Here is a 115,343-nt window from a genome sequence, read left to right as displayed (position 1 = left end):
CCTGAGCATCAGCTCCAGCGGCCTGATCTCCGGCACCACCTCGGCCACCACCGGTACGTCCAGCGTGGTCGTCACGGCGAAGGACTCCACCAACGCCACCGGCACCGCGTCCTTCACCTGGACGGTCACCAGCACCACCGGCGGCTGCACCGCGAGCCAGCTGCTGACCAACCCCGGCTTCGAGAGCGGCGCCACCGGCTGGACCACCACCACCGGCGTCATCGACAGCAGCACCGGCGCCCCCGCCCACTCCGGCAGCTACAAGGCCTGGCTGGACGGCTACGGGACCACCTACACCGACACCGTCTCCCAGTCGGTGACGATCCCGGCCAGCTGCACCACCGCCACCTTCACGTTCTACCTCTACATCACCTCCGACGAGACGACCACCACCACCGCCTACGACAAGCTCACCGTCGCAGCCGGCAGCACCACCCTGGCCACCTACTCCAACCTCAACGAGGGCACCGGCTACGTCCAGCGGTCCGTCAGCCTCACCGCCTACAAGGGCCAGACCGTCACCCTGAAGTTCACCGGAACCGAGGACTCCAGCCTGGCGACCTCCTTCCTGATCGACGACACCGCCGTCAACGTCAGCTGACACCCTGACCCACCCGTTCGGCGGTAAGCGCCCGGATCGGCCGGCCACGGCCGGTCCGGGCCGCGGTCTGGTACCCTCGACCTTGTTGCAGTTGTGGTACCCAGAACTTTGCGTGCGCCTGGATGATTGCGATCTCCGGGCGCACTTTTGTTTTTGCCGGGATTCTCCGGTGTGGGGTGATCATCTACAGCGACCCGGATCCGTACAGTGCGGATCTGGAAACTGCCCCACCAGTAGGAGATGGATTATGGCTACCGGAACCGTGAAGTGGTTCAACTCGGAAAAGGGCTTCGGCTTCATCGAGCAGGACGGCGGCGGCTCCGATGTCTTCGCCCACTACTCGAACATCCAGTCGCAGGGCTACCGCGAGCTGCTTGAGGGCCAGAAGGTCGAGTTCGAGGTCACCCAGGGCCAGAAGGGCCCGCAGGCGGAGAACATCCGGGCGCTCTGACCGGCGTCACCGGGCCGCTGCGCCCGGTCATGGGAGGCCCGCACCGCACGGTGCGGGCCTCTCGCATGCAGCCGCCGTTCCGGCGGCCCGAGGAAGGAAACGCCCGTGTCACCTGTGTCACCCGTCACGCTCTTCTCGCAGCTGCCGCTGGACCCGGCGCTCGTCGCCGCCCTGGAAGCCAACGGGGTGACCGAGCCGTTCCCGATCCAGGCCGCCACGCTGCCCGACTCGCTGGCCGGCCGCGACGTGCTGGGCCGCGGCAGGACCGGCTCCGGCAAGACGCTGGCGTTCGGGCTGCCCCTGCTGACCAGGACGAAGGCCGCGGGCCGGCGGGCCGAGGCCAGGCGCCCGCTGGCGCTGGTGCTGGTCCCGACGCGTGAGCTGGCAGGACAGGTCACCGAGGCGCTCGACCCGTACGCGAAGGTGCTCGGCCTGCGGATCACCGCGGTCGTCGGCGGCGCCTCGATCAACCGGCAGACCGCCGCGCTGAAGGCCGGCGCCGAGGTGCTGGTCGCGACGCCGGGCCGGCTCGCCGACCTCATCGACCGGCGCGCCTGCGCGCTGGACCGGGTCGCGGTGACCGTGCTGGACGAGGCCGACCAGATGGCCGACATGGGCTTCCTTCCGCAGGTCACCCGGCTGCTGGAGCAGGTGCGCGCGGACGGCCAGCGGATGCTTTTCTCGGCGACGCTCGACCGCAACGTCGACAAGCTGGTCAAGCGCTTCCTCACCGAGCCGGTCACGCACTCGGTGGACCCCTCGGCGGCGACCGTCACCACGATGGAGCACCACGTGCTGCACGTCGACGAGGCCACCAAGCGGGCGGTCACCGCGGAGATCGCAGCCCGCCAGGGCGGCGTGATCATGTTCGTCGGCACCAAGCGGGGCGCCGACCGGCTCACCAAGCACCTGCTCGGCCAGGGCGTACGGGCGGTGGCGCTGCACGGCGGCAAGTCGCAGCCGCAGCGCAACCGGGCGCTCGACCAGTTCCGCACCGGCACGGCCGACGCGCTGGTCGCGACGAACGTCGCCGCCCGCGGCATCCACATCGACGGGCTCGATCTGGTCGTGAACGTCGATCCGCCGACCGAGGCGAAGGACTACCTGCACCGCGGCGGCCGCACCGCCCGCGCGGGCGAGTCCGGGACCGTGGTCACCCTCGTGCTGCCCGAGCAGCGGCGGGAGAACGCCCGGCTGATGACCCAGGCCGGCATCCGGCCCGCCACCGCCAGGGTCCGTCCCGGCGACCCGGACCTGATCCGGATCACCGGCGCCCGCAAGCCGTCCGGCACGCCCGTCGCGCTGCCCGCGGCCGCCGAGCCGGCCGCCGCGGCTCCCGCCGCGAAGCCGGCCACTCCCTCCCGCCGCCGCAGCGGTACCCCCGGCGGGCGCCGCACCGGCCCTGGTGCCGCGGCCGGCCGCGGCGGCGCCGCCGGGCGCCGTACGCGCGGCACAGGTGGCCGCCGGGCGGCCTGACCTCCCCCTTTGCGGAAGGGGCAAACCATCAGGGGCGCTGGGGGTACCCCCAGCGCCCCTGTCAGGCGCCCCCAGGCGCAAGGATCAGCGCAGGACGCCCGCCGTCATGCCGGTGGCCTCCGGCGGGGTGGCCACCAGGCCCAGTTCCGCCGGGGTGGCCAGCAGCGGGTGGGCGGGGAGCACCCGCACCGTGTAGCCGAAGGAACCGGTGCGGTCCAGGGTGAGCGGTCCCTCGTAGGAGTGGCGTCCCGAGATGTCGGGGCGGCCGGTCGGCTTGAGGGACTGGATCGTCGGTGAGGCCAGCCGGTCGGCGGCGTCGACGCGGCCCGACAGCAGCTGGACGTCGACGTCGGCGGGGTCGAGGCCGCCCAGGCTGATCTGGGTGCGCAGGGTGAGCGTCGAACCCAGTTCCGGGGTGCCCTCGACGGAGTCGGTCTCCACGTGGTCCACCGACACCTGCGGCCACTGCCGCCGTACCCGCTGCTTCCACTCGGCCAGCTCGGTCGCGGCCGGACCCTGTATGGCCCGGTGCGAGCGCGCGGCGGGCGCGTACAGCTGGGTGACGTAGTCGCGGACCATGCGGCCGGCCAGCACCTTCGGGCCGAGCGTGGCCAGGGTGTGCCTGACCATCTCGATCCAGCGCTGCGGCAGGCCGCGCGAGCCGTGGTCGTAGAAGCGCGGCGCGACCTGGTTCTCCAGCAGGTTGTAGAGCGCGGCGGCCTCCAGCTCGTCGCGGCGGTCCTCGTCGGTGATGCCGTCGGCGGTGGGGATCGCCCAGCCGTTGTCACCGTCGAACCACTCGTCCCACCAGCCGTCGAGCACCGACAGGTTCAGGCAGCCGTTGAGCGCGGCCTTCATGCCCGAGGTGCCGCAGGCCTCCAGCGGGCGCAGCGGGTTGTTGAGCCAGACGTCGCAGCCGGGGTAGAGCACCCGGGCCATCCGCATGTCGTAGTCGGGCAGGAAGACGATGCGGTGCCGCACCCGGGGGTCGTCGGTGAAGCGGACCAGCTCCTGCACCAGGCGCTTGCCGCCGTCGTCGGCGGGGTGCGCCTTGCCGGCGACGACGATCTGGATCGGCCGCTCCGGGTGCAGCAGCAGGTCCATCAGCCGGTCCTGGTCGCGCAGCATCAGGGTGAGCCGCTTGTAGGAGGGGACCCGGCGGGCGAAGCCGATGGTGAGGATGTCGGGGTCCAGGACGTGGTCGGTCCAGCCCAGTTCCGCCTCGCCCGCGCCGCGCTGCCGCCAGGAGGCGCGCAGCCGGACCCTGACGTCCTCGACGAGCTGCTCGCGCAGCTCGCGGCGCAGCTCCCAGACCGCGGTGTCGGGGATGCCGCCGATCGCCTCCCAGCGGTCGGCGCCGCCGATCATCAGCGCGTCCTCGGCGGGCTGGGCGCCGATCTGCCGGGCGCCGAGCCGCAGCACCTCGGGGGCGACCCAGGTGGGGGCGTGCACCCCGTTGGTGATGGACGTGATGGGCACGTCCTCGGGGTCGAAACCCGGCCACAGGCCGGCGAACATCTCCCGGCTGACGGCGCCGTGCAGGGTGGACACCCCGTTGGCGCGCTGGGCGAGCCGCAGGCCCATGACGGCCATGTTGAACAGGTTCGGGTCGCCGCCGCGGTGGGTCTCCATGCCCAGTTCGAGGATCCGCCCGGTGTCGACGCCGGACAGCTCGCCGCCGTCGCCGAGGTGCCGGGCGACCAGTTCGCGGTCGAAGCGGTCGATGCCGGCCGGTACGGGGGTGTGGGTGGTGAAGACGGTGCCGGCCCTGACCGCTTCGAGGGCCGCCTCGAAGTCGAGGCCGTCGAGGGACAGCTCGCGGATGCGTTCCAGGCCGAGGAAGCCGGCGTGGCCCTCGTTGGTGTGGAAGACCTCGGGCTCGGGGTGGCCGGTGATGCGGCAGTAGGCGCGCACCGCGCGGACCCCGCCGATGCCGAGCAGCATCTCCTGGAGCAGCCGGTGCTCGCTGCCGCCGCCGTAGAGCCGGTCGGTGACGTCGCGCTCGGCGGCCTGGTTGCCCTCGACATCGGAGTCGAGCAGCAGCAGCGGCACCCGGCCGACCTGGGCCTTCCAGATCCTGGCGTGCAGCGCGCGGCCGCCGGGCAGCACCAGGCTTATCCGGGCGGGGCTGCCGTCGGCCTCGCGCAGCGGGGTGACGGGCAGCGAGTTGGGGTCGAGCACCGGGTACTGCTCCTGCTGCCAGCCCTCGCGGGAGAGGGTCTGGCGGAAGTAGCCGTGCCGGTAGAGCAGGCCGACGCCGATCAGCGGCACGCCGAGGTCGCTCGCCGCCTTGAGGTGGTCGCCGGCGAGGATGCCGAGGCCGCCCGAATACTGCGGCAGGGCGAAGGTGATGCCGAACTCGGGTGAGAAGTAGGCGATGGCGGCGGGCAGGTCGGTCTGTTCCTGGTACCAGCGCGGGCTGCTGGTGTAGTCGGCGAGGTCCTCTGCCGCGGTGGTCAGCCGGCGCAGGAAGCGCCGGTCGCCGGCCAGCGCGGCGAGCCGGTCCTTGCCGACGGTGCCGAGCAGGCGTACGGGGTCGCCCTGGGCTGCCCGCCAGCCCTCGGGGTCGACGCTCTGGAAAAGCTCCCTGGTCTCCTGATGCCACGACCAGCGGAGGTTCTGGGCCAGACCCCCCAGCGGGCGCAGAGGTTCCGGGAGCACGGTGCGCACGGTGAATCGACGGATAGCCTTCACCCGTCGACCGTAGCCCGGCGGGCCATCCGCCCGCCGGTACTGTCCCCGATCCGCTGGTTCAAACGCTCGAACGGCGGCTCACAGGAGTGAGCGTCAGCGGTGCGCGGGCGCGGGCGCGTTCAGCCGGGTGTACGAGCGGCGACCGGGAAATGTCGTGTGCGTGCCGGGCGTGCCGGGCTCCCGGTCAGGGCTGCCGAGAGTCGTGCACACCCGGCCGTCCAGTGCGATGCTGATGGCTTGAATCACACGGCCCGCGGGGAGCACAACTGCGGCTCCGCGGCTGCCTGGGGCGTACGCGGGGGCGCATCCGGGGGCGCACACGGGGGTACGAATCCGGACCTGCCGGGACGCCACGGACGAGCCGCCGGCGCCCGCCCCGCACGGGTCGCGGGAGCGCGGATCAGAGCACTCGGGGCGCGCTACCGAAACGCCGTCAGGTGGCGCGTGTCACGCGTAGACCCGGGGCAGGCTCCCCGGTGCACAACCTCCGGAGCGTTTGTCAGGACCTGCTCGGGGCACCCGTACGGCCCCGTCGCCGCCACCCGGGTGATCGCGGGAGGCCGCGGCCCCGCAGGCAGGCCGACAACGCCAAGAGCAGTTAAAAAGAGCGGAAGTCGTCGTGCCGTACCCAGCGCTGTCAGGTGAGGAAATGATCGGTCGCATTCCCGTTCTCGATGTCCGGCCGCTGGTGGACTGCGGCCGCCGGCCGGCCAAGGCCGTGGTGGACGAGACCTTCGAGGTGACGGCCACCGTGTTCAGAGAGGGGCACGACGCGGTCGCCGCCAACGTGGTGCTGCGCGACCCGGCGGGGCGCTCCGGGCCGTGGACGCCGATGCGCGAGCTGGAGCCCGGCACCGACCGCTGGGGCGCCCGGGTCACCCCCACGGCCGAGGGCCGCTGGTCGTATTCGGTGGAGGCCTGGTCGGACCCGGTCGCGACCTGGCGGCACACCGCGGGCATCAAGATCCCCGCGGGCATCGACACCGACCTGGTGCTGGCCGAGGGCGCGCTGCTGTACGAGCGGGCCGCGACCGGTGTGCCCAAGAGCGACGGGCGGGCCGTGGTGCTGGCGGCGGCCGACGCGCTGCGGGACTCCGCACGGCCGGTCGCGGCCCGGCACGCGGCCGCGCTGTCCGCGCAGGTGGTCGCGGTGCTCGACCGCTTCCCGCTGCGCGAACTGGTCAGCGCCTCCCGCCCGCTGCCGCTGCACGTGGAGCGGCAGCGGGCGCTGTTCGGGTCCTGGTACGAGTTCTTCCCGCGCTCGGAGGGCGCGGTCGTCGAGGAGGGCGCCCCGCCGCGGCACGGCACCTTCCGCACGGCCGCGAAGCGGCTGCCCGCGGTGGCGGCGATGGGCTTCGACGTGGTCTACCTGCCGCCGATCCACCCGATCGGCTCAGCCTTCCGCAAGGGCCGCGACAACACCCTGACGGCGGGTCCCGACGACGTGGGCTCGCCGTGGGCGATCGGCTCGCCCGAGGGCGGCCACGACGCGATCCACCCGGACCTGGGCACGATCGAGGACTTCGACCACTTCGTGGCCAGGGCCAGGGAGCTGCGGATGGAGGTCGCGCTGGACTTCGCCCTGCAGTGCTCCCCCGACCACCCGTGGGTCGCCAAGCACCCGGAGTGGTTCGCGCACCGGCCGGACGGCACGATCGCGTACGCGGAGAACCCGCCGAAGAAGTACCAGGACATCTACCCGGTGGCCTTCGACGAGGACTTCCCCGGCATCGTCCGCGAGACGCTGCGCGTGCTGCGGCACTGGATGGCGCACGGGGTGCGGATCTTCCGGATCGACAACCCGCACACCAAGCCGGTCGTCTTCTGGGAGAAGGTGATCGCCGACGTCAACCGCACGCACCCCGATGTGGTCTTCCTGGCCGAGGCCTTCACCCGCCCGGCGATGATGAGCACGCTCGGGCAGATCGGCTTCCAGCAGTCGTACACCTACTTCACCTGGCGTACCGGGAAGGCGGAGCTGACCGACTACATGCGGGAGCTGAGCGGGGAGAAGGCCGCCTGGATGCGGCCGAACTTCTTCGTCAACACGCCCGACATCCTGCACGGCTACCTGCAGGACGGCGGCCGTCCCGCCTTCGAGACCAGGGCCGTGCTCGCGGCGACCCTGTCCCCCAGCTGGGGGGTCTACGCGGGCTTCGAACTGTGCGAGGCGGACCCCGCCGAGCCCGGGAGTGAGGAGTATCTGCACTCGGAGAAGTACGAGCTGCGGCCGCGCGACTGGGCGGCGGCCGAGGCCGAGGGGCGCTCGCTGGCCCCGTTGATCACCACGCTCAACCGGTTGCGCCGCCGTCATCCGGCGCTCCAGCAGCTGCGGGACATCACATTCCATCCGGTGGACAACGACGCGCTGCTCGCCTTCTCCAAGCGCCGCGGCGACGACGTCGTACTGGTGGTCGTCAACCTGGACCCGTTCCACACCCAGGAGGCGACCGTCTCGTTGAACATGCCGGAACTCGGCCTCTCCTGGCACGAGTCCTTCCCGGTGCGCGACGCGCTCACCGGTGAGACCTACCACTGGGGCAGAGACAACTATGTGCGCCTTGAGCCGGGCCGCGCGCCCGCGCACGTCCTGTCGCTGCGACCGTCTCCATCGATCGGAGGGTCACTCAGTTGATCGTCAACGAACCCGTACCTGACACCTTCGAGGACACCCCGGCCAAGGACCGTGATCCCGACTGGTTCAAACGGGCGGTGTTCTACGAAGTCCTCGTCCGCTCCTTCCAGGACAGCAACGGCGACGGTGTCGGCGACCTGAAGGGCATCACCGCCAAACTCGACTATCTGCAATGGCTGGGCGTCGACTGCCTGTGGCTGCCGCCCTTCTTCGCCTCCCCGCTGCGCGACGGCGGCTACGACGTCTCCGACTACACCGCTGTCCTCCCGGAATTCGGCGACCTGGCCGACTTCGTGGAGTTCGTGGACGCCGCACACCACCGCGGCATGCGCGTGATCATCGACTTCGTCATGAACCACACCAGCGACCAGCACGACTGGTTCCAGCAGTCCCGCAGCGACCCCGAAGGCCCCTACGGCGACTACTACACCTGGGCCGACGACGACAAGCAGTTCCCCGACGCCCGGGTCATCTTCGTCGACACCGAGACGTCGAACTGGACCTTCGACCCGGTGCGCAAGCAGTACTACTGGCACCGCTTCTTCTCGCACCAGCCGGACCTCAACTACGAGAACCCGGCGGTGCAGGAGGAGATCCTCGGCGCGCTGCGCTTCTGGCTCGACCTCGGTATCGACGGCTTCCGGCTCGACGCGGTGCCCTACCTGTACCAGCAGGAGGGCACCAACTGCGAGAACCTGCCCAGGACCCACGAGTTCCTGAAGAAGGTGCGCGCCGAGATCGACGCGCAGTACCCGGACACCGTGCTGCTGGCCGAGGCCAACCAGTGGCCCGAGGACGTCGTCGACTACTTCGGCGACTTCCGCAAGGGCGGCGACGAATGCCACATGGCCTTCCACTTCCCGGTGATGCCGCGGATCTTCATGGCGGTACGGCGTGAGTCCCGCTACCCGGTATCGGAAATCCTGGCCAAGACCCCGGCCATTCCCGACTCCTGCCAGTGGGGCATCTTCCTGCGGAACCACGACGAGCTGACCCTCGAAATGGTGACCGACGAGGAACGCGACTACATGTACGCGGAATACGCCAAGGACCCGCGGATGCGGGCCAACATCGGCATCCGCCGCCGGCTGGCACCGCTGCTCGACAACGACCGCAACCAGATCGAGCTGTTCACCGCGCTGCTGCTCTCCCTGCCGGGCTCGCCCATTCTCTACTACGGCGACGAGATCGGCATGGGCGACAACATCTGGCTCGGCGACCGCGACGGGGTCCGCACCCCGATGCAGTGGACGCCCGACCGCAACGCCGGTTTCTCCTCAAGCGACCCCGGACGGCTCTACCTGCCGACCATCATGGACCCGGTCTACGGATACCAGGTCACCAACGTCGAGGCGCAGATGAGCTCACCCAGCTCGCTGCTGCACTGGACCCGGCGGATGATCGAGATCCGCAAGCAGAACCGCGCGTTCGGCCTGGGCTCGTACACCGAGCTGCCGTCGAGCAACCCGGCCGTGCTGGCCTTCCTCCGGGAGGACGGCGACGACCTGGTGCTGTGCGTGAACAACTTCTCCCGGTTCGCCCAGCCCACCGAGTTGGACCTGCGCCAGTACACGGGCCGGCACCCGGTGGAGCTGATCGGCGGGGTCCGCTTCCCGGCGATCGGCCAGCTGCCGTACCTGCTCACCCTGGCGGGACACGGCTTCTACTGGTTCCGGCTGCGCCGCAACGCGTCATGACGGCGGGGGGCCGGCCCGTCCGGCCCCCCGCGCCCGAAGGACCCCGGGAGCGCGCCCGAGTAGCGGGCCTGACGCACCTTTGGCAGGATCCAGAGGTATCCAGACGCATCCTGGCGTAACCGGATGTACCCGGACGTACCCCGTTCGCAGCTTGGCCGGCTCCGCAGGGGCCGACCGTACGACCGGTGCGCGAAGCGGCAACCGGAACGTTACGCGGGCGGGCCGTACGGCGGTTTCCTGTCACCCGCCCGGGGCAGGCTCCCCGTGTCGCCGGACAGCCCGAACCCGTCATCCGGGAGGCTGGCGCCCCTGCCGCTCGACGAGACGGCCGGGTGCGCGACTCCCCGGGGAAAGGACGTCATGTCGGACAGCTCCTGGACCCGTGTCCCCTCCGCGCCCCCCGCCGCCCCCGGCACCGGAGCGCGGGGCTCCACCACCACTCCCGAAGGCCCCGATCCCGCCGCCGCCCCTCCCGCCGCCGGTGCGCCGTCCGTTGCGCCGTCCGGGTCACCGGGCGTACCGCCGTTCGGCGGACGCGAGGCGGCGCCGGGACTGCTGCGCTCGCTGGAGCCGCTGCTGCGCGGCTGGCTGCCGCGGCAGCGCTGGTTCGCCGGCAAGGGGCTGCCGATCGGCGGCTTCCGGCTGGCCGCCGCCACCGAACTCATGCCACCGGGCGGCAAGCTCGGGCCGCTCGGCCTGCTGCACGTCCTGGTCGACGTCGAGCAGCCGGGGCGGCCTGCCGACTGCTACCAACTGCTCCTCGGCGCACACCCGCTGCTGCCGTCCGCACTGGTGCGCACCGCGCTGGGTCGGGCCGTCGGCGGCCCCTACGACGGGCTGACGCTCTACGACGCGCCGCACGACCCCCGGCTGGCCGCGCTGCTGCTGGAACGGCTCAGGATGCCGGGACGCACCGGGCGGCTGCACTTTTCCACCGAGCCGCACGCCGTCTTCCCGCCCGCACCGGCCCCCCGGGTGTCGACCGCCGAGCAGTCCAACACCTCGGTGGTCTACGGCGACGCGTACATCCTCAAGCTCTTCCGCCGCGTCTCGCCGGGCACCAACCCCGACCTGGAACTGTCGCTCGCGCTCGCCAGGGCGGGGTCGCGGCGGGTCGCAGAACCGGTGGCGTGGTTCGAGTCGCTGGAGCCGGGTCCTGGACCCGCCGCCGAGGAGCCCACCACGCTCGGCCTGCTCCAGCGCTTCCTGCCCGGCTCGTCCGACGGCTGGGCGCTCGCGCTGGCCTCGGTCGCCGAGGACGGCGACTTCCGCGCGGAGGCGGCGGCACTGGGCCGCGCCACCGCCGAGGTGCACGCCTCGCTCGCCGCCGCGCTGCCGGTACGGGCGCTGGGCGGCGCGGCGCTGGAACGCATTGCGGCCGGCATGGCCCGCCGGCTGGACGAGACCGCCGCGGAGGTGCCCGCGGTGCGGCCGTACGCCGCCGCGCTGCGGTCCGCGTTCGACGACCTGGCCAAGCTCGGCGCCGGCACGCTGCCGGGCCACGCGGTGACCGCCCAGCGCATCCACGGCGACCTCCACCTCGGCCAGGCGCTGCGCGGGCCGGACGGGGAGTGGGTCCTGATCGACTTCGAGGGCGAGCCGGCCCGCCCGCTGGCCGAACGCCGCCGGCCCGCACCGCCGGTGCAGGACGTCGCCGGCATGCTGCGGTCCTTCGACTACGCCGCCCACCACAGCGGCAACGGCCCCTGGGCGGCCAGGCACCGGGACGCCTACTGCACGGGATACGCGGCCGTCTCCGGCATCGACCCGCGCGAACAGCCCGTGCTGATACGGGCCTTCGAAACGGACAAGGCCGTCTACGAAGCCCGCTACGAGGCCCGGCACCGGCCCGCCTGGCTGCCCATCCCGCTGTCGGCACTGGCCAGGCTGGCCACGGCCGCACCCCGATGAACCCGCCCACGCCGTCGGCCCGGCCGACCCCGCCCGCCATGCCCGTACCGCCCGAGGAGACGCGCCCGTGACCCACGAACAGAACCCCGCGAACGGCGCTCTCCCCGAAGCCGCGGCCCGCGGCTTCGACGCCACCACCCCCCATCCTCCGGCTTCGGGGTCCGCCCCCAAGCCCCCCTCCTCCGCGGAGAGCACCTCCGAGGGCCGCGGCCCCTCCCCCGCCGAGGCCGGCGCCCCCCAGGGGGCGTTGGGGGTACCCCCAGGCGAAGCTCTGGGGGCGGAACTGCGCGACCAGCCCGCCACCGGCCGGTGGTCCGGCTCCGGGAGCAGCAGCCCCATCCGGCCGGTGCCGACCCGCGCCACGGAGGGGCCTGAGCGCGCGGTTCCCCACTCCCCTGAAAGGCCGGCGCCGGAGCGCAAGGGCACCCCCGCAGGGGGAAAGCCGGAACGCACGGGCTCCCTCTCGGGAGAGGACCGGTGGCGGTTGCTCGCCGGGGAGCACCATGATCCCCACGCGCTGCTCGGGGCGCACCCCGAGAAGGGCGGCGTGCGGGTACGGGCGCTGCGCCCGTACGCCCGCAGCGTCGCGGTCGTCGCCGAAGGCCTCCGCGTGGAGCTGGCCTCGGAGGGCGACGGCCTGTTCTCCGCGCTGCTGCCGCTCCCGGCGGTCCCGGCGTACCGCCTGGCGGTGGCGTACGAGGCCGACGAGATCCTCACCGAGGACCCCTACCGGTTCCTGCCCTCGCTCGGCGAGCTGGACCTGCACCTCATCCGCGAGGGCCGGCACGAGCAGCTGTGGAAGGCGCTCGGCTCGCAGCCGATGACCCACGAGGGCGTCCAGGGCACGCGCTTCGCGGTGTGGGCGCCGAACGCCCGCGGCGTCCGGCTGGCGGCCGACTTCACCTTCTGGGACGGCACCTCGCTGCCGATGCGCTCGCTCGGCTCCTCCGGCGTGTGGGAGCTGTTCGTGCCGGGCGTCGGCCCGGGGACCGCGTACAAGTACGAGATCACCCGCCCCGACGGCTCGCACGGCATGAAGGCCGACCCGATGGCCCGGGCCTGCGAGGTGCCGCCGGCGACCGCGTCGGTGGTGACGGAGTCGGCGTTCGAGTGGCGGGACGCGGACTGGATGGCCCGCCGCGCGGACACCCCCGTGCACCGCGCGCCCTTCTCGGTCTACGAGGTGCACCTGCCGTCGTGGCGGCCGGGCCTGACGTACCGCGAGCTGGCCGACCAGCTGCCGGCGTACGTCAAGGACCTGGGCTTCACGCACGTGGAGCTGATGCCGGTCGCCGGGCACCCCTTCAGCGGCTCGTGGGGCTACCAGGTCACCTCGTACTACGCGCCGATGCCGCGGCTCGGTTCGCCGGACGACTTCCGGTACCTGGTGGACGCGCTGCACCGGGCGGGGATCGGGGTGATCATGGACTGGGTGCCGGCGCACTTCCCGAAGGACGACTGGGCGCTGGCGCGCTTCGACGGCGAGCCGCTGTACGAGCCGTCGGACCCGCGGCGGGCCGAGCACCCGGACTGGGGCACCCTGGAGTTCGACTTCGGACGTACTGAAGTGCGCAACTTCCTGGTAGCCAACGCCGTGTACTGGTGCGAGGACTTCCACATCGACGGGCTGCGGGTCGACGCCGTCGCCTCGATGCTCTACCTCGACTACTCCCGCGAGGGCGGCGACTGGCTGCCCAACGTGTACGGCGGGCGGGAGAACCTCGACGCGGTGGCCTTCCTCCAGGAGATGAACGCCACCGTCTACCGCCGCTGCCCCGGCGTGATCACCATCGCCGAGGAGTCCACCGCCTGGGACGGCGTCACCCGCGCCACCCACCACGTGGGCCACACCGGCTTCGGCGGCCTGGGCTTCGGCCTGAAGTGGAACATGGGCTGGATGCACGACTCGCTCGGCTACATCGGCCACGAGCCGGTGCACCGCAAGTACCACCACAACGAGATGACGTTCTCGATGGTGTACGCGTACAGCGAGAACTACGTGCTGCCGATCTCGCACGACGAGGTCGTGCACGGCAAGGGCGCGCTCGTCGGCAAGGTGCCGGGCGACTGGTGGCAGCAGCGCGCGACCCACCGCGCCTACCTGGCCTTCATGTGGTCCCACCCGGGCAAGCAACTGCTGTTCATGGGGCAGGAGTTCGCCCAGGGCGCGGAGTGGTCGCACGAGAGCGGCCCGGACTGGTGGCTGGTGGACCCGCAGTACTCGGCGGCAGGCGACCACCGCGGGGTGCGCGACCTGGTGCGCGAGCTGAACACCGTCTACGCGGCCACGCCCGCGCTGTGGCAGCGCGACACCGACCCGGGCGGCTTCGAGTGGATCGACGGCGGGGCCGCGGAGGACAACGTCTTCGCCTACCTCCGCCTGGACGCGGCGGGCGAACCACTGCTGTGCGTCTGCAACTTCTCCCCCGTCGTCCGCGACGGCTACCGCCTCGGCTCCCCCGCCGCGGTGTGGACCCCGGTGCTGAACACCGACGAGCTGCGCTTCGGCGGCAGCGGGGTGGCCCTGCCCGACCAGATCAAGACCGAGGCGTCGCCCTGGCACGGCCGCCCGCACAGCCTCGCGCTGACGCTGCCGCCGCTGTCCGCGGTGTGGCTGCGCCCCGACTCAGCGGCCCGATGACCAGAACATGACCCGGGGTTTGCCAAATCCTGTGCTTGTCAAGGCAGTTGAGCCGGAGCGAGCTCGCTTACCCTGACCGGGACCGAGGGGGGACAGTCATGGGGAAGCCGCTGCTCCGGCTCACCGCAGCCGATCTGACCGGCCTGGCAGGCGACATGAGCGAGGCCGAGCGGGAGATCGAAGGCATCGAACGGCAGTTGACGGCGCTGGCGGAGGCCGCCGAGGCCTGCTGGTACAGCGACGCGGCCTCCGAATACCACGACATCCACCGGCGGGTGGTCAAGGACGCGGTGACCGTGCGGCGAACGCTGGCCTTCGTCAAGGAGGCCGTCGAGCTGAGCCGGGACGGCTTCAGCGAGCAGGACCTGGAGACGCTGGAGTCCTTCCGCGCGCTCCAGGTCGGCCACGACGCGCCGCCGGCCGCGAACCCGCCGCGCAGCGGCATCGCGGACCTCTAGCACGACGGGGAAGCAGGACGACGGGGAAGCAGCACGACGGGGGAGACACACCATGACATCGCGCCTGAAGGTCGAGCTGGCCGCGCTCGCCGAACTCACCAGCGGCCTCAAGGGCAGCGCCGACACCCTGGACGACCTGCTGACCAGGTTGGACACCGGCATGAAGCGCTTCGAGAACGCCTGGGAGGGCGACGCCCACGACCGCTTCCGCGCGGTCTTCTCGCAGTGGCGGACGACATCCACCGACCTCCACAAGATGCTCAGCGACATGCACCATGTCACGCACACCGCCCACGGCAACTACCACGCCGCGGAGACGGCGAACCTGCGGATCTGGGGCGGGAAGTGAGCTGGGGCGAGCCGGACGGCCCGATCGACGTCACCCCGTCCGACCTGAACGCGGCGGCCACCACCTTCGCCGGCGGGCAGACCCGGCTGGACGGCATAGCCGACGCCCTGACCACGGCGCTGAACTCCGCCGCGGGCATGGCCGGTGACGACAAGTACGGCAAGCAGTTCGCGAAGAGCTACGACCCGGCGGTCAGGGCGCTGTTCAGGACGCTGTCGGCGGCCGTCAGGGCCATCGGCCAGTCCGCCGACGGGCTGGTGCGGACCGCCAACAACTACCTCAAGGCCGACCACCACTCGAACCCCAAGTCCGGCAAGGGCGCACCGAAGCTCTTCCCGTGGCCCGGGGTGATCGACGACGTGATGTACCCCGACCCGGCGTCGGCGATCGGCGGCGGCAGCAACCACTGGCCACCGCCCATCGACAAGTACTGGGCGAACGGCCACCAGGACCGGCTGCGGTCGGCGGCGGCCGCCTTCCGTACCGCGGCGACCGACATCAACAGCCTCGGCACGAGCCTGCACCTCCAGGTCCAGGCGATCACCGACGTCAACTCCAGCGGGGCCATCATCGCGATGTCCGGGTTCTGGGGCCGGATCTGGCACACCGCCGACCCCGGCGGCATGGCCCCGCTGTCCACCGCCCACCTGGCGTGCACCCGGCTGGCCTCGGTGTGCGACGCCTTCGCCCACGCCATCGACCAGGCGCACAGCGAGTTCGAGCACAAGGTCACCGAGGCCGGCATCGCGATCGGCCTGACCACCGCGATCGGCGTCCTGGGCACCGTCTTCACCCTCGGCGGCTCCGACGCGGGCGCCGTCGCCCTGGACGCCGGCGAGGCCGCGGTCCTGTTCGCCTCGGTCGACGGCATCCTGGACGCCGCCATGGCCGACTACGCCGCCGAGGGCATCGCCGAACTGGAGACCGTCCTGGCCTCCGCCGCGGAGGAGGTCCCCGAGGTCGAGGCGGTGGACGCCGAGACCACCGAGGTCTCCGAGGCCCTGGACCGCGAGATGGCCAATGCCGAGTCGCGCGGCGGCGGCGGTTCCGGCGGCAACGGCGGCAAGCCCCCGACCGGCGGCGGCGACCCGCCGCCCGAGGACCCGGCGGGGGACGGCGACAGCACGGACCCCCGGGACGTGCACGGCTCCAACCGGCTGGGCCGCGGTGTGGACGTGGACAAGGTCTGGCAGGACGGCGACCTCTACATCCAGGAGGACGGGCAGCTGGTGAAGATCCTGGAGACCGGCAACGGGAAATACGATGTGGTCGTCCGTGACATGTCCAACCCGTCGGGCGGACCGACCACGGTGATCAAGGATGCGACCGAACGGTACATCCAGAACAAGCTGGCGAACGGGATCTGGGAATGAGCACTGTGGACGACCTCGGACCGCTGGACGTCTCCGAGCGGTTGCGCTGCTGCATCTGCGGCGACGACACGACGGACGCCGACGACTACGTCCAGCTGACGCTGACCGCCGACGGCAGCGACGCGCAGCAGGCGCTGGGCGCCCACGCCGAGCACCTCAACCAGGCGCTCGCGCCCGGCTTCACCGTGGAGGTCCACCTCATGTGAGCGCCGGGGCCTGCCGTCAGAAGACCGACTCGGCCTCCTCCATGCGGTCCTCGGGGACCGTCTTGAGGTAGGTGACCGCGTCAGCCAGCGGCACCATGTCGACACGGGTGCCGTGCAGCGCGGTCATGTGGCCGAAGGCGCCCTTGTGGGCGGCCTCGACGGCGTGCCAGCCGAAGCGGGTGGCCAGCACGCGGTCGTAGGCGGTGGGGACGCCGCCGCGCTGGACGTGGCCGAGGATGACCGGGCGGGCCTCCTTGCCGAGCCGGCGTTCGAGTTCGCGGGCCAGGGTGGTGCCGATGCCGTTGAAGCGCTCGTGGCCGAACTTGTCGATCTCGCCGACGCCGTAGTCCATGGTGTCCTTGGCCGGGTGGGCGCCCTCGGCGACGCAGATGACGGCGAACTTCTTGCCGCGCTCGAACCGCTCGGTGACCATGTCGACCAGGTCGACGGGGTCGAAGGGGCGTTCCGGCACGCAGATGCCGTGGGCGCCGCCGGCCATGCCGGCCTCCAGCGCGATCCAGCCGGCGTGCCGGCCCATCACCTCGACGACCATGACCCGCTGGTGGGACTCCGCGGTGGTCTTGAGGCGGTCGATCGCCTCGGTCGCGACGGTGACCGCGGTGTCGAAGCCGAACGTGCGATCGGTGCCGTTGATGTCGTTGTCGATGGTCTTCGGCACCCCGACGACCGGCATCCCGGCGTCGGACAGCATCCGGGCGGCGGTCAGCGTGCCCTCGCCGCCGATCGGGATGAGGACGTCGATGCCGTAGCGCGTGCACAGCTCGTCGGCGTTGTCCGCGGCCTCGCGCAGCCGGCCGCGCTCCAGCCGGGCCGAGCCGAGGACGGTGCCGCCGCGGGCCAGGATGCCGCTGACGGAGTTGAGGTCGAGCGGGCGGAAGCGGCCTTCGAGCAGGCCGACGAAACCGTCCTCGAAACCGATGACCTCGTCCGTGTGCCCGGTCAGCGCGCGGTGCACGACCGACCGGATGACGGCGTTGAGGCCGGGGCAGTCGCCGCCGGCGGTGAGGACTCCGATACGCATGAGCGGGTGTCTCCAGGGGGCGGGAGGGGCGGGTCAGGGGCGCGGGATCAGGGTGCTCTCGGTGATCCGGCCGGCCACGTAGTCGTTCACGTTGCGCAGCGTCGCCGCGACGATCTCCTCGACGGCGTCCACCGTGTAGTACGCCTGGTGCGAGCTGACCAGCACGTTGGTGAAGGTCAGCAGCCTGGCCAGGACGTCGTCCGTCATGACCTCCAGCGACTTGTCGTAGAAGAAGACCCCCGCCTCCTCCTCGTACACGTCCAGGCCCACGCCGCCGAGCCGGCCGTCGCGCAGCGTCTCGACCAGGGCGGCCGAGTCGATGAGGGCGCCGCGGCTGGTGTTGATCAGGATCGCGTCCTCCTTCATCTCGGCCAGCCGCCTGCTGCCGACCAGGTGGTGGGTGGACGGCATCAGCGGCACGTGCAGGGTGAGCACGTCCGCCTCCCGGAAGAGCCTGTCCAGCTCGACGTACTGCATGCCCATCTCTTCGCACTCGGGGTTCGGGGTGATGTCCCAGCCGAGCAGCCGCATGCCGAAGCCGCGGGCGATCGCGGTGAAGGCGGTGCCGATCCGGCCGGTGCCGATGACGCCCGCGGTGCGGCCGTGGAAGTCCCGGCCGAGCAGCCCGTCGAGCCGGAAGTCGAAGTCGCGGGTGCGGCCGGCGGCCCGGACGATCCGGCGGTTCAGGGCCAGCGCCAGGGTCCAGGCGAACTCGGCGACCGCATACGGGGAGTAGGCGGCGACCCGGGCGACCGTCATGCCGAGGCGTTCGGCATGGGCCAGGTCGATGTTGTTGTAGCCGGTGGAGCGCTGGGTGATCAGCCGGGTGCCGCCCTTGACCAGCGCCTCCAGGACCGGGGCGTCCAGCACCGTGTTGACGCTGGTGGAGACCGCCTCGTAGCCGGCGGCCAGCGGCAGGGTGTCGGCGGTGAGGGTCGTTTCGAGGCAGCGGATGTCGTGCCGTCCGGCGAACGCGGCCTCCAGCAGGGGCCGCTCGTCACGCTGCACTCCGGTGGCCAGGACGTCCATCGCACGGCCCTCCTCGCTCGTTCGGCTGGAGCCTGTCCTCACCCTACGTGCACTGTGCGGCGATCCCGGGCAGCCCGCACCCGGGGGCTCCGTACGGCCGCACGCCGGCGGTGCGCCGGGCGGGGGGCTCGGCGGGCGTCGGCCGGGCGGGCACGTTAGCGTCAGGGCGTAGCGGGCACGGGGCTGAGGGAACGGAGTCGAGGGGTGACGCGCAGCGTCTATGTCACGGGGATCGGCCGCGGCGACGGCCGCCAGGTGGTCGAGCTGGGGGTGATGGAGCTGCTGACCCGCCAGGTGGACCGGGTCGGGATCTACCGGCCGATGGTGCACGACGCCCCGGACCGGATCTTCGAGCTGCTGCGCAGCCGCTACCGGCTCGTCCAGGACCCGGCGACGGTCTTCGGCATGGGGTACGAGGAGGCGGCCGCGCTGCAGGCGGAGCAGGGCCAGGAGGCGCTGACGGCCCGGCTCGTGGAGGGCTACCTGCGGGTCGCCGCCGACTACGAGACGGTGCTGATCCTCGGCTCGGACTTCGCCGGCACCAACCTGCCGGCCGAGCTGGGGGTCAACGCGCGGCTGGCCAACGAGTGCGGCGCCTCGGTGCTGCCGGTGATAGGTGGGCGGGCGCAGAGCGCCGAGTCGGTGGTCGCCGAGGTCCGCAACGCCCACCACGCCTACACCAACCTGGGCTGCGACGTGATCGCGATGGTCGCCAACCGGGTGGACCCCGCCGAGGTCGCGGAGGCCGCGGAGCGGCTGGGCCGCGCTCCGGACATCCCGGTGTACGTGCTGCCGGACGAGCCGGCGCTGGCCGCGCCGACCGTCGCGCAGATCGCCGAGACGCTGGGCGCCGAGGTGCTGCTGGGCGACGACGCGGGGCTGGCCAGGGACACCCTGGACTTCGTCTTCGGCGGGGCGATGCTGCCGAGCTTCCTGCCGCGGCTGACCCCGGGATGCATGGTGATCACCCCGGGCGACCGGGCCGACCTGATCGTCGGCGCGCTGGCGGCGCACTCGGCGGGCTCGCCGCCGATCGCCGGGTTGCTGCTGACCCTGGACGAGAAGCCGGGTCCCGACATCCTGGCGCTGGCGAACCGGCTGGCCCCCGGCACCCCGCTGCTGTCCGTCCCGACCGACTCCTTCGTGACCGCGGCGGGTCTTTTCACCCTGGACGGCAAGCTGGGCGCGGGCACCCCGCGCAAGGCGGAGACCGCGCTGGGCCTGTTCGAGACCCATGTGGACACCGCGGAGCTGACCGAGCGGCTGTCGGTGGCCCGCTCCGCCCGGGTCACCCCGATGATGTTCGAGCACGCGCTGCTGGAGCGGGCGCGATCCGACAAGCGGCGGATCGTCCTGCCGGAGGGCGCCGAGGAGCGCATCCTGCAGGCCGCGGAGGTGCTGCTGCGCCGGGGCGTGTGCGAGCTGACGCTGCTGGGCGAGGAGGACGCGGTCCGCAAGAGGGCCGGCGACCTGGGCATCGTGCTCGACGACCCGGGCCTGCAGATCATCGACCCGCAGACCTCGCCGCTGCGGGAGCGTTTCGCCGCCCTGTACGCGAAGCTGCGGGCGCACAAGGGGGTGAGCTACGAGCTGGCCTACGACGTGGTCGCCGACGTGTCCTACTTCGGCACCCTGATGGTCCAGGAGGGCCTGGCCGACGGCATGGTGTCCGGCGCGGTGCACTCCACCGCGGCGACCATCCGCCCGGCCTTCGAGATCATCAAGACCCGGCCGGGCGCGGCCATCGTCTCGTCGGTCTTCTTCATGTGCCTGGCCGACAAGGTCCTGGTCTACGGCGACTGCGCGGTCAACCCCGACCCGAACGCCGAGCAGCTGGCCGACATCGCGATCCAGGCCGCCGCGACCGCGGCCCGCTTCGACGTGGAGCCGCGGATCGCGATGCTGTCGTACTCCACCGGGACCTCCGGCAGCGGCGCCGACGTCGACAAGGTGCGGGCGGCCACCGAGCTGGTCAGGCAGCGGCGGCCCGAGCTGCTGGTGGAGGGGCCGATCCAGTACGACGCGGCGGTGGCGCCGTCGGTCGCGGCCACCAAGATGCCCGGCTCCGCGGTGGCGGGGCAGGCGACCGTGCTGGTCTTCCCCGACCTGAACACCGGCAACAACACGTACAAGGCGGTGCAGCGCTCGGCGGGCGCGGTCGCGGTCGGCCCGGTGCTGCAGGGCCTGCGCAAGCCGGTGAACGACCTGTCGCGGGGCGCGCTGGTGCAGGACATCGTCAACACGGTCGCGATCACCGCGATCCAGGCACAGCAGGGGGACGCGGAATGAGCGGGGCGACCCGGGTACTGGTGCTGAACTCCGGCTCGTCGTCGGTGAAGTACCAGCTGATCGACATGGCGGACGAGTCCCGGCTGGCGGCGGGGGTGGTCGAGCGGATCGGCGAGCCCGGCGGCGCCGCCGACCACACGCACGCGCTGCGCGAGGTGTCCGTCGGCCTGAAGGAGCGCGGGCTCGGCCTGGACTCCCCCGAGCTGGCCGCGGTCGGCCACCGGGTGGTGCACGGCGGTACCCGCTTCACCGCGCCGACCCTGGTCACCGACGAGGTGCTGGCCGGCATCGAGGAGCTGGTGCCGCTGGCGCCGCTGCACAACCCGGCGAACATCACCGGGATCAAGGTCGCCCGCGCGCTGCGCCCCGACCTGCCGCAGGTCGCGGTCTTCGACACGGCCTTCCACGCCACCCTCCCGGAGGCCGCGGCGCGCTACGCCGTCGACACCGCGACCGCCGACCGCTACGGCATCCGCCGCTACGGCTTCCACGGCACCTCGCACGCGTACGTCTCCCGGGCGACGGCCGCGCTGCTCGGCCGGGACCCGGCCGACGTCAACGTGATCGTGCTGCACCTGGGCAACGGCGCCTCGGCGTCCGCGGTGCGCGGCGGGGTGTGCGTGGACACCTCGATGGGGCTGACGCCGCTGGAGGGCCTGGTGATGGGCACCCGCTCGGGCGACCTGGACCCCGCGGTGGTCCTCCACCTGGCGCGGGTCGGCGGGATGAGCACCGACGAGATCGACACGCTGCTCAACAAGCGCTCCGGGCTGCTGGGCCTGTGCGGTGACAACGACATGCGGGAGATCGGCCGCCGGATGGCCGAGGGCGACAAGGCGGCACAGCTGGCCTTCGACGTCTACGTGCACCGGCTGCGCCGCTACGTCGGGGCGTTCACCGCGGTGCTCGGCCGGGTCGACGCGATCACCTTCACGGCGGGCGTCGGCGAGAATTCGGCCGCCGTTCGTGAGGCGTCCTTGTCAGATCTTCACAATCTGGGTGTCACCATGGACCCGGTGCGCAATGCCGTACGCGGCTCCGCCGCACGCCTGGTGTCGGCTGACTCGTCCCGGGTGGCCGTGGCGGTGGTCCCCACCGACGAGGAGCTGGAGATCGCCCGTGACACGTACGCACTGGCCGACAAGAACCCGGCAGACCACAATGGTTGACCGCATCGCAGCCGCGCGAACCCCCAGGAATATTCCGCAGCGGAACAAACCGATAGGATAGCGCCCATGCGCCGAGCCAAGATCGTCTGTACCCTGGGTCCCGCCGTTGACTCCTACGACCAGTTGAAGACACTGGTGGAGGCCGGCATGAACGTGGCCCGCCTGAATTTCAGCCACGGCAGCCACGCCGAGCACGAGGACCGCTACCAGCGGGTGCGCAAGGTGGCCGAGGAGACCGGCAGGGCCGTCGGCGTACTCGCCGACCTGCAGGGTCCCAAGATCCGTCTGGGCAAGTTCGCCGACGGTCCCGTGGAGCTGGTGGCCGGTGACGAGTTCACCATCACCACCGAGGACGTCGCCGGCGACAAGACCATCTGCGGCACGACGTACAAGGGCCTGCCCGGCGACGTCTCCCAGGGCGACCCGATCCTGATCAACGACGGCAACGTGGCGCTGCGCGTCATCGAGGTCGAAGGCCCGCGGGTGCGGGCGCTGGTGGTCGAGGGCGGCGTCATCTCCGACCACAAGGGCATCAACCTGCCGGGCGCCGCGGTGAACGTGCCCGCGCTGTCCGACAAGGACATCGACGACCTGCGGTTCGCGCTGCGGATGGGCGTCGACATGGTGGCGCTGTCCTTCGTGCGCGACGCCAAGGACGTCCGCGACGTCCACCGGGTGATGGACGAGGAGGGCCGCAGGGTCCCGGTCATCGCCAAGGTGGAGAAGCCGCAGGCGGTGCGCAACATGGAGGACGTCGTCATGGCGTTCGACGCCGTGATGGTGGCCCGCGGCGACCTGGCGGTGGAGTACCCGCTGGAGCAGGTGCCGGTCGTGCAGAAGCGGCTGGTCGAGATGTGCCGGCGCAACGCCAAGCCGGTGATCGTGGCGACCCAGATGATGGAGTCGATGATCACCAACTCCCGGCCCACCCGCGCCGAGGCCTCCGACGTGGCCAACGCGATCCTGGACGGCGCCGACGCGGTCATGCTGTCCGCGGAGTCCTCGGTCGGCAAGTACCCGATCGAGACGGTCAAGACGATGGCCCGCATCGTCGAGGCCGCCGAGGAGGAGCTGCTGTGCCGCGGCCTCCAGCCGCTGGCCCCCGGCAAGAAGCCGCGCACCCAGGGCGGCGCCGTCGCCCGCGCCGCGGCCGAGCTGGCCGACTTCCTCGACGCCAAGACCCTGGTGGCCTTCACCAAGTCCGGCGACACCGCCCGCCGGCTGGCCCGCTACCGCGTCCCTGAGCCTGTGGTGGCCTTCACCACCGACCCGTCGACCCGCAACTACCTCGCCCTCACCTGGGGCGTCGAGGCGTTCGTGGTCGAGCACGTCGACAACACCGACGACATGGTCAAGATCGTCGACCGCGAGATGCTGAAGCTGTCGGAGTACGCGAAGGGCGACACCGTCATCATCACCGCGGGCTCCCCGCCCGGCGTGGCCGGCTCCACCAACCTGGTCCGCGTCCACCACCTGGGCGACTGACCCCTGTTCCACCCGCACAGCGAAGCCGCCCGCCCCCTCAGCAGGGGGCGGGCGGCTTCGTGTGCGCGGGGGTCAGGAGGACTGGCCCGGGAGGACCTTCATGCCGGGGACCGTGAGGTCGCCGCCGAACTGGCCGGCCTGGATGACCGTCACGTTGGTGAAGAAGAGCACCGGGACGGTCAGGGGCGGGGGGAACTTCGGGGTGAAGGTGATCGGCACCGCGCCGAGCAGGTTGCCGCTGAGGGACTCGGTGTACATCGTCACCGTGCCGTTGCGGATCGTGGAGGTGGAGCCGGACCGGGCGGTGACGTGGGTCTTGGTGCCGTTCGGGCCGTCCACGATCTGGTGCAGGTCGCCGATGTCCACGCCGGTGGCGGTGAACTTCAGGACGTCCTTGATCGTGCCGCTGTACGTCTTCACCTGCACGATGCCGTCGTACTTCAGGCCGTAAAGCGTCAGCAGCGAGGACTTCAGGATCCACGGGGCGTCAGGCAGCAGGGGTATGCCCTGCTCGGTCTTGGCGTCCGCGAGGGCCTGCGCGTCGGTGGTGGGGCAGGGGTAGCCCTGCTCGCCGCTCGTCGAGGCCGCGGGGGGCGCCGTGGCGGCGTCCGTGAGGCTCTTGGTGGCATTCTCGGCGCCGTCCACCGTGTTCTTGGCGGTGTCCTTGACCGTGTCCTTCACCGCGTCCGTGGTGCCCTTGACGGTGTCCGTGACGGTCTTCGTCGCGCCGTCGACCGTGGACTTCACCGGGTCGGCCGCAGGGGCCGTGGTGGTCGTCGGGGCGGGCGTGGGGGCCTGGGTGGTCGGTGCCGCGGAAGGCGTCGAGGACCCGGACGAGCCCCCGCCCAGCAGGCCGCCCAGCAGGCCGCCGAGACCCAGCGGGTCGAGCGGGTTGGTGGTCTTGGTCGCGCTCGGGCTCGGGCTGGCGCTCGGGGCCGTCTGCGGCTGCGACTGGGTGGCCGGCTTGGTGTCCGCGGGGCTCGGCGACGTCGACGGCTCGGGTGCGGCCGGGCTGCTCGACGGCTTCGGCGTCGCGCTCGGGCTGGTCGTCGCCTCGGGCTTCGGCTTGTCGGCCGTCTTGGCCTTGTCCGCGGTCTTGGCCTTGTCCGTCGCGGACGGCGCCGGGGTGTCCGGCTGCGTCACGCAGGGACCCGGCTTGAACGGGCTCTTGGGCAGCGGGTCGGCTTGCGCCAGGTGCGGGGTGAAGCCCATGCCCATCAGCACCGCGGTCGGCATGGCGGCGAGCGCCACCGCCTTGCCCGCGGGCATGTGGAGCTTGGTCAGCAGGGACTTGCGCGGGGCCGCGTGCCGCGGTCCTGACGCCGTCCTGCCCTGCCCGTCGCTGTCGGCCGGCTGAGCCTCGTCACCCAGCACGGTGCCTCCCGTTCTCCTCGGTGGTCTCTTCGTCGGCCCGCGCACCGGCGTGCACCGGCTCGGGCTGCGTGAACGGGTCCGCGGAGACCGCGGGGCCGGTGGGGGTGGGCCAGTCGGTGTCCAGCCCGTCGCCCTGCGGCCGCGGGTCGCCGTCGGGCAGCTCCGCCTTCTCACCCGGCAGGTCCGGTGCCGGGGTGCCGGGCGCCCAGGCGACAGCCATGCCGCCGCCGACGATGGCCAGCAGGAAGCCGCCGATGCCCCCGAGATTGGTCATCGGGAGGGACACCAGGCCGAGCAGGATGCTCGCGACCCCGGCGAAGACGCGAACCGCGCTCTGGTACCACATGGTCAGGCCGAGCACGCCCAGCAGAACACCGATGATCAGTGCGCCGGCGCCCGCGGTGGTGCCCACCCGGATGGCCAGCTGACCGAAGGTCACGTTGTTGTACGGCAGGTACCCGATCGGGATACCGCCCAGGATGGTCAGCAGCCCCGCCCAGAACGGACGCTGCCACCGCCAGTGCCGGAACGTGACACGGCCGCGGCGGAGGTGGGCACTCAGCCCTGTCGACTCGGCACTCATGGAAAACAGCTCCCTGGAACTGGCGGTACAGAAGAGATTGGCCGGGGCCATGGGCGAGCCGCGCCCCGCGCGGCTCGCCCAGAGCGGCTCAGACCGTGCCTAGTAGCACTCGGCCTTCTTGCCCATGTGCAGACGCAGGCTCAGGCCGGAGAGCTTGAACGTGCCCGCACTGGTGCCCCACGCCGTCTGCTTGACGCCCGTCAGGTAGGCCTCGTCGGCCTCCTGCGCGAAGGAGTCCCCCTTGGTGGTCGCCTTGTTGTCGATCCCAGGACCCTTGGTCATGGAACCGGCCGCGACACCGATGTTGATGTTCTTGAACGTCGCGTCGGCGTCGAGCTGGTCGAGGTCGATGTAGAGGTTGTGCGCCTTGACCTTGTGCTTCGGGTCGTTGCCCGCCTCCAGCCTCAGCGTCACGTCACCGATCGGCGTCGGGATGACGACCGACTGGCACAGACCGGTGATGGTGGCGTCGGTGAACGCCGACACCGCGACCGGCACGGGACCCTTGCCGCTCGGCACGTCGAGCGCGCCGTACTGCTCGAAGCCGTAACCGTGCAGGGTCTCCGCGGTCACCTTGAACTGCTGGCCCGACACGCTGAACGACGCGGCGAGCGCGCCCTGAGCCAGCGCCACGCCTATCGCGGCGGTGGCCGCAACGCTCGGCACCATGACGACGGCGAACCGGCGCCATCTGGTACCGCCACGAACGAGCGATTCCATGTTTCCTCCTTCTCGGACGTACATCTCCGGCCGGGAGTTCGGGTCCTGGCCTGGGATGGGAGAAGTGCTACGTCCTCGGGAAGGAGAGCGCCGGGTCGGGCGAGGCCGTCCCTCCGGGAGGGAGCCCCTGCGGGTCCCTGCGGAGTCCGGACGGCGATGTCCGAGACGTCGGCGATCACCCCCGAGCGACAACCACTGGCCACGCTCTCGCGCAACCTGCTGGACAGGCTCCATCCGGTTCCATCGCTTGGACGGAGACCCCCCTGTCCCGGAGACGCGGCGGTTGCCGCGCACTCCCGCTCGGCGGGGACCCGTGGGCCGAGGCGCCGACTGGCTGCCGGGGACTGGCTACGGACCGAGCTTGGCCGATCGTGGTCCATTCGCGGCCCGGACACAAGGGGCTCGTTACCAGCGAGTAACGGATGAGCGTCGCAGGGAGTATCGCCACAGGGAGTGATCTCACACCGTGTAGCGGAATCACGGGTGGGGAAGTCCGGCATATATGACCATCGGCCGGCAAATCAGGGCCGACGTCTCACCGGGGGTGACGGCGACCGCCCATTGTCACGGTTTGATAAAGAGCGGTCGCCGTATCGCTAAATCTCTGCGCATCGGGGCAACGAGAGCCGCCGTGCCGTCAGAACAGCACCCTCGCCAGCGCCGTGCGCGCGGCCACCACCCGGGGGTCGTCGGGGCCGATGACCTCGAACAGTTCGAGCAGCCGCACCCGTACGGTGTCGCGGTCGTCGCCGAAGGTGCGGCGGACGGTGTCCACAAGACGGCCGAACGCGTCCTCGACGTGACCGCCGACCAGGTCGAGGTCCGCCGCGGCGAGCTGCGCCTGCACGTCATCCGGCGCGCCGGCCGCGGCGGTACGGGCGGACTGCGGGTCGACACCCTGGACCCGGTCGAGCAGTTCGGCCTGCGCCAGGCCCAACTTGGCCTCGGCGTTGGCCGGCTCGTCGGCCAGCACGTTGCGGTACGCGCGGATGGCGCCGGCCAGGTCGCCGGCGTCCAGCGCGTCGTGCGCGGCGGTCAGCGCCAGCTCCTGCGGGGTGGGCGGGCGCGGCGGGGCGGGCTCCTGCGGCTCCGCGGGGGCGGCGCCCGGCTCGACCTCCTGGCCGACGATGCCGAAGCGCTGTTCGGCGACCGCGATCAACTGGTCGAGGACCTCGGTGATCTGGTCCTCGGGCGCCAGGCCCTGGAAGAGCGGCATCGCCTGCCCGCCCAGCACCGCGAAGACCGCGGGCACGCCCTGCACGCCGAACTGCTGGAAGAGCAGCTGGTTGGCGTACACCTCGGCGGTGGCCAGGACGAACCGGCCGCGGTACTCACCGGCGAGCCGTTCCAGCACCGTGTTGAGCTGCTTGCTCTGCTCGGCCTGGTCGGCCCAGAAGCTGATGACGACCGGGACCTCGGCGGAGCGCTGCAGGACATCGCTCTCGAAGGTCGCCTCGGTCACCTCGATGACGAGCGGGGAAGCGGTGGTGGCGTCGGCGTCGGCTCCGGCTTCCTGCCGCTGCGCCCTGGCCTGCTCGGCCTTCGCCTTGGCCTCACCGGCCGCCTTCACCGCGGCGAGGTCGACCACGCCGCTCATGGACATGTTCCGTGGCTGCATGAGGCAATCCTCCCCCCTTCGGGACCCGAACGTGTACAGACCCCGGATCGGAGCCGGCCTCCCCGCCGGATTGCGGGTCGCCGACCACCCTCCCGGGTACGTCTGCGGTGCCGCGCGGGGCTGCCCGCGCTCGTCGTGCTGCTGCGGTGGTACGAATCCCCATCCGTACCGGCGTGGTTGCCGCTGGGTGCCGCATCAAGTTTCGCTACGAGCCGTAGCGTAACTGGGCCGGTGCCGCGGGCGCGGCGGCACACGCTGTGATACCGCTCACTCGTCACGCTGATTACCGGCCGGTATGGTCCGGCCTATGTGCTCCTCCCCCACCGCCAAACGCACCGGACGCCCGCGAAGTGCCGACGCGGACCGTGCGATCCTCGCGGCCACCAGGGCCGCGCTGGCGGAGCAGGGCTGGGGCAGGCTCACCCTGGGCGACGTCGCTGCGCGCGCCGGGGTCGCCAAGACCACCCTCTACCGGCGCTGGGCGGGCAAGAACGAGCTGGTCGTCGACGCGGTGGCCGCGCTGTTCGAGGAGCAGCTGGAACTGCCCGACCTGGGCAGCCTCCAGGCCGACATCCAGGGCGTGGTGCTGCGCTTCGCCGAGCTGCTCAACCGCCCGGAGACCAGGACGGCGCTGATGGCGGTGATCGCCGAGGCCGCGCACGACGACGCGCTGCGGCTGCGTATCCGCGAGGCGATCGTGGACCGGCAGAAGCACCTGGTGGTGCTGGGCAGGAAACGCGCGCAGCAGCGCGGCGAGATCCCGCCGGAGGACGGCGCCGCGGACAGCGCCGCGGGACCCGCGCGGGACAACCTGATCTTCGACGTGGTCGCCGGTGCGGTGGTGCACCGGGTCATGGTCAGCTCCGAGCCGGTCGACGAGGAGTGGGCGGGCCGGCTCGCCGTGCTCCTCGTCGTCGGTCTCGCCGGTCTGCACACCGCTCAGGACCTGTGAGCCGCGCCACAGGTCTGCTGAGCGGCGGCCTCCCCTCCGGCCACACCCACCGTCTCGGCCACTTCGGCAACGAAGTGGTCGAACTCCCCCGCCATGACGCCCTTGACGAACGCCTCCCATTTCGCCGCGGTGGTCACGGCCACCACGTCCGGCTGCTCTGACTCCCTGATGTAGACCATCCCGTCGTCGCCGACGGTCGCTTCGAGGGCCACACACGTCCTTTCCTGGAGAGCGGGTCGGTCGGCGACGAATCTACCGAGCGGCGCCGCGGCCAGGTCAGCGCCGGAGGGGCGGACGGAGGGACGCGGGGGCGCTCAGAAGCGGGCGGGCTCGGTGTATGTGCCCCACTCCTCGCGCAGTGCGCCGCAGATCTCACCGAGGGTGGCCTCGGACCGCACCGCGTCCAGCATCGGCTCGATCATGTTGCCGCCGGAGCGTGCCGCGGCCAGTATCGCGTCGAGTCCGCGGCGCACCGCCGCGTCGTCACGGGCCGCCTTGCGGCCGGCCAGCAGCTGCACCTGGTCGCGCTCCACCTCGTGGCCGACCCGCAGGATCTCCAGGTCGCCGGTGACCGAGCCGTGGTGGCAGTTGACGCCGACGACCCGCTTGTCGCCCTTCTCCAGCGCGCGCTGGTACTGGAAGGCGGACTCGGCGATCTCGCCGGTGAAGTAGCCGTCCTCGATGCCGCGCAGGATGCCGGAGGTGATCGGGCCGACCGGGTGCTCTCCGCTGGGCACCGCCCGGGCGCCCAGCTCCCTGATCTTCTCGAAGACCTTCTCCGCGTCCTGCTCGATCCGGTCGGTCAGCGCCTCGACGTACCAGGAGCCGCCGAGCGGGTCGGCGACGTTGGCCACCCCGGTCTCCTCCATCAGCACCTGCTGGGTGCGCAGCGCGATCTCGGCGGCCTGCTCGCTGGGCAGCGCCAGCGTCTCGTCCAGCGCGTTGGTGTGCAGCGAGTTCGTCCCGCCGAGCACCGCGGACAGCGCCTCCACCGCGGTACGCACCACGTTGTTGTACGGCTGCTGCGCGGTCAGCGAGACCCCGGCGGTCTGGGTGTGGAAGCGCAGCCACTGCGCCTTGTCCGAGGTGGCCCCGTAGACGTCCCGCATCCAGCGCGCCCAGATCCGGCGGGCGGCGCGGAATTTGGCGATCTCCTCGAAGAAGTCCAGGTGCGCGTCGAAGAAGAAGGACAGACCGGGCGCGAACGCGTTGACGTCCAGCCCGCGGCTCAGCCCCAGCTCCACGTAGCCGAAGCCGTCGGCCAGGGTGTACGCCAGCTCCTGCGCCGCTGTCGCGCCCGCCTCGCGGATGTGGTAGCCGGAGACCGACAGCGGCTTGTACGCCGGGATCGCCGCGGCGCAGTGCTCCATCAGGTCGCCGATCAGCCGCAGGTGCGGCTCCGGCTCGAAGAGCCACTCCTTCTGCGCGATGTACTCCTTGAAGATGTCGGTCTGGAGCGTGCCGTTGAGCACCCCGGGGTCGACGCCCTGCCGCTCGGCGGCGACCAGGTACATGCAGAAGACCGGGACGGCGGGTCCCGAGATGGTCATGGAGGTGGTGACGTCGCCCAGCGGGATGTCGCGGAAGAGGACCTCCATGTCGGCGGCCGAGTCGATCGCCACCCCGCAGTGCCCGACCTCGCCGAGCGAGCGCGGGTCGTCGGAGTCGCGGCCCATCAGGGTGGGCATGTCGAATGCCACGGACAGTCCGCCGCCGCCGTTGGCCAGGATGGTGCGGTAGCGCTCGTTGGTCTGCTCGGCGTTGCCGAACCCGGCGAACTGCCGGATCGTCCAGGTCCTGCCCCGGTAGCCGGTCGCGTGCAGACCCCGGGTGAAGGGGTACTCGCCCGGCCAGCCGATCCGCTCGAAGCCCGGCACGTCGGTGCCTGGCGGTGGTCCGTACACCGGCTCCACCGGGTCACCGGAGAGCGTGCTGAAGTCGGCGTCCCGCCGGCGGGCTGCGTCGTACCGGGCCTGCCAGCGCCGGCGGCCATTCTCGATCCCGGAAGCGTCCATACCTACGAATTTACTAGGACGTCCAAGTAAATGTCGATGCGGAACGGCTCACCATCCGGGTGAGCCGTGTCCTAGACGCTGACCGGTTCCGCCGGCTCGGGCGCGACGATCTTGCCGGAGAGCTCCCGGGTGACCCGGCGCTCCACGAAGAATGCCGCGGTGGGCACGGTCCCGGCCAGCAGGACCCAGGCCATCCGGCCGATCGGCCACTTCGCCTTGGAGCACAGGTCGAAGGCGAAGACCAGGTAGACGACGTACAGCCAGCCGTGGGCGAAGCCGATCACCGTGGTGGCGGTGCCCGCGCCGCTGATGTCGAGGCCGTACTTGCCGATGACGGCGAGGGTGAGCGCGACCAGCAGGACGCCGGTCACATAGGCCATCACCCTGTACCGGGTCAGCACGCTTTGTTTCATGCCAGGCAGCCTAACCGGTACGTTTCGGGCCCCGGATCTCGCCCCTCCTCCGGGGCGTCAGGCCCCTTAGCCCCCGCCCCTTGCCTGTCGGTCTTCCTGCTCCCACCCTCCGCGGACGGCCTCGTACCTCGGCCGGCCACTGCGGGAGCTCGGGCGTCAGCCCTCCTCGAAGTCCCCCGCCGCTATCCGCAGCGGACGCAGCAAGGCGAAGATCTCGCCGCACTCCTCGGCGTCGTAGACGCCCAGGCCGAAGTCCATCGCCATCAGGTCACGGGTCGCGGACTCGACGATCTCGCGGCCCTTGGCGGTGATCGAGGCCAGGGTGCCGCGGCCGTCGTTGGGGTTGGGGCGCTTGTCGACCAGGCCGGACGCGACCAGCCGGTCGACGGTGTTGGTGACCGAGGTGGGGTGCACCATGAGGCGTTCGCCGATCTTGGACATCGGCAGCTCGCCGGCCTTGGAGAAGGTGAGCAGCACCAGCGCCTCGTAGCGCGCGAAGGTCAGCCCGTACGGCTTGACCACCGCGTCCACCTGGCCGAGCAGGATCTGCTGGGCGCGCATGATCGAGGTGATCGCGCCCATCGACGGGACTCCGCCCCAGCGCCGGCTCCACAGGTCGTCGGCGCGGGCGATCGGGTCGAAGGGCAGGCTCAGGGGCTTTGACACGGCCCCGAGCCTACCCGCCGGTCACATATCGGGACCAGGTGTCTCGTCAGGCGAGCGCACTGAGCGCGTGCCACTGGTCCGCGCTGAGGTTCCAGTCGCCGTACCCGTTGCCCTTGTCGACCACCGCCCGGGCCGAACCCGAGGCGATGACCAGGTCACCGCGGGTGGCCCGGTCGAAGAACCACTTGGCGTCGGGGTCGCTCAGCCCGATGCAGCCGTGGCTCTTGTTCTGCACGCCCATCCAGCGGTCGTTCCAGGGCGCCGCGTGCACGAATGTGCCCGAGGAGGTGATGCGGACCGCGTTGTTGACGTCCTCGTCGTAGAAGTCGGCCGCGTCCTTGTCGGTGGCGATGCCGACCGAGGCCGACGTCATGCGGACCTTGGACTGCTTGGTCATCACGACCATCTTGCCGTTCCAGGTGGGGTAGTCGGCGCTGCCCGCGGAGATCTTGAAGTTCTTGACCGTGCGGCCGTTCTCGGTGACCCGCATGGTGTGGCCCGCGAGGTCCGCGTAGGAGATCCGGGCGGTGCCGATGCTGAAGGCGTCGTGGATGTCCCGGCGCAGGAAGCGGCCGCCGCCGGTGTCGATACCGCTGAGCTTCGCCGTCAGCGTGACCTTGGTGCCGGACGGCCAGTAGGCGTCGGGGCGCCAGTCGACCCGCTGGATGCCGGTCAGCGGGTCGGTGAGCCAGCCCCAGCTGCCCTTGACGGCGGGGGTGGTGCTGAGCGTCAGTGCCTTCTCGACGGCCGCCTTGTCGGTGACGGGGACGTCGAAGGCCAGCGAGACCGGCAGGCCGACGCCGACGACGTCGTTGTTGAGCGGGGTCGGGGTGACGCCGTTGACCTTGGCGGCGGTGGCCGTCCTGAAGGTGCTGGTGGTCGTCGACTGCTTGCCCGCGGCGTCGGTCGCGCTGACGGTGACGGTGTACGAGGTGCCGGGGGTCATGGTGCGGTCCGAGGTCCAGGTGCGGGCCGTCTGGTCGAGGGCGCCGCTGACCGGGACCGGGTCGACGCCGTCGGAGGCCTTGCCCTTGGGGGTGACGGTGACGGTGCCCAGGGTGCCGTCGGCGACGGTGACCTTGACCGGGGTGCCGGGGGCGACGTCCTTGCCCGCGGCCGGGGTCACGGTGACGTGCGGGCCTGCGGCGGTCGGCGCGGTGGTGCCGGCGCCGCCCTTGCCGGGCGGCGAGTCGCCGCCGCCCGCGCTGTCGTGGCCGCCGCAGGCGGCGGCGCCGAGCACGAGGGCCAGCAGGACGGCGGGCAGGGTGAGCGCCCGGGAACGGGGACGGGGACGGCGGGGACTGCGTATGAGGTGCACGACGGTTCGTTTCCTTGTCAGCAGTTGTCGGAGGTACGGGCGCCACCGGAACCGGTGGCCAGGGTCTCGGTGGCAGGCGCGCCGGACGTCAGGCGGTGCAGCGAGGTGTCGATGCACTTCGCGATGCCGGTGCCCTCGAACTGCACCTGCGGGTCGTCCTGCACGGTCACCAGCAGGACGGCGACGTAGCGGCCCTGGCTCTCCACCCATGCCGTTACCCCGGGCAGCGACTTCGATGCGCCGGAAAAACGCAGGGGTGTGTCGGAGGATGACGGGGTGTCGGGGGATGACGGGGCCGAGATCCCGCACGCGGCCCGCATCCGCGTCAGCAGGGCGCCGGCCTGCGCGACGGCGGTGGTGGTGTCGGCGAAGGCCAGCAACCGGTATTGCGCGAGCGCCGAGGTGAGCTGGGAGGTGTACGTACGGTCCGCCTCCGCCTCGGGGGCCGCCGCCGGCTCCACGACGCAGGACGGCAGGAAGTGCGCGGCTTTGAGCGGCGTCACCACCGACCACTGCCACTTGACGCCGTACGGCAGCGAGGCCGCGGGCAGCAGTGCCGCCTCGATCCGCGCGGGCAGGGTGCCGGCCGGCGGATCGGGGACGGAGGTCGCGGTGCCGGCCGGGGTCGCCGCGCGGGTGCCGGTGCCGTCCAGCCGGGGCAGCAGCTGCCAGCCGCCGACGGTGAGGGCGAGCGCGGCGGTCACCGACGCGGCGGCGGCCCTGCGGCGTGCCCTGCGCCGCTCGCCGCGGATACGGGCGGCCTGCGGCCCGGCGAGGACGACCAGGGGTTCGGCGTCGCGGGCGAGGTCCCGGAGCCGGTCGTCCAGCTCGTCAGCCATGGAGGGGCACCTCTCCGGTGAGTCGCCGTCCACGGACGGCAGGTTCGGGGTCTGCGGGCTCGGGTTCTTCCCTGAGCCGGGCGCCGAGTGCCTTGCGGCCCCGGCTCAGCCGGGTTCTGACCGCGGCGGGCGACACCCCGGTCTCCCGGGCGATCTCCTCGACGGGCAGGTCGAGCAGATGGTGCATCACGACGGCGGTGCGCTGGTCCTCGCCCAGCCCGCGCAGCGCCGCGACCAGCGCGACGCGGTCCGGGGCCAGGTCCGGTGCATCCGGCGGCGGGCCGTGCCGGAAGTGGGCGCGCATGCGGTTGCGCGCCTTGCGCCAGGTGCTCACGGCCAGGCGCAGGGCGACGGTCCTGACCCACGGGGTCGGGTCGCCCTCGGCGGTCAGCGCGGGCCAGCGCAGCCAGGCGCGCGCGTAGGCCTCCTGGACGGCGTCCTCCGCCTCGCCGAGGTCGCCCGTCACGGCGAACACTACGGCGACCATTCTTCGCGCTGTTGCGGCGTAGAAGTCATCGAAGTCCGCGGAGCGTTCCGCGGGTTCCGGGTTCATGTACGTTGCCCTCCCGCTACTTACACGCGTGCGGGCGCCCTTTTGTGACACGCGGTTCTTCACCGGCGTGCCCAGGGGGAAGGCGTGCCCTCCGCGCGCGGGCGCGGGCTCAGCGGGAGCGGGCCTCGCGCAGGTGCGCGGCCACCGGGGTGAGGGCCTGGCGGTAGGCGGCGAGGTCCTGCGGGGCGATGAGGTCGATGAAGTGCTCGCGCACGGACGCGACGTGGCGCGGGGCGACCTGGCGCATCGTCTCCCACCCCTGCTCGGTCAGCACCGCGTACAGCCCGCGCCGGTCGGACTCGCAGTTCTCCCGCCGGACGAATCCGGCGGCCTCCATGCGGGTGATCTGGTGCGAGAGCCGGCTCTTGGACTGCAGCGTCGACTTGGCGAGGTCGCTCATCCGCATGCGGTGGTCCTCGGCCTCGGAGAGGTTGACGAGGATCTCGTAGTCGTTGTTGGTCAGGCCGAAGGGCTGCAGGTCACGCTCCAGCTGATACATGAGCAGCCGGCTGACGTCGAGGTGGATGCGCCAGGCGCGCTGCTCTTCCTCGGTGAGCCAGGTGGCGGCGCTTTCGGCGGTCTCGGTGGTCATACCGGGAATTCTACCGTCCGTTGAATTACGGATGATCGCCAGGGTAGCGGCGCGGTCACCGTACGCAGCGGCGATCTCATACGCCCGCACCCGGCACCCCGGGTCCCGCGGTGGCCGGGACGCCCCCGGTGTCGGTGGCGCCCATCAGCTCCTCGGTGGACTGCAGCAGCACCTGGCCCGACCCGGTGAACTCGAACTGGTGCTCCTCGCCCGACGCGCCGCCGATACCGGTGAGCGCCCTGATGCCGCCCAGGACGCCGCGCAGGTAGGCGTGGTCGTAGTGGTGGCACGGGCTCGGGCAGTCGGCCCAGCCGACGAGGGCCTGCGGGTCGACCCGGATCGGCGGCTCCACGAAGTGCACGGCACCGTTGGAGGCGGCGACGAACTTGCCGGTGCCGATCAGGGTGAGGAAGCCCGGGATGATCGACTGCTTGAGCGCGAGGCCCGGCTGGAAGGCCAGCAGGTTGCCGGAGCGGATGGTGAGGTTGCCGTCGTCGAGGTCGTAGGAGTTGATGTCGTACGCGCGGTCGGCGAGCAGCATCTTGCCGCGGCCCTGGGCGACGACCCAGGCGGTGGCGTGCAGCGGGGAGTGGAAGTTCGCGGCGACGAGGTGGTCGAGCGGGCCGTGCCCGATGGCGTGGAAGTCGACCTGCCCGTAGTAGGCGATCATCTTCCCCTTCTGCAGGAACCACTGGCCGTCGAGGTCGACGCAGAAGGCGTACGGGTTGACGTTGTCGTTGACGGGCAGCGTGTGCGGGTCGTGGACGACCGGGCCTTCCGGGTGGGTCACAGCTTCTCCTCCGAGGCCTGCACGTAGACCGTGCCCTGGCCGCTGAGTTCGAGTTGGAAGGCCTCGCCCGAGCCGCGGCCGACCATCTCGCGCCAGCCGACGGCGGGGGCGAGCTTGTTGCGCAGGTCGCCGCGGTGGGCGACGTAGGCCTGCGGGTCGACGTGGACGGGGCGGCCGGGGGTGACGGGGAGTTCGAAGACGCCGCCGTGCGCCATGAAGGCGACCGAGCCCTTGCCCTGCAAGGTGGTGGTGAACAGGCCCTGGCCGGTGACCTGGCCGCGTATCACGCCCATCACACCGCCCTGCGACCCCATGAACATCGTGCCCTGGGCGAGCGACCCGTCGAAGGCGAGCAGCCGGTCGGCCTCGACGTAGAGGGTCTCGCCGCTGAGGTCGACGGTGTGGATGTGGTGGCCGCCGTGACCGAACATCACCAGGCCGTCGCCGTCCACGGTCATCAGCGGGGTCGCCTCGTTCGCGACCCGGCGGCCGATCATCGACATCACCCCGCCCTGCCCGCCGACGATGCTGGGGGTGAAGGTGACGGCGCCGCGGTAGGCGAGCATGGCGCCGCGCTGGCTGAACATCCGCTGCCCGGGCACGATCCGCGCCTCGACCAGCTTGGAGTTGATCCGGGTGAAGGCCATCTAGATCTGCCCCCCGATGGTGTTGCGCTCGCTGGGCTGGACGTAGACCAGCCCCTCGCCCTCGAAGTGGATCTGGAAGCTCTCGCCCGAGCCCTCGCCTATCAGGGTGCGCAGGCCGACCGAGGAGCGCAGCTGCTGGCGCAGGTCGCCGGTGTGGGCGACGTAGGCGCCGGGGTCGACGACCAGCGGGGTGCCCTGCGTCACCCGCAGCACGATGGCCGGGCCGTCGGACATGATCGCGGCCTGGCCGGTGCCCTCCACGGTGGTGGTGAACAGGCCGTTGCCCTGCGAGGCGCCGCGCAGCCCGGTGAAGCTGGTGCCGGTGCGCAGCGCGGGCTCGGTGACCAGCAGGTTGCTCGCCTCGACGTGCAGCTTGTCCCCGGTGAGGCGGACGAGGTTGATCTCGGTGGCCCGGTCGGCGAACCAGCAGGTGCCGCGGCCCCTGACCTCCATCACCGCCATGGCCTCACCGGTGATCCGCCGGGTCACCAGGCCGCGCAGGCCCTCGCCGCCGCCGGTCATCTTCTTGAACGTCATCTCGCCGTCGTAGGCGACCATGGCGCCCTTCTTGGCCTTGACCGCCTCGCCGTCCAGGTCGACGGCCAGCACCCTGCTGCTCTGGAGCCGGAAGATCGCCACGGCTCAGCCGCTGTCGGCCGCGGTACGGGGGCGTACCGGCAGCGGTTCGAGCGGTTCGCCGTTCTCCCCCGCGGCCTCCTTGACCTCCAGGAGCGAGGCGCTGCGCCGCTCGGCCTCGAAGGCCTTGTGGCCGCCGCGCAGGCCGAACAGCCGCTTGCCGAGCAGGATGTAGAGGACGGCCAGCACGTTGAGCGCGAGGGTGCCGATCTTGAAGTAGCTGATCTTCTCGGTCAGCTCGTAGACCTCGAGGGGGAGGAAGGCGGCGGTGGCGACGACCGTCAGGTACTCGGCCCAGCGCTTGGCCCACCACAGCCCGAAGCCCTCGATGATCTCGATCAGCGCGTAGCCGAGCAGGGCCGCGGCGACGATCTGCAGGGTGGACTTCTTGTAGTCGAAGGTCTTGCGGATGGTGTCGACGACCGGCGAGTGGTCCAGGTCGTAGTGGAAGTGCTCGGCGAACGGCTTGAAGGCGGTGAGGTCGTCCTCGAAGAGCTTGCGGACCGCGTCCTGCGAGTTGCTGAACTTCCACACCGCCCAGGCGGCGACGACGATCAGCAGTCCGCGCAGGATCCGCTCGATCGCCAGGAAGCGCAGGATGAACAGGTCGCGCAGCGCCCGCCCGCGCGGCACCAGGGGCGCCCGGTCGGCGGGTCCCGAACCGTGCGGCTCGCCCAGCACGAAGTCGCCGCAGCGCAGGCAGCGCCAGACCTCGCCGACCGCGGTGCTCGCGTGCAACCGGCTGCGCAGCCGCAGCTCGTCGGGCGCGTAGGTGATGTGACCCTTGCGGGAGCAGTGCCTGCGGTCCCAGTCGATGCTCATCGTGTCCCGGTCCCCGTTGAGTATGTACAGATGTCGTGGACATGGACGCTATCGCCCGCCGGACGGTTTCCTACCCCCGGGGCAGGTCATCGATACGGGGCGGTGATAATGGAGGAGTCCTTGTGATCGCGTTCACAAGACCCCGGACCGTGACGACAGCCCTGACAGTGAGGTTTCCCGTGGACCTGAAGACCGCCGGCGCTCTGCGCAGGCTACGCCTGATCTCCGCCCCGGAGGCGGTCTCGTTCCTGCTCCTGCTGGTCTGCTCGGTGCTCAAGCGCACCACGGACTTCAACGCGGTGCCCGTGATGGGCATGGTGCACGGCGTGCTGTTCATCGGCTACGTCGTGCTGTGGGCGCTGGCCTGGAACCGCGCCAGGTGGGGCTTCGGCCGGGCGGCGCTGCTGTTCGTGCTGTCGGTCCTGCCGACCGGCGGCTTCTTCGCCGAGCGCACGCTGGCCCGGGAGTGCGAGGCCGTGGTCGTCGCCGCCCGGGCGGACGCGCAGCAGGCGGTCGGCGCATGATCGTCGCCTTCTCGATCACCCCGCTGGGCGTCGGCGAGGAGGTCGGCGAGTACGTCGCCGACGCGGTGCGGGTGGTGCGCGAGTCGGGGCTGCCGAACCGCACCGACGCGATGTTCACCTCCGTCGAGGGCGACTGGGACGAGGTGATGGACGTGGTGAAGCGGGCGGTCGCCGCGGTCGAGGCGCGGGCGCCGCGGGTGTCGCTGGTCCTCAAGGCGGATCTGCGGCCCGGTGTCACGGACGGCCTGGAGTCGAAGGTCGCCACCGTGGAGCGTTATCTGGCCGGTTGAGGTCCGTTTCCGGACATCCTGCCGTAGCACGGCGGTCACGGTTTCGTCACGTGCGGATCCGCTGCGGACGGCAGGCGGACGACGCCGATCCGTCTGCGAAGCCGGCTGCGGAGCGTCACAGCGGCCCGCCGGTGGCCAGCGCGATGCCCAGCGCGGTGCGCTCGTAGAGCACCTGGTGCCCGTAGCGGCGGGACGTGAGCAGGCCCGCGTCGCGCAGCACCGCGAGGTGGGCGGAGACAGACGACATCGCCATGACGTGCCGGTGCGCCAGCGCCGTGGTGGTGCTGGGGGCGTCCAGGCCGCTGAGGATCGCGGCCCGGTTGGCGCCGAGCAGCCGCACCAGGGTCGCGGACGCGGTCGGGCCGCCGGGCGCCCACAGGCCGCCGATGCCGCGGGCCGGGTAGACCACCAGCGGCTGCCAGGGCGGGTCGAAGGCACTGCCCGCCTCGGGCCAGAAGAAGACGCTGGGCACCAGCACCAGGCCGCGCCCGCCGGGCTCGGGCAGCGGCCCCATGGCGCCCGCGGTGGTCAGCGCACCCTCCGACCAGTGCAGTTTCGGATGCAGTCCGGTGAAGAGCCGCTGCATGCCGCCGTCGGCGAGCCGCCTGGCGTGGTAGGCCACGTCTGCCTCCAGCACCGCGCGCAGCCGCGGCCAGTGCGGCGCCAGCAGCGCGGCCCACACGTGCTCGTACAGCCCCGCCAGCTGCCGTACGGTGCCCGCCGGGTCGGCCAGCATGGCGCGGCCCCTGCGGGTGTCGGCGGCGCCGGGGGTCTGGGCCAGGGCCGCGGCGATCTGCCGCCTGGCGACGTCGGGCGGGGTGGCCCTGACGACGTCCAGCTCCTCGTCGAGACCGGCCAGCGGCGCCTCGGGGATGGGCTGCAGAAAGTCGGGGCCGTAGCCGTGCTCGGGGGCCAGCAGCCACAGCGGGGCGAGGTCGAGGTCGGCCGCGGCGGCCCTGACCTGGCGCAGCCAGGGCAGGTGGTGGCCGTGCCGGTCGGGGCGCGACAGCGTGCGCACCGCCCCCTGCGCCTCACGCAGCGGCGATATCGCGAAACGGCACCTCAGCAGGTCCTCAGCCGCAAAACGCATGCGAAGCGACATCATGACCCCCAAGATTCGGCTGCACGCGAAAGACTACACGTGGGGTCCCTGTGGCTCCAGGGTGATGGCATGACAACGGACAGCGAGCACCCTCCGCGTGGTGTCAGCCCCGCTTCGCCGGCCGGAGAAGACCACGTGAAGGACTCGGAGAACGCCACCACCACCCCCGGCGGCGACAGCGGCACCCCTATTGGATACGGTGCCGTATTTTCCGTTCGCGAATTCCGACCCATTTTCGCCGCCCATGTGCTGTCCCTGCTCGGCGGCGTCCTCGCCGAGGTCGCGCTCGCCGTTCTGATCTTCGCCGAGACCGGCTCCGCTGTTCTGTCGGCCCTGGTATTCGCACTGACATATCTGCCCTATGCACTGAGCGGTCTGCTGCTGTCCGGTATCGCCGACCGCTATCCGTCCCGCAGGGTCCTGGTGAGCTGCGACGTGCTGTCCGGCGGCTGCGTGGCCGCGATGGCGATACCCGGGGCGCCGGTGGTGCTGCTGTTCGCACTGCGGGTCGCCGTCTCCCTGATCGCCCCGCTGTTCACCGGCACCCGTGCGGCGAGCCTTGCCGACATCCTGGAGGGCGAGCGCTACGTCCTGGGCCGTTCCCTGGTGCGGATCGTGGCGCAGGGCTCGCAGATCGCCGGCTTCGGCCTCGGCGGCCTGGTCCTGGTGTGGCTGACGCCGCGCTCGGCGCTGCTGCTGACCGCCTGTACGTTCGCCGGGTCCGCGCTGCTGCTGCGGTTCGGCACCGCGGACCGCCCGGCCCGGGTGACCGGCAGCGGGCGGCTGATGCGGGAGTCGATCGCCTCCGCGGGCCGGCTGATGGCCGACCCGCGGATCAGGGCGCTGCTGCTGATGTGGTGGGTGCCCCCGATGTTCTTCATCGTCGCCGAGGGGCTGGCGGCGCCCTTCGCCAAGGCCGCGGGGATCGGCACGGTCGGCTTCGGCCTCTTTCTGGCGGCGATGCCCGCGGGCACCGCGGTCAGCGAGGTGCTGGCCGGCACGCTGCTCTCGCCCGCGGCCAGGGACCGTATCGTGCTGCCGCTCGCCGGGATCTCGCTGCTGCCGCTGATCCTCTTCGCCGTCGACCCCTCGCTGCCGCTGGCGCTGGTGCTGCTGGTGCTGACCGGGCTGTGCGCGGCCTACGCGCTGGGCATGGACCGCTGGTTCGTCGACGACGTGCCCGACCATATGCGGGGGCAGGCCATGTCGCTGCTCGGCGCCGGTCTGATGACCCTGCAGGGCCTGGGCATCACCGTCGGTGGCGCCCTCGCGGAATGGGCGCCGCCCTACGCGGTCATCGCGGGCTCCGGGGTCGCCGGCACCCTGAGCGTGCTGCTGGTGCTGCGGTCGGTGCGGCGCACCAGGGCGGTGCCCGCGGCGCTCGCGGCCTGAGGGCGGTACTCCGCCGCCCGGCGTCACCTGCCCGCCGCCCGGCGTCACCTGCCCGGCGCGGGGGCGTCACCTGCCGGGCGCGGGGGGCGGATTCAGCGCCGGGTCAGGTACGTGTGCATCGCCCGGTGCAGCGCCTTGTTCACGGCGCCCTGGAGCGGCAGCTCCCACTCCCCCACGGTCTCCACGGCCTCGCCGCCCGTACCGAGCTTCCAGCGCAGCAGCCCGTGCGAGCGCGCCGCCGGGTCCAGGTCGTCGGGCACCCCGCGCATGTCGTAGACCGCGGCGCCCGCCGTCTGCGCGTCGCACAGCATGCGCCACTGCAGGGCGTTGCTCGGCCGCACCTCGCGGCGGTGGTCGGCGGACGCGCCGGTCTGGTACCAGACGCGGTTGCCGTCGGGCGCGGTCAGCAGGGTGTGCGCGGCCAGCAGTTCGCCCTGGTGGCGGGCGGTGTACAGGCGCATGCGGCCCGGCTGCTCGGCGTTCAGCTCGGCATACTGCCGCTGGTAGTAGCCCAGGTCGCGGCCCAGGTCGAAGCCGTCGCGGCGCTCGGTGATCCGCAGCAGCTCGTGGAAGGCCGGCAGCGTCTGCGGCCCCTCGACGCCGGTCCACACACCGGACTTGGCGGCCTTCTTGATGTTGCGCCGCCACTCCTGGTTCAGGCCGGTCCACAGGTCGTCCAGGCCGCGACCGGCCAGCGGCACCTCGAACACCAGCCGGGGCTGCGCGTCGCCGCCCTGCCCGTCCTCGCCGCACCGCCGCCAGCCCGACTCGCGCAGCCGGTCGGCGACCGCGGCGCCCAGCGGCTCCACCATGTCGGGCAGCACGTCGCCGACCCTGCGCCCCGGCCCTGTCGCGTCCTTGAGGGTCCGCGCCGACCACCTGCGGTACGCCAGCGGCGGCCCCATCCGTACGGCGAAGGCGCCGGTGCCCGCGAGGTGCGCGAGCAACGGGTCGAGCCAGCGCTCCAGTTGCGGGTCCGCCCAGTCCACGCCCGGGCCTTCCGGCAGGTACGCGAAGAAGCGGCGGACGCCGGGCGGGCGGCGGTAGAGCACCAGCGCGGAGCCGACCAGCCGGTGGTCCGCGTCGAACCAGCCCAGCGACTCCGCCCGCCAGCCGGTCTTGACCCTGGCCCAGGACGGGGTCTGCAGGAAGCTGGCGGTGTGCGGGCCGGGGCGCCGCAGGAAGGCGGCGTGCACGTCGGCGGGTATCGGGCGCAGCACCAGCTCCGCGCGCTGCCCCGCCGGGGCCTGCGGGCGATGGTGGGTGGTCATCGTCAAGGCGTCGTCCTCCGCGTATGCGGCGGTCCCGGGCGGCCCGCTCACATGTAACACGCGCGTACTCCCAGGTATGTGACAGAGACTTTCCCGACATCGCGCGGGGCTTCGGCCCCGGACGCGGGTGCGCCAGACTTGCCCCACCGGGGCGCGGGTCGTCACCGACCCGAGGGGGCTGTTCCGGTCCGTGCCGGACCACCCGCCGGTGGCGGGCCGGTCGCGCGGTTCCCCGCGCCCCTGGAACTCACCCTCTGCGGCAGGGCCGGGCTCTGAGGGAGGCGGGGGGAACCGCGCGACCGGCCATGGCGTCGCTGGAGACGCCGCAGCACCGCAAGGGGCGGCATCCCGGGGCGCGGGCGGACAGGAACGGAGTGCAGCAGGTGACGACAGCCGCGGCCCGCAGGGGCAGACGGGCGCATGCGAGGCCTTCGCTGCGGCGCAGCGGCACGCTGATGGTGGCGGGCTCGCTGGCGTCGCGGGCGACGGGGTTCCTGCGGCTCGCGGTGATCACCGCCGCGGTCGGCACCGCGGCCACCGGCGACGCCTTCGGCGTCGCCAACACCGTGCCGAACATCATCTACGCCCTGGTGATCGGCGGCGCCCTGCAGTCCGTGTTCGTCCCCGAACTGGTGCGGGCGGCCAAGGAGCACCCCGACGGCGGGCGGGTGTACACCGACCGCCTGCTGACCCTGTGCGCGGTCGGGCTCGTGCTGGTGACCGTGCTCGCGGTGGCGGCGGCGCCGCTGCTGGTGTCGGCGTACGCCCCGGACTTCAGCGGCGGGCAGCGCGACCTGACGGTGACGCTGGCCCGCTACTGCCTGCCGCAGATCCTCTGCTACGGCGTCTTCACGCTGCTCGGCCAGGTGCTGGGCGCCCGCGACCGGTTCGGCGCGATGATGTGGACGCCGGTGCTCAACAACCTCGTCGTCATCGCGGTCTTCGGCCTCTACCTCGGCACCGCCCGCGGCGGCATCGACGACCGGGACGCGATGGTGCTCGGCCTCGGCAGCACCGCGGGCATCGCGGTCCAGGCGCTCGGCCTGCTGCCCTCGCTGCGCGCCGCCGGCTTCCGCTGGCACCCGCGGTTCGACTGGCGCGGCGCCGGGCTGGCCCAGCCGGTGCGCGCCGCGGTCTGGACGCTGCTGCTGGTGCTGGTCAACCAGGCCGCGTACTGGGTCGTCACCCGGCTGTCCACGTCCGCGGGGCAGCACGCGCTGGCCGCGGGGCACCACGCGGGCGTCGGCTATGCCGCGTACAGCAACGCGTACAGCCTGTGGGTCGTCCCGCAGGGCATCGTCACCGTCTCGCTGGTCACCGCGCTGCTGCCGCGGATGAGCCGGGCCGCCGCCGACGGCGACCACGCGGCGATCGGCGCCGACCTGACCCGCGGCCTGAACACGTCCGGCACCGCCGTCGTACCCGCGGTGCTGGCCTTCGTCACCCTCGCCCCGCAGATCACCGGCGTCGTCTTCCAGCACGGCGCCACCACCGACGCGGACGCCGCCGCCATCGGCTGGATGCTCACCGCCTTCGCGCTCGGCCTGCCCGCCTTCGCGGGCCAGTACCTGCTGGCCCGCGGCTTCTACGCGCTCGGCGACACGCGGACGCCGTTCTTCCTCAACGTGCTGATCGCCGGCGTCAACGCCACGCTGGCCGCGGCCTCCTACCTGCTGCTGCCGGCCCGCTGGGCGGTCACCGGCATGGCGGCCGGCTACGCGGTGGCCTGCACGGCGGGGCTGCTGGCGACGTCCGCGCTGCTGCGCCGCCGGCTGGCGTGGCGGCCGCGGGTGCTGGGGCACCACCTGCGGCTGCTGGCCGCCTTCCTGCCGGGTGCCGCGCTCTCGCTGCTCGCCGCGCACTACTGCGCCGGGCGCTTCGGTACGGCGCCGGCCGGCGATCTGGCGGGCCTGCTGCTGGGCGGTGCCGCGCTGCTGCTGCCGGCGGTGGTGCTGGCGCGGCCGCTGGGCCTGCGGTTCGGCCGCGGCTGATTTCCCGGTCACGTGGTGCACGCGCACCGCGTCCGTCCCGCGCGCCCGGGAGGCGGCCCGTGCCGGGCACGCCTGACGGGCATACGGCAGCGGGCGACGCTCCGGCGGACGGCCCGCCCTTCGGCGGCCTCGGCCCGAACCTGGGCGTGCACGACGCGTTCACCCTGGGCTGGAAGCTGGCCGCCGTCCTGCGCGGCCGGGCCATCGAGGACCTGCTCGACACCTACCACGCCGAGCGCCACCCGGCGGGGGCGTGGGTGCTGCACATCACGCAGGCCCAGCGCGCCCTGGCCCACCCGCAGCCCGGCCCGGACATCGTCGAGCTGCGGGAGGTCCTCACCGGGCTGCTGCGGCTGCCCGAGGCCAACAGGCACATGGCGGGCCTGATGTCCGGCCTGTCCCACCCCTGGCCGCTCGCCGAGGACGACCGCCGGGTCCCCGCACCCGGCGCCTGACGCGCCGCCCGGCCGCTACTGGCCCACCCTGCCGTCGACGCACTCGCGCAGCAGGTCCGCGTGGCCGCAGTGGCGGGCGTACTCCTCGACCCTGTGCACCAGCAGCTCGCGGACCGCGATCCCGTCCTTGCCCAGCTTCTCGCCCAGGTCCGGGTGCCCGGCCAGGGCCGCGTCGGTAGCGGCCTGCTCGCGCTCCAGGTCGGCGTGGGCGGCGTCGACCACAGCCTGCTCGGCGACGGCCCCGTCGAAGTCCGCGTCGCGCGCGCCGTACAGCTTCGGCAGCGGCTCGCCGTCGCGGATCCAGTTGTGCCAGTCGCGTTCCACCTCGGCGAGGTGCCGGAGCAGCCCGAGCAGCGACATCGTCGACGGCGGAACCGACCGGCGGGCCAGCTGCTCGGGGTCCAGGCCCTCGCACTTCATCCGCAGGGTCAACCGGTAGTTCGCCAGGAAGTCCTCAAGCGTGGCCAGTTCGCCGTCGGGGCTGTTCCCCTCGCTGTTGCGCGGGTCGTCCTCCGGGTCGGACCACATGTCGGGGTAGACGGTGGCCCGGGTCCATCGTGCGGGTTGATCGCTCATGCGCCCCATGCTGGCCCGCAGGCCACAGAACCCGCCAGCCTATTGCTGCTCCCCGGTCAGCCCGGCGATCAGCTCGTCCGCCGCCGTGTACGGGTCGGCGGTGCCGTCGGTGACGCGGGCCGCGAGGGCGGACAGGTGCTGGTCGCCGGACAGGCTGCCGATACGGGCGCGCAGGGCGGTCACGGCGATCGTCTCGATCTCGCGGGCCGCGCGGGTGCGGCGGCGGGCGGCCAGGACGGAGTGCTCCTCCATCCAGGCGCGGTGCTTGTCGAGGGCGTCGACGACCTCGTCGATGCCCTCGCCGCGGGCGGCGACCGTCTTGACGATCGGCGGGCGCCAGTCGCCGGGGCCGCGGGACTCCCCCAGGCCCAGCATGTGGTTCAGCTCGCGGGCGGTGGCGTCGGCGCCGTCGCGGTCGGCCTTGTTGACCACGTAGACGTCGCCGATCTCCAGGATGCCGGCCTTCGCCGCCTGGATGCCGTCGCCCATGCCGGGGGCGAGCAGCACCACCGAGGTGTCGGCCTGGGCGGCGATCTCGACCTCGGACTGGCCGACGCCGACCGTCTCGACCAGGATCACGTCGCAGCCGGCCGCGTCCAGCACCCGGATGGCCTGCGGGGCGGCCCAGGCCAGGCCGCCGAGGTGGCCGCGGGTGGCCATGGAGCGGATGTAGACGCCCGGGTCCGAGGCGTGCTCGGACATCCGCACCCGGTCTCCGAGCAGGGCGCCGCCGGAGAAGGGCGAGGACGGGTCCACCGCCAGCACCCCGACCCTGCGGCCCGCCTTGCGGTAGGCGCTGACCAGGGCCGAGGTGGAGGTGGACTTGCCGACGCCGGGCGAGCCGGTGAGGCCGACCACGTACGCGCCGCCGGTCAGCGGTGCGAGCGCGGCCATCACCTCGCGCAGCTGCGGGGAGGCGCCCTCGACGAGCGAGATCAGCCGGGCCACGGCCCGCGGCCGGCCCTCCCGCGCCTGCTCGACCAGCGTGCCGACGTCCACGGACCTGCGCGGCGCGGGGCTTCCCGCCCCGGTCGGCGGCCGGTCGTGCCCGTTCGCTCGTTCGTCGCTCACTTGGCGCGTTCTCCCTCTCGACAGCGGCGCGGCCGTTGGCTCCCCGGCCGGGGGCGAGCCCGCACAGTGCTCGGCCCCCGGCAGGAGATTCCGTCAGTTCGCCGGCACGTGCAGGATCAGGGCGTCGCCCTGGCCGCCGCCCCCGCACAGGGCGGCCGCACCGGTTCCGCCGCCGCGGCGGCCCAGCTCAAGGGCCAGATGCAGCACGATACGGGCTCCGGACATCCCGATGGGGTGGCCCAGCGCGATCGCGCCGCCGTTCACGTTCACCTTTTCAGGTGTCACCCCGAGGTCCTTCATGGACTGCACGGCGACGGCCGCGAAGGCCTCGTTGATCTCGATGAGGTCGAGGTCGGCGACGGTCAGGCCCTCCTTGCCCAGGGCGTGGGCGATGGCGTTCGAGGGCTGGGACTGGAGCGAGTTGTCCGGGCCTGCCACGTTGCCGTGCGCGCCGATCTCGGCGATCCACGACAGGCCCAGCTCCTCGGCCTTGGCGCGGCTCATGACGACCACGGCGGCGGCGCCGTCCGAGATCTGCGAGGCGGTGCCCGCGGTGATCGTGCCGTCCGCGGCGAAGGCGGGGCGCAGCCGGCCCAGGGACTCCGCGGTGGTCTCCGGGCGGATGCCCTCGTCCTTGCTGAGGACCACCGGTTCGCCCTTGCGCTGGGGGATCTCGACCGGGGCGATCTCGGCGTCGAAGAGGCCGTTCTTCTGGGCCGCGGCGGCCCGCTGGTGCGACAGGGCGCCGAACTCGTCCTGCGGGGCGCGCTCGATCCCGAGCCGGGTGTTGTGCTTCTCGGTGGACTCGCCCATCGCGATGTTCTCGTACGCGTCGGTGAGGCCGTCGTGGGCCATCGAGTCCAGCATCTCGATGGCGCCGTACTTGAAGCCGGCCCGGGAGCCGGGCAGCAGGTGCGGGGCGTTGGTCATGGACTCCTGGCCGCCGGCCACCACGACGTCGAACTCGCCGGCCCGGATCAGCTGGTCGGCCAGCGCGATGGCGTCCAGGCCCGACAGGCACACCTTGTTCACGGTGAGGGCCGGCACCGACATCGGGATGCCGGCCTTGACGGCGGCCTGGCGGGCGGGGATCTGGCCGGCGCCGGCCTGCAGCACCTGGCCCATGATCACGTACTGCACCTGGTCGCCGCCGATACCGGCCCGCTCCAGCGCGGCCTTGATCGCGATCCCGCCGAGGTCGGCGCCGGAGAAGCCGCGCAGGCCGCCGAGCAGTCTGCCCATCGGGGTGCGGGCACCCGCGACGATCACCGATCGAGTCTTGTTTCCCATGGAGCGGCCCCTTCGGCTGAAGAGAGGAGGTTAACGAGGGTTAGCGTCAATGTACTGGCGGGTAAAGCCTGAGTCACCCGGCGCAACGTGTGATGGCGCGCACGTTGCGTAGTCACCGGCCGGTGCGATGCACTGGGTCCATGCTGACGCGCATCGACCACATCGGGATCGCCTGCTTCGACCTCGACGCGACCGTCGAGTTCTACCGTGCCACGTACGGCTTCGAGGTGTTCCACAGCGAGGTGAACGAGGAGCAGGGCGTCCGCGAGGCCATGCTGAAGATCAACGGGACCTCGGACGGCGGCGCCTCCTACCTCCAGCTGCTGGAACCGACCCGGGAGGACTCCGCGGTCGGCAAGTGGCTGGCGAAGAACGGCGAGGGGGTGCACCACATCGCCTTCGGCACCGCGGACGTGGACGCGGACGCCGCGGCCGTCCGCGACAAGGGCGTCAGGGTGCTCTACGACGAGCCCCGGCGCGGTTCGATGGACTCCAGGATCACCTTCCTGCACCCCAAGGACTGTCACGGAGTGCTCACGGAACTCGTGACGGCCGCGGGTTCGCATGTTCAGGACCCGCAGGACCACTGACCCAACCCCCGTCCTGCCCGGTAGAGTGACCGGGCCGACCGGGGTGGGCTCTGGGTACGCTCCCGCTCCGCGCCGTTGATCTGACACCATTCTTCTTATGGCCCTGGTTTCGAACAGGGCCACGGAGAATCTCACCCGGTTGGCGGGTGAGAACGCCAGGAGACCGATGGGACCGCGGAGTGCGGGGCAACGACAGCTACCGGGCTGACGACCACCTCTCTCAGCTCGAAGCCGAGATGGACCGGCTTCGTACCGAGCGGGGCAAAGCGGTCGACCACGCCGACGACCTCGGATACCAGGTCGAGGTGCTGCGCGCCAAGCTGCACGAGGCGCGGCGCATGCTGGCGTCCCGCCCTGCCTACGACAACATCGGGCACCAGGCCGACCAGCTGCTGCGCAACGCGCAGATCCAGGCCGACCAGCTGCGCGCGGACGCCGAGCGCGAGCTGCGCGAGGCCAGGGCGCAGACCCAGCGGCTGCTGCAGGAGCAGGCCGAGCACCAGTCGCGCTTCGAGGCCGAGTGGCATGCCGAGGCCATCGCCAGGCGCCGCCAGCTGGACGAGGAACTGGCCGAACGCAGGGCCAACGTCGAGACGCACGTCAACGAGAACGTGGCGTGGGCCGAGCAGCTGCGGGCGCGCAGCGAGTCGCAGGCCCGCCGGCTGCTGGACGAGACCAGGGCGGAGTCCGAGGCGGCGCTCACCGCCGCCCGCACCGAGGCCACCCGGGTCGCCGAGCAGACCAGGGACCGGCTGACCGCCGACGCCCAGACGGCCCGCGCGGAGGCCGAGCAGCTGCTGCGCAGGGCGCGTACGGACGCGGAGCGGCTGCTGACCGCCGCGTCGGCGCAGGCCCAGGAGGCCACCACCGAGGCCGAGCAGCTGCGCACCTCCACCCGCAGCGAGTCCGACGACGCCAGGATCAGGGCGACCGAGCTGTCCCGGCTGGCCGAGGAGAAGCTGCGGGAGGCCGACGAGTCGCTGCGTACGGCCACCGCGGAGGCCGAGCGGCTGCGCGAGGAGGCCACCGCGGGCGCCGCCAAGCGCCTCGCGGCCACCGAGACGGAGAACGAGCAGCGCACCCGTACCGCCAGGGCCGAGATCGCCCGGATGGTCAACGAGGCGACGAAGGAGGCGGAGGCCGCCAAGGCCGAGGCCGAGCAGACCGTCGCCGACGCCAAGGCCGAGGCGGAGCGCATCCGCAGCGAGGCGCAGGAGGCGGCCAGGGCCGCCGCGGCCGAGGACGCCGCGGCCCAGCTGGCGCAGGCCGCCCGCTCGGCCGAGGAGATCCTGACCAAGGCCTCGGAGGACGCCCGCTCCACCACCAAGGGCGCGGGCGAGGAGGCCGAGCGGATCCGCCGGGAGGCGGAGGCCGAGGCCGAGCGGCTGCGCAGCGAGGCGGAGGCCTCGGCGCAGGAGCTGCGCGGCGCCGCACAGGACGACACCGAGGAGTACCGCGCCAGGACGGTCGAGCTGCAGGAGGAGGCCAGGCGGCTGCGCGGCGAGGCCGAGCAGCTGCGGGCCGACGGGGTCGCCGAGGGCGAGCGGATCCGCGGCGAGGCCCGCCGCGAGGCGGTGCAGCAGATCGAGGAGGCCGCGAGCAAGGCCGAGGAGCTGCTCGCCAAGGCCAAGGCCGACGGCGACGAGCAGCGGCAGAGCGCGTCCGCCGAGGCCGAGCGGATGCGGACGGAGTCCGTCGAGCGGGCGTCGGTGCTGAACACCAAGGCCGAGGAGGCGCTGCGCGCCGCCCGCGCCGAGGCCGACGAGCTGCGGGCGGAGGCCGAGCGGCAGGGTGCGGCGGTCAAGGAGTCCGCCGAGCAGGCCGCGGCAGAGCAGCGGGCCGAGGCCGGCACGATCGTGGCCCGGCTGCGCGAGGAGGCCGAGGTCGACCTGGCCCGGCTGCGCGAGGAGGCCGAGACCCGCGTCGCCGCCGCCGAGCAGGGCCTGCGGGACGCCACCGCGGAGGCGGACCGGATCCGCGCGGAGGCGGCGGCGGAGGCCGAGCAGCTGCGCCAGGAGACCGCCGAGCGGGTCCGCACGCTGCAGGAGCAGGCCGAGGCCGAGGCCGTACGGCTGCGGGACGAGGCGGCGGCGGACGCGGCGCAGTCCCGCGCCGAGGGCGAGAACATCGCCCTGCGGGTGCAGGCGGAGGCGGCCGCGGAGGCCGAGCAGCGCAGGACCGAGGCGCAGGAGACCGCCGACCGGGTGCGTGCCGAGGCCTCGGCCGCGGCCGAACGGCTCGGGTTGGAGGCGGCGGAGGCGCTGGCCGCGGCCCAGGAGGAGGCGGCCAGGCGGCTGCGGGCGGCCGAGGAGCTGCTGGGCACCGCACGCGGCGAGGCCGAGCAGGAGCGGGCGCGGGCCCGCGGTGAGAGCGAGGAGCTGCTCGCGTCGGCCCGCAAGCGGGTCGAGGACGCGGCGGCGGAGGCCGACCGGCTGGCGGCGGAGGCCGAGCAGCGGGCCGGCGAGCTGGTGGCGGCGGCCGAGGCGACCGCGCAGCAGGTGCGGGACTCGGTCGCGCACCTGCACCAGGAGGCGGAGCAGGAGATCGCCGGGCTGCGGTCCGCGGCCGAGCACGCGGCCGACAGGATGCGCACCGAGGCGCGGGGCGAGGCCGACCGGCTGCACGCGGACGCCAACTCCGAGCGGGAGCGCGCCGGTCAGGACGCGTCGCGGATGCGCGCGGAGGCCCAGGAGGAGTCTGCGGCCGCCAGGTCGCTCGCCGACCGTACGGTCAACGAGGCGATCGAGGAGGCCGACCGGCTGCGGTCCGAGGCCCGCGAGGACGCCAACCGGATGCGTACGGACGCCGCGAACCAGGCCGACCAGCTGGTCGGCAAGGCCCGCGAGGAGGCCGACCGGCTCGGCGCCCTGTCCAGGGAGACCCTGGAGGGTGCGGAGCGGGAGGCCGAGGAGTCGCGTACCGCGTCGCAGCGGGTCCTGGACGAGGCCAGGGAGGCGGCCAACAAGCGCCGCAGCGAGGCCGCGGAGCAGGCCGACGAGCTGATCGGCAAGGCGCAGGCCGAGGCCCGCAGGGTCGCGGCGGCCGTCGAGGAGCAGTCGGACACGATGGTCGCCGCGGCCCGCGCGGAGGCCGAGCGGCTGGTCAACGAGGCCACCGCGGAGGGCAACGGGCTGGTGGAGCGGGCGCGTACGGACGCCGACACGCTGCTCGGCGAGGCCCGCAGGGACGCCACCACCATCAGGGAGCGCACCGACGAGCTGCGCCGCAGGGTGGAGTCCGACGTGGAGGCGCTGCACGACCGCTCCCGCAAGGAGGCCGCCGAGGCGATGCGGGTGGTCGGCGAGCGGGTCGACAAGCTGGTGGCCGCCGCGACCGAGCAGTTGCGCGAGGCCGAGCAGAAGGCCGCCGAGATCAAGTCGACCGCCACCTCCGAGGCGAGCAAGGTCCGTATCGCCGCGGTGAAGAAGGTCGAGGGCCTGCTCAAGGAGGCCGAGCAGAACAAGTCCGAGGCGGAGCGCGAAGCCGAGCGGGTCAAGAGGGAGGCGCGTGCCGAGGCCGAGCGCATCGTGACCGAGGGCCGACGGGAGTTGGACACCCTGGTCCGCCGGCGCGAGGACATCAATGCGGAGATCGGCCGGGTCCAGGACGTGCTGGAGGCGCTGGAGTCGTTCGAAGCGCCGGGTGGCGCAGCCAAATCCACCAAGAGTACGGTCTCCGCGGGGGCTTCCGCCGGTTCCACCCGGGCGGGTGGCAAGCGCAACGACGATGCTCCACTCGATTGAGCGGACATTCTCCATGCCGAATGCGCAATGGCTCGGTGACACGCCGCAGAGCCCCCTAGGATTCCCACTATCACCTCACCGGTCTGAATCATCGACAGGAACCCCATGAGCGACACTTCCTCCCCCTTCGGCTTCGAGTTGGTGCGTCGCGGATACGACCGCGGACAGGTGGACGACCGCATCACCAAACTCGTCGCCGACCGTGACAGTGCCCTGACGCGCATCACCGCGCTGGAGAAGCGCATCGAGGAACTGCACCTCGAAACCCAGAACGCCGCGGCTCAGGTGAACGACTCCGAGCCGTCCTACGCCGGTCTCGGCGCCCGGGTGGAGAAGATCCTCCGCCTGGCCGAGGAAGAGGCCAAGGACCTGCGCGAGGAGGCCCGTCGCGCCGCCGAGCAGCACCGCGAGCTGGCGGAGTCGGCCGCCTCGCAGGTGCGCAACGACGCGGAGGCCTTCGCGTCCGACCGCAAGGCCAAGGCCGAGGACGAGGGCGCCCGGATCGTCGACAAGGCGAAGGGTGACGCGACGCAGCTGCGCACCGACGCCCAGAAGGACGCCCAGGCCAAGCGCGAGGAAGCCGACGCGCTGTTCGAGGAGACCCGCGCGAAGGCCGCCCAGGCCGCAGCGGACTTCGAGACCAACCTGGCCAAGCGCCGCGAGCAGTCCGAGCGCGACCTGGCGTCGCGTCAGGCGAAGGCGGAGAAGCGCCTGGCGGAGATCGAGCACCGCGCCGAGCAGCTGCGCCTTGAGGCGGAGAAGCTGCGCACCGACGCGGAGCGCCGTGCCCGCCAGACGGTCGAGACCGCGCAGCGCCAGTCCGAGGACATCGTCGCGGACGCGAACGCGAAGGCCGACCGGATCCGCAGCGAGTCCGAGCGCGAGCTGGCGGCGCTCACCAACCGCCGCGACAGCATCAACGCCCAGCTGACCAACGTCCGCGAGATGCTGGCCACGCTGACCGGTGCGGCCGTCGCCGCGGCGGGCTCCCCCGACGACGAGCCGATCTCGCGCGGCGTCCCGGCGCAGCAGTCCCGCTGACCTCACAGGTCGGGCGGAGCTCGTTGCTCCACCGGTTTCTGCGGAACCCTCGCACTCGCCCGTGCGGGGGTTCCGCCGCGTCTTGCTAGCCTCGCCCCCATGATTGAGTTGCAGGGGCTCACCAAGCGGTACGGGGACAAGACCGCAGTCGACCATCTGACCTTCACCGTGCGCCCCGGCGTGGTGACCGGATTCCTCGGGCCGAACGGCGCGGGCAAGTCCACCACGATGCGGATGCTGCTCGGCCTGGACTCGCCCACCAGCGGCGACGTCCGTATCGACGGCAGGCGCTACGCGCAGCTCAGCGAGCCGCTCAAGCACATCGGTGCGCTGCTCGACGCCAAGGCGATCCACGGCGGCCGCACCGCGTACAACCATCTGCTGTGCATCGCGCAGTCCAACCGCATCCCCTCCCACCGGGTGGGCGAGGTGCTGGAGACGGTGGGCCTGACGGCGGTGGCACGCAAGCGTTCCAAGGGCTTCTCGCTGGGTATGGGCCAGCGGCTGGGGATCGCCGCGGCGCTGCTGGGCGACCCGGAGATCCTGATGTTCGACGAGCCGGTCAACGGTCTCGACCCCGAGGGCATCCACTGGATCCGCAACCTCATGAAGGGGCTGGCCGCGCAGGGCCGTACGGTCTTCGTGTCCAGCCACCTGATGAGCGAGATGGCGCTGACCGCCGAGCACCTGATCGTCATCGGCCGGGGCCGGCTGCTGGCCGACACCTCGATGGCGGACTTCATCGAGAAGAACTCCCGCAGCTACGTGCGGGTGCGCACCCCGCAGCCCGAGCAGCTCATGGACGTGCTGACCGCGGCCGGCCACACCGTGGTGACCGCCGGCGACGGGGCCTTCGAGATCACCGGCACGGAGGCCGCGCAGCTCGGTGAGCTGGCCGCGCAGCATCAGCTGGTGCTGCACGAACTGAGCCCGCAGCGGGCGTCGTTGGAGGAAGCGTTCATGCAGCTGACCGCCGAGTCGGTCGAGTACCACGCGCACGGCGCGGTGACGCCGGGCGGCGAACCGATGCCGGTCGCGCCCGGGCAGCCGCAGTGGCAACCGCAGCCGCCCCCGCAACCGCCGGGCGGTCCCGGGCAGCCGCCGCAGCCCGGCGGGCAGCAGTGGGGCTCGCAGTGGCGCAACCCCGGCTCCGGAAAGGGGCGTTGACATGGCTGCGGCTTCCGCCGTCCTCCAGTCGGAGTGGACGAAGATCAGGTCGGTCCGCTCGACCATCTGGACACTGGCTCTCGCCTTCATCGTGACCGTGGCCCTGGGCGCGGTCATCTGCCTGGTGTTCAACAACACCTGGGGCGACCTGTCGTCCGACGACCAGGCCACCTTCGACCCGACCGCGACCAGCTTCTTCGGCATGCAGCTCGGCCAGCTGGCGCTGATCGTCTTCGGCGTGCTGGTCATCTCCAGCGAGTACAGCACCGGCATGATCCGCACCTCGCTGGCCGCGGTGCCGCAGCGCAGCGCGTTCTACGCCAGCAAGGTCGCGGTGGCCGGTGCGCTGGCACTGGTGGTCGGCATGGCCACCAGCTTCGTCGTCTTCTTCCTCGGCCAGGCGCTGCTGGGCTCGCACAGCGCGGACATCGGCGACCCCGGCGTGCTGCGCGCCGTCGTCGGCGCCGGGCTGTACATGACGCTGCTGGTGCTGCTGTGCGTGGGCGCCGCGTCGATGCTGCGCAGCCCGATGCTGGGCCTGGGCATCCTGATGCCGTTCTTCTTCCTGATCTCGCCGATCCTGGCGAACGTGCCGAAGGTGCAGACGGTCGCGCGCTACTTCCCCGACCAGGCCGGGCGGAAGATCATGCAGGTCGTGCCGGACAGCGGCGACCACGTCTCCTACGGGCCGTGGGGCGGCATCCTCATCATGGCCGTGTGGGTCGCGGTGGCGCTGCTCGGCGGCTACGTCGTCCTCAGGCAGCGCGACGCCTGAGGCGTCAGTACCTGGGCGCGTTACGGGACCGCTGCACCTTGCTGGTGCGGCGGTCCTTGGCGTTCCAGCAGGCGCGGTGCCAGTGCCGCCGGTCGTCGAGGCCGTCGTACTCGCGCCAGGCCACCACGTGCCCGACGCCGGGCGGGATCTCCTGGTCGCAGCCGGGGCAGCGGTAGTGCTTGGTGGACGCGGCGCCGGCGATCGGCCGCACCACCCACTCCTCGCCCTGCCACTCCTCGGTGCCGGCACCGCCGACCCCGGACTCCTGGCTGTGCTCCGCGGGGCGCTGGGCGCCGTGCGGGTGGTTTCGTCGCGGCGACACGGAACACCTCGCGCTCTGCTGGCTTCGCGGACGGCATCCAGGGTACGCGCCCGGCCCCCGGGTACCCGAACGGGCGCATCCGCCGCACGAGTGCCGAAAATCATGAAAACGCTGCGGAAAGCCGTGCCTTTGGCACGTGCCAGGCGTTAGTCAGCGCAAGGAGGCAGTGGCGATGCGCGTTGGGACGTTCGTACTCGCGGCTCAGTTCCCCGGTCAGGGCCAGGCCGAGCCGCTGCACCGGGCGATATCGACCGCGGAGGCGGCGGAGGCCGCGGGCCTGGACGCGGTATGGCTGGCGGAACACCATTTCGTGCCCTACGGGGTGTGCCCTTCCGCGGTGACGCTGGCCGGGCTGCTGCTCGGCAGGACCCGGCGGATCGGCGTGGGCACCGCGGTGAGCGTGCTCCCGACCGCGCACCCGGTGGCACTCGGCGAGCAGGCCGCGCTGCTGCACCTGGCCTCGGGCGGCCGCTTCACCCTCGGGGTGGGGCGTGGCGGCCCGTGGGTGGACCTGAAGGTCTTCGGCGCCGGGACGGCCGCGTACGAGACCGGCTTCCCCGAGTCGCTCGACCTGCTGCTGCGCTGGTTGCGGGAGCCCTCGGTGGGCGCCCAGGGGCCGCGTTACACCTTTCCCGCGGTGGCCGTGGTGCCGCGCCCCGACGAGCTGGAGCCGGCGGGCGAGGGGCCGCAGGTGGTGGTGGCGTGCACCTCGCCGGGCACCGTGAGGCTGGCCGCCGAGCGCGCGCTGCCGATGCTGCTGGGCATGCACTGCGGTGACGAGGACAAGGCCGCGATGGTCGCCCTGTGGCGGCGCACGGCACTGGCCGCGGGGCACTCCCCCGACACGCTCGACGCGGTCGGGCACGTCTCGGCCGGTGTCGCCCAGGTCGCCGACACCCGCGCGGACGCGGTCGAGACGCTGCGCAAGGCGATGCCGGGCTGGTTGCAGCAGGGCCTGGCGGCGCACCGCACGGTCGACGGCCGGGCGCGCGCGCTGCGCGACCCGTACGCGTACACCGACCTGCTGTGCGGCCTGCACCCGGTGGGGCCGCCGCGGCTGTGCGCCGACCGCCTCGCGGCGACTGCCAGGGCCACCGGCATCACCCGCTTCGCGCTGCTGGTCGAGGGCTCGGGCGACCTGGCGGCGACCCTGTGCAACGTCGCACGTCTCGGCGCCGACGTGCTCCCGGAACTGGCCTGAACACACGCGCATGGCCCGTTACGGGAGCACGCCCCGTTGTGCCGGCCGCCGTCGGTCGACTACGGCGCCCGCGAGTGGGGTACGGAGCCGCGGGGTGTGTCGGCGCGGACGGTCAGCAGTCCCTGAACTCCGGTGACTGGTTCAGCACTTGCGACCTGACCGAGGTGAACTTGTCGTAGCTCTCGCCGACGGCGGAGTCGAGCGGGAAGACCGCCACCCGGTGGCAGTTCTGGAACGCGAGCCGCACACCGAAGTGCCGCTGGAGTGCCCCGCGTATCGCGTCGCTCGCCAGTGCGCGGAGCAGCTGGCCGCGCTCCTTCTCACTCGGCGGCGGCACCTGGTTGTCCGCGAAGTTCCCCCCATCGACCTTGAGTTGTGCCACCAATGAGCTGATCAGCTCCCACGCATAGGGGAGGGACGTCCTGACGCAGTCGACGAACTCCTGCTCGTCGACCTCGCCTCGCTCGGCCTGTTCGAGGAGGGCCGGAGAGACGTCGAGCGACATGGGTACTCCTCTCGGTGGCCCCGCGGACGCGGGACCGTACGGACGGGATCGGCGGCCGCGACCGCTTCTCCCCCGCGTCGGCCTCCGGCTTTCAACCGTAGGGTTGTAATGCTGCGCGCACCAGGAGGTAGCACGCACAACCGGCCATTTTTCGGCGCCGGGCCGTAGTCGGCCGAACTCGTACGGTCCCGGCGGCCCGGGGCCGAATCGCGTGGCACGTGCCCGGTCGAGTAGCGTGGCCCACCATGCGCCTCGTGATCGCCCGCTGCTCCGTCGACTACGCGGGCCGGCTGTCCGCCCACCTTCCGTCCGCCACCCGGCTGCTGCTGGTCAAGGCCGACGGCAGCCTGTCGGTGCACGCCGACGACCGTGCCTACAAGCCGCTCAACTGGATGTCCCCGCCCTGCACGCTCAAGGAGGGTGACGACGGCGTCTGGACGGTCGCCAACAAGGCGGGCGAGCAGCTGATCATCACGATAGAGGAGGTCCTGCACGACTCCTCGCACGAACTCGGCGTCGACCCGGGCCTGATCAAGGACGGCGTCGAGGCGCACCTGCAGGAGCTCCTGGCCGACCGCATGGAGGTGCTCGGCGAGGGCTGGACCCTGATCCGCCGCGAGTACCCCACCGCCATCGGCCCGGTCGACATCCTCTGCCGCGACGCCTCCGGCGGCACGGTCGCCGTCGAGCTGAAGCGCCGCGGCGACATCGACGGCGTGGAGCAGCTCACCCGCTACCTCGAACTCCTCAACCGCGACCCGCACCTGGCGCCCGTGAAGGGCGTCTTCGCCGCCCAGGAGATCAAGCCCCAGGCCCGCGTCCTGGCCACCGACCGCGGCATCGACTGCGTCGTCCTGGACTACGACGCGATGCGCGGCATCGAGGACGACAAGCTCCGCCTCTTCTGATCCCTCCCGCACCCTTCCCCTTTCCCGCGGCACCCGAGCGTTCCTGCCCGCAGTGTGGCACCCGCATGCCCGGAAATCTTTCGAAACTTTCGAGATTCCGAGCCGAGTCCTGATCATCGAAACAGGACCTCTGGCGGGCAACCTTGACCCCAGATATGTATACAGGGCTCTGAGCTGCCCCGATACTTCCAGTCGAAGACTGCTCGCGAGCGAAGCTTTCGAAATCGCTGCCGAAAGTGTTGACAGTGGGTCTGGCCGGTTCAACACTGTCGCCGTCGACAGACCTCAACGCCTGTCGAATCCCCACTGCGTGGCACGGTCTTGACGCGTGGTCACCGCTCCGAAGGCGGCGGCCGCAGGGCGAGTCCACCGCGCCGTGCCACGTGGCCGGGCTGCCCCGCCAGCCCTCGACGAGGAGGAAGCAACGCACATGAACACCACCCCCCAACCGGAGACCCGCAGTGGCGGCCGTTTCCGGGTGCTCAGTCGCTTCAGGCTGCTGATCAGCAGCTTCTGCACCATCGCGCTGGTCGCCGTGGCCGCGCTGGTCCTCCCCGGCACCGCCAACGCCGACACGACCGTCACCTCGAACAGCACCGGCACCAACAACGGGTACTTCTACTCGTTCTGGAGCCAGAACAGCGGCCAGGCCTCCATGACCATGGGCTCCGGCGGCCAGTACAGCACCCAGTGGAACAACGTGACCAACTTCGTGGCCGGCAAGGGCTGGAACCCGGGCAACACCGCGCCCGTGACCTACTCGGGCTCGTGGAACTGCAACGGCAACTGCTACCTGTCGCTGTACGGCTGGACGACGAACCCGCTCATCGAGTACTACATCGTCGACAACTACGGTAACTACAACCCGAGTTCGGGCTCCTCCAGGCTGGGCTCGGTCACCAGCGACGGCAGCACGTACGACCTGTACCGGACGCAGCGCGTCAACCAGCCGTCCATCGAGGGCACCGCGACGTTCTACCAGTACTGGGCGGTCCGCCAGGCCAAGCGCACCGGCGGCACCATCACCGTGTCCAACTTCTTCAACGCGTGGGCACAGGCAGGCCTGAACCTCGGCACCCCGAACTACCAGATCCTGGCCACCGAGGGCTACGGGTCCTCCGGCAGCTCCAACATCACCGTCGGCAGCAGCAGCGGCGGCACCACCGGCAGCACCACCACCGGCGGCACGACCGGAAGCACCACCAACGGCGGCACGACCGGCGGTGGCGGCGGGAGCTGCACCGCCAACGTGACGGCCGGTGACCAGTGGAGCGACCGGTACAACCTCAACGTCTCGGTCTCCGGCTCCAGCAACTGGACCGTGACGGTGAACATGCCCGCCCCCGAGGTGGTCATGTCGACCTGGAACATCAGCGCCAGCTACCCCAGCCAGTACCAGCTGGTCGCCAAGCCCAACGGCAGCGGCAACAACTGGGGCCTGACCGTGCAGAAGAACGGCTCGACCACCTGGCCGTCCTTCTCCTGCAGCGCGAGCTAGAACACCCACGCACCACCGGCGCGGCGGTCCCCAGGGCCGCCGCGCCCTTTTTCCGCGTTACGGGGTCGCGCTGCCGGTGGGCGCGGCCGCGGTGTCGGTGACCGCGGGGGCCGCGGAGACCGTCTGGGACTGGGTGACCGGCGGCGGGTCGGTCGGCGGCGTGGTGGGCGGCGTCGTCGGGGGCGTGGTGGTCGGCGTGGTCGGCGGGGTGGTGGGCGACGTCGTCGGCGGCTTGGATGTCGGCGGCTTCGACGTCGGCCGGCTCGTGTAAGTCGGCGGCGGCGGGGGCTGGCTCGCGCCACCCGTCGAGGACGGCGGCGGAGGCGCGGACGTACCGCCGGTCGTACCGCCCGTCGTCGTGGCCGACGCGCTCGGCGTCGTGGTCGTCGACGCGGAAGGGGACGCGGACGAGGAAGCCGTCGCCGTCGGGGCGGTGGTCGCGGGGGCCGTCGTGGACGGGTCCTCCGGGGCCTCCTCCTGGGACGACTCCAGCGGCTTGACCTGGTTCTTCTGGTCAGAGTTGTCGCCGGCACCGGACGTCGCGCCCAGCGTGACGATCGTGCCCAGGACCGCGGCGAGCAGCACGCCCGTGCCGGCCGCGACCATGTTCCGGCGGGTACCGACCACGGCGAGCCGCTTGGGGCCGGGCGTGGGCGCCGCGTGGGCCGGCGGGCGGTGGTGGATGACGGCCAGCGGCGGCGTCACCGCGGTGACGGGCTCGTCGTCGGACGGCGGGGCCGGGAGGAGTGCGAGCGCGGCCTCCGGGGCGAGGTCGTCGACCAGCGCCAGCGTGCGGCGGCCGACCACGGTGCCCTGGCGGTCCGCGAGGGCACCGCGCAGGGCGATGGACGCCTCCAGCTCGGCCCGCGCCCGGTCCATCGTGCCGTTGCAGAGCGCCAGCACGCCCAACTCGTGGTGGAAGTAGGCCTCTTCCGCGACCTCGCCGGACAGCCGCGCGGCCTCCTGGCCGATCCGCAGCACCCGCTCCCAGGCGCCCCAGTGCAGGGCGGCGGCGAAGACGGGGGCCACCGTGCGGGCCAGCAGCACCGCGGCCGTGGGGTTGCCGTTGTCGCGGCACGCGGTCATCGCGGCGATGATCGCCTCGGACTCGGCGGCGGCACGGGCGGCGGTGACCGAGGGGTGCCCGGTCCACCAGGCGTAGTGCAGGGCCGCGGTGTGCGCCTGGATCTCGCTGAGCTCGCCCTCCGCGGTGAAGGCGGCGGCGAGCTGCTGGGTGACGCCGGCGGCGAGCCGGTAGTGCGCGGCGACCGGGACGGCCAGGCCCACCGCGGTCATCTCGCCGAGTGCGGCGTCCCCGTGGGTGTCGCCGACCAGTGCGGGCAGGTGCGAGGGGTGCGGGCATTCGCCGTCGAGGGCGACCGCGAAGGCGAGTGCCTCGCGGGCGGCCTCGCTCAGCCGGGAGGCGAGCAGGTCGGCGGGGGCGGCGCTCTCCGCGAGGGACGGCAGCGGCACGTCGGCGGTGGGCACCCGGGCGGGCGGCGGTATGACCGGGGGTATCTCCAGCCGCGCCGCGGGGTCGGCCGGCTCGACGGGGTCGTCGAAGCCGGTCAGGTCGGGTATCAGGTCGTGCGGGGACGCGGCGGGGGCGGCGGCCGGGGTGCCGTTCTCCCACACCGAGTCGTCCCAGTCCGGCTCGGGCGGGAAGCGCAGCGCGTCCCGCTGCCGCAGCAGGGCGCCGGCCTGGACGAAGCGCAGCGGCAGCCCTTCCGACTCGAACCACAGGTCGGCCGCCCAGGCGGTCTCGTCCTCTTCGAGCGGCCGTCCCGCGGCCAGGGTGAGCAGGTCGACGCAGGCGACCCGGGTCAGGCCGGAGAGGAAGACCTCCTCGACCATCGACTCCGCCGACGGTACGGCGACGTCGGGGGTCGCGGCCATCAGGAAGGCGCACTCGGGGGCCGCGGCGAGCAGCTCCTCCAGTGCGGTGCCGCCGAACTCCAGATCGTCCACGACGACGACGGCGCCGATCTCGCGCAGCAGCCCGGGCAGTTCCGCGCGTCCCGGACGGTAGTCCTCGCCGGTGTAGACGACGCTGTAGAGGGCGTGCAGGACGTCGGCGGCGGTACGGCGGTAGCCGGACAGCCACAGCACACCGTCGGGGGCGACGTCGGCGCAGGCGTTGGCGACCGACTCCAGCAGGGCGGTGCGGCCGGCGCCCGAGGGCCCCGTGACGCGGACCGAGCGGCCGCGGGCCAGCAGCCGGATCAGCCGCTCGCGCTCCTCGTCCCGTTCCAGCAGCGGCAGTTCGGGGGCGGGCGGGCCGGGCGGCGGCGAGGGCCGCTGGGCGGCGAGGTGGGCGGTGCGCTCGTCTCGGGTGCGCGGCACGGGGGTCCTGCGCTCCTCCGGCGGGCACACCGTGACCTCGGTGCCGTCGACCGGGTTGACGGTGAGCAGGAAGTCGGCGGTGACGATCCGCCGTACCCGGGCGCTGCCGCTGCTGGGGGTGCCGGTGCCGGCGGTCAGCTCCAGCGGTTCGCGGGGCGGCCGTACCGCCTTGGGCAGCGGGGCGGCGGCGTCGAAGAGCGAGGGCTCGACCGGGCGCAGGCCGTCGAAGGCGGACGGGTCGGCCGGGGGCGCGGTGAAGGCGTCGTCCGCGAAGGGCGCGGGCGGCGGCTCGTACGGCACCAGCGCGCCGCGGTCGGCGGGGCTGCCGCCACTGCCGCCGCTCCTGACACCGAAGGCGTCGAAGGCGTCGAACGGCTCGTCCTGCCCGGGGCGCTCGCCGGGCTCGCCACTGTGCTGGTCCATGTCCTACGCCCCCATGTGCGTCACGTCAGGGGAACTCTAAGGGCTCGCGCCGCCTCAATGAAGCGCAGGGGTGCCGGGCAGCCTTTACGTCACCTTTCGGCCTCGATCGCGAGGATGCGGTGCAACCGGGTGGCCACCAGCAGCCGCTGCATCTGCGGCGGCACGTTGCGCAGCACCAGCCGGCGGTTGGCCCGGCCGGCCCTGCGGTGGGCGCCCATGATCACCCCGAGCCCTGTCGCGTCCCACGAGTCCAGCTCGGTCAGGTCCAGTACGAGGTCGCCGCGGCCGGAGTCGACGGCGGTGTGCAGGGCCGTACGGGCGTCCGCCGCGCTGCGGACGTCGAGGCGGCCCCCGACGACCAGCTCGGCATGGTCGCCCCTGATGTGCATAGTCGCTCCCGAAGAATTGCGGCACCCGTCCGTATGTCTTCACACAACTGACGGTCCGTCGCAAAGAGAAGTTGCCGTCTGTGAGCGAACCGATACCGAATTCACTCCTGTGAGTGACGTTGCTTAGTACGGGTAGAACCCCTGACCGCTCTTACGGCCCAGGTCCCCGGCGTCCACCATCCGCCGCATGATCTCCGGCGGGGCGAACTTCTCGTCCTGCGATTCGGCGTAGATGTTGCCGGTGGCGTGCAGCAGGATGTCCACGCCGGTGAGGTCGGTGGTGGCCAGCGGGCCCATCGCGTGGCCGAAGCCCAGCTTGCAGGCGACGTCGATGTCCTCGGCGGAGGCGACGCCCGACTCGTAGAGCTTGACGGCCTCGACGACCAGCGCGGAGATCAGCCGGGTGGTGACGAAGCCGGCGACGTCGCGGTTGACGACGATGCAGGTCTTGCCGACGCTCTCGGCGAACTCCCGAGCGCGGGCCAACGTGTCGTCACTGGTTTTGTAGCCGCGCACCAGTTCGCACAGCTGCATCATCGGCACCGGCGAGAAGAAGTGGGTGCCGACGACCCGCTCCGGGTGCTCGGTGGCCGCGGCGATCTTGGTGATCGGGATCGCCGAGGTGTTGGACGCCAGCACCGTGCCGGGGCCGGTGATGCGGTCGAGGGTGCGGAAGATCTCCTGCTTGACCTCGATCTTCTCGAAGACCGCCTCCACGACCAGGTCGGCGTCAGCGACGGCTTCGAGGTCGGTGGTGGTGCTGATCCTGGCCAACGCCGCTTCCGCGTCGGCCGCTTCGAGCCTGCCCTTGGCGACGAAGCGGTCGTAGGAGGCCCTGATGCCGTCGGTACCGCGGGCCAGCGCCCCGTCGGTGACATCCCGCAGCACCACCTCGTAGCCCGCCTGGGCCGCCACCTGCGCGATGCCCGAGCCCATCAGTCCGGCTCCTACGACGGCGAGCTTCTTCGCCACGGTTCACACCTCTCCGTTGGGGTATCTGGCCGGACCCTAGCGCCGGTTCACCGCCCGGCGCAGCATGATGTCGGGCGCGTCACCGTGTGTCCTTGGTCGCAACGGACCGCCCGCGCAGGCCCTACGCTCGACGCCATGGTCAATCTCACCCGCATCTACACCCGCACCGGCGACGACGGCACGACCGCGCTCGGCGACATGAGCCGTACGGCCAAGACCGACACCAGGATCGCCGCGTACGCCGACACCAACGAGGCCAACGCGGTCATCGGCACCGCCCTGGCGCTCGGCGGGCTGGCCGAGGACGTGGCGGCCGTCCTGGTCCGCGTGCAGAACGACCTCTTCGACGTCGGCGCCGACCTGGCCACCCCGGTGGTGCAGGACCCGAAGTACCCGCCGCTGCGGGTCGAGCAGTCCTACGTGGACCGGCTGGAGGCCGACTGCGACGGCTTCCTGGAGGAGCTGGACAAGCTGCGCAGCTTCATCCTGCCCGGCGGTACCGCGGGCGCGGCGCTGCTGCACCAGGCCTGTACGGTCGTGCGCCGCGCGGAGCGCTCCACCTGGGCGGCGCTGGCCGAGCACGGCGACGTCATGAACCCGCTGACGGCGACGTACCTCAACCGGCTCTCGGACCTGCTGTTCATCCTGGCCAGGACGGCGAACAAGGAGCGCGGGGACGTGCTGTGGGTGCCGGGCGAGAACCGCTGAGGCCGCCCGACGGGGCAGCCGGGGTACCCGCTCAGGCCACGTTGACCCGCTGGCCGGGCGGGGCCGCCTCCAGCCAGGCGAGGAAACCGGTGAGCGCGTCGTCGCTCATCGCCAGCTCCAGCCGCATGCCGCGGTGCTCGCAGGTCAGCACGACCGCGTCGGACAGCAGCGCGAGCTCCTCGGTGCCGCGCGGCTCCCTGCGGCCCTCGACCTCGATCGAGGGGCGCTCCAGCACCCGGCGGGGCCGGAAGGCGTAGGAGAAGACCCGGAACCACTCGACCCGGTCGCCGTTGTAGCGGGCCACGCCGTAGACCCAGCCCTTGCCGGTGGGCTCGGTGTCCTCCGGCGGGGCCACCCGCAGGCTGCAGTCGAAGGTGCCGCCGGCGCGCTGGATGAGCCGGCGGCGCAGCCCGAGGACGAACAGCGCCAGCAGGACCGCGCCCACGACCGCGCCGATCGCCTCGACCGAGAGGATCACGTCCACCGCTCTCCTCTCCTGGGACCGTCTGCCGCCCGTACCGCGCGCCGTGTGTGTGCTGCCCTTGCTGTGCCGGAGCCGCGGACCGCCCCTGAGGGCAGCCCGCGGCGCCTTGGTCCTGCTCCCGCGGTGCCGCCGTCCCGCTGGACGGCGCTCCGCCGGTGGTTGTTCAGTGCGCGCCCGTCGCGGCGGCCAGCCGGACCTCCGCGCGGCGCTCGGCGCCCGCGTCGGCCTCGGCCTTGGAGCGCTCCAGCGCCCGCTCGGCCCGTGCGACGTCGATCTCCTCGGCCAGCTCGGCGATCTCGGCGAGAACGGAGAGCTTGTTGTCCGCGAAGGAGAGGAAACCGCCGTGCACGGCGACGACCACGGTGCCGCCGTCGCTGGTGCGGACCGTCACGGGACCTGACTGCAGCACTCCGAGCACCGGCTCGTGCGACGGCATGATGCCGATGTCACCGGACATGGTGCGGGCGATGACCATGGCGGCCTCCCCGGACCAGATGCTGCGGTCCGCGGCCACCACCTCGACGTGAATTTCGGCCAAGACGGCTCCTCGGGTCGGCACCCACCGGGTGAGGGAGGTGCGTAAGACAAAGAATAGGGGCTGCGAGAGGGGGGCAGAGACCGTCTGCCCCCCTCACGCCACGGACCAGGTCAGCTGACGCCGAGCTTGGCGGCGTTCGCCTTGAGGTCGTCCAGGCCACCGCACATGAAGAAGGCCTGCTCCGGGAAGTGGTCGTACTCGCCGTCGGCGATGGCGTTGAACGCCGTCACGGACTCGTCGAGCGACACGTCGGAACCGTCCACTCCGGTGAACTGCTTCGCCGCGTGGGTGTTCTGCGACAGGAAGCGCTCGATGCGGCGGGCACGGAAGACGGTGAGCTTGTCCTCTTCGCCCAGCTCGTCGATACCGAGGATGGAGATGATGTCCTGGAGGTCCTTGTACTTCTGCAGGATTCCCTTGACGCGCATGGCGCAGTCGTAGTGGTCCTGCGCGATGTAGCGCGGGTCCAGGATGCGGGACGTGGAGTCCAGCGGGTCCACCGCGGGGTAGATGCCCTTCTCCGAGATCGGCCGCGAGAGCACGGTCGTCGCGTCGAGGTGGGCGAAGGTGGTGGCCGGCGCCGGGTCGGTCAGGTCGTCCGCGGGGACGTAGATCGCCTGCATCGAGGTGATCGAGTGACCGCGGGTCGAGGTGATCCGCTCCTGGAGCTGGCCCATCTCGTCGGCCAGGTTCGGCTGGTAACCCACCGCGGACGGCATACGGCCGAGCAGCGTGGAGACCTCGGAACCGGCCTGGGTGAACCGGAAGATGTTGTCGATGAAGAACAGCACGTCCTGGTTCTGCACATCGCGGAAGTACTCCGCCATGGTCAGACCGGCCAGCGCGACGCGCAGCCGGGTGCCCGGCGGCTCGTCCATCTGACCGAAGACGAGCGCGGTCTGCGGGAGCACACCGGACTCGGCCATCTCCGCGATGAGGTCGTTGCCCTCACGGGTGCGCTCACCGACGCCGGCGAAGACGGAAACGCCCTCGTGCAGCTTCGCCACACGCATGATCATTTCCTGGATGAGCACGGTCTTGCCGACGCCCGCGCCGCCGAACAGGCCGATCTTGCCGCCCTTGACGTACGGGGTCAGCAGGTCGACGACCTTCAGGCCGGTCTCGAACATCTCGGTCTTGGACTCGAGCTGGTCGAAGGCCGGGGCCTTGCGGTGGATCGGCCAGCGCTCGGTGACCTCGGACTCGGCCTCCGGCTCGTTCAGGATCGCGCCCAGGGTGTTGAAGACGCGGCCCTTGGTGACGTCGCCGACGGGCACGGTGATGCCGTCGCCGGTGTCGGTGACCGGCGACTGGCGGACCAGGCCGTCGGTGGGCTGCATGGAGATGGCGCGGACCACGCCGTCGCCGAGGTGCTGGGCGACCTCGAGGGTCAGCGTCTTGGTCGCACCGGCCTGCGTCGGGTCGGCTACGTCGACCTTCAGCGCGTTGTAGATCTCCGGCATGGCGTCGACGGGGAACTCCACGTCGACGACCGGGCCGATGACCCGCGCCACCCGGCCGGTGGCGGTGGTTTCAACAGTGGTGGTCATAGTGGTCAGTCACTCCCCGCGTTCGCGTCGGCCAGAGCGCTGGCACCGCCGACGATCTCGCTGATTTCCTGGGTGATGTCGGCCTGTCGGGCCGCGTTGGCAAGCCGCGTGAGCGACTTGATCAGATCTTCCGCGTTGTCGGTCGCCGACTTCATCGCCCGCCGGCGGGCCGCGTGCTCGGAAGCGGCGGCCTGCAGCAGGGCGTTGTAGATGCGGCTCTCGACGTACCGCGGCAGCAGCGCGTCCAGCACGCCTTCCGCGGACGGCTCGAACTCGTACAGGGCCAGCGCCTGGGACTTGGAGAGGTCCCCTTCGCCGCCGGCCGCCTTGTCCGAGATCGCCAGCGGCAGCAGCCGCCGGTCGACCGGGCTCTGGGTCATCATCGAGACGAACTCGGTGAAGACGATGTACAGCTCGTCCACGCCGCCCTCGGCCGAGTCGGTGAGCACCGACTCGATCAGCGGTGTCGCCACCGCCTTGGCGTCGGCGTACGACGGGCTGTCGGAGAAGCCGGTCCAGGACTGCGCGACCGTGCGCTCGCGGAAGCCGTAGTACGCCAGGCCCTTGCGGCCGACGATGTAGCTGTCGACCTCCTTGCCCTCCGCGCGCAGGCGCTCGGTGAGCCGGTCGGCAGCCTTGATCGCGTTGGACGAGTAGCCGCCGGCCAGGCCGCGGTCGCTCGTGACGAGCAGGACCGCGGCGCGGGTCGGGTTCTCGGCCTCGGTGGTCAGCGGGTGCTTGGTGTTGGAGCCGGTCGCCACCGCCGTGACCGCACGGGTCAGTTCATCGGCGTACGGGGACGAGGCCGCCACCTGGCGCTGCGCCTTGACGATGCGCGAGGCGGCGATCATCTCCATCGCCTTGGTGATCTTCTTCGTGGCGGTGACGGTCTTGATCCGGCGCTTGTAAACCCGAATCTGTGCGCCCATGCGATCAGCCCTCGACCAGCAGCGCGCCCGAGGACGTCTCGAACTGCTTCTTGAAGGCGCCGACCGCGGAGGTCAGCGCGTCGATGGTGCCGTCCTCCAGCTTGCCGGTCTCGACGATGCCGGTGAGCAGCGACTTGTTCTCGCGGTGCAGGTAGTCCAGCAGCTCGCGCTCGAAGCGGCGGACGTCCTCGACGGGTACGTCGTCCAGCTGGCCGGTGGTGCCGGCCCAGATGGAGACGACCTGGTCCTCGATCGCGTACGGCGCGTACTGGCCCTGCTTGAGCAGCTCGACCATGCGCTGACCGCGCTCCAGCTGCGCCTTGGAGGCCGCGTCCAGGTCGGAACCGAAGGCCGCGAAGGCCTCCAGCTCACGGAACTGGGCGAGGTCCACGCGCAGTCGGCCCGCGACGCTCTTCATGGCCTTGATCTGCGCGGAGCCGCCGACCCGGGAGACCGAGATACCGACGTTCAGCGCGGGCCGCTGGCCGGCGTTGAACAGGTCGGACTCCAGGAAGCACTGGCCGTCGGTGATGGAGATGACGTTGGTCGGGATGAACGCCGACACGTCGTTGGCCTTGGTCTCCACGATCGGCAGGCCGGTCATGGAGCCGGCGCCCAGGTCGTCGGAGAGCTTGGCGCAGCGCTCCAGCAGGCGGGAGTGCAGGTAGAAGACGTCGCCGGGGTAGGCCTCGCGGCCCGGCGGGCGGCGCAGCAGCAGCGACACGGCGCGGTAGGCGTCGGCCTGCTTGCTCAGGTCGTCGAAGACGATCAGGACGTGCTTGCCCTGGTACATCCAGTGCTGGCCGATGGCCGAGCCGGTGTACGGAGCCAGGTACTTGAAGCCGGCCGGGTCGGACGCCGGGGCGGCGACGATGGTCGTGTACTCCAGCGCGCCGGCCTCCTCCAGCGCGGCGCGAACGCCGGCGATGGTGGAGCCCTTCTGGCCGATGGCGACGTAGATGCAGCGGACCTGCTTGTCCGGGTCGCCGCTGCGCCAGTTGTCGCGCTGGTTGATGATCGTGTCGATGGCCAGGGCGGACTTGCCGGTCTGGCGGTCGCCGATGATCAGCTGGCGCTGGCCGCGGCCGATCGGGGTCATCGAGTCGACGGCCTTCAGGCCGGTCTGCATCGGCTCGTGCACCGACTTGCGCTGCATGACCGTGGGGGCCTGCAGTTCGAGGGCGCGGCGGCCGTCGGTCTCGATCTCGCCGAGGCCGTCGATCGGGGTGCCCAGGGGGTCGACGACCCGGCCCAGGTAGCCCTCGCCGACCGCCACCGAGAGCACCTCACCGGTGCGGTGCACCGGCTGGCCCTCTTCGATGCCGTTGAACTCGCCCAGGACGATCGCGCCGATCTCGCGCTCTTCCAGGTTCAGCGCGAGACCGAGGGTGCCGTCCTCGAACCGCAGCAGTTCGTTCGCCATCGCCGAGGGCAGGCCCTCGACCTTCGCGATGCCGTCTCCGGCAACGCTGACCGTCCCGACCTCCTCGCGCGAGGCCGCGTCCGGCTGGTACGACTGGACAAACGTCTCCAGCGCGTCCCGGATCTCCTCCGGCCGGATCGTGAGCTCCGCCATCTGGGTTCCCTGCTCTCCTTGTTGGGCCCGAAGTCTTCTTTGGGGGCGTCGGCCCAACGCGGGCCGTCAGTGCTTGTCTCTGTGCTGCTTTTGTGCGGTTGTCGTGCCGCCGGCGGAGCCGTCAGCCGGCCATCCTGCGGGACGCCTCGTCGAGGCGGTCCGCGATGGAGCCGTTGATGACCTCGTCACCGATCCGCACCCGGACCCCGCCGAGGACCGAGGGGTCCACGTCCAGGTTCAGGTGCACCGGCCGGCCGTAGATCCTGGCCAGCGCGTCCCCGAGCCGACGCTTCTGCGTCTCGCTCAGCGGAGTCGCCGAGACCACCTCTGCGACCGTCCGGCCGCGGCGGGCCGCGGCCAGCTTGGACAGGGATTCGATCCCGCCCTCAAGGCTACGTCCTCGCGGCGCGGTGACCAGCCGGGTGACCAGCCGTTCCGTGACCGGTTTGGCGCGGCCGCCGAGCAGCGTGTGCAGCAGATCCGCCTTGGCACCGCCCTCGCCCGCGCGGCCGGTCAGTGCGGCCCGCAGCTCGCTGCTGCCCGCGGTGATGCGGCTGAAGCGGAACAGCTCGTCCTCGACCTCGTCGAGCGTGCCGTCCTGCTGGGCGGCGATGAGGTCGGCGGTGTCGGCCAGCTCCTCCAGCGCGTCCACCAGGTCGCGGGACTGCGACCAGCGCGCCCGGACCATTCCGCTGACCAGGTCGGTGCTGTCCGCACCGAGCTGACCGCCCAGCAGCCGCTGGGCGAGCCCGGCCTTGGCCTCACCGGACTGCGCCGGGTCGGTCAGGGCGCGGCGCAGCGTCGACTCGCGGTGCAGCAGCGCGGTCACGGCGGCCAGCTCGTCGGCCAGCCTGGTCGCGTCCACCGACGTGTTGTCGGTCAGCGCGTCCAGCCGTTCCCTGGCGGCGGCGAGTGCGTCGCGGCTCGCGCCGTTCATCGGGCCGCCCCGGCGCCGGCGCCGGCGCCCGCGTCGGCGGAGCCGTCGAGGCTGTCGAGGAAGCGGTCGATGGTGCGGCTCTGCCGGGCGCTGTCCTCAAGGGACTCGCCGACCAGCTTGCCTGCCAGGTCGGTGGCGATCCTGCCGACCTCCTGGCGCAGCGTGACCGTCACCTGCCGGCGGTCCGCCTCGATCTGGGCGTGCCCTGCGGCGACGATGGCGTCGCGCTGGCGCTGACCCTCCTCGCGCATCTCCGCGATGATCACGGCGCCCTGCTCGCGGGCCTGCTCGGTGATCCGGGCCGCCTCGTGGCGGGCCTCGGCGAGCTGTGCCTTGTACTCCTCAAGCGTGCGGTTCGCCTCGGCCTGCGCCTTGTCCGCGCGCTCCAGGCCACCCTCGATCGCGTCGTGGCGCTCCGCGAGGGTCTTCTGGATGTTCGGCAGGAGCTTCTTGCCGAGGAGGCCGAAGACGATGAAGAAGCAGAGCAGGCCGATAACCAGTTCCGCGGTGTCGGGGATGAGCGGGTTCTGCGCCCCCTCCTCCGCAAGGAAGGCCATCATGTCTGAACCTTTCGTCGAGTGGCTACTGGTCGGTTGCCGTGATCAGCTCTGGAAGATGAAGGGCACGACCAGGCCGAGGAGCGCGAGCACCTCGCAGAGGGCGAAGCCGAGGAACATGTTGGTGCGGATGATCGGCATGGCCTCGGGCTGGCGGGCCATGGCCTCGATCGAGTGGCCGAAGACCAGGCCGATACCCACGCCGGGGCCGATGGCGGCGAGGCCGTAGGCGACCGCGCCCAGGCGGCCGGCGGTGGTGGCGGCGGCGAGGTTGACGAGCTCGGCAGACATATCTCTGTCTTCCTTCTGATGCGGTCCGATGGGGGGCTTCCCAGCGGAGGTCTGTAGGGGTGGTGGTGCGGGGTGACCGAAGTGCGGCTCAGTGGCCCTCTTCGATCGCTCCCTGGATGTAGATCGAGGCCAGCAGCGTGAAGATGTACGCCTGCAGGAACTGGATCAGCACCTCGAAGGCCGTCATGAAGATGGCCAGTCCGAAGGAGCCCCCCGACACCGCCGTCAGCCAGGTCGGCGTCAGCAGGTACCAGGTCGCGACGCTGAACATGACGATCAGCATGTGGCCGGCGAACATGTTCGCCCACAGCCGGACCGCGAGGGTGAACGGGCGGGTGATGCAGTTCTGGATGAACTCCAGGAGCACGATCAGCGGGACCAGCGGCTTGGGCAGGCCCGAGATCCACACCAGGTTCTTGACGCCGCCTCGGAAGCCGTGCGTCTTGAACGTCAGGTACATGTACGTGACGTAGACCAGCGCCGCGAGTGCGACCGGGAACGCGAACCGCGAGGCCGGCGGGAACTGCGCGAACGGGATGATCGACATGATGTTCATGAACCACACGAAGAAGAAGATCGACGTGAGGAAGGGGACGTACTTGTCGCCCTTCTTGCCGATCACCTCGCGGGCGATGCTGCGGGCCACGAACGTGTAGCCGATCTCGCCGACCAGCTGCAGCTTGCCGGGGACCAGCTTGGGCTTGGCGAAGGCGGCCCAGAAGAAACCGACCACCAGCAGCATGCAGATGATCGCGAGCAGCATCGGCTTGGTGAAGTCGAAGCTGCCGATGCTGAAGATCGGCTTGAAGTCGAACGAGTGGAGGCCCGGAGCAGGGAAACCACAGTCCTGCTTGATGTGACAGCCAGCCTCAGCGAGCAGCGTGTGGGCACTCACCCGTGACTCCTTCGTCGTGACGCATAAGTAACGGCAACCTTGTGTGTCAGCGCGGCTGGTGAGGCCGCTGGTCGGCACGGCGGACGAGGCGTGGCGAAGTCACCACGGTCCGCTGGGAGCCCGCATCGAAGACCGGGCACCTGGGCTCCGCACCGCGTCCGCGGCCCCGGATCCGAGTACACCGATGGGCGCGGGGGCAGCACCTTCCTCAAGCGCGAGGGGCCTCCACGTCCAGATGCGATTCCGGACGATAGCAGATGGAATTGCAGCCTCTTTACCCGCCCCTTGGCATCCGGCATCAGTCGGCCGGAGGAGCGGACGGTACGGGGTCGACGTACAGCATCCGCGAGGTGAGGCTCTGCTTGACCTGGCCGCCGACCCACGAGAGCGCGGTCGCCAGCAAAGACAGGCCGAAGGCCTTGCCGTTGAAGAGCGTGGTGTCCCTGAACACGACGACGAAGACGCCGATCATCAGGATCTGCAGGGCGTAGACGAGCATCCCGGCGGCCATGGCGATCTGCGGCCGGTCCTCGGTCATGGTCATCAGCGCCCAGGAGCCGAACGCGAAGAAGACGGCGACCACCGCAACCGCCACGAGTCCGCCGACGAGGCCTTTTTCGCCTGCGAGTACGGCGCTGACAACGGTGGCTACGACTCCCACGGGGGCGGCGACGAGCGCGGCTCCCCTGAGGATTCGGGCATCGTTCTGCTGCATGTGACGGCTCCTCCGGCGGGAGTTGGGACAAGCGGATGTCGTCGGAGACGAGCGTAGTCAGGGATTGAGGGTGCGCCTCACACCGGTAGACCGCTCTTCCGGTCTATCGGCACCTTCCCTGCTTTCGTGAACGGTATCACAAAGTATTTGATGCGGTCTTTACCATGGACGTGTGCTGCCTGTCACAGGACTGTGCTCGCGACACGCCGCCCGTTTTCTGCCGACTTGCACCCCGTGGCAGCTCAGTTGCGAGTGTCGACCGGGCTGCGGCGGTCGTTGCGCCGCTCCGACCTGCGGTCCTGCGCGCGCGAGCGGTCACCGATCGCGGTGGAGCCGTGCAGCGCCGGGCGGTCGGGCGAGCGCATCTCCCGCTCGGCGGCGGCCGCTCCGGCCGCCAGCCGCCGGCGGCGGCGCCGGTAGCGCGGCGGCACCACGGACTCCGCCCAGTCGGGGGCGGCCGGCTTGAAGCGCGGCAGCAGCAGCACGACCAGGCCGACCGCGCTGAGCGAGACGATCACCAGCACGATCCACAGGCTGGAGGAGTTGACCGAGAACGCCACCGCGGCGAACGCGAACAGCGCGCACCAGAAGTACATGATCAGCACCGCGCGGCTGTGCGAGTGCCCGATCTCCAGGAGCCGGTGGTGCAGGTGGCCGCGGTCGGCGGCGAACGGCGACTGGCCCTTCCAGGTCCTGCGGACCACCGCGAGCACCAGGTCGGCGGCCGGGATCGCGATCATCGTCAGCGGCAGCAGCAGCGGCATGTACACCGGCACCATGAAGTGCACGGTCTCCCGGGTCGACCCGGTGAACGAGGTGATCGCGTCGGGGTCGACCTGCCCGGTGATGGAGATCGCGCACGAGGAGAGCACCAGGCCGATCAGCATCGAGCCCGAGTCGCCCATGAAGATGCGCGCCGGGTGGATGTTGTGCGGCAGGAAGCCCAGGCACATCCCGATCAGGATCGCGCTGAACAGCGTGGCGGGCGCGGCCGCCTCGACGCCGTAGCCGTACCACATGCGGTACGCGTACATGAAGAAGGCGACCGAGGCGATGCACACCATGCCGGCCGCGAGGCCGTCCAGGCCGTCGACGAAGTTGACCGCGTTGATGGTGATCACCACCAGCGCCACGGTGAGCAGCGTGGACTGGACCGGGGTCAGCGCGACCGGGCCGACGCCCGGCACCGGCAGCCACAGGATGGTGAGGCCCTGGAGGACCATCACGCCGGCGGCGATCATCTGGACGCCGAGCTTGATCAGCGCGTCCACGCCCCACTTGTCGTCCAGCACGCCGAGCAGCCAGATCAGCCCGGCGCCCGACAGCAGCGCCCGCGGCTCGTTGGAGACCGAGAAGACGTCGCCGATGTTGGACAGGTGCGCCGCGACCAGCAGGCCCGCGCACAGGCCGCCGAACATGGCGATGCCGCCGAGCCGCGGAGTGGGCTCGCGGTGCACGTCACGTGCCCTGATGGGCGGCATCGCGCCGGCGGCGATGGCGAACTTCCGCACCGGTCCGGTCAGCAGATACGTGACCGCAGCGGCGACGAAAAGGGTCAGCAGATACTCGCGCACGAGCCGCCTCCGACGGTTTCGGGGGCGTAGCAGTGCTGCGCACACGTCCGGGGGTGGTACCTCACAGCGTCACACCCTAGTGGTGGCCGGGCCGGGACGGCGAACACCTGGTGAGACTCACAGGAGACCGGTGCGGTTCCCGCCGGCCGCCGGGGGCTCTCAGGAGGGCCGGACACCGGTGCCGACACCGGTCAGCGCGGTCACCATCGGGTCGAGCGCGGTGTGGATCTCCGCACCGATGCTGCGGAAGTACGACAGGGGGGCGCCGTACGGGTCGTGGACCTCGTCGGCGTCCGGGCTCGGGGCCAGCAGCCAGCCGCGCAGTGCGGCGGCGGCACGGACCAGCGCCCTGGCCCGCTCGGTGACGCTGCCCTCGGGCAGCGTGGTGGTGTCTATCGCCCGCACCAGCCGGGTGAACTCCTTGAGCGTGAAGGTCCGCAGACCTGCCGCGTGGCCCATCGAGATGACCTGCTGCCGGTGGTCGCGGGTCGCGGTGAGCACCAGGTCGGCGTCGATGACGTGGTCGTCGAGCAGTTCCCTGCCGGTGAAGCCGGAGGGGTCGGCGCCGTACTCGGCGAGCACCGCGGCGGCGTGCGCCTCCATCGGGGCGCCCTCGTGCCCCCAGGTGCCGGCCGACTCGACGAGCATGCCGGCCGCGCCGCCGCCGAGCCGCCGGGCCAGCCCGTGCCGGGTCAGCCGCTCGGCCATCGGGGAGCGGCAGACGTTACCGGTGCAGACATGCAGGATGCGGAAGACGTCGCCGCTGTCCCCAGGGACGACGCGCTGGACGTACTGCGAGTGCCCCCGTATGCCGCGCCCGTCGGGCGTGGTCAACTGCGCTCCTCCAGGTCGGGTACGACCTTCCGCAGCTCCTCCGCGCTGATCGCCCCGGCCCGCAGCAGCACCGGCACCTTGCCGGTGACGTCGACGATCGAGGACGGCACGGCGGCGGGCGTGGGGCCGCCGTCCAGGTAGACCGCGACGGAGTCGCCGAGCATGCCCTGGGCGGCGTCGCAGTCCTGCGGCGAGGGCATGCCGGTGAGGTTGGCGCTGGAGACGGCCATCGGCCCGGTCTCGGTGAGCAGTTCGATCGCGACCGGGTGCAGCGGCATCCGCACGGCGACGGTGCCGCGGGTGTCGCCGAGGTCCCAGGCCAGCGACGGCTGGTGCTTGGTGACCAGGGTCAGCGCGCCGGGCCAGAAGGCGTCGACCAGCTCCCAGGCCTGCTCGGAGAAGTCGGTGACGATGCCGTGCAGCGTGTTGGGCGAGCCGACGAGGACCGGCGAGGGCATGTTGCGCCCGCGGCCCTTGGCCTCCAGCAGGTCGCCGACGGCCTCGGCGTCGAAGGCGTCGGCGCCGATGCCGTAGACGGTGTCGGTCGGCAGCACGACGAGTTCGCCGCGCTTGATCGCCGACGTTGCCTCGCGCAGGCCGGTCGCCCGGTCGGTCGCATCCGAGCAGTCGTATCGCCGTGCCATGAGATGACCTCCGAAAGATGCTGTGCTGCTGCCGGGTCCTGTACCCGGTCGACCCGCCTGGTCACGGCAGGGCCTTGCGGGCCGAGGTGAAGCGCGGGCGGTTGTTGAGATCGGGGTGGTCGGCCGCGTCCGCCCAGCCCGCGTCCTCCTTGAAGATCCACGGCACCTGGCCGCCCTGCGAGTCGGCGTGCTCCACGACGACGACCCCGCCGGGCCGCAGCAGCCGGTGCGCGGTGCGCTCGATGCCGCGGATGGTGTCGAGTCCGTCCTCGCCGGAGAAGAGGGCCAGTTCCGGGTCGTGGTCGCGCGCCTCGGGTGCCACATGTTCCCACTCGGTGAGCGGAATGTAGGGCGGGTTGGAGATGACCAGGTCGACCTGGCCGTTCAGTTCGGGGAACGCGGTCAGCGCGTTGCCGTGGCGCAGGTCGACCTTGCTGCCCTCGACGTTCACGCGGGCGTAGTCGAGCGCGTCCTCGGACAGCTCCACGGCGTGCACCCGGGAGCGGGGCACCTCCTGGGCCAGGGCGAGCGCGATGGCGCCGGAGCCGGTGCACAGGTCGACGATCATCGGTTCCGCGACGTCCATGGCCCGGACCGCGTCTATCGCCCAGCCGACGACCGACTCGGTCTCCGGCCGCGGCACGAACACCCCTGGCCCGACCCGCAGTTCGAGATAGCGGAAGAAGGCCCGGCCGGTGATGTGCTGCAGCGGTTCGCGGGCCTCGCGGCGGGCGATGGCCTCCCAGTAGCGGGCGTCGAACTCGCTGTCGGCGACGCTGTGCAGCTCGCCGCGTTTGACGCCGTGGACGTACGCGGCCAGTTCCTCGGCGTCGAATCGCGGTGACGGCACTCCGGCGTCGGCGAGCCGCTGGGCGGCCTGGGCCACCTCGGCGAGCAGCAGGTTCACCGTCCGCCCCCTCAGCTCGCGTCGCCGGCCGCGGCCAGCTTGGCGGCGGAGTCGGCGTCCACGCACGCCTGGATCATCGGATCGAGCTCGCCGTCGAGCACCTGGTCCAGGTTGTAGGCCTTGAAGCCGACCCGGTGGTCGGAGATGCGGTTCTCCGGGAAGTTGTAGGTGCGGATGCGCTCGGAGCGGTCGACGGTGCGCACCTGGCTGCGGCGGGCGTCGGACGCCTCGCGCTCGGCCTCCTCCTGGGCTGCGGCCAGCAGCCGGGAGCGCAGGATGCGCATCGCCGACTCCTTGTTCTGCAGCTGGCTCTTCTCGTTCTGGCACGAGACGACCAGGCCGGTGGGCAGGTGGGTGATGCGGACCGCGGAGTCGGTGGTGTTGACCGACTGGCCGCCGGGTCCCGACGAGCGGTAGACGTCGATCCGCAGGTCGTTCGGGCCGATCTCGACCTCGACGTCCTCGGCCTCGGGGGTGACCAGCACGCCGGCCGCCGAGGTGTGGATACGCCCCTGGGACTCGGTCGCGGGCACCCGCTGCACCCGGTGGACGCCGCCCTCGTACTTCAGCCGCGCCCAGACGCCCTGGCCGGGATTCGTGGTCTGTCCCCCGCGGGAAGGAGGGGCCTTCACGGCGACCTGGACGTCCTTGTAGCCGCCGAGGTCGGACTCGTTGGCGTCCAGGATCTCGGTCTTCCAGCCGACGCGCTCGGCGTACCGCAGGTACATCCGCAGCAGGTCGCCGGCGAACAGGGCCGACTCCTCGCCGCCCTCCCCCGCCTTGACCTCCAGGATGACGTCCTTGTCGTCGCTGGGGTCGCGCGGGACCAGCAGCAGCCGCAGCCGCTCGGTCAGCTCGTCGCGCTCCTTGTCCAGCTCCTTGACCTCCGCCGCGAACTCCGGGTCGTCGGCGCCGAGTTCACGCGCCGTCTCGATGTCGTCGCCGGTCTGCCGCCACGCCCGGTAGGTGCTGACGATGGGGGTCAGCTCCGCGTACCGCTTGTTGAGCCTGCGGGCGTTGGCCTGGTCGGCGTGCACCGCGGGGTCGGCAAGCTGCTTCTCGAGGTCGGCGTGCTCGCCGATCAGTTCCTCGACCGCCTCGAACATCATCAATCCCTAGCTGGAAGGAGTCTGGAAGGAAGTAGGTGGGACGACAAAGCGCCGGTGTCCGGTCGCCCTGGGGTGGGCGACCGGGAACCGGCGCTTTCGGGTCGCTACTTCTTCGCGGACCCGGCGGCCTTGCCGAAGCGGGCCTCGAAGCGGGCCACGCGGCCGCCGGTGTCGAGGATCTTCTGCTTGCCCGTGTAGAACGGGTGGCACTCGGAGCAGACCTCGGCGCGGATCGTGCCGCTCGTCTCGGTGCTGCGGGTGGTGAACGAGGCGCCACAGGTGCAGGTGACCTGGGTCTCGACGTACTCGGGGTGGATCTCGCGCTTCAAGGGTGCTCCTAGGTTCGGGAGGGCGCCGGGTCGCTCCGCGGGTTTGCGTCACGTGAACCGGGGCCAGCGGACCAGTCTGCCAGCACTGGCCGCATCTCCCAAAACCAGGTCGGGAGCGGGATAATTCCCCAGCCGAACGGTTTGGCGTCCTTGCAGGTCAGCGGCTTGCCGACGGGCTGGCGGAGGCGGAGGGGCGGACGATCTTGCCGGCGTCGACCTTGTCGGCGGCCGATCCCTGGACGGCCGCGGCCGGTATCGGCTTGTCGGCGCGCAGCGCGGCCCACACCATCGCGGCCTTCGCCTCGATGGGCTGCACCCGGTTGCGGTCGGCCGGTGCGTACCTGACCGGCAGGGTGACCATGTGGATGTGGCCGGACTTCAGGTTGCGGACGCTCTGCGCGAGGCCCATCAGCCTGCCGACCGAGCCGAGGCCGGTGTCGGTGGTGACGGCGCTGGTCGCGTTGTCGGCGACGGAGAACAGCTTGGTGGGGCTGGTCAGCAGCCCCAGGCCGCTGATCCGGTCCATCAGGGCCTTCAGGAACGCCTGCTGCAGCTGGATGCGCCCCAGGTCGCTGCCGTCCGCCACGCCGTGCCTGGTGCGCACCAGGCCGAGCGCCTGGTCGCCGTCGAGGGTGTGGGTGCCGGCGGCCAGCGTCAGGTGGCTCTTGGCGTCGTTGATGGCCGACGTGGTGGTCAGCGGCACCCCGCCGAGCGCGTTGACCAGGTCCTTGAAGCCGGTGAAGTCGACCTCGACGTAGTGGTCCATCCGCAGCCCGGTCAGCTTCTCCACCGTCTTGACCGCGCAGACCGGCCCGCCGACCTCGTAGGCACTGTTGAACATCGCCTGCCGGGCGGCCGGTGCGGTGCCGCCGCCGGGCTTGGCGCAGGCGGGGCGGTTGATCAGGGTGTCCCGCGGGATGCTGACCACGCTGGCCTTCTTGTGGCCCTTGGCCAGGTGGACGATCATCGCGGTGTCCGAGCGGGCGGTGCCGCTGTCGTGGCCGTAGCCGCGGTTGGCGCCCGAGCGGGAGTCCGAGCCGAGCACCAGGATGTCCATGGAGCCGTTGCCGAGCTTGACCGGGCGGTCGCGGCCGAGCGCCGAGTCGATGTCGACGCTGTGGATGTTGCCGTTGAGCCGGAAGTAGAGATATCCGGCGCCGCCGGCCCCCAGCAGGACCACCCCCGCGGCGACCCATGCGGTGATCCGCAGGCCGCGGCGCCGGCGCCGCGGCCTCTTGAGGGCGGTGGCACCGGACGGCGGCTGGGGGTCGCCTGTACCGGACATTCCTCCATCGTGCGCCGCCTGTGCCGGGGTCGGCATCCGGGGGAAAACCGGAACGTCCGCGTACCCCCAGGTCAGGGGGTACGCGGACGAGTTTTACGTCACACTGTGCGACAATCGGTCACTCAGTGCTTCCACAGGCCTGCCGGGTCAGCCCAGCTGCTTGTAGATGTTCCAGCCCGAGCAGATCCGCACCCGGGCCGCCAGCGGCGTCGTGGCGGAGCCGGTGCCCTTGTAGAGCCACAGCACGCCCGACGCGTCGCGGGCCACCAGGTCCGCGTGGCCGTCGCCGGTGATGTCACCGACGGTCGCGAGGATGTTGTAGGTGTTCCAGCCGCTGCCGATCCGGGTACGGGCGAGCAGCGGGGTGTGTCCGGAGCCGGTGCCCTTGTAGAGCCACAGCACACCGGAGGCGTCGCGGGCGACCACGTCGGGCCGGCCGTCGCCGCTCATGTCGCCCTTGCCGTAGACGGTGCCGGGGTAGGTGTTCCAGCCGCCGCCGATCAGCTGGCGGGAGCCGACGGTACCGGTGCCGGTGCCCGGGTAGAGCCACGCGTTGCCGCTGGTGTCGGTGGCGACCAGGTCGGTCAGGCCGTCGCCGTTGAGGTCGCCGGGGGCCGAGATGGACCGCATGCCGTTCCAGCCGGTGCCGATAGTGGCGTCGGCGCCGTTGGGCCTGCCGTTCAGGAAGTGCAGCCGGCCGTCGGTGGTGCGGTCCAGTACGTCCTGGTAGCCGTCCCGGTTCAGGTCGGCCTGCCGGACCAGGGTGCTGCCGGGGAGGTCGCCGTCGGCGACCCGGTTGGCGACCGTCGTGCCCTTGGAGGCGTAGTAGTAGGCCGCGCCTGCCGGGGTGACGGCGAACACGTCGGCCTTGTCGTCGCCGGTGATGTTGCTGTCGTCCATGCGCGGCTCGATCGCGCCCGCGAAGGCGCTGACCCGGCTGAAGACGCTGTAGGCGCCCTTGGCGACGCAGTCCTTGACGCCCCAGGAGACCACGCCGACGATCCGCCCGGCCACGACCAGCGGGCCGCCGGAGTCGCCGTTGCAGGCCGAGGTCGTACCCGTGTCGCTGCCGGTCGCCGGGGCGCCCGCGCAGACCATGTGGGAGGCCACGTAGTCGCTGCCGTACTCCTGGCTGCACGCGGTGTTGGAGGTGATCGGCAGCGACGCCTTCTTCAGCGTCTGCGCCGGGTCCTGCGTGGTCGAGGACGTCCGCCCCCAGCCGTACAGGGTCGCGACCGTACCGGCGGCGTACGACGCGGTGTCGTTCGACGCGGTGATCGGCAGCGGCTTGGCGGCCACGGTGCGGGCCAGGGTCAGGACGGCCACGTCGTTGTCGTAGGTGACCGTGCTGTACGACGGGTGGTTCCACTGGCGCAGGACGCCGGTGGCGGTGCCGCCGTGGAGGTCCGAGGTGCCGTCCCCGTTGTCGGTGGGCAGCTGGTCGGTGCCGGTCAGGACGGCGCCGTTCAGGTTCCAGTTGTAGCCGTGCACGCAGTGCGCGGCGGTCAGGATCTTCGTCGGGGACACCACGGTGCCGCCGCAGAAGAAACCCGTGTCGTCACTTTCGGTGGCGGTGCCCTTGTCGTCGTAGTACCAGAGCTGGGCCATCCACGGTGCGGTGGAGATCGTCGTCGTCGTACCGCCGATGATCATCGGGGTGATCGTGGTGCCGGCCGTACCCGACGTGGTCGTCGGGGCGGCGAGCGGGGCGCGGGCAGGGCTGTTGTCGGCCTTGACCGCGCCTGCTATCCGGGCGCTGAGCGCGGCCGGTGCGGGTGCAGGGGGCTGTGCGACGGTGTAAAGCACCGGCGGCTGCACCGCGCCGGCGTGAGCCGGCGACAGCAGCAGCACACCGGCGGCGCCGGCGCCGAGCGCGGCCACGCCGACAGCGACCGGACCACGCCGTCGCCGCCGGTGGCCGGCACCCTTGCGGGCAGGGAACATCCACGACTCCTGTCGTTGAGGACATCAGCCGCCGCCCGCGGCGAGACGCACGGCGGGCGGCGGAAGGAACACGCGCAGGAGCGGTGGCATGGCACACCGGGAGCAGCAGGTCCAGGGCAGCGGAAAGCGCCGCCCGACGCTGGGGCTGGTCCCGACGATGGATTCCCCCCCACCTGCGGCCGACCGATCATATGACCGGCGGCCGAGGTCCGACCAGCATGACGGGTTTTGCCGTCGGCAACTTTGGGCAAAGAAAAGCCCCACCTCCCCGGGCGCCCGGGGCACGGCAGACGAACGGCCCCGCCCACCGGGGAAACCGGTGGGCGGGGCCGTACGCGCTACCGCTGCGACGGGTCAGTCGTTGTTCTGACCCGGCGTGGTCTTCGCGATCTGCATCAGGAATTCCGCGTTGGACTTGGTCTGCTTCATCTTGTCCAGCAGCAGCTCGATCGCCTGCTGCTGGTCGAGCGCGTGCAGCACCCGGCGCAGCTTCCAGACGATGCCCAGCTCCTCGCCGCCGAGCAGGATCTCCTCCTTGCGGGTACCGGACGCGTCCACGTCCACCGCGGGGAAGATGCGCTTGTCGGCGAGCTTGCGGTCGAGCTTGAGCTCCATGTTGCCGGTGCCCTTGAACTCCTCGAAGATCACCTCGTCCATCCGCGAGCCGGTCTCGACCAGCGCGGTGGCCAGGATGGTCAGCGAGCCGCCGTCCTCGATGTTGCGCGCCGCGCCGAAGAACCGCTTCGGCGGGTAGAGGGCGGTGGAGTCCACACCACCGGACAGGATGCGGCCCGAGGCGGGCGCCGCCAGGTTGTAGGCGCGGCCGAGCCGGGTGATCGAGTCCAGCAGCACGACCACGTCGTGACCCAGCTCCACCAGGCGCTTGGCGCGCTCGATGGCCAGCTCGGCGACCGTGGTGTGGTCCTCGGCGGGACGGTCGAAGGTCGAGGAGATGACCTCGCCCTTCACCGACCGCTGCATGTCGGTGACCTCTTCTGGACGCTCGTCCACCAGCACCACCATGAGGTGGCACTCGGGGTTGTTGGTCGTGATCGCGTTGGCCACGGCCTGCATGATCATGGTCTTACCGGTCTTCGGCGGGGCCACGATCAGACCGCGCTGGCCCTTGCCGATGGGCGAGACCAGGTCGATGATCCGGGTCGTCAGCACACCGGGGTCGGTCTCCAGCTGGAGCCGGTCCTGCGGGTACAGCGGGGTGAGCTTGTTGAACTCGGGACGGCCCCGCCCGGAGTCGGCGGCCATGCCGTTCGCCGAGTCGAGCCTGACCAGCGCGTTGAACTTCTCGCGGCGCTCGCCGTCCTTGGGCTGCCGCACCGCGCCGGTGACGTGGTCGCCCTTGCGCAGCCCGTTCTTGCGGACCTGCGCCAGCGACACGTACACGTCGTTCGGCCCCGGCAGGTAGCCGGAGGTGCGGATGAACGCGTAGTTGTCGAGGATGTCGAGGATGCCCGCCACCGGGATCAGGACGTCGTCGTCGGCGACCTGCGGCTCGCCGCCGCCGCCGAACTCCTCGCGGCGGTTGCCGCGGCCCCTGCGGTCGCGGTAGCGGCCCCGGCGCCTGCCCCGCCCGTCACCGAACTCGTCGTCGTCCTGCGGGCCGCCCTGACCGCCCTGGCCGCCCTGCTGCTGGCCCTGGCCGCCCTGGCCGCCGCCCTGCTGCTGCTGGCGGTCGCCGCGGTCCCTGCCCTGCCGGCTGCCGCCGTCGCCGCCGTCCTCGCGGCTGCGCTGGCGGTCCCGCTGGCGCTCCCTGCGGTCGCCGCGCTGGCCGCGCTGCCGGTCCTGGCGGTCGTCGCCGCCCTGCTGCTTGCCGTCGCCCTTGGCCTCGGCACGCCCCTCGGCGGTGTCGGCGGCGGCCTCGGCCGCCCGCTCGGCCTTCGCGGCCTTGGCCTGCTCACCGGCCGGCTGGCCGGGGATCTCGATCTGCTTCTGCTCCTGCCGCTGCTCGGGCGCCGCGGTGGCCGTCGTCGCAGCGGCGGCGGCCGGGGCCGCCTCCTGCGCGGACTGCTCGATGCGGGCCTTCGAGGTGGTGCGCCGCTTGGGCTTGTCCGCCACGGGGGCGTCGGCAGCCGCGGGGGCGGAAGCGGCGGGGGTGCTGCCGCCGGCCTGGCGCTCCTTGATGGTCTCGATCAGCTGGCTCTTGCGCATCCGCGCGGTGCCCTTGATACCGAGGCCTGAGGCGAGCTGCTGCAGTTCGGCCAGCACCATGCCGTCCAGGCCGGTCCCGGTCCGGCGGCGCCGCGACGCACTGGCCGTGGCAGCACCGTTAGCAGGCGCGGCGGCGTCGGACGAGGCGACAGTGTCATCTGCGCGCACGCCCATCAGATCGGTGGTGTCGCTCACGAAGGGTCCTTCCCTGGAGCGGACGTCGGCCTGTCTGGCTCGGCGACCGGTCGTGCTGTCCGGTTCTGGGCGTTTCCGCTGCTCAGAAACCGGGGCGGTGGTCCGCCTGATGGCGGCAGAAATACATACGTGCCTTCGGTACGGAGGGAACTCGTACCGAAAATCCGGAGCGTGCTCAACACCGCTCGGGCAGAATCCGACTGCTCGGACCTTGCCCTATGCGGTGTGGGAGGCTCCCGGAAGAAAAGCGGTCCCACGGAAGGGACACGGTGCATCTCGCCCATCGGGCATCGAATGCAGGCTTGAGGTTAACACTACCGGATCCAACGAACATTCCCCCTCTCAACGACCGGCAATCGTGTCACTGCCCCCCGGCGAGCGGCAGTACACACGCCCCGGACGCGTCCAGTGCCAGGCGGTTCGCCGCCCAGCCCTCGCCCGCGAACCGGGAGACCTTGTCGGCTGCCCCCTCGTCGGTGAACGCCAGGACCGTGGGTCCCGCGCCCGACACGACGGCAGGCACGCCTTCGTTGCGCAACCGGTGGACCAGCGCCAGGGTTTCGGGCATCGCGGGCGCCCGGTAGTCCTGATGCAGCCGGTCCTCGGTGGCCGGCAGCAGCAGCTCGGGACGCCTCGTCAGAGCCTCCACCAGCAGCGCCGCACGGCCCGCGTTGGCGGCCGCGTCCACATGCGGGACGGTACGCGGCAGCAGCCCGCGCGCCGTCTCGGTGAGCACCGGCGTGGCGGGCACGAAAACCACCGGAACCAGCGAGTCCGCGGGGTCGAGCCGGATCGCCCGGGCCGCACCGCCCTCGCTCCAGGCCACGGTCAGGCCGCCGAGCAGGCACGCCGCGACGTTGTCGGGGTGCCCCTCGATCTCGGTGGCCAGTTCGAGTAGAGCGGTGTCGTCCAGCACGGACGGGCCGCCTATGGTCACCGCGCGGGCGGCGATGATGCCCGCGCAGATCGCGGCCGAGGAGGAGCCGAGGCCGCGGCCGTGCGGAATGCGGTTCGCACACACCACTTCAAGGCCGCGCGGCTGGCCGCCGAGCAGGTCGAAGGCGGTCCGCAGCGAGCGCACGACGAGGTGTTTCTCGTCCCGCGCCAGCGTGTCGGCGCCCTCACCGGCGATGTCGACGTGCAGTCCTGAGTCCGCGACGCGCACCACGACGTCGTCGTACAGGCCCAGGGCCAGCCCGAAGGCGTCGAACCCCGGCCCGAGGTTGGCGCTGGTCGCGGGGACGCGCACTCGTACTGCGGCAGCGCGGAACGCGGGACCGGCCATCTTTCGACGAATCTCCTTGTGCGGTTCGCCCTGCGGGCGCGGCACCATTGCCGGGCGGGGCGGGGGAGTGGCGATGCGGGGTGGCATCCGCCGAATACAGGGCACACTGCGGTGCCGCTGGGTTCCAGCTTATCGAAGGAAGGTTCTCCTGCGACATAGGGCGCACGCACAGCGCGTGATGCGTGTCGCCCTTCCGACGTGCGCCCCTCGCCTGCGGCGCGCTCTGCGGGGGGGTGCCCTTGTGCAGGGCCGGCACGTCTCCTGCCGCATGAGGGTGCCCCCAGGGGCACTGGGGGCACCCTCAGGCGAAGCACTGGGGGAGGAACTGCGCGATCCAGCCGTCGTCGGGCTGTACCTCGCCACCGTCCGAGAGGCTGTCCGGTCAGCTCCTGACCACCGGCCGGTGGAGTGTCGCGCGCGCAGTCCCGCGCGCCCTCACGGCGTGCCCTCGGGGGCAGAAGGCCAGGTCAGACGAGGCCCAGGCTCTGCGCGGCAGCGTCCGCGTCGACGGGCACCGTCAGCGGCGCGGGGGCGCCCGCAACGGCCCAGTCCGGGTCCTTGAGGCCGTTGCCGGTGACCGTGCAGACGATGCGCTGGCCCGGGTCGATCCGGCCCTCGTCCACCGCCTTGAGGAGCCCCGCGACGGACGCCGCCGAGGCGGGCTCGACGAAGACGCCCTCCTTCGCGGCCAGCAGCCGGTAGGCCGACAGGATCTGACGGTCGGTCACCGCCTCGATGACGCCGCCGGACTCGTCCCGCGCCTCCTCGGCGAACTGCCAGGACGCCGGGTTGCCGATCCTGATCGCCGTGGCGATGGTCTGCGGGCTGCGCACCGGGGCGCCGTTGACGATGGGCGCCGAGCCCGACGCCTGGAAGCCCCACATCCGCGGCTTGCGGGTGGCCATGCCGTCGGCGGCGTACTCGCGGTATCCGCGCCAGTACGCCGTGATGTTGCCGGCGTTGCCGACCGGCAGCAGGTGCAGGTCGGGCGCGTCGCCGAGCGCGTCGACGATCTCGAAGGCGGCGGTCTTCTGCCCCTCGATCCGCACCGGGTTGACGGAGTTGACCAGCGCCACCGGGTACTTCTCGCTGAGCCCCCTGGCGAGGTCGAGGCAGTCGTCGAAGTTGCCGTCGACCTGGAGGATGCGGCTGCCGTGGACCAGCGCCTGGCCCATCTTGCCGAGCGCGATCTTGCCCTGCGGCACGAGCACCGCGCAGACCATGCCGGCGCGTACCGCGTAGGCGGCCGCGGAGGCGGAGGTGTTGCCGGTGGAGGCGCAGATGACGGCCTGGGCGCCGTCCTCCTTGGCCTTGGAGATGGCCATGGTCATCCCGCGGTCCTTGAAGGACCCGGTCGGGTTCGCGCCCTCGACCTTGAGGTACACGTCACAGCCGGTGCGCTCCGACAGCAGCTGGGCCGGGACCAGCGGGGTGCCACCCTCCAGCAGCGTGACCACCGGGGTGTCCGCGCCGACCGGGAGCCGGTCGCGGTACTCCTCGATGATGCCGCGCCACTGGTGGGTGCCCGACATTCGGGGCTGGTCGATTGTTCCGTTCATTGCGGGTCTACTCCCCTTCCACACGCATGATGCTGGCGACGCCGCGTACGGTGTCGAGTTTCCGCAGGCTGGAGACGGTCGCCGAGAGGGCGGCGTCCGGCGCGCGGTGGGTGACGACGACGAGAGAGGCCTCGCCGCCCTCCCGTCGCCCACCACCCTGCTCGACGGCGGCGTCGTCGCCGCTGCCTTGATTTCTGCCCTGCTGACGCACCGTGTCGATGGACACGTCGTGCTCGGCGAACACCGTGGCGACCTGTGCGAGGACGCCCGGTTTGTCCGCCACGTCGAGGCTGATGTGGTAGCGGGTGACCACATCCCCCATCGGGCTCACCGGCAGTTGCGTGTAAGCGGACTCGCCGGCACCGGTGGTCGCCGCCAGTTTGTTGCGGCAGGCGGCCACCAGGTCGCCGAGGACGGCGGAGGCGGTGGGTGCACCGCCGGCGCCGGGACCGTAGAACATCAGCTGCCCCGCCGCCTCCGCCTCGACGAAGACGGCGTTGTAGGCCCCGCGTACGGAGGCCAGCGGGTGGCTGAGCGGAATCATGGCCGGGTGCACCCTGGCGGTGACCGAGCGGCCGTCGCGCGCCCGCTCGCAGATGGCCAGCAGTTTCACCGTACAGCCCATCTTGCGCGCCGAGGCGATGTCGGCGGCGGTGACCTCGGTCAGGCCCTCGCGGTGGACGTCGTCGATGGTGACCCGGGTGTGGAAGGCGATGCCGGCCAGGATCGCGGCCTTGGCGGCGGCGTCGAAGCCCTCGACGTCGGCGGTCGGGTCGGCCTCGGCGTACCCCAGCGCGGTGGCCTCGTCCAGCGCCTCGCTGTAGCCGGCGCCGGTGGAGTCCATCTTGTCCAGGATGAAGTTCGTGGTGCCGTTGACGATGCCCAGCACCCGGTTGACCTTGTCGCCGGCCAGCGACTCGCGCAGCGGCCTGATCAGCGGGATCGCGCCGGCGACGGCGGCCTCGTAGTAGAGGTCGACGCCGTGCTCGACGGCCTTGGCGTGCAGGCTGGCGCCGTCGGCCGCGAGCAGCGCCTTGTTCGCCGACACCACGGAGGCGCCGTGCTCGAAGGCGGTGGTGATCAGCGTGCGCACCGGCTCGATGCCGCCGATGACCTCGACCACGACGTCGATGTCACCGCGCTTGACCAGCGCGGTCGCGTCGGTGGTGAGCAGTTCCGCGGGCACTCCGGCTCGGACCCGGTTGGCGCGGCGGACCGCGATGCCGGCCAGCTCGATCGGCGCCCCGATCCGGGCGGCGAGGTCGGCCGACTGCGTCGTGATGATGCGCGTGACCTCGGAGCCGACCACACCGCAGCCAAGCAGCGCCACTTTCAGCGGACGCGTACGCATCATCCGACCTCGTCTCTCGTACAGCTCTCGTGTCGCGTGGGTACGGTCCCGGCTGCACCGGTCCCGTACGGCGTGGAGGGAACCAGTCTCACCCACCGGATGGGAGAAGCCACGCCGTGTCCGGATTGCGAGACCGCCCGGGCGGGCCGTGAGATTTGCCGTCCGCCCGGCGATCTTGCGGTGTTTCGTTGCGCTCGGTGCACAGCTGCCGCAGATCCTCTTTCCCGATCTACGGGTCCGGTTTCCCGGCCTGCGGGTCCGGCCTCGCGGCCTGCGGGTCCGGCCTCGCGGCCTGCGGGTCCGGCCTCGCGGCCTGCGGGTCCGGCCTCAGCCGACGTCGAGCCGCAGCAGGTCCTCCTCCGTCTCGCGGCGGACGATCACCCGCGGCTGCCCGTCCGCGACCGCCACCACCGGCGGGCGCGGCACATGGTTGTAGTTGCTGGCCATCGAACGGCAGTACGCGCCGGTCGCCGGCACCGCGAGCAGGTCGCCCGGCGCCAGGTCGGACGGCAGGAACGCGTCCTTGACCACGATGTCGCCGCTCTCGCAGTGCTTGCCGACCACCCGGCTGAGCATCGGCTCCGCGTCACTGCGGCGGGAGGCCAGCGCGACGGTGTACTCGGCGTCGTAGAGCGCGGTACGGATGTTGTCCGACATCCCGCCGTCGACGCTGACGTACGTCCGCAGGCCTTCGAGCGGCTTGACCGTACCGACCTCGTAGAGGGTGAAGGCGGTCGGGCCGACGATGGCCCGGCCCGGCTCGACCGACAGCCGCGGCGGGTCGAGGCGGGCCGCCTCGCACTCGCGGGTGACGATCTCGCCGAGCGACTTGGCGATCTGGTACGGCTCCGCGGGGTCGTCGTCCGCGGTGTAGGCGATGCCGAGGCCGCCGCCGAGGTCGATCTCGGGCAGCTGCACCCCGTGCTCGTCGCGGATCTCTGCCAGCAGCGACACCACCCGGCGGGCGGCCACCTCGAAGCCGGCCATGTCGAAGATCTGCGAGCCGATGTGGCTGTGGATGCCGATCAGCTGCAGGCTCTCCAGCTTCAGCACCCGGCGTACCGCCTCCGCGGCCTGCCCGCCGGCCAGCGCGAGGCCGAACTTCTGGTCCTCGTGCGCGGTCGCGATGAACTCGTGGGTGTGCGCCTCGACCCCGACCGTCACCCGGATCTGCACCGGCTGGCGCCGCCCGTGCCGCTCGGCGGCGGCCGCGACCCTGACGATCTCCTGGAAGGAGTCCAGCACGATCCGGCCCACCCCGGCCGCGATCGCCCGGTCGATCTCGGCGTTGCTCTTGTTGTTGCCGTGCATCGCGATCCGCTCGGCGGGCATGCCGGCGTCCAGCGCGACGGCCAGCTCCGCGCCCGAGCACACGTCGAGGTTGAGCCCCTCCTCGTTCAGCCAGCGCACCACGGCCCGGGACAGGAACGCCTTGCCGGCGTAGAAGACGTCGGCGTCCGGCCCGAAGGCCGCCTTCCAGGCCCGGCAGCGCGCCCGGAAGTCGGCCTCGTCCAGCAGGTAGGCGGGCGTGCCGAACTCGGCGGCGAAGTCCCGTACGTCGATCCCGCCGACCTCGATCGCACCGTCGGCGTTGCGGGTGACGGTGCGCGACCAGATGTGCGCGTCCAGCCGGTTGAGGTCGGCGGGCGGGGCGGCGTAGTGCCCTTCCGGCAGTACGTCGGCGTGGCGGGGCCCTGCGGGGTGTGCGGATCGGCTCACGGCGGTGTCTCTCGTTCTCGTCTTCTCGTCAGAGGTGGTCGGGTGCGCTGATGCCGAGCAGGTGCAGGCCGTCGGCGAGCACGATGCCGGTCGCGTCGGCGAGGCGGACCCGGGCAGCGTGGACGGCCGAGGGTTTCTCGTCCCCCTTGGGCAGCGCGGGGCACTCGTCCTGGAACCGGAGGTAGGCGTCGGCCAGCCGCTCCAGATGCCGTGCGAGCCGATCGGGCGCGCGGCGGCGGGCGGCGGTCTCGACGACCCGGGGCAGGTCGGCGATCAGCCCGAGCAGTTCCGTCTCGGCGGGGTGCCGGTACGGGTCCCGGGCCGTGCTGTCGACGCGTACGCCCAGGTCATGGGCGTTGCGCAGCAGGGCGCGGGTACGGGAGTGGGCGTAGCGGACCCGGAAGAGCGGGTTCGCCTCGCGCTGGTCGAGCAGGGCGAGGGTCAGGCGGGGGGTGTCCTCGGCGGGCGGGCGGAGCAGTGCCCAGCGGGTGGCGTCCCGGCCGAGGCTCTTCTCCGGGTCGTGGCCGGTGTCCGGCTCCGCGACCGTGAGCGCTTCCCGGGGGCCGCCGGGCCGGGCGCCGGCTGCGGCGAGCAGGCCGTTGACGACCTCGGCGACCAGGGTCGCGCGTACCGCGTGCGGCGGCTCCGGCACGACGGTGACCGACTCGTCGGCGAGACCGTTGCCCCGCCCGTAGCCCGGCCCCTGCTCGCACACCTGGCGGACGACGTCGGCGTAGGCCCGCGCGCTGAGGGTGATGTTCAGGAACCCGGCGCCCACGGCCTCGACCTGCGCGATCCCCGGCTCCTTGGCGAGCCGTACGGCGAGGATCTTGGCGACCTCGAACGGGCTGAGCCCCGCCTGCCCGGCGAGCTGCAACGCCACGTTGGTCGCGTAATCCCCGCACCCGGGCCGCGGCGGCCGCTGCACGACCACCTTCTCCGGCACCTCGACCCGCAACTCCCCCGCGCCCACGGCATGCCTGACCGTGCTCAGCACGGTCCAGGACAGTTCGGCGGGGGTCACGCGGCAAGCCTAGGCGAGAGGCCCGCCTCTGCGCCGCCCGGATTCTCCCCCGCCGGGCGGGTGCCCCCGGTCTCAGGCGCCGCCGGGGGCGGCGGCGGCCTCACCCCGCGGTTCGGCATCGGCGTCGACGTCACCGTCGTCCTGGTCGGCGCCCATGCTCGCGCCTTGGTCGGCGCCCTTGTTGGCGCCCGTCGCGGCAGCCGGCCCCGCGCCGGGCTGCGGCCCGCGCCGGACGAGTCGCCGTACGGTGTCCACCAGCTCGGCCGGCTCGAACGGCTTGCTCACGTACGCGTCGACCCCGCGCTGCCCCCCGGCCCCGTCGGGCAGCTGGCCGGCGCTGACCATCACGATCCCGACGTCCCGGGTCCACGGATCGGGATCGGCCCGCAACCGCGCCGCCGTCCGCACCCCGTCCAGCCGCGGCATCACCACGTCGAGCGTGACCACATCAGGCCGCACGCTGTGCACGATCTCCAGGCACTCGGCACCGTCAGCCGCGGTCACGACCTCGAAGCCCTCCAGCTCCAGGTTGACCCTGATCAGCTGCCGGATCACCTTGTTGTCATCCACAACAAGCACCCGGCCGGTCGCTCCCGCCACACCCCGAAGCGTAGGCGCGCGGCTACTGATGCGTCCGCGTTTTGCCCATTTCTTCCCCGCCAAGGGTGATCCCCAACCCCCACCACCCCCCGTGCCCCACCGAAACCCTGTCCGGCCCACCCCTCCCGAACTGGTAGTGTTCTTCCCGTCGCCCCCGTAGCTCAGGGGATAGAGCAACGGCCTCCGGAGCCGTGTGCGCAGGTTCGAATCCTGCCGGGGGCACAACCGGAACAAGGCTCTGACCAGCAGGAATGCCGGTCAGAGCCTTTCTTGTCCATGCCAAAACGCACACGGTCTTCTGACCGTTGCTCTTTTCGGGACAACAAGCGTCTCGCTGGCGGTGAACTTGCTCCGCCAGTCACCTTTTCTCGCAGGTCAGGCCGTCGTTCCTCGAACGCTGACCAGCCGTTCGTCCCGCTGGGAGAGCGCTACGGGCCGCAATCGCCGGCCAACCGGCCGGCCTACGGGCAGCGCTGTGACCTGCACCAATCTCGGAAACGCAAACGGGTCGAGGACCTTTGCTCTTTTCGGTCCGAGAACCCTACAAATCTCCAATCAGCAGATTCGGCGTTGCCATCGCCGCAGCTCATGCGGCCAGCGGTCGCGTGACGACCGTATTTCTCCGTCGCCCGGACGCTCTGCGGACCACATTCGCCCGCCGACCGCACTCCTCGCGAGAAGCCCTGTGAACTGCAATGAATGTCGCAAACGCACACGGTCGCGAGGCTCACGACGGGCCGAGTTTTGTAGGTTTATGACAGGCGCCCGCCGCATCACCTCCGGGCACTTTGTGGGCCTTGACTCTGGCAGGAGTCCGTAATCGAGTGACCTCGCGGCCAATGGATCGAGCTGATCAAGATCACTCTGCGTGATAAATGAGGCCGGAGTCCTTGGCGAACACGTCCGAATCTCTCCGGTGTGTCGCCGCTCGGGTGCTGTTGGGAGCAAGCCCTGTCCCTGGGGCGAGTTGCGACCCCCGCTGGGGGCTATGAGGACTCGGACAAGACCCACCACCACCGGCACCTACACCGAAATGGCCGCTCGCCTCACTGAACCCGTCCTCCTCGGACTTGCTGCTCTCGCCGTCCGCAGCCGCATCAAACGCTGACCCCCCGACCCGCGGGACGCGGAACCGGCACCCCCCCCCCCGCGTCGACCGGAGCGGTAGTGCTGCGAGACCGCCGCATCAGACCGTTGCGGATCGCTCGCGCGAGTGTGGTCAATTCACCGATCGGGGCAGCGCGGATCAGCGGGCGTCAGCGACGATGTGTCCGGGCGGTCCGGGCAGCGGCGGTGGGGCCGGGCCGATAACGTGTCGGATCAGGACAGGGGTGGAAGGGCGCGTGATGGTGGGGGACGACCGGTTAGGTGTGGTGCTGGTCCACGGCTTCAACTCCGGGCCGCAGACCTGGGGACTGCTGCGGGAGCAGATCGAGCAGGACCGCACGCTGGGCTTCGCGCGGGTGCTGCCCTTCGCGTTCGCCACGGGAGCCGCCCGGTGGAACCCGCTGCGGCCGCTGCAGGTGCTTCCGGAGATCAGCACCGTGGCCGACAGCCTCAAGGAGTACCTGCAGACCGAAGGCGGCCACTTCACCGATCTGGTCGTGATCACGCACAGCATGGGCGGGCTGGTCGTCCAGCGGTACCTGGCGCGGATGCTCACTGACGGCCACGGCCGCGAGCTGGCCCGGATCCGCAGGGTGGTGATGCTGGCCTGCCCCAACGACGGATCCCAACTGCTGCTGTCACTGCGCCGTGTCGTCTTCGGCCGCTCCGGCAGGCACCCGCAGGAAAGAGATCTTCGGCCGCTAAGCGACCAGGTCATCGACACCCGCCGGATCATCGTCAACAGCGTGCTGCACGCAGCCGACGTCACCGACCGGACGTGCCCCATCCCGTTCTACGTCTACGCCGGAGAGAGCGACCGCGTCGTGCCGGTGGCCTCGGCCCGGTCCGTCTTCCCCGACGCCGCCGTCCTGCCCGGGGACCACTTCAGCATCCTCGCAACCAGTACCACCGAGCACCGCACCTTCACCACGGTTCGCCGTCATCTGCACGAGACCGCAGTCCTCACCGGCAAGCCCATCGGCGCCGCCGCCCCTCCCGCGCCTCCCTCGGCAGCCGACCGGGGAACTCGACCCGGCCCGCTGGTGCCAGCCCCCGAGCCTGCGGTTCCCAGCGTCCTGAAGGCAGTACAGCGCCTCCTGCGCCCACCGGCCGCTCCTATCCCCGCCAGCAGCAGCGCATCGGCGCACCAGCGTCACCGGCCCTACACACTGATTGCCGAACTGACGGGCCACACACACGCCGTCTCCGGTCTCGCGTTCTCCCCCGACGGCAGCGTGCTGGCCTCCGCCGGCTACGACGCGAGAGTGCGACTGTGGAACCTGGTCACCCTCCGCCCCGTGGACCCTCTTCTGGACCACTCCGGCTTGGTGGGCGCGGTGGCGATCTCACCCGACGGAAGGCTGCTGGCCACCCGCTGCGGGGGCACAGTGCAGCTGTGGGACCCCGCGACGCATCAGCGGCTTGGCAACCCCTTGCGCGGTCGGATCGCCTGGCATGTCACCGCGCTGGCGTTCTCCCCCGAAGGAGGCCTGGCCATCGCGAGCAGCAAAAAAGTGCGCCTGTGGGACACCGCCGCACGCAAGCCCGTCACCGAGCCCCTCGCCGGCCACACCGGTTCTATCAGCTCGGTGGCGTTCTCCCCCGACGGCAGCCTCCTGGCCACCGCAAGCCGTGATCGCACCGTGCGGCTGTGGGACACCGCCACCGGCCAGCCGGCCGGAGACCCTCTCACCGGCCACACCCGTGCAGTCAATGCGGTGGCGTTCTCCCCCGACGGCAGCCTCCTGGCCACCGCAAGCGACGACGAGAAGGTGCGACTGTGGGATCCCGCCACCCGCCAACCCGTGGCGACCCCCCTCGCCCACACCCGTTCGGTCAACGCGGTGGCGTTCTCCCCCGACGGCAGCCTCCTGGCCACCGCGTGCGACGACAGCACAGTGCGGCTGTGGGACCCGGGCACCTGCCAGCCCGCCGGGGAGCCCCTCACCCACACCGATTGGGTCAAGGCGGTGGCGTTCTCCCCCGACGGCAGCCTCCTGGCCACCGCAAGCAACGACAGCACAGTGCGGCTGTGGCAGACATAGACAGCCGAACGCCCCCCTGCCGTCGGACTGTGATCACGAGCGCACCACCGTGGAAGCAGGTGAACACCGGGGTCGGTTGTCTCCCGGCAGCACTCCGCCCGGCGCAACCCCCGAGGGTTGTTGCTCTTGGCATAATTGCACTCTCTGCGACTGGGGGCCGTCCCTCCTCACCCTCCGTCACCAACGGATGTGAGAAGGGCCGGCCACTGGACACTCCTGGCGCTGGCCGCGTAAGGGAAGTCCAGGCCGCAGTGACCGGCCCGCTTGCACAGTCACCGGCAGCGTCCTGGCCCCGCCCTCTGTCCGGCGGATAGGCGGGGCCTGGATGGGGGAGAGAGAAGGCGGCGTAGCTACCAGGGAGGGAGCACAAGGTGGGCACGGTGCTGTTGGCGGCGTTAGCCGCGGCCCTTCTCGCCGTCGTCGTTGCGGGGCTCGTGCGTGCCGGGCGGCGCGAGGCGCGGGCGGAAAAGCAGCGGCTTGCTGAGGACGCGCAGGTCCAAGCCCGGCGCTCCTTGGCGGCGGTGTGGGCTATGGGCGACCGCGCCTTCGAGGAGTACGTCGCGGAGCTGTGTCGCCGCGACGGCTGTACCAAGGTGGAGCGGGTGGGCGGTTCGGGCGACCTCGGCGCCGACGTGATCGGCTACCTGCCCGATGGCCGGAAGATCGTCGTGCAGTGCAAGCGGTTCGCCAAGCACCGCTCGGTGGGCAGCCGCGACATCCAGACATTCAACGGCACCGCACGTGCCGAACACGGCGCCGACGTGCCGGTCTTTGTGGCGTCGTGCGTCTTCACCCGTCCGGCGCGGGACTTCGCCGCGCGACACGGCTTGTGCCTCATCGACGTAGACCTGCTCGGCTTCTGGAACAGCGGCACCACCCTCAGCTCCCTGGTGGAGCTCGACATCGGCCGGTCCGGCACCCACCGCAAGCTCAGCCCCGACCACGACTGACATGGACGCAGCCGTGCAGGACACCGAGGCCCGCATCCACGCGTGGCGCATCGAGGAGCGTGAGTACCGGCGTCAGCAGGAGCGCCGCGGCCGCCGCTTCGCCTACCCGCGGCTCACGCCCGCCCGCACCGCCTTGGTCGTCATCGACATGGTGCCGTTCTTCGTCGACGCCAACCCCTATGCCCGCGGCATCGCCCCGAACGTCCAGCAGCTCGCCGACCGGCTGCGGGCGGCCGGCGGGACCGTCGCCTGGGTCCTGCCCGCGCGTACCGAACGCACCCCGGTCGGCGACGAGTTCCACGGCCCTGAGGCCGCCGAGATGTTCCGCAACTGCGGCGGCACCGGACCGCTCCCCGGTCGGCTGTGGCCGGGCTTCGCCACCGCTGTGGACGACCTCTTCGCGGAGAAGAGCGCGCCGAGCGCCTTCTTCCCCGGCCGCTGCCCGCTCCCGGACCTCCTCCAGGAACGCGGCATCGACACCGTTCTGATCACAGGCACGGTCACCCAGGTGTGCTGCGAGTCCTCGGCCCGCGACGCATTCACGCTCGGCTACCGGGTGGTGATGGTCGCCGACGCCAACGCGACCGGCCGCGACCAGGACCACAACGCCGCGCTCGCCACGATCTACCGTTCCTTCGGCGACGTACGCCCCACAGCAGAGGTCCTCGATCTGATCGACGCAGCGCCGGCGCCGGGATAATCCGCCCACGTCCCTGGCGATCAGCCAACTGCTGCGGGTTGGCGCAGGACCACTTTCGTGATCACTCGGCGGGGGTGGAGCAGCACGGCCGGCCGGGTATGCAGGGGGTTGCGGTTGACGGGGATCAGGCGTGCCGTTCGGCTGATGGTGGCGAGGGCGGCGGTTGCCTGGGCGAGGGCGAGGCGGTCGCCGATGCATTTGCGGGGGCCGGCGCGACCGACCGGCTGGCCGTGCATCGGGCGGCGCGCGGGACTCGGTGGCGCCGGCTGTCCGCCGGCCACCAGCTGTGCCGGTACCGGCACACCTGCGCCTGGGGCACACCTACGCGCAGCTCGCGGCTGGGTTCGAGCTGGCCGTGAACAGGGTGTACCGGTACATCACGGAAGCCGTCGAACTGCTCGCGGCGAAGGCGTTCGTCATCCTGGACGGGACGCTGCTGCTGCAGCCCCCGAGGAACTTCAGCCGCACGCACTCGGCCTGCTTCGGGGCACGCGACTCCAGCGTGGCCAGGGCGTGGTCCAGGCGCTCGTGGCCACGCATCTCCAGCAGGTCGTCGGCGCTGGGAGCGGTCGGGTACCCGGTCTCGGGCAGCGCCGTCTCGCGGTCGTCGCGGCGGGCGCGGCGGCGGTAGTAGTCGATGCAGGAGCTCTTGACTATCCGGCGGGCCAGGGCCATCGGGTTGGCGTGTGCCTGGACCACCGGCCACTTGCGGTGGATCTGCAGGGCGGCGTCCATCAGGGCCTCGTCGGCGTCGGAGAGGTTGCGCAGGCGGCCGACCGCCAGGCGCAGCAATTCAGGCTTGTTCTCGCGGAAGAACATGTCGAACTCGGCGTCGAGCACGGCCTTGCGCCGGCCCGGTGGCTCGTACGGGACGTCTTCCACGTGCCCTCGCTCGATCGGACCGGTCACGACGTCCTCCCGGCGGTGGCGGCCCTCGCGGGCGGGAAGGGGGCAACGCTGGAGACGGTTCGCACGGGGCGGTCGCGCTTCACGCGAGCCTGCGAGGCGGTCATCTGGTAGGCGCCGACCATGTCCAGCGTGTATCAGGCTTTGCAATGCCTCACGGACCCTCCTTTACGAATCATGTCGAGGCTGACTGGCCCTGAGTGCCAGGCGCCGTCTTGCACCCGTACATCGATCGGGTGCCCCTCCGGAGTTAAGCGCGCACAGAACATTTCGGGGCGCAGGGTGATCAGTTCGTCACCCTCAGCCGTCCTAACCTGCAGACCAGAGAACATGTGTGATGTAAATCACTCACTATCAAAGTGTAAACGCCACCGTGCGCCACCCCGCGCCAGCCCGTGCGCCCCTCCGAAGATCAATACGCCCTAAAGGGAAAGAAGTGGATCAGCTCGCCCATCCGGGACGTGCCGCCAGCTGGCCACCACCCGCCCTTCGGTGGCCACCGACCAGCGCCCGCCCTTCAGGGGGGACGGCCACCCGAGACGTTTCCCGCATACCAAGCTTTCTTCGACCAGGAAGCGCACCGCAGCCGGAAAACTCACTTGGGAATCTTCAGTTTCCTGAGACTGGAAACGTGAGAGAACTGGAAACTTTTCTCGTCGTCTGCGATCCTTCCAGCATGGAGATGACCGTGTCCGAGCAGGAGACCCTGCTACAGAAGGGCCTCGACACTCTGCGCGGGCTCCTGGGCCCGGAGTGGGAGGTGCGCGTACAGCCGGAGCTGGCCGATCAGGGTGATACCGGCGCCGATGCAATCGTCCAACTGCAGGCGACCGGGGACAGCGCGTTCGCCCAGCTCCTGGTCGACACCAAGACTTCACTCTCACCTCTTGCCGTCCGCGAGCAGCTGGCCCCGAAGGCCGCCCTCATGCGGCGGCTGCAGCACTACACCCAGCCGCTGGTGATCACCGTCGCCCTCACGGAGAAGACGAAGCAGGAGCTGCGCCAGCACGGCATCGGCTACATCGACCTGCTCGGAAACGTGTGGCTGCGCATCTCTCGTCCAGCTGTGGTGATCATGGCCGACAGCTCCCAGCGCGCTCCGCGTGCCACCTCCACCGCCCCCCCGGCCAGGCCGAAGCTCGCCGGCCCCCGGGCAGGACGGCTGGTCCGCCTGCTCGCCGATGTCGCGCCGCCGTACCGGGCCTCGCAGCTGGCCGCGCTCACCCAGATGAGCCCGGGCTACGTCTCGAAACTGCTGGACACCATGGAGGACCTGCTCCTGATCCGGCGCGACGGCCGCCAGGTGGTCACAGTCGACTGGGCGGGCCTGCTGCGCGCCCGCGCCGAGCAGCTGAACCTGCTGCGGCACAACCCGTTCGTCGGCATGATCGCCCCGAACGGTCCCGGGCCGCTCCTGGACGCCGTCCGCACCCTCCAGAAGCACGAGGAGAAGATCGTGCTCACCGGCTCCTACGCTGCCCGGCAGGTTGCGCCACTGGCCGTCGGCGGCCAGGTGATGCTCTACGTCGAGGCGACACCCAACGGCCCGTACGAGCTCGGGGAGCAGCTGGGCCTACTGCCCGCCGAGCAGGGCGCCGACGTCCTGCTGCTGCGCGCCCATGACAAAGTCGTCTTCGACGGCGCGACCGACTACGACGGGCTCAGGCGGGTAGCGCTGAGCCAGCTCGTGCTGGACTGCCTGTCCGGACCAGGGCGGATGCCCGCCGAGGGCGAGGCCGTGATCACGTACATGGCCGACAACGAGCACGAGTGGCGGATTTCCGGAATCTCGGCGCTCACCGGCAGCCCGCGCCCCTAAGATCACGCCACCGGCGATGTCACCCAGGTACGGAGCAGCCCGATGGCAAAGGTCCCCGACGGAGTCGACCCCGAGCAACTGACCGTCGTCGCACGGCGGGTGCTCCTCGACGGGCTCGAAGCGCTGCGGGAACACCGGGACGCCATCACCGTCGTCGGCGCCCAAGCCGTCTACCTGCGCACCCCCGACGTCGCCATACGATCGGCGGCCTTCACCTCCGACGGTGACCTGACCTTGGACCCGGCCCGGCTGCCCGACCAACCGCTACTGGAACAATCCCTGATAAACAGCGGGTTCGAACTGCTCGACCCCGACGGGCCGGGCCTGTGGGGGCGCAGAGAACAGGTCGGCGACCGCAGCATCCTGGTCGAACTCGACCTGCTCGTCCCGGAGACGCTGGCGGGAAAAGGCAGGCGTAGCGCGAAGATCCCCCCGCACGGCACGATGAGCGCGCGGCGGACCCGCGGACTCGAGGTCGCTGTCGAGGACCGCTCCCCCATGACGATCACCGCCTTCGGACACGAAGACGACCGGAAGATCACGGTCAACGTCGCCGGGCCCATCGCGCTGCTCGTCGCGAAGGCCTACAAGATCAGCGACCGGCTCGCCGACAAGGACCGGCACCCGGACCGGCTGACCGACAAGGACGCCGGCGACGTGTTGCGCCTGTTCATGGCCGCATCGCCGAAGAAGGCCGCCGACGACGCCGCCCGCCTGCTCCGCAGCGAACGCGCCGGAGCAACCACCGCCAAGGGACTCGGCCTGCTTGCCGATCTCTTCGGACGCCCCCGCTCCCCCGGCGTGGACATGGCCGTCAGCGCTTTGGCCGCGGACGTCCCCGAGGCTCGTATCCGCGCGCTCGCCCCGGCCTTCGTCGCAGCCCTGCAACGCGGCCGCGAGCAAGCCACGTGACCATTCTCGGGAACTTCCGGGGCTGTTCGCCATGACGCCGCGCGGCGCGGACACCCGAAGATCGAGATCACCCTCGACATCGGCACGAAAGGAACTTTCAAGTGCCTGCGAAGGAAATCGGAACCTGACGAGGCGTGGCGCCGGCATCACGACCGATCCGAAGGAGCCGGGCAGCATCAGCGCACTCGGCCCAGGCTCAGGCCCCGCGCGCACGCATTTCGAAGGAGTACGCGGAATGCTGCCGCCATAGCCGCTCGCGCACCCGACGTCCGATCCACTTACCCAAGATCTGAGGGTCTGGTCGGGGCGACTGCGCGCCACTGGCGGTGCGGCATGCCGCACCGCTCAGAGGTCGCCCTGGAGGTAGGAACGCGCGGCCGCCATGACCTCTTTGTAGCGGGCGTCGGTGATGGCTCTGATCGGGGAGTCGTCGTCGAGCTGGGGGTTCATCCCGATCATCCAGGCCCGGGCGATGTGGAAGTTCTCGCCGCTCTCGATGAGCTTGAACACCTGGTAGGCGATCCGGAGCCGCTCTTCGGATTCGTAGCGGGGCGCGCTCAGGCCCCTGCACCATCTGCCGACCTGCTTGGGGTCGTCTATGCCGGCGATGTACGCGGTGAGCCGCTGGCTGTACGTCTCCTGCAGGAAACGTGCAATTCCGGCGACGGTCTCGTTCGTCTGAGCGCGGAGGGCGCTGGCCTCCGCGGCGGAGACAGTCTGGATGGGCATGGTCTTCTCCTCGTTTGTCCCACACAGGTGGGATCACCCGGGCCGGGGCATATTCGCCCGTCCGGGCCTCGAAGGCCACGTCAGATATGAGCGTGGCCTGGGACAACTGCTCAGCGCGTCAGCCAGGACGCGTCGACGTCGCACAGACCCACCGGAGGGGCGGCGTGGGTCAGGTGGGTGGACGGAGCGTTGAGGAGGTGGCAACGCGGGAGGCGGTTCATCGAGGTTCGCTCACGGAGTGTCAGTTGCGGGTCCGATAAGGAGGTTTCCTGGTCGGTCAACATGTCTTCTCCCCGGTTGAGTTGATGTAAGTCTACCCATACCAGCGTCCGTTACTCCAGACTTTTCCCCTCTTAAAAGCCCCCTAAAGCCCACCATCAAAGGTGCCACAAAGGTCTTGAGCTGCGCCTTTGCCATGTGCCGCGCCTCGGGACAGCTACAGGACTGTGACGATGAGGAGCGGGCAGTCCACCGCTTCGGGTGACGCGCCGTACGTCCGGTCGGAGCAGTCGTCAGAAGACCGTCAGGCCGTACTCGCGCGCAACCTCCTGCAGCTCCACGGACTCCGCGCGGATGGGTCTGCGTTCTTGCTCGGTCAGTTCGGCGTCGCCCAGGATGGCCCAGCAGCGGCGCCCGCCGTATCCCGACCGGTAGGCGATCCCTTCGACCAGCCGGTGACCGTCCGCGTTGCGCTGCGCCACGCTCCATGCGGCGATCTGGCGTGCGATCCTGCGGTCGGTCCCGTGGATGTGCTTGTCGGTCAGTGGAGCGTCGACGCCGAGGGCCTCCAGTTCGCTGCTGAGCTCGTCGGCGAGCACCGCGCGGGTCTGATCGGCGTCGACGTCGAGGAACCGGGCCGAGGGTGCCGGCTTGAGCCGGACCAGGATCCTCTCGTGCCTCCAACTGGTGGCCACGGTTCCGATCTGCATCATGCCCGGGGTGCAGTCGGCGTCGTCGGGGGTGAGCATTTCCCGCGCCTGCGGGTGGACCCGGAAGGGGGCCAGTGCTTCGGCGAAGCATCCGGCGAGGTCGCTGGCGCAGTAGAGGACGGGGTAGGTGAGCAGGCTGAACCGTCCGGCTGCAGATCCTTCGGCCGTCTCGGGCACGGCCTGGTTGGGCATCAGCGGGTTCTCGGCCTTGCCCAGCCTCCACACGCCGCGGTCCGGCGCGGGGACGAGCACGGGAAGTGCAGAGTCAGACACTGCGGCCACCCCTTCCGCGCGCACCTGCCGGGCACCGCGGCGCGACGGCACGTCCGGACGTTCTGCTCCAAGTGGGCCGTCTCGATAAATCTTCGGTCATGAGTCCTCGCGGTCGGACAGAACGGGTGACAGAGCTGGTCATTATCTCGTAATCCCGGTGAGCGGAAATGGCCTCGCCGGCGTGCGCGGGGGCGCACAGGGGACGCAGGAGGGCGTGGTGCGGGCGCACGTCTTCACAGGCGCCGGTCGTCGAGCGAAACGATCATCGTTCCTGCTTCTCCGGTCGCCAGAAGCACCGGCGAGAGGCCTGCAGATCTCCAGTCGGCGGCCATCTTCAGCGTGTTGATCGGATACCCGGTCACTATCTGCAGCAGCCGCCGGTCGGTGCTGGGGTCCCACAGGTGGATGCTCGTCATGCTGGCGGTGACGAATATCGTCCGGCCGGAGGTGCTGGTGTAGCTGGTGACGGCGGTGAGTTCGCCGCCGCCGGGGCGGAACTCCTTCAGCGGATGTTCGGGGGCCTCGCGGTTCCACAGTTTGAGGGAGCCGTCCTGGCCTGCAGTGGCAATGCCGTCGCCGTCGCCGTGCTCGGAGGTGAAGAATCCGACGTCGTTCACGGTGTTCTGTCCGCATCGGATCGTCTGCCCGAACTGGACGCGGCGCTGGACGTCCCAGACCCTCAGGTTCCCGTCGCTTCCGCCCGATGCCAGCAGGAACCCGCCGGGTACCGGTGTCGAGGCCAGGCAGCGGACGCTGAACATGTGATCGTCGAAGCTTGCCAGCCCCTGTCCGGTCTCGACGTCCCACAGCCGGACGGTGCCGTCCGCGCTGCCGCTGGCAAGGACCGTGGCCGCGGCGCCGGCCATCGCCACCAGGCACAGCGGGGGGGAGTAGTGGCCTGTCAGTCGGGTCACCGGCGTGGGATGGGGGCTGTCGGGGTCGAGCAGCAGGATGCTGTTGTCGCTTGCGGCTGCGGCAACGAGCAGGCGCCGGTCGGACGGGACCCAGGCCAGAGCGGTGACCGATTCCCCTTCAAGGAGCGTGTGCTGCTGGCCTGTCTCGATGTTCCGGATCCAGGTGCTGGTGCCTTCGGCGGAGGCGAGGCGGCGCGGTCTGATCGGGGACAGGGCGCTGGCAGTGATGGGGTTCCACGCACGCCGGGCGGGTGTCTGCTGTGCCAGCAGCGGCCAGCTGCGGATGGTGTGGTCTGCTCCTGCGGTCAGCAGCCGCATGTGCCGGCCCTGGCGGGTGGCAACCAGCGCCGAAACCGGTGCAGAGTGGCCGGGGAGGTTCACCGGCACGGGCGTGAGCGCCGGAGTGGTCCACAGGCTCACCGTGCCGTCGGATGCCGCCGTGGCCAGTGCCGGCTGGTCGTCGACGGTGACCGTGCCGAGGGCGGTGACCCGTGCGGGGGGAGCGGGCGGCACATGCCCGAGAGCGGTGCCGGTGGCTGTGTCGATGACGGCGATGTTGCCGTCGTCGTCGGTGACAGCGCAGTGAGCGCTGGTGCCGGGAAGGGCGAGCAGGGCGCGAATCGGAGCGGTCCGGGATGCACGCCAGCAGGTGCCCGTGCCGTCGAAGCAGGTGACGGTGGTGTCCTGTGCGAGGAGCAGCAGCGTGGTTCTGTCCGCGCGGGTGACGGCCTGGAGCAGGACCGGCTGCTTGTCCAGAGGCGGCAGGTTGAGTGGGACAGGCTCGCATGTGGCGGCGTCCAGGGCCGCCACGTGCCCGTCGCTGTGTCCGACCAGGAGCAGGGTGGTCCGGGGGGTGGAATGGTGGAGGGCGAGGGAGCTGACCCAGGTGGCCTTGCGCTGGTGCACCGAGCGAATGATCCGTCCCCGCCGGGTGTCCACGAGGCTGACGGTCCCGTCGGTGCTCGCCGTGGCGACGCGGCCCTCGCCGAGGCTGAGCATGTGGGAAACGGCCCCGCGGTGCACCGTCAGGGGTGAGGCCGATGCGGTGGCGTCATGCCGGAGGATACGAACGATCCCGAGATCGTCGCCGGTGACGACGAACACTTGCCGACCGTCGGCAGAGGCCACTGTCGACATCGAGGTCACCGGGGCCTCGGTGACAGCCCAGACGTTGTCGGCGCTGGCGCAGTCGCTCCACAGGGGTGTCACCGGTGATCCGGTCACTTCAGGGTCAGGTGCGGGCTGCGGCGGCGCGGACGAGTTGCTGGTGGCGATGTGGTGTGCCAACTGCAGGCTCACCCACCGCGAGACCGGGCTGATGTCCCGGGCGAACGGCTCGAGTTTCGCCCAGGCCTGAAGCCAGTGTCTGCGCCCTGGGGAGGCCGTGTCCTCGCCGGCCGCCAGCAGGCGGCGGACCGCGGCGCTGGTCTCCCACGCCAGCAGGCTCGGCGGTACGTGGTCGTCGTCCAGGACGTTCCCCTGGGCCGCATGCTCGGCCAGGTGCCGCCGCAGGTAGGGGTGGGGCGGGAGGGTGGGGTCCTCGGGTACGAGATCAGCGAGTGCAGCAGCCAGCTTCCGGTGGATCTCCGCCACGCTGGCGTCGGCCGCGTCGTTCATGCCGCGTCCTCCGAGTCCAACAGCCTGCCGTCTATGAGAGCTTCGCTGAGCTTGTCGTGGGCGGGACGGTAGACGCGCCGGTCGTCCTGGTGGTCGTGGGTGAGGTAGCCGTTGAGCCGGCCGCTGAGGAGCTTGGCGATCATCTCGTCCCAGTTGTCCACCTGGGTTCGGCCCATGAAGACCTGGGCCATACGGGGCCAGATGTTCGCCCACGGCACTCCCAGTCCCCCGGCGAACGCGGACGCTCTCAGCAGCGCGTGCGCGACGTCCGTCGGCAGCCCCTCGTCGGCGACAAGCAGCAGGTCGCGCCGCAGGAGCCCGGTTGTGCCGCCCTTGAGGAGTTTCTGCCACTGCGGATCCTTCGCCCTGCCCACCGGATCGCTCTCGCCTTTCAGTTGCTCGCCGGCGATCCGCGCGTCCAGGAAGGAAGGCCACGCCTCCGGCGCGACCACCGCTGCGGCCTCGGCCGCGGCACCGGGGTTGACCCCGTTGCCGATGAGGGCGGCGATGTAGTGCTCGATATCGGTCTTCGTACCTTCGTCGTCGGTGCGCTCCACCCGTGCCGAAGGAAATGTCTCCTTCAGGATCTCGACCAGTCCGCGTTCTTGCTTGTCCAGTCGCACCCCGCCAGGGTCACTCGCCGGCCGGCTGGAGCGCACGCCGATCAGCAGCCGCAAGCCACCCGGCCCGGTTTCTGCGTCGGCTCGCGGTTGGGGCACCCTGTACAACGGCTCGCTGAACTCCTTCAGCGGTGTCAGGATCTTGTCGATGATGTCCTGCCGCTCGTCGCATTCGTCCAGACCGTCCAGGACCACGGCGGCGCCTTCTCCGCGGGTCCGCAAGATCTCGCAGATCTGCGCCACCCAGACCACGACCGGGTCGTCGGAGGCCCCCGGCGTCTGCGCGGTGCCACCGAGACCGGTGAGGATGTCCGTGGCGACCTGCGCGGCGCTCCGGCGGCGCGCCAGGACCGCGACGGTCACCGACTCGGCCCCCGGCACGGTGTCCTCGGGTGCCTGTTCCATCGCCGCCTTGCACACCGGCGCCTCACGGAACACCGGATCACTGAGCACGACAGCACGGGCCAGGACGGCGGACTTGCCGCTGCCGGCACTTCCGGTGAGCAAGAGCACCCCCCGCGACTGCGGCCCGCTCAGCAGCGAGGCGATGGTGCGGTTCAGGTCGTCGCGGCCCTTGAAGTACCAGCCGCTGTCGTTGTCCTGCGTCCGGCCGGTGGCTCTGTCCAGCCAGTAGCCGTCGATGCCGGTGTTGGCCAGGCCGCTCCCGAAGATCTCCGGGACAGGCCGGTAACCCGGATTGGGCAGGCACGGGTTCGGCTCGGTGAAGGAACTGTTGTCGATCACACGATGCAGCTGGTGGTGGCGGCGCTCTTCGGGGCGCAGGCCCTTCTCGAATTCCGTCATGAACTCCGACATGCTCAGGTGCGGCCTGGTGATGCCGGCGGTGGTGCGTAATCGGTGGAAGGCGGCCTTCAAGAGGGTGGGGAACCGGCGTACCCTCACCGGCGAGTCGTGATCGCACGTCACCAGGACGTCGAGCTTGCACCGCCCGCGCCGGGTCTTGCTGATGTCGTGGAACATGTCCGCCAGCTCTCCGCGGATCTGCCCGGCGTAGCACGTGTTGACGATCACCAGGACGTTGTCGGCATGGGAGTCCAGTGCTGCGGCAACCAGGTCGACCGTACGGACCGACGTGTTGATCTTCCGGTTCTTGTCCGACGCCGGCAGCACCAGGTAGTGGGTCTTCGAGGAGGCCGCCATCCCGTGCCCGGTGATGAACAGCACCAGCGCGTCGCCGCGCATCGTGCGAATGTTCTCCGCACGCACGAAGTCTTCCACCTCGTCGCGTGTCATCAGCTCTGGGGCCCGGACCTGGCGAAAGGCCGGCTCAAGCCCGCTGGTCGACCACCACGCGCTCACGACGTCGACCTGCTCGTTGACGCCCTTGGTGAAGTCCTCGTCGCCGTCGCCGTAGTCGGCTACAGCAAGGACGAACAGCGTCCGCTGCGAGGCGTCCCCATCCTCACCCACCGTCCCGAACGCACCACTTCGATCAACTTCGCCCCCCGGACTGCGCATCCCCCTAATCTCGCACCCATGACCTTCCCTCCGCAGTGGAACGCGGCACCCGAAGTAGCCCCGCCCACCACCCATGACGCAATCGTTATCGTCCCCGGAATCATGGGCAGCGAACTCGTCGACATATCCGGCGGCAAGGGCAAGGAGAAGGTCCTGTGGGGCTTAGCCAAGCCCGGCTGGCTGGCCAAGGCGTGGCTGTCACCCTCGGGCCTGAAGGGACTGCACCTCACACCCGAGGAAGCGGCCGGCCAGTCGACGCGGGTCGAACCGCGCCGCCTGCTCAGCACACCTGCCTGGACGCCGTTCCTGCGCGGCATCGAGCCCTACACCAAACTCACCAGCGACGTGGAGGCCACCGCCGCGGACCCGGCCGCAGTCCTGGCCTTCCCCTACGACTGGCGCCTGTCCGTCGACCACAATGCCCGACGCCTCGCCAAGGAAGCCCGCGCCCACCTCCAGCGGTGGCGAAGCCATCCGAAGCACACCGAAGCCCGACGCCGGGCCGTGGACGAACGCGAAGCACGCCTGGTGTTCATCGCCCACTCCATGGGCGGACTGATCACCTACGCAGCCCTCGCCCTCGGCGGCGACAGCGACCTCACTGCGGACATCCGCGGCATCATGACCCTCGGCACCCCCTTCCACGGGTCGGTCGCCGCGGCCAACATCCTCAACAGCATCCAGGGCGCCCCGCTGCCCCTGCCCCACAGCAAACTCGCCGCACTGGCCGCCACCATGCCCGGCGTCCACGACCTCTTGCCCCGCTACCCCTGCCTCGAAGACGGCCTCGACGTCCGCTCCCTGTCCCCCAGCGACATCGCCGCGCTCGGCGGCGACAAAGACCTCGCCGCGATCTCCATCGCCTACTTCGACAACCTCTACACCCACCACCTGCCGCAGCTGCGGCCCGTGGTCGGCATCCAGCAGGACACCGACCAGTCCCTGCAAATCGTCAACGGCGTCGTCATCCCCGCCACCTACTCCTTCCGCCACCACAACGACGACAAACAGCTGCTGCGCGACGAGCACGGCCGCCCCCGCCGGTTCCAGGTTTGGGGTGACGGCACCGTCCCCCGCGAATCCGCCTCACTGCAACGCCGTACCATCCCGCTCGCCCTTCAGCACGGCGCCCTCGCCAGCAACCAGCACGCCCGCCAGGCCGTCATCGACTTCCTCCTCGAAGACGACCACCTCGGCCCTGACCAAGCCCCAGGGGCACTCGGCCTGACCGTCCCGGACTACGTCACCCCCGACACCGAGTGGCAACTCAACATCACCGGAACCGACCATCCCGCCGGAACCGACATCACCATCACCGCCCTTGACGGCAGCTGGACCGCCAGCCCCCCGCTCTACGGCAGCGACAACGACACCCTCGCCGCCGACCTCCGAGTGCCGGCAACAGGCCTCTACCGCGTCACCGTCCAAGCCGACCGCAGCCCCACCACCCTGACCCAACTCGTCCTGGCCGGGCCCAACGACACGACCCCGGTCGGTGAGTGACAAGGACGCTGCTGCGGCAGGCCCCTGCGCTGAAGAGCGCTCCGGCCATCAAGACCCGTGCGCAGGGTTACAGCCGGAAAGGAGCGGAACCTCCCGTAGGCACCAGACATCTCGGTGTGGAAAACCGCCACGACAACCCGGCCCTAGCGCCGATCATGAAGCATGAGCTCTGACGAGGGACTGTGGGTCGGCGGCTATCAGGTCAGCAGACTGCGCTACGGGTGGGACGCCGTACTGCTCGCGGCCTTCACCGACGAGATGCTGTGCGCGTACCGCGTGGGGGATCCGGAATGCTATTCCAGTAGACAATACAACGACGACGATACGGTCGAATATTCTCTGCGTGGGCCCGGCAAGGTTATCGCCGAACGTCTGCATCTGTTGGGGTACAGCCAGCAGGCGGCTTTGGAACTCCTCGAGGATGCACTGGAGCAGCAGAAAACAACGACTCGACGGTTCGTAGTGGAGGGCATCGAAATGCCGGAGGAATTTAATATTCCCGACGACTACGGAGCCGCAGACTGGTTGAAGGGTCTTGCGGCAGCTTCACGGGGAATGAAATCACTCGAAGGAATCCCTTTCAACGGGAACCCAATAGCGTTCCTGCGCATGCTGGACGCCGACGATCCATGCCTGAGCCTTCGCGCCACCTTGCTCGCGATGCCCAACTCCGAAGTCGTCCTCATCGTTGATCACGGCCGTATCGACGACGCGGGGGACAATCCTGAACTCTCGACATTGTGCTCCGAGGCGCTGGACCGAGTACAGGATGATTCGGCCGCGCACGCTCCCGTCGTCGTGCTCACCGAAGGCCACAGCGACGTAGCTGTTCTCCAGCCGTCCCTCGCCATCCTCTACCCGCACCTTACGAACCTCATCCGCTTCATGGACTACTCCAACAGCCCGCGTGGAGGGGCCGGCGCACTCGTGAACACCGTCCGCGCCTTCGCCGCCGCCCGTATCGCCAACCCCGTCATCGCACTCTTCGACAACGACACGGCTGCGGCCGACGCCCTTCGGCCGCTCGATCGTAAAACCCTTCCCAGCAACATCAAAGTTCTGCAGTACCCCCCACTGGACCTGGCGTCGCACTATCCAACACTGGGACCGCCAACAGCAGACGCTCCCTCCGGTCATTCCTCATACGCAGACGTGAATGGCACCGCCGGATCCATCGAATTGTATCTAGGGCGAGACGTCCTCACCCTTCCGGACGGCAGCCTCCGGCCTGTGCACTGGCGCAGCTACATCGAGGGCACCAAGCGCTACCAGGGAGAGATCACCGGCAAGAAGGAGGTGCAGGACACGTTCCAGGCGAAGCTTTTGCAGGCGAGAAGTGACCCCGCCGCTATCCCTTTGCAGGATTGGTCGGGCATCCGTTCAATCATCGACCTAATCGTCAATTCCGCCTTTTGAGGAGCTTTCCGATCCGAATCGCTCCTATTGCTGATCAACTCCCGCCCAGCCTTAAAATTGCTGATTCTCTTCTAGCCACCTGAGTCAGAGATTCGTCGCTAGCAGGCGGCGACCTTGTCGAGGGATCCCGTCGACGGTCTTCGTCCAGGCGAACGGTCTGGCGTGGTGGCCACAGCCAGCGAACCAGTCGCGGATGTCGCGTTCGAGGGCTTGGACGGAGCGGCGCAAGAGAGGCGGCTACCACAGACATGGCTGCCGAAGTAGTTGTCCTTGGCGTAGACCCGGGCCGTGCGGCCGCTGTTGTTGATGATCGAGCTGCCACTGCCGCGGATGGAGTCCGGCAGGTGCCCCACCGAACCGTCGGCCCGCGCGCTTGACGTAGGGCTGACCTACGAAGCCGATGTCGGGATAGATGCACACGAATCCCCTGGGAAGGCGATCTTGTCCCTGGCTCCGGTGGTGGCCGCGTGCGCAGGAGCGATACCGGTCAGGGACAGTGCAAAAGCAGCCGGTGCGACGACGGCGAGGAGCGCTGCTCGCGCAGGGCAGTGGATCGGTAGAAGCCTCATGCGCGATGCTTTTCCTGAGGAATCGTTCCGCCATGCACGCGGCACCAGAGATTCGCCCGACTGGGCCAGTAACCGTTTCACTCATCCAGTCCGCTACCAGCGGCTGGTCCTGAGTTCGGTGGTGGCTGTTCCGGGGGTTCGGTGTCCTTGCGCGCTGTGGCCTGTGATCTGACTGAATTCTCTCCAACTGCGGGGGCGTTCGGTGGTGACGGGCTGGCGTTCGCCGAGAATCCCCTGGATGAGGCACTGATCGCTTCGTTGAAGGTGTTGCTCAAGCCAGTCTCGGGAGACGAGGAGGCCGTCAGCGGCGCCCGTGGGGCGGTCCCAGGACAGGTACTGCACCTGGAGCCTTCCGTCTGCGTCGTACCAGTGTGGGAGGTCGGGGTCTCGTCGCAGTCCGCTGTTTCGCAGCAGCGGGTCGTTGAGCATGGTCACGGACACTGATGCGTCGAGGGAGCAGTCGGAACTCTGCGCGCTCCAGCTGTAGGTCTGGGCGGTCGGGACCGCCGTGATGGGTTGGCCAGCGGAATCAGTGGCTTGGTCGATGCGGCCGTGTGGCTGAGCCGCGAGAGTTGCCTCCAGCCAGTCGTCCTTCTCCTCGACCGGGCCGTCTGCCCAGCGTTCTGCGAGATCGGCCAGCGTGTCGCTCTGTTTCTCCGCCCACCGTCTCCGCCGTGCAGCGGTGGAGTCCTCGGAGTCGAAGTCGGTGACGGCAGTTGGTGCTGCGGCTGTCCCCGGTGTGGCCAGGTCCTGCTCCTCGTCCGTGTCGTCGAGGCCGTGCACGTCGTTCTCTTCCGGGTAAAGAAATGTGCTCACATGCCAGGCGTCGGGGTCGGGGTCGGTCCAAGGCCCTGGCGTGGGCGGGAAATCGGCGAACAGAAGGCTGTGGCGGTCGGGGCCTTCGGGCATCCACCGGTTGGTGAGGGAGCGGCCCTCCAGCCAGGTGAGCAGGGCGGTGCGCTGGCTGCTGGGCACGAGCCAGCTCTGGATGCGGTGCCACTGCTCAGCCTGCCCGTGAGTGCTGCTCCAGCCGCGGCCGTCGTGATCGTCGCTGGCGTATTCGTTGAGCACAACCCAAACGCGGCCTGTGCCGTCGGTTCGGATAGCCAGTTCCTCCAGGTCGGGCAGGTTGTCCGGTTTGCGGATCCATTCGTCGACGCCCTCGTGGTCCGGCAGTGACGGAACGGGTGGGGCGAGCGGATGGCAGAGGTCTTCTGGCGGGAAGGTGGCGTTGTCCGTGTCGTTGCGGTCGTGTGTCTCGTCGTCGTGGTCGAACGGGTGTCGGGCCGGCGGAAGCGAGGGATCGATGTCGAGCAGGGACAGGCGTGCGCCCCCGGGGTATTCAGCGGGGTCGTGTTCGGAGTGCCGGTAGGGGTGATGGTGGTTGGCAAGCCGCTCGATCAGCTCGTGGAGGGCCATCCACTGATACTTCTTGCCGATCCGTTCGCCCTTGTGGGATTCGCGTGAGCCGGACGCGCGTCCGCGGAAGGTGTCGAATTCGCTGAAAAGTTCGGGCGTCCATCCCAGCTCGGCGACGCGGGCGAGAATCCACCGTGCAGCCCACTTCGCGTCCACCTTGGTGTCGGCGAGGCGTTCGTCTAGGGCTGGCGGAACCTGGCAGCTCTGCAGCAGCTCGTACTGGTCACGGTCGAGGGCCCGCTGCGCTATCCACCCTGTGAGGAGCTGGGTGACAGCCGCCTGGGTCCCGAAAACCGGCCGGTATTCCTCCGGGAGGCTGTCCGCGAAGGCCGGGATGCGTCCGGGGTCTACCACGACGGGGTCGTCCCTGCGTTGCCACGACGGTCGGCTGGGATAGTCGCACGTGAGTGGCAGCATGCTGAACTGGTTCACGTAGGGGCGGACTCTGTAGTCGGCGAAGTCTCCCAGCGAGGACAGGGAGGCACGTATCCCTCCCCACAGGGAGCCGTCCTCGTCCCGTCTGGGGAAGCGGTTGTCGATGTCGTCTTCCTCGGGCGCGCGGCCAGGGTGCGGGCAGAAGTGCGGATGCTGGACGACCTCGGCCTGCTCGCTGGTGACCGCTCCCGCGTCGTGTGCCATGGTGACGATGCGGGTGGCTGCATCGCACAGCAGAGCGTTTCTCGATGCGTGAGCGGGCGAGTTCGTGTCGCCGTAGACATACTCGATGATCTGCTGTGCCAGCTCGCTCAGGAGCGTGGCGTCCCGTTGTGGGTCGCCACGGCGAGCCAGCACTCCGAACGCCACCCACACCAGGCGCTCAAAGAGGTAGGGGTCGTCCACTTTCTTAACGTCCTCGTGGAGGAACCTGGTCAGGAGAGACCGGAGAACGTCGGTGTGGCCCAGGAGCAGTTGCACGAGGGCCTTGGTCGCGCGGTCCCGCAGAAACCGATTGGAGGACGTGAGGGTCCACACCAGCGTGGTGCCCGCCAGACGCGCCACTTCGCTGTCGGTTCCCCCCGGCGCTGTACCGAGTGGGCTCGGCCGGGTACCGGGTAGGTGCTGGACTTGTCGGTAGGAGGGCTGGAGGTGTTGCGGGGTGGGGTACTGCTCGGCCCATCGCAGCAGCCTGTGCAGCGCCGTGTGGTCCCACAGCATCGCGTAGGTACGGACGCCCCACCACGCGTCACGTTCCGGCCTCGGCCTTGCTGTCAGGACGCGGTGAAGCTCGTCAGCGTTCAGCCGGTGTCCAGGCACGGCAGTGACCGAAAGGAACGCCTCTAGGATCTCCGAGGTGCGGCCGTGCCTGTTGGCGATGTCCTTGACGAGCGCCACGCTGCGATCGGTAATGCTTCCGGCTCGGCGAAGGGGAAGCGTCTCCAGGAAGCTTCGGGCCAACAGAAAGTGCCGTGTGTCCGGGTGGTTGTCGGGGGCGGCATCCCCTTTGGCCTCCGGGGAGGAGATCAGCACATCGATCAGCTCAGTGCCGGTCATCTCGGGCAGGAGAGTCGTCGCAGTCTCTTGGTAGTTCGGCGGGGCCTTGCACAGCCAGTTCCGCAAAGGGGAGTCACCGACAAGCCCTCGACCCTCCCGGAGCGCGTCGATCTCGCCTTGGTGGGCCGCGAAGACCGACCGCACCACGCGGTCGTCGCCCAGGGCCTGGTACGGGAAACCGATGCCGACCTCTTCCTTGTCTCTGTATGTGCGCTCGTTGGACACGATCCCCTGTGTAACGAGCTCTCCGAGCATGGTGGCCGGCCACTTCGTGGCACCGGGGGCGAAGGCGTCGGCGATCTCACGTGCTGTGCTGCGGGGCAGCACCAGGAGGTTCTCTGCGGCCATGCGCGATGCAAGGGCGTCGACTGCCCGGTGCACGGGCCGGTCGAGGGGGTCCAGCCCCAGCTGGGAACAGATGGCTTTCGCCCGGTGATTGACGAAGGCGTCGAACACCGCGCTGCGGTCGGGCGGATGGTTCCCCGAGCCCTGCTCCGGGGCCCGGTCCAAGCTGTCTGCGTACAGCTTCACGAACAGGGGGTTGGTGAAGGCCTGCGCAAGTAGCGGTGCGTTGGGATAGGTGGCTGAGCGCCCCTTGAGGTAGCTCTCCAGACCTTCCACCTCGCGGCCCGCAAATCCAGGGTGCACTGACGTCGGCCCGTCGAAGCTGTCCGGCAGGACCAGAGGGCTGAAGGTTGATCGGCAGGACACGACCAGGGCAATGTGTGGGTGCCGGGCTATACGGGACTGGAGGCCGAGCAGCTCGCTCTTCCAGCTACGGGCGTTGTCGCTGTCGTTGAGGGCGTCGATGATCAGCAGGAAACGGCAGCCGCTGGCCGCGCCGGCGGCGTCCATCGCCTGAAGAAAATCCCTCTCGGGCAACTGGCCCAGCCCGCGTCGCTGCGCGATTTCACTCAAGGCATTGCGCCCACTGAGCTCCTGCCCGAATAAGACGAGTGCCGGCCTGCCTTTGTCCACCGCGCGTCGCGCGGCATCGACAAGCAGGTGGGTCTTGCCCTGTCCGGCTTCGCCCAGCAGCAGCCACGCTGCTTTCTCCGCTGCCTGGGCAGCGCTGCTCTGGAGCAGGTTCAAGGCCTGTTCGCATGTGTCGCGAGCGCGGACGAGGTCGCCCTCGCGCAGCCGCTCCGCGCTCTCGGATGCAGTCGCTTCGCGGGTACCCCGGTCCGAGGAAGGCGGTTCCGGGAGCTCGCCGCGCGCGGAAGATTCCCGCACGAAGCGCCCGGCCAGGTCGTCGAACTGACCCAGCAAGTCGCGGATGTTCTCGGTCACAGCCTCGGCCCGTGCGGCGGGCAGGCGTGGGCTCGCGGACGCCGCACACAGGTCGTGGACGAGGTTGTCCGCACTCTCCCGCAGGGATCGCATCCACGACGGCGTCCATTGCGCCAGCGCCTCCTGCGCTGGGCTGCTGAACGGCGCGGGATAGCGGTCGAGCCACCACGTCGTTCCCGCGACGAGCGTTCGCACGGCAGCCTGAAGATCCCGGGACCGCTGTACAACTCGCCGAGAAAGCTCTTCGGGGAAGGCGCAGGCGTCCGCCACCCGAGCCAGCGGCAGCTCCACGTGGCGCTCCGGGGTGTACCGCGACTCCGCCAGGCTCTCAGCGAGTGCCATCTGGTCTTGGAACCACTCGGAGCCCAGAGCGCGCCGTTCGAAGAAGAACCATTGACGTCCTTCGTTGCCGGGCCGCGTCAGGCGCTCCAGCAGTTCGCCGCCTCCGACATAGCGGATGTCGACACCGGCGAGACCGGGCAGCTCCGTCTTCCACTTGTCAACGTTGCGGTTCCACTTCCCCCGTGCACCTTCGCGGGGCCTGCCGCGTGGTGTGAAAGGCGTGGGGTCGGATAGGTCGAAGGGGGTCAGGAACTCAAGCCGGACGATCTTCCTGAAGGCGATGTTCTCACCGACCGTCTTGGCGCTCTTCTTCGCCTGCGGAAGAAGGTCGTCAATATCGTGGACGAACTTGACCTGGTAGCCGTGCGCGGCGCTCCCATCGGGGGCCTGGTCGTACCACTCAACACCTCCGTCGGGAGCTGCTGTCTTTATCGTCTCCCAGCCCTGAGGTGCCGGCACGCGAAGCTGAAAGCACAGTTCTTCAAAGGCCCGATGCTGACTTCCGTCCCATTCCCGGATGCTTCGCCAGTTGTGGGCCTTGCCACCGTATTCTGCCACTGTGACCTTCTAGTCGTTCCGCTAGCCGACTGCCCCCGCAGCGGGCTCCAGCGTAGTGGCGGCCTCTGAGTCGCTGTTGTCGTTCCGGCTGTGTGGGGTGTGTCTCGAACTGAGGTTTCCGACCGGGTGATCGTGGAGGCGTCGCGGCATAGAGGTGGGGCCTTCTG

General features: G+C 71.0%; 97 protein-coding genes, 1 tRNA gene and 1 pseudogene (1 of these 99 running past the window's edge). 38 read left to right on the top strand and 61 right to left on the bottom strand.

The genetic code is table 11. The features are described 5' to 3' along the window. From NFU81_RS16975 to NFU81_RS16965, 3 genes are all read left to right on the top strand, one after another. Nucleotides 1-601: the end of a M4 family metallopeptidase gene (locus tag NFU81_RS16975; protein ID WP_251490571.1), read on the top strand. 1,754 nt of this gene lie to the left of the window's left edge; only the last 601 of its 2,355 coding nucleotides appear in the window; its start codon lies off the left edge, out of view; its stop codon occupies nucleotides 599-601. A gap of 247 nt (nucleotides 602-848) precedes the next feature. Next, nucleotides 849-1,052, top strand: coding sequence for a cold-shock protein (locus NFU81_RS16970; RefSeq protein ID WP_073502624.1), 204 nt, complete (start codon nucleotides 849-851; stop codon nucleotides 1,050-1,052). Nucleotides 1,053-1,157: 105 nt separating this feature from the next. Beyond that, nucleotides 1,158-2,528, top strand: a complete 1,371-nt coding sequence (locus tag NFU81_RS16965) for a DEAD/DEAH box helicase (protein WP_251490504.1) — start codon at nucleotides 1,158-1,160, stop codon at nucleotides 2,526-2,528. Between the two features lie 84 nt (nucleotides 2,529-2,612). Here NFU81_RS16965 and glgP read toward each other — a convergent pair whose 3' ends face one another. Beyond that, a complete protein-coding gene (gene glgP / locus NFU81_RS16960; RefSeq protein WP_251490501.1) occupies nucleotides 2,613-5,222 on the bottom strand; it encodes an alpha-glucan family phosphorylase in 2,610 nt (869 codons plus the stop codon). A 649-nt stretch (nucleotides 5,223-5,871) separates the two neighbouring features. On the opposite strand from glgP, the gene NFU81_RS16955 reads away from it, so the two are divergent. The 8 genes from NFU81_RS16955 (at nucleotide 5,872) to NFU81_RS16920 (ending at nucleotide 16,492) form a co-directional block, all read left to right on the top strand. Then, nucleotides 5,872-7,857 (top strand): alpha-1,4-glucan--maltose-1-phosphate maltosyltransferase, encoded by a 1,986-nt coding sequence (locus NFU81_RS16955; RefSeq protein ID WP_251490498.1) that lies wholly within the window; start codon nucleotides 5,872-5,874, stop codon nucleotides 7,855-7,857. After that, nucleotides 7,854-9,554: a maltose alpha-D-glucosyltransferase gene (treS, locus tag NFU81_RS16950; protein WP_251490495.1), complete on the top strand. Its 1,701-nt coding sequence runs from the start codon at nucleotides 7,854-7,856 to the stop codon at nucleotides 9,552-9,554. Before NFU81_RS16955 ends, treS begins: the two co-directional genes overlap by 4 nt. A gap of 360 nt (nucleotides 9,555-9,914) precedes the next feature. Then, on the top strand, nucleotides 9,915-11,465 hold the full coding sequence (locus tag NFU81_RS16945) for a maltokinase N-terminal cap-like domain-containing protein (protein ID WP_251490492.1): 1,551 nt from the start codon (nucleotides 9,915-9,917) through the stop codon (nucleotides 11,463-11,465). A gap of 67 nt (nucleotides 11,466-11,532) precedes the next feature. Continuing rightward, nucleotides 11,533-14,106, top strand: a complete 2,574-nt coding sequence (gene glgB / locus NFU81_RS16940; RefSeq protein ID WP_251490489.1) for a 1,4-alpha-glucan branching protein GlgB — start codon at nucleotides 11,533-11,535, stop codon at nucleotides 14,104-14,106. A 98-nt stretch (nucleotides 14,107-14,204) separates the two neighbouring features. Next, entirely contained in the window at nucleotides 14,205-14,564 is a 360-nt protein-coding gene (locus NFU81_RS16935; RefSeq protein WP_251490486.1) for a WXG100 family type VII secretion target, read from the top strand. 52 nt (nucleotides 14,565-14,616) lie between these two features. Then, nucleotides 14,617-14,913, top strand: a complete 297-nt coding sequence (locus NFU81_RS16930; RefSeq protein ID WP_251490483.1) for a WXG100 family type VII secretion target — start codon at nucleotides 14,617-14,619, stop codon at nucleotides 14,911-14,913. Continuing rightward, on the top strand, nucleotides 14,910-16,286 hold the full coding sequence (locus NFU81_RS16925; protein WP_251490480.1) for a hypothetical protein: 1,377 nt from the start codon (nucleotides 14,910-14,912) through the stop codon (nucleotides 16,284-16,286). Before NFU81_RS16930 ends, NFU81_RS16925 begins: the two co-directional genes overlap by 4 nt. Next, nucleotides 16,283-16,492 (top strand): flagellar hook-length control protein FliK, encoded by a 210-nt coding sequence (locus NFU81_RS16920; RefSeq protein ID WP_251490478.1) that lies wholly within the window; start codon nucleotides 16,283-16,285, stop codon nucleotides 16,490-16,492. The genes NFU81_RS16925 and NFU81_RS16920 overlap by 4 nt, the downstream gene beginning before the upstream one ends. Nucleotides 16,493-16,508: 16 nt before the next feature. Here NFU81_RS16920 and NFU81_RS16915 read toward each other — a convergent pair whose 3' ends face one another. Beyond that, nucleotides 16,509-17,534: an ATP-dependent 6-phosphofructokinase gene (locus NFU81_RS16915; protein WP_251490474.1), complete on the bottom strand. Its 1,026-nt coding sequence runs from the start codon at nucleotides 17,532-17,534 to the stop codon at nucleotides 16,509-16,511. Between the two features lie 33 nt (nucleotides 17,535-17,567). Then, on the bottom strand, nucleotides 17,568-18,563 hold the full coding sequence (locus NFU81_RS16910; RefSeq protein WP_251490472.1) for a 2-hydroxyacid dehydrogenase: 996 nt from the start codon (nucleotides 18,561-18,563) through the stop codon (nucleotides 17,568-17,570). A 204-nt stretch (nucleotides 18,564-18,767) separates the two neighbouring features. Between NFU81_RS16910 and pta the strand changes: the two genes are divergently transcribed. The 3 genes from pta to pyk all read left to right on the top strand — a co-directional run bounded on the left by pta (nucleotide 18,768) and on the right by pyk (nucleotide 23,506). Beyond that, a complete protein-coding gene (pta, locus tag NFU81_RS16905) occupies nucleotides 18,768-20,852 on the top strand; it encodes a phosphate acetyltransferase (protein WP_251490469.1) in 2,085 nt (694 codons plus the stop codon). Beyond that, on the top strand, nucleotides 20,849-22,021 hold the full coding sequence (locus tag NFU81_RS16900) for an acetate kinase (protein ID WP_251490465.1): 1,173 nt from the start codon (nucleotides 20,849-20,851) through the stop codon (nucleotides 22,019-22,021). The genes pta and NFU81_RS16900 overlap by 4 nt, the downstream gene beginning before the upstream one ends. Nucleotides 22,022-22,087: 66 nt before the next feature. Continuing rightward, complete coding sequence (pyk, locus tag NFU81_RS16895) at nucleotides 22,088-23,506, top strand: pyruvate kinase (RefSeq protein ID WP_251490462.1); 1,419 nt, start codon at nucleotides 22,088-22,090, stop codon at nucleotides 23,504-23,506. A 72-nt stretch (nucleotides 23,507-23,578) separates the two neighbouring features. Here the strand turns inward: pyk and NFU81_RS16890 are convergent, their stop codons facing one another. From NFU81_RS16890 to NFU81_RS16875, 4 genes are all read right to left on the bottom strand, one after another. Continuing rightward, nucleotides 23,579-24,880: a hydrogenase expression protein HypF gene (locus NFU81_RS16890; protein WP_251490459.1), complete on the bottom strand. Its 1,302-nt coding sequence runs from the start codon at nucleotides 24,878-24,880 to the stop codon at nucleotides 23,579-23,581. Further along, nucleotides 24,870-25,463, bottom strand: coding sequence for a DUF6114 domain-containing protein (locus NFU81_RS16885; protein WP_251490456.1), 594 nt, complete (start codon nucleotides 25,461-25,463; stop codon nucleotides 24,870-24,872). The genes NFU81_RS16890 and NFU81_RS16885 overlap by 11 nt, the downstream gene beginning before the upstream one ends. 99 nt (nucleotides 25,464-25,562) lie before the next feature. Next, nucleotides 25,563-26,183 carry a DUF6230 family protein gene (locus NFU81_RS16880; protein ID WP_251490454.1) on the bottom strand — a complete coding sequence of 207 codons (621 nt, stop codon included), beginning with the start codon at nucleotides 26,181-26,183 and terminating at the stop codon, nucleotides 25,563-25,565. Between the two features lie 637 nt (nucleotides 26,184-26,820). Continuing rightward, on the bottom strand, nucleotides 26,821-27,801 hold the full coding sequence (locus tag NFU81_RS16875) for a co-chaperone YbbN (RefSeq protein WP_251490452.1): 981 nt from the start codon (nucleotides 27,799-27,801) through the stop codon (nucleotides 26,821-26,823). A gap of 307 nt (nucleotides 27,802-28,108) precedes the next feature. On the opposite strand from NFU81_RS16875, the gene NFU81_RS16870 reads away from it, so the two are divergent. Further along, complete coding sequence (locus NFU81_RS16870; RefSeq protein ID WP_251490450.1) at nucleotides 28,109-28,753, top strand: TetR/AcrR family transcriptional regulator; 645 nt, start codon at nucleotides 28,109-28,111, stop codon at nucleotides 28,751-28,753. On the opposite strand, the gene NFU81_RS16865 is transcribed toward NFU81_RS16870, so the two are convergent. The 12 genes from NFU81_RS16865 to NFU81_RS16810 all read right to left on the bottom strand — a co-directional run bounded on the left by NFU81_RS16865 (nucleotide 28,741) and on the right by NFU81_RS16810 (nucleotide 38,044). After that, on the bottom strand, nucleotides 28,741-28,965 hold the full coding sequence (locus tag NFU81_RS16865) for a DUF397 domain-containing protein (RefSeq protein ID WP_274037857.1): 225 nt from the start codon (nucleotides 28,963-28,965) through the stop codon (nucleotides 28,741-28,743). The genes NFU81_RS16870 and NFU81_RS16865 overlap by 13 nt on opposite strands. Before the next feature lie 102 nt (nucleotides 28,966-29,067). Continuing rightward, nucleotides 29,068-30,768, bottom strand: a complete 1,701-nt coding sequence (locus NFU81_RS16860; RefSeq protein ID WP_251490449.1) for a coenzyme B12-dependent isobutyryl-CoA mutase large subunit — start codon at nucleotides 30,766-30,768, stop codon at nucleotides 29,068-29,070. A 71-nt stretch (nucleotides 30,769-30,839) separates the two neighbouring features. Further along, nucleotides 30,840-31,181: a DUF3817 domain-containing protein gene (locus tag NFU81_RS16855; protein WP_251490447.1), complete on the bottom strand. Its 342-nt coding sequence runs from the start codon at nucleotides 31,179-31,181 to the stop codon at nucleotides 30,840-30,842. A 156-nt stretch (nucleotides 31,182-31,337) separates the two neighbouring features. Continuing rightward, on the bottom strand, nucleotides 31,338-31,847 hold the full coding sequence (locus NFU81_RS16850; protein ID WP_251490445.1) for a MarR family winged helix-turn-helix transcriptional regulator: 510 nt from the start codon (nucleotides 31,845-31,847) through the stop codon (nucleotides 31,338-31,340). A gap of 46 nt (nucleotides 31,848-31,893) precedes the next feature. Then, the gene (locus NFU81_RS16845; protein ID WP_251490443.1) at nucleotides 31,894-33,165 is read right to left on the bottom strand and encodes a L,D-transpeptidase; all 1,272 of its coding nucleotides are present in this window, start codon (nucleotides 33,163-33,165) and stop codon (nucleotides 31,894-31,896) included. 17 nt (nucleotides 33,166-33,182) lie between these two features. Continuing rightward, complete coding sequence (locus tag NFU81_RS16840; RefSeq protein ID WP_251490441.1) at nucleotides 33,183-34,004, bottom strand: hypothetical protein; 822 nt, start codon at nucleotides 34,002-34,004, stop codon at nucleotides 33,183-33,185. Next, entirely contained in the window at nucleotides 33,997-34,557 is a 561-nt protein-coding gene (locus tag NFU81_RS16835; protein WP_251490439.1) for a SigE family RNA polymerase sigma factor, read from the bottom strand. Before NFU81_RS16835 ends, NFU81_RS16840 begins: the two co-directional genes overlap by 8 nt. 109 nt (nucleotides 34,558-34,666) lie before the next feature. Further along, nucleotides 34,667-35,149, bottom strand: coding sequence for a MarR family winged helix-turn-helix transcriptional regulator (locus tag NFU81_RS16830; RefSeq protein ID WP_251490436.1), 483 nt, complete (start codon nucleotides 35,147-35,149; stop codon nucleotides 34,667-34,669). Between the two features lie 76 nt (nucleotides 35,150-35,225). Next, entirely contained in the window at nucleotides 35,226-35,939 is a 714-nt protein-coding gene (locus NFU81_RS16825) for an AIM24 family protein (RefSeq protein WP_251490433.1), read from the bottom strand. Beyond that, nucleotides 35,936-36,586, bottom strand: a complete 651-nt coding sequence (locus NFU81_RS16820) for an AIM24 family protein (RefSeq protein WP_251490430.1) — start codon at nucleotides 36,584-36,586, stop codon at nucleotides 35,936-35,938. The genes NFU81_RS16825 and NFU81_RS16820 overlap by 4 nt, the downstream gene beginning before the upstream one ends. Then, nucleotides 36,587-37,219, bottom strand: a complete 633-nt coding sequence (locus NFU81_RS16815) for an AIM24 family protein (RefSeq protein ID WP_251490568.1) — start codon at nucleotides 37,217-37,219, stop codon at nucleotides 36,587-36,589. It abuts the gene before it with no gap. A 9-nt stretch (nucleotides 37,220-37,228) separates the two neighbouring features. Then, on the bottom strand, nucleotides 37,229-38,044 hold the full coding sequence (locus tag NFU81_RS16810) for a DUF2127 domain-containing protein (RefSeq protein WP_251490427.1): 816 nt from the start codon (nucleotides 38,042-38,044) through the stop codon (nucleotides 37,229-37,231). A gap of 179 nt (nucleotides 38,045-38,223) precedes the next feature. Here NFU81_RS16810 and NFU81_RS16805 point away from each other — a divergent pair, with 179 nt between their 5' ends. Both NFU81_RS16805 and NFU81_RS16800 read left to right on the top strand, forming a co-directional pair. Next, complete coding sequence (locus NFU81_RS16805) at nucleotides 38,224-38,568, top strand: DUF3817 domain-containing protein (RefSeq protein ID WP_251490424.1); 345 nt, start codon at nucleotides 38,224-38,226, stop codon at nucleotides 38,566-38,568. Next, nucleotides 38,565-38,858, top strand: a complete 294-nt coding sequence (locus NFU81_RS16800) for an MTH1187 family thiamine-binding protein (RefSeq protein ID WP_251490421.1) — start codon at nucleotides 38,565-38,567, stop codon at nucleotides 38,856-38,858. Before NFU81_RS16805 ends, NFU81_RS16800 begins: the two co-directional genes overlap by 4 nt. A gap of 115 nt (nucleotides 38,859-38,973) precedes the next feature. On the opposite strand, the gene NFU81_RS16795 is transcribed toward NFU81_RS16800, so the two are convergent. After that, nucleotides 38,974-39,960 carry an ArsR/SmtB family transcription factor gene (locus tag NFU81_RS16795; protein ID WP_251490565.1) on the bottom strand — a complete coding sequence of 329 codons (987 nt, stop codon included), beginning with the start codon at nucleotides 39,958-39,960 and terminating at the stop codon, nucleotides 38,974-38,976. A gap of 135 nt (nucleotides 39,961-40,095) precedes the next feature. On the opposite strand from NFU81_RS16795, the gene NFU81_RS16790 reads away from it, so the two are divergent. Further along, nucleotides 40,096-41,352 (top strand): MFS transporter, encoded by a 1,257-nt coding sequence (locus NFU81_RS16790; protein ID WP_251490417.1) that lies wholly within the window; start codon nucleotides 40,096-40,098, stop codon nucleotides 41,350-41,352. Nucleotides 41,353-41,444: 92 nt separating this feature from the next. Here NFU81_RS16790 and NFU81_RS16785 read toward each other — a convergent pair whose 3' ends face one another. Continuing rightward, complete coding sequence (locus NFU81_RS16785; protein WP_251490414.1) at nucleotides 41,445-42,623, bottom strand: lipid II:glycine glycyltransferase FemX; 1,179 nt, start codon at nucleotides 42,621-42,623, stop codon at nucleotides 41,445-41,447. A gap of 455 nt (nucleotides 42,624-43,078) precedes the next feature. On the opposite strand from NFU81_RS16785, the gene murJ reads away from it, so the two are divergent. Further along, nucleotides 43,079-44,614, top strand: coding sequence for a murein biosynthesis integral membrane protein MurJ (gene murJ / locus NFU81_RS16780; RefSeq protein ID WP_251490562.1), 1,536 nt, complete (start codon nucleotides 43,079-43,081; stop codon nucleotides 44,612-44,614). Nucleotides 44,615-44,673: 59 nt separating this feature from the next. Next, nucleotides 44,674-45,069, top strand: a complete 396-nt coding sequence (locus NFU81_RS40835) for an FAD-dependent monooxygenase (protein ID WP_422665216.1) — start codon at nucleotides 44,674-44,676, stop codon at nucleotides 45,067-45,069. Between the two features lie 15 nt (nucleotides 45,070-45,084). Here NFU81_RS40835 and NFU81_RS16770 read toward each other — a convergent pair whose 3' ends face one another. The 3 genes from NFU81_RS16770 to NFU81_RS16760 form a co-directional block, all read right to left on the bottom strand. Further along, nucleotides 45,085-45,654 carry a DinB family protein gene (locus NFU81_RS16770; protein WP_251490411.1) on the bottom strand — a complete coding sequence of 190 codons (570 nt, stop codon included), beginning with the start codon at nucleotides 45,652-45,654 and terminating at the stop codon, nucleotides 45,085-45,087. A gap of 30 nt (nucleotides 45,655-45,684) precedes the next feature. Next, on the bottom strand, nucleotides 45,685-46,644 hold the full coding sequence (gene meaB, locus NFU81_RS16765; RefSeq protein WP_251490558.1) for a methylmalonyl Co-A mutase-associated GTPase MeaB: 960 nt from the start codon (nucleotides 46,642-46,644) through the stop codon (nucleotides 45,685-45,687). A gap of 165 nt (nucleotides 46,645-46,809) precedes the next feature. After that, nucleotides 46,810-47,985 (bottom strand): acetyl-CoA C-acetyltransferase, encoded by a 1,176-nt coding sequence (locus NFU81_RS16760; protein ID WP_251490555.1) that lies wholly within the window; start codon nucleotides 47,983-47,985, stop codon nucleotides 46,810-46,812. A 161-nt stretch (nucleotides 47,986-48,146) separates the two neighbouring features. Here NFU81_RS16760 and mce point away from each other — a divergent pair, with 161 nt between their 5' ends. The 5 genes from mce to NFU81_RS16735 all read left to right on the top strand — a co-directional run bounded on the left by mce (nucleotide 48,147) and on the right by NFU81_RS16735 (nucleotide 55,322). Then, nucleotides 48,147-48,596, top strand: coding sequence for a methylmalonyl-CoA epimerase (gene mce / locus NFU81_RS16755; RefSeq protein WP_251490408.1), 450 nt, complete (start codon nucleotides 48,147-48,149; stop codon nucleotides 48,594-48,596). Between the two features lie 179 nt (nucleotides 48,597-48,775). Then, nucleotides 48,776-52,339: a polarized growth protein Scy gene (scy, locus tag NFU81_RS16750; protein ID WP_274037866.1), complete on the top strand. Its 3,564-nt coding sequence runs from the start codon at nucleotides 48,776-48,778 to the stop codon at nucleotides 52,337-52,339. A 105-nt stretch (nucleotides 52,340-52,444) separates the two neighbouring features. Beyond that, on the top strand, nucleotides 52,445-53,380 hold the full coding sequence (locus tag NFU81_RS16745) for a coiled-coil domain-containing protein (RefSeq protein ID WP_251490404.1): 936 nt from the start codon (nucleotides 52,445-52,447) through the stop codon (nucleotides 53,378-53,380). Nucleotides 53,381-53,479: 99 nt separating this feature from the next. Further along, nucleotides 53,480-54,547, top strand: coding sequence for an ABC transporter ATP-binding protein (locus NFU81_RS16740; protein WP_251490401.1), 1,068 nt, complete (start codon nucleotides 53,480-53,482; stop codon nucleotides 54,545-54,547). Between the two features lies 1 nt (nucleotide 54,548). After that, nucleotides 54,549-55,322 (top strand): ABC transporter permease, encoded by a 774-nt coding sequence (locus NFU81_RS16735; RefSeq protein ID WP_251490398.1) that lies wholly within the window; start codon nucleotides 54,549-54,551, stop codon nucleotides 55,320-55,322. A 4-nt stretch (nucleotides 55,323-55,326) separates the two neighbouring features. Here the strand turns inward: NFU81_RS16735 and NFU81_RS16730 are convergent, their stop codons facing one another. Beyond that, nucleotides 55,327-55,644, bottom strand: coding sequence for an ATP/GTP-binding protein (locus tag NFU81_RS16730; RefSeq protein WP_251490395.1), 318 nt, complete (start codon nucleotides 55,642-55,644; stop codon nucleotides 55,327-55,329). Between the two features lie 172 nt (nucleotides 55,645-55,816). Between NFU81_RS16730 and NFU81_RS16725 the strand changes: the two genes are divergently transcribed. Then, on the top strand, nucleotides 55,817-56,845 hold the full coding sequence (locus tag NFU81_RS16725) for an LLM class flavin-dependent oxidoreductase (protein ID WP_251490392.1): 1,029 nt from the start codon (nucleotides 55,817-55,819) through the stop codon (nucleotides 56,843-56,845). 112 nt (nucleotides 56,846-56,957) lie between these two features. On the opposite strand, the gene NFU81_RS16720 is transcribed toward NFU81_RS16725, so the two are convergent. Further along, the gene (locus NFU81_RS16720) at nucleotides 56,958-57,350 is read right to left on the bottom strand and encodes an SCO5389 family protein (RefSeq protein WP_251490390.1); all 393 of its coding nucleotides are present in this window, start codon (nucleotides 57,348-57,350) and stop codon (nucleotides 56,958-56,960) included. Nucleotides 57,351-57,595: 245 nt separating this feature from the next. Here NFU81_RS16720 and nucS point away from each other — a divergent pair, with 245 nt between their 5' ends. Both nucS and NFU81_RS16710 read left to right on the top strand, forming a co-directional pair. Continuing rightward, nucleotides 57,596-58,258: an endonuclease NucS gene (gene nucS / locus NFU81_RS16715; RefSeq protein WP_251490387.1), complete on the top strand. Its 663-nt coding sequence runs from the start codon at nucleotides 57,596-57,598 to the stop codon at nucleotides 58,256-58,258. A 430-nt stretch (nucleotides 58,259-58,688) separates the two neighbouring features. Next, a complete protein-coding gene (locus NFU81_RS16710) occupies nucleotides 58,689-59,756 on the top strand; it encodes a glycoside hydrolase family 11 protein (protein WP_251490384.1) in 1,068 nt (355 codons plus the stop codon). Between the two features lie 57 nt (nucleotides 59,757-59,813). On the opposite strand, the gene NFU81_RS16705 is transcribed toward NFU81_RS16710, so the two are convergent. The 3 genes from NFU81_RS16705 to NFU81_RS16695 form a co-directional block, all read right to left on the bottom strand. Continuing rightward, nucleotides 59,814-62,522, bottom strand: coding sequence for an ATP-binding protein (locus NFU81_RS16705; protein ID WP_251490381.1), 2,709 nt, complete (start codon nucleotides 62,520-62,522; stop codon nucleotides 59,814-59,816). Nucleotides 62,523-62,611: 89 nt separating this feature from the next. Then, on the bottom strand, nucleotides 62,612-62,911 hold the full coding sequence (locus NFU81_RS16700) for an STAS domain-containing protein (protein ID WP_033176582.1): 300 nt from the start codon (nucleotides 62,909-62,911) through the stop codon (nucleotides 62,612-62,614). Between the two features lie 123 nt (nucleotides 62,912-63,034). After that, nucleotides 63,035-63,883: a 3-hydroxyacyl-CoA dehydrogenase family protein gene (locus NFU81_RS16695; protein WP_251490379.1), complete on the bottom strand. Its 849-nt coding sequence runs from the start codon at nucleotides 63,881-63,883 to the stop codon at nucleotides 63,035-63,037. 135 nt (nucleotides 63,884-64,018) lie between these two features. On the opposite strand from NFU81_RS16695, the gene NFU81_RS16690 reads away from it, so the two are divergent. Next, entirely contained in the window at nucleotides 64,019-64,591 is a 573-nt protein-coding gene (locus NFU81_RS16690; protein ID WP_251490376.1) for a cob(I)yrinic acid a,c-diamide adenosyltransferase, read from the top strand. Nucleotides 64,592-64,622: 31 nt separating this feature from the next. Here NFU81_RS16690 and NFU81_RS16685 read toward each other — a convergent pair whose 3' ends face one another. The 25 genes from NFU81_RS16685 to NFU81_RS16565 form a co-directional block, all read right to left on the bottom strand. Continuing rightward, nucleotides 64,623-65,069, bottom strand: coding sequence for a DUF2550 domain-containing protein (locus NFU81_RS16685; RefSeq protein ID WP_251490549.1), 447 nt, complete (start codon nucleotides 65,067-65,069; stop codon nucleotides 64,623-64,625). A gap of 169 nt (nucleotides 65,070-65,238) precedes the next feature. Then, nucleotides 65,239-65,613: a F0F1 ATP synthase subunit epsilon gene (locus NFU81_RS16680; RefSeq protein ID WP_251490373.1), complete on the bottom strand. Its 375-nt coding sequence runs from the start codon at nucleotides 65,611-65,613 to the stop codon at nucleotides 65,239-65,241. 110 nt (nucleotides 65,614-65,723) lie between these two features. Continuing rightward, nucleotides 65,724-67,163, bottom strand: a complete 1,440-nt coding sequence (atpD, locus tag NFU81_RS16675; protein WP_251490370.1) for a F0F1 ATP synthase subunit beta — start codon at nucleotides 67,161-67,163, stop codon at nucleotides 65,724-65,726. Nucleotides 67,164-67,168: 5 nt separating this feature from the next. Then, complete coding sequence (locus NFU81_RS16670; RefSeq protein WP_251490367.1) at nucleotides 67,169-68,092, bottom strand: F0F1 ATP synthase subunit gamma; 924 nt, start codon at nucleotides 68,090-68,092, stop codon at nucleotides 67,169-67,171. Between the two features lie 4 nt (nucleotides 68,093-68,096). Then, nucleotides 68,097-69,668: a F0F1 ATP synthase subunit alpha gene (gene atpA / locus NFU81_RS16665; RefSeq protein ID WP_251490364.1), complete on the bottom strand. Its 1,572-nt coding sequence runs from the start codon at nucleotides 69,666-69,668 to the stop codon at nucleotides 68,097-68,099. Between the two features lie 121 nt (nucleotides 69,669-69,789). Further along, the gene (locus NFU81_RS16660; protein WP_251490362.1) at nucleotides 69,790-70,605 is read right to left on the bottom strand and encodes a F0F1 ATP synthase subunit delta; all 816 of its coding nucleotides are present in this window, start codon (nucleotides 70,603-70,605) and stop codon (nucleotides 69,790-69,792) included. Beyond that, nucleotides 70,602-71,165 (bottom strand): F0F1 ATP synthase subunit B, encoded by a 564-nt coding sequence (locus NFU81_RS16655; protein ID WP_251490358.1) that lies wholly within the window; start codon nucleotides 71,163-71,165, stop codon nucleotides 70,602-70,604. Before NFU81_RS16655 ends, NFU81_RS16660 begins: the two co-directional genes overlap by 4 nt. A 42-nt stretch (nucleotides 71,166-71,207) precedes the next feature. Continuing rightward, entirely contained in the window at nucleotides 71,208-71,453 is a 246-nt protein-coding gene (atpE, locus tag NFU81_RS16650) for an ATP synthase F0 subunit C (protein WP_205043386.1), read from the bottom strand. An 88-nt stretch (nucleotides 71,454-71,541) separates the two neighbouring features. Further along, nucleotides 71,542-72,348, bottom strand: a complete 807-nt coding sequence (atpB, locus tag NFU81_RS16645) for a F0F1 ATP synthase subunit A (protein WP_251490356.1) — start codon at nucleotides 72,346-72,348, stop codon at nucleotides 71,542-71,544. 298 nt (nucleotides 72,349-72,646) lie between these two features. Then, nucleotides 72,647-73,063, bottom strand: coding sequence for a Cg1360 family ATP-synthase-associated protein (locus NFU81_RS16640; protein ID WP_251490353.1), 417 nt, complete (start codon nucleotides 73,061-73,063; stop codon nucleotides 72,647-72,649). Between the two features lie 242 nt (nucleotides 73,064-73,305). Continuing rightward, complete coding sequence (locus NFU81_RS16635; protein ID WP_251490350.1) at nucleotides 73,306-74,637, bottom strand: MraY family glycosyltransferase; 1,332 nt, start codon at nucleotides 74,635-74,637, stop codon at nucleotides 73,306-73,308. Nucleotides 74,638-74,796: 159 nt separating this feature from the next. After that, nucleotides 74,797-75,471 (bottom strand): arsenate reductase/protein-tyrosine-phosphatase family protein, encoded by a 675-nt coding sequence (locus NFU81_RS16630; protein WP_422665215.1) that lies wholly within the window; start codon nucleotides 75,469-75,471, stop codon nucleotides 74,797-74,799. Next, complete coding sequence (locus NFU81_RS16625) at nucleotides 75,468-76,115, bottom strand: L-threonylcarbamoyladenylate synthase (RefSeq protein WP_251490347.1); 648 nt, start codon at nucleotides 76,113-76,115, stop codon at nucleotides 75,468-75,470. Before NFU81_RS16625 ends, NFU81_RS16630 begins: the two co-directional genes overlap by 4 nt. A 61-nt stretch (nucleotides 76,116-76,176) precedes the next feature. Then, nucleotides 76,177-77,022, bottom strand: a complete 846-nt coding sequence (gene prmC, locus NFU81_RS16620) for a peptide chain release factor N(5)-glutamine methyltransferase (RefSeq protein WP_251490345.1) — start codon at nucleotides 77,020-77,022, stop codon at nucleotides 76,177-76,179. 11 nt (nucleotides 77,023-77,033) lie between these two features. Further along, entirely contained in the window at nucleotides 77,034-78,128 is a 1,095-nt protein-coding gene (gene prfA / locus NFU81_RS16615) for a peptide chain release factor 1 (protein WP_251490543.1), read from the bottom strand. 107 nt (nucleotides 78,129-78,235) lie between these two features. Beyond that, the gene (rpmE, locus tag NFU81_RS16610) at nucleotides 78,236-78,460 is read right to left on the bottom strand and encodes a 50S ribosomal protein L31 (RefSeq protein ID WP_251490343.1); all 225 of its coding nucleotides are present in this window, start codon (nucleotides 78,458-78,460) and stop codon (nucleotides 78,236-78,238) included. A gap of 157 nt (nucleotides 78,461-78,617) precedes the next feature. After that, nucleotides 78,618-79,745 carry an LCP family protein gene (locus NFU81_RS16605; RefSeq protein ID WP_251490341.1) on the bottom strand — a complete coding sequence of 376 codons (1,128 nt, stop codon included), beginning with the start codon at nucleotides 79,743-79,745 and terminating at the stop codon, nucleotides 78,618-78,620. Between the two features lie 147 nt (nucleotides 79,746-79,892). Beyond that, nucleotides 79,893-81,689, bottom strand: coding sequence for a trypsin-like serine protease (locus tag NFU81_RS16600; protein WP_251490339.1), 1,797 nt, complete (start codon nucleotides 81,687-81,689; stop codon nucleotides 79,893-79,895). Nucleotides 81,690-82,043: 354 nt separating this feature from the next. Further along, on the bottom strand, nucleotides 82,044-84,050 hold the full coding sequence (gene rho, locus NFU81_RS16595) for a transcription termination factor Rho (protein ID WP_251490337.1): 2,007 nt from the start codon (nucleotides 84,048-84,050) through the stop codon (nucleotides 82,044-82,046). A 361-nt stretch (nucleotides 84,051-84,411) separates the two neighbouring features. Then, on the bottom strand, nucleotides 84,412-85,335 hold the full coding sequence (thrB, locus tag NFU81_RS16590; protein WP_251490333.1) for a homoserine kinase: 924 nt from the start codon (nucleotides 85,333-85,335) through the stop codon (nucleotides 84,412-84,414). 467 nt (nucleotides 85,336-85,802) lie between these two features. Next, nucleotides 85,803-86,894 (bottom strand): threonine synthase, encoded by a 1,092-nt coding sequence (gene thrC, locus NFU81_RS16585; protein ID WP_251490331.1) that lies wholly within the window; start codon nucleotides 86,892-86,894, stop codon nucleotides 85,803-85,805. Nucleotides 86,895-86,901: 7 nt separating this feature from the next. Beyond that, a complete protein-coding gene (locus tag NFU81_RS16580) occupies nucleotides 86,902-88,248 on the bottom strand; it encodes a homoserine dehydrogenase (RefSeq protein ID WP_251490317.1) in 1,347 nt (448 codons plus the stop codon). Between the two features lie 324 nt (nucleotides 88,249-88,572). Next, nucleotides 88,573-89,964 (bottom strand): diaminopimelate decarboxylase, encoded by a 1,392-nt coding sequence (lysA, locus tag NFU81_RS16575; RefSeq protein ID WP_251490316.1) that lies wholly within the window; start codon nucleotides 89,962-89,964, stop codon nucleotides 88,573-88,575. Between the two features lie 28 nt (nucleotides 89,965-89,992). Next, on the bottom strand, nucleotides 89,993-90,988 hold the full coding sequence (gene nrtL, locus NFU81_RS16570) for an ArgS-related anticodon-binding protein NrtL (RefSeq protein WP_251490313.1): 996 nt from the start codon (nucleotides 90,986-90,988) through the stop codon (nucleotides 89,993-89,995). Nucleotides 90,989-91,060: 72 nt separating this feature from the next. Beyond that, nucleotides 91,061-91,558: a response regulator transcription factor gene (locus tag NFU81_RS16565; protein ID WP_422665214.1), complete on the bottom strand. Its 498-nt coding sequence runs from the start codon at nucleotides 91,556-91,558 to the stop codon at nucleotides 91,061-91,063. A 180-nt stretch (nucleotides 91,559-91,738) separates the two neighbouring features. On the opposite strand from NFU81_RS16565, the gene NFU81_RS16560 reads away from it, so the two are divergent. From NFU81_RS16560 to NFU81_RS16540, 5 genes and pseudogenes are all read left to right on the top strand, one after another. Then, nucleotides 91,739-91,810 (top strand) — tRNA-Arg (locus NFU81_RS16560). A 1,124-nt stretch (nucleotides 91,811-92,934) separates the two neighbouring features. Next, entirely contained in the window at nucleotides 92,935-94,740 is a 1,806-nt protein-coding gene (locus NFU81_RS16555; RefSeq protein WP_251490307.1) for a hypothetical protein, read from the top strand. 371 nt (nucleotides 94,741-95,111) lie between these two features. Next, entirely contained in the window at nucleotides 95,112-95,690 is a 579-nt protein-coding gene (locus tag NFU81_RS16550; RefSeq protein WP_251490305.1) for a restriction endonuclease, read from the top strand. Between the two features lies 1 nt (nucleotide 95,691). Beyond that, nucleotides 95,692-96,390 carry a cysteine hydrolase family protein gene (locus NFU81_RS16545; RefSeq protein ID WP_251490302.1) on the top strand — a complete coding sequence of 233 codons (699 nt, stop codon included), beginning with the start codon at nucleotides 95,692-95,694 and terminating at the stop codon, nucleotides 96,388-96,390. A gap of 167 nt (nucleotides 96,391-96,557) precedes the next feature. Further along, a pseudogene (locus NFU81_RS16540) lies at nucleotides 96,558-96,829 on the top strand (transposase family protein); the annotation flags it as partial. Here NFU81_RS16540 and NFU81_RS16535 read toward each other — a convergent pair. Next, nucleotides 96,712-97,209 (bottom strand): RNA polymerase sigma factor, encoded by a 498-nt coding sequence (locus tag NFU81_RS16535; protein WP_251490540.1) that lies wholly within the window; start codon nucleotides 97,207-97,209, stop codon nucleotides 96,712-96,714. The pseudogene NFU81_RS16540 and the gene NFU81_RS16535 sit on opposite strands and share 118 nt — an antisense overlap. Before the next feature lie 763 nt (nucleotides 97,210-97,972). On the opposite strand from NFU81_RS16535, the gene NFU81_RS16530 reads away from it, so the two are divergent. Next, a complete protein-coding gene (locus NFU81_RS16530) occupies nucleotides 97,973-99,115 on the top strand; it encodes a hypothetical protein (protein WP_251490299.1) in 1,143 nt (380 codons plus the stop codon). Between the two features lie 42 nt (nucleotides 99,116-99,157). Further along, entirely contained in the window at nucleotides 99,158-100,027 is an 870-nt protein-coding gene (locus NFU81_RS16525; protein WP_251490296.1) for a hypothetical protein, read from the top strand. Nucleotides 100,028-100,372: 345 nt separating this feature from the next. Here NFU81_RS16525 and NFU81_RS16520 read toward each other — a convergent pair whose 3' ends face one another. From NFU81_RS16520 to NFU81_RS16505, 4 genes are all read right to left on the bottom strand, one after another. Beyond that, nucleotides 100,373-100,756 carry an XRE family transcriptional regulator gene (locus NFU81_RS16520; protein ID WP_251490293.1) on the bottom strand — a complete coding sequence of 128 codons (384 nt, stop codon included), beginning with the start codon at nucleotides 100,754-100,756 and terminating at the stop codon, nucleotides 100,373-100,375. Nucleotides 100,757-101,268: 512 nt separating this feature from the next. Further along, nucleotides 101,269-101,958: an RES domain-containing protein gene (locus NFU81_RS16515; RefSeq protein ID WP_251490290.1), complete on the bottom strand. Its 690-nt coding sequence runs from the start codon at nucleotides 101,956-101,958 to the stop codon at nucleotides 101,269-101,271. 233 nt (nucleotides 101,959-102,191) lie between these two features. Further along, nucleotides 102,192-104,489 (bottom strand): WD40 repeat domain-containing protein, encoded by a 2,298-nt coding sequence (locus tag NFU81_RS16510; RefSeq protein ID WP_251490287.1) that lies wholly within the window; start codon nucleotides 104,487-104,489, stop codon nucleotides 102,192-102,194. After that, nucleotides 104,486-106,663, bottom strand: coding sequence for an ATP-binding protein (locus tag NFU81_RS16505; protein WP_251490284.1), 2,178 nt, complete (start codon nucleotides 106,661-106,663; stop codon nucleotides 104,486-104,488). Before NFU81_RS16505 ends, NFU81_RS16510 begins: the two co-directional genes overlap by 4 nt. A 27-nt stretch (nucleotides 106,664-106,690) precedes the next feature. On the opposite strand from NFU81_RS16505, the gene NFU81_RS16500 reads away from it, so the two are divergent. Both NFU81_RS16500 and NFU81_RS16495 read left to right on the top strand, forming a co-directional pair. After that, nucleotides 106,691-108,091 carry a lipase/acyltransferase domain-containing protein gene (locus NFU81_RS16500; protein ID WP_251490281.1) on the top strand — a complete coding sequence of 467 codons (1,401 nt, stop codon included), beginning with the start codon at nucleotides 106,691-106,693 and terminating at the stop codon, nucleotides 108,089-108,091. 162 nt (nucleotides 108,092-108,253) lie between these two features. Continuing rightward, complete coding sequence (locus tag NFU81_RS16495; protein WP_251490279.1) at nucleotides 108,254-109,507, top strand: hypothetical protein; 1,254 nt, start codon at nucleotides 108,254-108,256, stop codon at nucleotides 109,505-109,507. Nucleotides 109,508-109,605: 98 nt separating this feature from the next. On the opposite strand, the gene NFU81_RS16490 is transcribed toward NFU81_RS16495, so the two are convergent. Further along, nucleotides 109,606-109,860, bottom strand: a complete 255-nt coding sequence (locus tag NFU81_RS16490; protein ID WP_251490275.1) for a peptidase inhibitor family I36 protein — start codon at nucleotides 109,858-109,860, stop codon at nucleotides 109,606-109,608. A 309-nt stretch (nucleotides 109,861-110,169) separates the two neighbouring features. Continuing rightward, entirely contained in the window at nucleotides 110,170-115,176 is a 5,007-nt protein-coding gene (locus NFU81_RS16485) for a hypothetical protein (RefSeq protein ID WP_251490272.1), read from the bottom strand. Between the last annotated feature and the right edge of the window lie 167 nt (nucleotides 115,177-115,343).

Origin of the sequence: Actinacidiphila cocklensis (assembly GCF_907177275.1) — a bacterium.
GTDB lineage: Bacteria > Actinomycetota > Actinomycetes > Streptomycetales > Streptomycetaceae > Actinacidiphila > Actinacidiphila cocklensis.
The sequence above is the reverse complement of the archived record's forward strand: the minus strand, read 5'-3'. Positions and strand labels throughout refer to the sequence as shown.

Coding starts and splice junctions, on each gene's coding strand:
- prfA (WP_251490543.1), bottom strand. CDS start 78,128: ATGTTCGAGGCGGTCGAGGAACTGATCGGCGAGCACGCCGACCTCGAG.
- NFU81_RS16855 (WP_251490447.1), bottom strand. CDS start 31,181: ATGAAACAAAGCGTGCTGACCCGGTACAGGGTGATGGCCTATGTGACC.
- pyk (WP_251490462.1), top strand. CDS start 22,088: ATGCGCCGAGCCAAGATCGTCTGTACCCTGGGTCCCGCCGTTGACTCC.
- NFU81_RS16525 (WP_251490296.1), top strand. CDS start 99,158: ATGGCAAAGGTCCCCGACGGAGTCGACCCCGAGCAACTGACCGTCGTC.
- NFU81_RS16520 (WP_251490293.1), bottom strand. CDS start 100,756: ATGCCCATCCAGACTGTCTCCGCCGCGGAGGCCAGCGCCCTCCGCGCT.
- atpA (WP_251490364.1), bottom strand. CDS start 69,668: ATGGCGGAGCTCACGATCCGGCCGGAGGAGATCCGGGACGCGCTGGAG.
- NFU81_RS16920 (WP_251490478.1), top strand. CDS start 16,283: ATGAGCACTGTGGACGACCTCGGACCGCTGGACGTCTCCGAGCGGTTG.
- NFU81_RS16930 (WP_251490483.1), top strand. CDS start 14,617: ATGACATCGCGCCTGAAGGTCGAGCTGGCCGCGCTCGCCGAACTCACC.
- NFU81_RS16625 (WP_251490347.1), bottom strand. CDS start 76,115: ATGGCACGGCGATACGACTGCTCGGATGCGACCGACCGGGCGACCGGC.
- atpE (WP_205043386.1), bottom strand. CDS start 71,453: ATGTCTGCCGAGCTCGTCAACCTCGCCGCCGCCACCACCGCCGGCCGC.
- NFU81_RS16740 (WP_251490401.1), top strand. CDS start 53,480: ATGATTGAGTTGCAGGGGCTCACCAAGCGGTACGGGGACAAGACCGCA.
- NFU81_RS16840 (WP_251490441.1), bottom strand. CDS start 34,004: ATGGCTGACGAGCTGGACGACCGGCTCCGGGACCTCGCCCGCGACGCC.
- NFU81_RS16835 (WP_251490439.1), bottom strand. CDS start 34,557: ATGAACCCGGAACCCGCGGAACGCTCCGCGGACTTCGATGACTTCTAC.
- NFU81_RS16915 (WP_251490474.1), bottom strand. CDS start 17,534: ATGCGTATCGGAGTCCTCACCGCCGGCGGCGACTGCCCCGGCCTCAAC.
- NFU81_RS16500 (WP_251490281.1), top strand. CDS start 106,691: ATGGGCAGCGAACTCGTCGACATATCCGGCGGCAAGGGCAAGGAGAAG.
- NFU81_RS16690 (WP_251490376.1), top strand. CDS start 64,019: ATGGTCAATCTCACCCGCATCTACACCCGCACCGGCGACGACGGCACG.
- nucS (WP_251490387.1), top strand. CDS start 57,596: ATGCGCCTCGTGATCGCCCGCTGCTCCGTCGACTACGCGGGCCGGCTG.
- NFU81_RS16660 (WP_251490362.1), bottom strand. CDS start 70,605: ATGAACGGCGCGAGCCGCGACGCACTCGCCGCCGCCAGGGAACGGCTG.
- NFU81_RS16860 (WP_251490449.1), bottom strand. CDS start 30,768: ATGGACGCTTCCGGGATCGAGAATGGCCGCCGGCGCTGGCAGGCCCGG.
- NFU81_RS16880 (WP_251490454.1), bottom strand. CDS start 26,183: ATGGAATCGCTCGTTCGTGGCGGTACCAGATGGCGCCGGTTCGCCGTC.
- NFU81_RS16555 (WP_251490307.1), top strand. CDS start 92,935: ATGGTGGGGGACGACCGGTTAGGTGTGGTGCTGGTCCACGGCTTCAAC.
- NFU81_RS16945 (WP_251490492.1), top strand. CDS start 9,915: ATGTCGGACAGCTCCTGGACCCGTGTCCCCTCCGCGCCCCCCGCCGCC.
- thrC (WP_251490331.1), bottom strand. CDS start 86,894: ATGAACGGAACAATCGACCAGCCCCGAATGTCGGGCACCCACCAGTGG.
- NFU81_RS16785 (WP_251490414.1), bottom strand. CDS start 42,623: ATGACCACCCACCATCGCCCGCAGGCCCCGGCGGGGCAGCGCGCGGAG.
- NFU81_RS16830 (WP_251490436.1), bottom strand. CDS start 35,149: ATGACCACCGAGACCGCCGAAAGCGCCGCCACCTGGCTCACCGAGGAA.
- NFU81_RS16710 (WP_251490384.1), top strand. CDS start 58,689: ATGAACACCACCCCCCAACCGGAGACCCGCAGTGGCGGCCGTTTCCGG.
- NFU81_RS16670 (WP_251490367.1), bottom strand. CDS start 68,092: ATGGGCGCACAGATTCGGGTTTACAAGCGCCGGATCAAGACCGTCACC.
- NFU81_RS16870 (WP_251490450.1), top strand. CDS start 28,109: ATGTGCTCCTCCCCCACCGCCAAACGCACCGGACGCCCGCGAAGTGCC.
- NFU81_RS16770 (WP_251490411.1), bottom strand. CDS start 45,654: ATGGGGCGCATGAGCGATCAACCCGCACGATGGACCCGGGCCACCGTC.
- NFU81_RS16820 (WP_251490430.1), bottom strand. CDS start 36,586: ATGGCCTTCACCCGGATCAACTCCAAGCTGGTCGAGGCGCGGATCGTG.
- NFU81_RS16535 (WP_251490540.1), bottom strand. CDS start 97,209: ATGTTCTTCCGCGAGAACAAGCCTGAATTGCTGCGCCTGGCGGTCGGC.
- NFU81_RS16705 (WP_251490381.1), bottom strand. CDS start 62,522: ATGGACCAGCACAGTGGCGAGCCCGGCGAGCGCCCCGGGCAGGACGAG.
- NFU81_RS16875 (WP_251490452.1), bottom strand. CDS start 27,801: ATGCAGCCACGGAACATGTCCATGAGCGGCGTGGTCGACCTCGCCGCG.
- NFU81_RS16810 (WP_251490427.1), bottom strand. CDS start 38,044: ATGAGCATCGACTGGGACCGCAGGCACTGCTCCCGCAAGGGTCACATC.
- NFU81_RS16505 (WP_251490284.1), bottom strand. CDS start 106,663: ATGGGTGGTGGGCGGGGCTACTTCGGGTGCCGCGTTCCACTGCGGAGG.
- NFU81_RS16800 (WP_251490421.1), top strand. CDS start 38,565: ATGATCGTCGCCTTCTCGATCACCCCGCTGGGCGTCGGCGAGGAGGTC.
- NFU81_RS16745 (WP_251490404.1), top strand. CDS start 52,445: ATGAGCGACACTTCCTCCCCCTTCGGCTTCGAGTTGGTGCGTCGCGGA.
- NFU81_RS16530 (WP_251490299.1), top strand. CDS start 97,973: ATGGAGATGACCGTGTCCGAGCAGGAGACCCTGCTACAGAAGGGCCTC.
- NFU81_RS16725 (WP_251490392.1), top strand. CDS start 55,817: ATGCGCGTTGGGACGTTCGTACTCGCGGCTCAGTTCCCCGGTCAGGGC.
- NFU81_RS16580 (WP_251490317.1), bottom strand. CDS start 88,248: ATGATGCGTACGCGTCCGCTGAAAGTGGCGCTGCTTGGCTGCGGTGTG.
- murJ (WP_251490562.1), top strand. CDS start 43,079: ATGGTGGCGGGCTCGCTGGCGTCGCGGGCGACGGGGTTCCTGCGGCTC.
- NFU81_RS16910 (WP_251490472.1), bottom strand. CDS start 18,563: ATGGACGTCCTGGCCACCGGAGTGCAGCGTGACGAGCGGCCCCTGCTG.
- atpD (WP_251490370.1), bottom strand. CDS start 67,163: ATGACCACCACTGTTGAAACCACCGCCACCGGCCGGGTGGCGCGGGTC.
- NFU81_RS16970 (WP_073502624.1), top strand. CDS start 849: ATGGCTACCGGAACCGTGAAGTGGTTCAACTCGGAAAAGGGCTTCGGC.
- NFU81_RS16640 (WP_251490353.1), bottom strand. CDS start 73,063: ATGCAGCAGAACGATGCCCGAATCCTCAGGGGAGCCGCGCTCGTCGCC.
- thrB (WP_251490333.1), bottom strand. CDS start 85,335: ATGGCCGGTCCCGCGTTCCGCGCTGCCGCAGTACGAGTGCGCGTCCCC.
- NFU81_RS16885 (WP_251490456.1), bottom strand. CDS start 25,463: ATGAGTGCCGAGTCGACAGGGCTGAGTGCCCACCTCCGCCGCGGCCGT.
- mce (WP_251490408.1), top strand. CDS start 48,147: ATGCTGACGCGCATCGACCACATCGGGATCGCCTGCTTCGACCTCGAC.
- NFU81_RS16735 (WP_251490398.1), top strand. CDS start 54,549: ATGGCTGCGGCTTCCGCCGTCCTCCAGTCGGAGTGGACGAAGATCAGG.
- NFU81_RS16600 (WP_251490339.1), bottom strand. CDS start 81,689: ATGTTCCCTGCCCGCAAGGGTGCCGGCCACCGGCGGCGACGGCGTGGT.
- NFU81_RS16900 (WP_251490465.1), top strand. CDS start 20,849: ATGAGCGGGGCGACCCGGGTACTGGTGCTGAACTCCGGCTCGTCGTCG.
- NFU81_RS16495 (WP_251490279.1), top strand. CDS start 108,254: ATGAGCTCTGACGAGGGACTGTGGGTCGGCGGCTATCAGGTCAGCAGA.
- NFU81_RS16700 (WP_033176582.1), bottom strand. CDS start 62,911: ATGCACATCAGGGGCGACCATGCCGAGCTGGTCGTCGGGGGCCGCCTC.
- NFU81_RS16935 (WP_251490486.1), top strand. CDS start 14,205: ATGGGGAAGCCGCTGCTCCGGCTCACCGCAGCCGATCTGACCGGCCTG.
- NFU81_RS16655 (WP_251490358.1), bottom strand. CDS start 71,165: ATGATGGCCTTCCTTGCGGAGGAGGGGGCGCAGAACCCGCTCATCCCC.
- NFU81_RS16545 (WP_251490302.1), top strand. CDS start 95,692: ATGGACGCAGCCGTGCAGGACACCGAGGCCCGCATCCACGCGTGGCGC.
- NFU81_RS16795 (WP_251490565.1), bottom strand. CDS start 39,960: ATGTCGCTTCGCATGCGTTTTGCGGCTGAGGACCTGCTGAGGTGCCGT.
- NFU81_RS16510 (WP_251490287.1), bottom strand. CDS start 104,489: ATGAACGACGCGGCCGACGCCAGCGTGGCGGAGATCCACCGGAAGCTG.
- NFU81_RS16720 (WP_251490390.1), bottom strand. CDS start 57,350: ATGTCGCTCGACGTCTCTCCGGCCCTCCTCGAACAGGCCGAGCGAGGC.
- NFU81_RS16605 (WP_251490341.1), bottom strand. CDS start 79,745: ATGTCCGGTACAGGCGACCCCCAGCCGCCGTCCGGTGCCACCGCCCTC.
- NFU81_RS16955 (WP_251490498.1), top strand. CDS start 5,872: ATGATCGGTCGCATTCCCGTTCTCGATGTCCGGCCGCTGGTGGACTGC.